A 106,148-nucleotide genomic window follows, 5' to 3' on the forward strand; every position below is an offset into this window, starting at 1 on the left:
CCCGATCTCACCGCTCTTCGGCCGGTCCTGGCGAGGCAACACATGCCGAAGCGGTACTTCAGCCGGACGGTCCGCCTGAGGGGTCGGGCTCGGGCGGCACGCATGGTGGATCATGTAGTCATGTAGGCGCCAGGCGTGCTGCGAGAGGGTTCGGCGCAGCGGTCGTCGTAGACCCATCGGCCGCAGTGGCCGGCGCGGACCGCCAGGACCGCGCGCCCCAGATCGGTCACCGCGGTCTGGCCGATGTCGCTCGCGCGGCAGAAGGAGCCGACGCGCACGACACGCCGATTCGGCGTACGCGGAAGTGGTACGTGTGGCGGTTCGGCGGCGCGCGCGAGCAACGGCTCCTGGGGGCAGTCAGCAGGGCTGCCGCCGCGCCCAACCTCGTCGGTCTCGGCGTCTCCGGCCTGCGTCCTCCGCCCGATACGGAGCCTCAACTTCATCGCTTCTCCTGATCCTGGTCGGCCGCGGCAAGGTCTGCGGCGGTAGGCGCCATTGGATCAGGAGCAGTATTTGTTAGGACGAAGCGTGGTGGCATGCCGGGCCGTGTTCACTCTTTTGGCGCTGCTGAACCTAGTCGTCGGCCGACGATCGAGGGCTGTGTCATCGCCGGTCCCCCTCCTCGTTCATTCGTGGCGGGGGCTCGTTCACGGGTGACCGGTCCTGAGCCGCCATCGCCGAGGCCCAGGCCTTGCGGTCGCCGATGGTGGTCGGTGGCGGGAACACGCTGCGGGGCCAGAATCGGCGGGCCCGTACGACGTCGGCCGCGACCGCGTACAGGGTCACGCGCGCCTGGAGGTACAGCCAGGCGATCAGGCCGAGTACCAGGCCGAAGGCGCCGTACAGGGACGAGGCGTGGCGCAGTTGGTGGGTGATGTAGTAGCCGCCGATCGTCTGCAGGATCTGCCAGCCCACGGCTCCCAGCAGCGCACCGGTCCACAGGTCGCGGCCGCGGACCTGGCCGGCGATCGCCAGGCGCAGCGCGAGCCAGTAGGTCAGGGTGCCGATCAGCAGCGCCACGAGCAGGGCCGCGGCGCGGGCGCCGATCGCGAGCGGCCCGCTGCCGACGCCGCCGGCCAGGTCCGCCACGAGGCTGGTGGCCAGGTCCGCCACGAGGCTGGTGGCCGCCATGCCCACGCCGACCACCGCGATGAACCCGTAGCTGCGCAGCCACGACCAGGGGAAGCCCGGGCGCCGGTTGTAGGGGACGGCCCACAGGCGGTTCAGGACGTTCTGGGCGGCGTCGGCCAGTCCGCGCGCGCCGAGCAGGGAGCCGATCAGCCCTGCGACCAGCCCGGCCGGCCCGCGGCCGACAGCGTGGATGTCGCCGCGCAGTTCGTCGCCGATCACGGGGAAGTCCGCCAGCGCCGAGCGCAGCACCCACTGTTGCAGCGCCGGATCGCGGTGGAGCGCGAAGCCGAGCACCGTCACGAGCAACAGCAGCAGGGGGAACAGGGAGAGGAAGGCGTAGAAGGTGAGCAGGGCGGCGAGGTCGCCTACCTGGTCATCGGAGAGCTTGCGCCACACCGCCACCGGGAACGCCAGCCAGGTGTGGCGTTGCTGGAAGGTGTCGAGGCGGCGGGTGAGGGCGTGGATCCGGTCGCCGATGCTCATCGTGCAGCGCTCCCGGTACCGACGGCGCCGAGGGCTGAGTACCTGCCGGTGCGGCAGCGCTTCGGGCCGGCACCGGGCCGCCCGGGCATGTCACGAACCGTCCGCCGGGTGACCGGGTGAGCCGCCGCCATCGGGCAGATCGGCACGGACCGCGTCGGTGTCAGCAGGCAGCGATGTGCGGTGCAGAGAGCCGCCGGGCCGGTGCGTCAGAGGGCTGTCATCCTGGGCCGCGATCTCCCCCGCGCCCCCGAGGTCTGGGCCCACGGGACGGCGGGACGACGAGGTGTTCATGGGGGCTCCTCCCTCGATCCTGGGATCCAAACTCCGCTTGTCCGTCTCGTCCGAAGTCAAACGGTGCGGCGAACACAGGTTCGCCACCGGCCCTCTCGGTCCCGCTTCTGTGGCGACTGCCCGCCGGCGGCCGCAGACTAGCCCCATGCCGACCAACAAGGTGTGGAGTGGATCGATCTCGTTCGGGCTGGTCAACGTACCTGTCGGGCTTTACGCGGCCACCGAGGACAAGTCCGTCCGCTTCCACCGGTACCACGTCGAGGACGGCGGCCGGATCAGACAGAAGCGGGTCTGCGAGATCGACGGCGAAGAGCTGGACACGGCGGACATCGCGCGCGGCTACGAACTGCCCGGCGGTGACATGGTCGTGATGACCGACGCCGACTTCGAAGGGCTCCCGGTCCCCACGTTGAAGGCCATCACCGTCGAGGCCTTCGTGCCGCAGGAGCAGATCGACCCGATCATGTACGCCGGGTCGTACTACCTGGTGCCGGACAAGGCCGGGGCCAGAGCATACGCGCTGCTGCGCGACGCCATCGAGAAAGCCGGCATGACCGCCATCGTGAAGATCGCCATCCGGGAGCGCGAGCGGCTGGCCGCGATCCGGGTGCGCGAGGAGGTGCTGGTCCTGGAGACGATGCTGTGGCCGGACGAGGTCCGGGAGGCCGTCGAGGTCCCCGAATCCAGTGCCGGGGCCGACGAGCTGGCGGCCGCCCAGGCGCTGATCGATCAGATGACGGTCGACTTCGACCCCGAGCAGTACACCGACCACTACCGCGAGGCGCTGCTGGCCGCGATCGACGCGAAGGCGGAGGGCCGGGAGGTCATCACGCCGCCCGCACCGCCGGAGGAAGCCGGCGGAAAGGTCCTGGACCTGATGGCGGCGTTGAAGGCCTCGGTCGAACAGGCGAAGATGACGCGCGAGGAGCCGAAGAAGCGCGCCGCGGCGCACCCCAAGAGCAAGAAGAAGACGGCGAAGTCGGCAACCCGCCGGTCGGCGTAAGACGGCATCGCCTCACGGCGACGCCGCCGGCTCGCCGTCGCCGCGGCACGCCGCGTCCTCACACGGGGTGCTGCGTCGCTTCTCGCAGCTTCCAGCCGCCGCCACTGCACTCGTGGTGCATGGGCGGGAAACGGTGACCCTTCACATCAGTGTTGAACTCGTGGTTCTTGCCGCAGTCACACTCGTAGATCCCGGACTCCGGAACGATCTCGCCGGGATGATGAAGCTGCTTGTCGTTGTCGCTCATGCCTCCGGTCTACGGGGCCGCACGGCGATCGGCGACCCCGAGTACGCCGATTAGGCACCGATCACTCCCTTCCAGCCGTCCTGTATTGCATGAATTTCCTCTCATCTTGGGAGGCGTGGACGGCATCACCGTGATCACGCCGCGGGAGCAGAAGCACCCGGTCGTGGACCTCGCCCACCTCGCATGGCGCATGTCCACCGAGCCCATGCGACCGGCGGCGTCGGGCACGTCGGCGATCCTCAGCAGCACACAGAACCCGTTTTATCCGGTGAACGGAGGGCACACGCGGAGACCTCACTGTCGTGGTGGCCGTATCGCAGGCCACTGCCGCTGGCGAAGAGGAGTGAAACCGGTGAGCACTGTCGAAGCCTCCGTAGAAGTAGCCGTCCCGATCACCACCGCCTACAACCAGTGGACGCAGTTCGAGTCCTTCCCGCAGTTCATGGACGGGGTCGAGGAAGTCCGTCAGCTGGATGACGTGCGCAACCACTGGGTGGTCAAGGTCGGGGGCGTGCGCCGCGAGTTCGACACCGAGGTCACGGAGCAGCGGCCCGACGAGCGGATCAGCTGGATGACCGTGGGCGGCGAGGTCCGGCAGGCGGGTAACGTCCGCTTCGAGCGCATGGACGAGGCCCACACCCGCGTCACGGTCCACCTGGAGTGGGAGCCGGAAGGGCTGGCCGAGAAGACCGGCAGCGCGGTGGGGCTGGACACCCGGCGGGTGAAGGCCGACGCAGAGCGGTTCAAGGACTTCATCGAGAGCCGTACCACTGAGACCGGTGCCTGGCGCGGCGAGGTCGGCCCCGGAGCCAAGGGGAGTTCGGAAGGCTACGACCCCATGTGATTCTCCAGCGCAGGAAGTAGCACGCGGCTCGGTTCCGGCTCCAGGCAGCCGGAACCGAGCCGCGTGCTCAGGGCCTTGCACGATGCTCAGCGTGCCCACGTCCCCCGCTCTCTCCCAATGATCCCAGTAGGCCCTTTCAGCCCCAGAGATACCTTGACATCTGTTTGTCAGTGGCTGACTCGGGCACACGGGCGCTACCACGCTGGGCTCCCCCCAGACGGTGCTGGATGCTCGCCTGAGAACGGAGACGGGCCATGACGCGTAAAAACCCCCATCCCCTCGAAATGCTGACCCTCGGTGTGGAGGAAGAGTTCATGCTCGTCGACCCCGCCACCCGAATCACCGTTCCGCGTGCTCCCGAGGTACGCGCACTCGCCACGCCCCGCCTGGGCGAGCGAGTGGCACCGGAGCTCTACGCCACCCAGATCGAAGCTCACACCCGTCCGGCGAAGCAGGTTAAGGAGTTGCGAAAAGACCTGGTCGAGGGCCGTCGTGCCCTGGCTGAGGCGGCGACGCGCGAGGGCTGCATGATCGTCGCTTCCGGGACCGCGGTCCTGACCGGCAAACCGTTCACCATCACCGAAGGCGCCCGTTACGAGGCGCTCGCCGAGCGCTACGCGGCGGCCGTCAGCGGGGTCGACAGCGAGGCCTGCGGCTGCCATGTCCACGTCGGCGAGCTGGGGTGCGGTGAAGCCGTGACGCTCGCCGGCCACCTCCGGCCGTGGCTGCCCGTTCTGCAGGCTCTGGCCGTCAATTCACCGTTCGCCGGCGGTACGTTCCGGCGCTGCGCGAGTTGGCGGCACTACCAACAGCAGGCCTGGCCGACGATGGGACCGAGCCCGCTGATCCCCGCCGCCGACTACGAGAGCCTGGCCGACGACCTGGTCGCGTCGGGCGTGCTGCTCGACCGGAAGATGATCTACTGGTACGCCCGCCCCTCGGACCACCAGCCGACCCTGGAGATCCGGGTCGCCGACGTCGCCGCCGACGTCGACATGGCGCTCCTCGTGGCCACGCTGACCCGCGCGCTGGCGATGGCGTTCCTCGCCGACGCCCGAGACGGCGTACAGGCCCCGCGGACGGACGACGCCGCGCTCCGTGAGGATCACCACCAGGCTGCCGCCCTGGGACTGTCCGGGATCTGGAGGCATCCGTTCACGGGAGAGGCGATGCCGCTGTCGGCGGGTGTCAGGGCTCTGCTCAAGAAGGCGGCGCCGGCCCTGGAAGCCCTTGACGAGATGCGGCTCGTCGAAGAGCTGCTCCAGCGGATGTCCCACCACGACACCGGAGCTCAGCGGCAGCGCGCCGTCTACCGGCGACGCGGTCGCCTGGAGGACGTCGTCGACGATCTCGCCGCCCGGACCACCCTGACCTGACCGGCGCTCCGATCCTGAGCAGGCACCACACCACGCCTCAGTCGTCGGGGGCGGCCCCTGGACCGGACATCCGCACGGATCGTGACGCATGACGGCAGGGCGATCGGTCATGAGGCGGAAGTACGTTCCGATCTCAATCCTGCCGAAGGGCCGCCATGGGCATCGCCTCGAACAAGCCACACCTGCCAAGGGCGCGAGGGCCGGCGTCGGAGGCGCTGGCAGCCGCCCTGCGGGCGGAACCTGGGCCGCTTCCCGATCTCCCCGCCGTCCCCGACGTCCTGTGTGACGACGCCCAGCTCGCGCTGTACATCTGTTACGAACTGCACTACCGCGGCTTTCGCGACGTGGACGACGGATGGGAATGGAATCCGGACCTGCTGGCCCGGCGAGCCGTTCTTGAACGAGCGTTCTTGGATCGGCTGCGCGCCGAGCTCGGAGCCGTACCCGACTCCACCGCGCAGGTCAGCCGGCTGCTCGCACCCTCGGACGGCGAGGGCAGCACGTCGGGTTTCCTCCGCGACGAAGGGCAGCGGTGGCAGATCCAGGAGTATCTGGCGGCGCGCTCGCTTTACCACCTCAAGGAGGCCGACCCCCAGAGCTGGGCGATCCCCCGCACGCACGGCGACGCCCAGTCCGTCCTGGTGGCCCTGCAGTACGACGAATACGGCGGCGGTCGTCCGGAACGGGTCCACGCGAAGTTGTTCGCGGACATGATGAGGGCGTGGGGCCTCGATGCCGCCTACGGCGCCCAAGTGGACGCGGCACCGTGGCAGGCGATGGCGGTGGTGAACCTGATGTCGCTGTTCGGCCTGCACCGGGCACACCGCGGCGCGCTGCTCGGACAGTTCGCGAGGGTGGAGATCGCGTCCTCGCCGTCGTCCGCCCGCCTGGTCGAGGCGTTCAAGCGGCATGACGTCGCCGAGGCCGGCTACCGCTTCTACGACGAGCACGTCGAAGCCGACGCCGTTCATGAACAGCTGGTCCGCAGAGGGGTCCTCGACGGTCTGCTTCGCGACGAGCCCCACCTCGAGGCGGACGTGGCCTTCGGATTGGCCGCTTCCGGCTTCACCGAGACGGCGCTGGGAAACCTGCTGCTGGAGAGCTGGAAGGCTGAGCGCAGCGCGTTGCGCGCTAATCCGAGTCTCGTAGCATCCTGAGTACGGCACGCTCGGCATGACCATGCGTCGCAGGGTTGCCCTGCGGTGTCGCCCGCCCCAACTCCCCCAAGCGCAGCGGCACCGTCTCGCCGTTGAGGTATCTGTCGATCACCCGGTGATCGATGTAGCTCGCCCGGCACACGGCCGGGGTGTTGCCCAGGTACTCCGCCGCCTCCGTCACCGCCCGGCTGACTGCGCGCCGCCGGGCGGTGGCCGCCGGCGACACCGGCTCGGATACCGCCAGGCCCACAGCGGCCAGAACGGTGGCGTGCCACGTGCGGAAGTCCTTCGCCGTGGACTCCTCGCCGGCGAGATCCTGCGCGTCCAGGGCCGAGTACAGCACGCACTGTTCGGTCACCTGACCGGACAGGACGATGTGAGCCCGTTCCAGCAGCTTGTGCAGCACCGGAACCACGCCCCGCACGGAAGGCACCAGCAGATCGGCGTCTTCGCGGTCATAGGCGTTGATCATGTCGATGACGATCAAGGCTGTCCGGGTCATAACGCGCTCGCAGTGGTGTGTCTTCCGGGGTCAGGATTTCGCGGAGGCCAGTGCCAGCGGGTCGGTGGGCGCCTTGGACTTGGCCGCCGCCATCTGTTCGCCGGTCTCAACCAGCCTGGAGCGCCCGAGGGCCTTGCGTACCTCGGGGAACAGTTCGCTCTCCTCTTCCTCGATGTGGTGGCGGACGTTTTCGATCAGCACCGTCACCTTGGCGTCGAACGTCTCGTCCTTCGGGCTCAGGCTTTCCAGCTCCGAAAGCAGCCAGGCCACCACATGGTGTTCCTCGACCGACTCCAACACATCGTCGTTGCTGTCAGGAGCCTGTCTCCGGGCAGCGGGATAGAAGATGGTCTCCTCGATGAAGGAGTGGGCCACCAACTCGCTGCGGATCTGATCCACCAGCTTGCGCTTCGCAGCGGCGGTTCCCTTGTCCTTCACCTTCTCGAATTCCCGGAACAAGCGCTTGACCTGCTTGTGGTCTTCCTTCAGCAACACGATCCCGTCCACGGGGACTCCTTTCGCGGGGCGCTCCGCACAACGGCCCCGGGCGGTTTGCCCGGAGCCGTCGTCATCTACTTGTTGAGGTGCTGCTTGACCTTCGCGGCCTCCTGCTCGGCCTTGCCCTTGACCTCCTGGCCCTCGTCATCGGTGACGGCACCGGCGACTTCACGGACCTTGCCCTTGGCTTGCCGGCCCGCGTTCTCCACGGTGTCCTTCGCCTTGTCGGCGGCGTGCTTGGCGTGCGCCTCGTCCTGGTCGTACCGGCCCTCGTCGCGGAGTTCGTCGTTGCCCGTGACCTTGCCGGTCGCTTCCTTGGTCTTCCCCTTCAGGTCCTCGGCCGCGTGCTTCATCTTGTCGCCGACACCCATAGTGGCTCCCGCCTTTCTCGAGGGTCTGGATTCCTCACCATCGGGATTCCAGAGCTTGATACGTCGTGCTTCTGCGCCCTTGTGACCCGGCGATAGCGGTGCGAAACGGTCTGATCGCCCGTGCGGCGATCAGGGGCCACACCGGCCCCGCACAGATCACCACAGCCGCCGACGGCCCTGGTCTCCGACGGTGAGGGCTCCCTGTGCCCGACGTCCTCGGGCTCAAACCGTGCGCCGTTTGTCGGGTTCTTCACGGTGCGGGACGGCGCCCCTCAAAAGGCCTGTCTACGAGCCGCTCGACGCCACCGCGGGCGGCGGCCACGCGCTGTAAGGCGAACCACTGTCGCAGGGCTCTGGCCAGGACACGCGGCGTGCACCGCGGTCAGGGGACGTGTAGACCGGCGTGGTCAGAGCCTCGCGGTGGTCATCCACGCGGCAGGTAGCGGGTGTCGGCCGCGATCAGGCGGTCCGCCGGCACCCGGTACCGTGGCCGAGCAGTCCCCAGGACAGAATCGCGGGACGGTCGCGGCACGGTCATGGCGGCTCCGCTCGGTACCAGGTTCTGAACGGCCTGCGGCACCTCCTCGCCGTCGCGTCCGCCGTAGATGCCGTACTCGTGCTGGATGACCACGACGTCGACCCGGTCGCCCGGCGCGCCTCCAGAAGATGGTCGCGCAGAGCCTCACTGAAGGAAGCAATCCCACACTTCGTCGGAGTGAGACTGCTGAGCAAGCCGAATCGTGTCATGGAGATCGGCTCTCATTGCCAGAAGTGGTGCCGTGGTGCCGTGGTGCCGTGGTGCCGTGGGCGTCCGTGTTGCCAATCGGGCCAACTGTAAACCTTTGCGCCGTTGGCTGTCCCCTGTTTCATCCTGAAGGAAATGGTCATAGGGGAACGCAGAGAATGTCGACCTTAAGGAGGAGACCCCATGGGTGTCATACTTCTTGTGCTTCTGCTGGCTCTGATCCTTGGTGGCGCCGGCTTCGCGGTGCACGCACTGTGGTGGATCGCTGTGATTGTGTTCGTGGCCTGGCTGGTCGGATTCGGCATGAGCGGCGGCGCAGCGGCCGGCGGAGGCCGACGTCGCTGGTACGGGCGCTGGTGACCGGCACCATCGGGGTGAACAATCGAGAGATGACGCTCAGCGGATTTCGCTGAGCGTCATCTCTCGATTGCCGCGTCTACCCGGCGGCTATTTCGTTGTCATCGCGCGCTCAGACGCCGAGAGCTTCGCGGAGCCGGTCGCGATGCCGGAAAAGTCCTGCCGGCGGAACTCATCCGGAGCCATGGGCACGTATTGCACCGGTTCGCCGAGGGTCCGCGTGAGCGTGGCGGCCATATCCGCGACCGGGCCATTGTCACCGCGAGCGATGGTTTGAAACGGCGCCCAGGACAGCTGCCCCGATGCGAAGGCGGATCCTCTCCAGGACGACGAGTTGCCCCTCTGCTCTGCCTATCAGCCGTTCGAGGTCCCGGATGTCGAGGCGGTCCTCCGAGGGGGCTATCTCGCGCAGCAGCGTCCATCCGGCGAGTTTTCCCGAGACCGCCACGGACATGGCCTCCACCTCGATCAGATCGCTGAGCGGCGACCGGCTGCGGACTCGGCCATTCGGCTTCAGCCGACCCACTCTCTCGGCGGCGAAGGCCAGGGCGACCTTGATCGGATCGACGCGGACGCCGAGCCGCCGCATGATGTCGCGCAGCGACCGACCGTCCTGGACGATCTCCCGGCACACCTTCTCGAGCCGGTCGCGCTCGGTCGGGTCGCCCGCGCAACGCGCCATCCGCCGTGCCAAGGCGCTACCGGCCGTCGCCCCGGCCAGGTGGTCGTTCAAGTAGATGCTGAGGAAGCGCTTGTCGAGCCTGGACATCGGAGCCCTCCGTTCGGCAGTCCGTCAGCCGCCGGGTGACCACTGGACGACGTCATCAAACTCATCAGCGACCAATCTTCGCAACTAGTGCATATCCACGCGAAGAAGGGGTAGGGAGCGTGGAATCGCCGCCGCCCACGGCCGTCCGGCCTCGCTGTTGACTGCGGCGCGAACCCAGCTCCGTGGCGAGTGAGGACCGAGCCGCCATGGACGTGGGCAGCAGGAAGGACGGACGGCCGGCGCGCGACCCCTGGTCGCTACGACAGCCGTGACAGAGCCGGACCCGCGTGCTCGGCCACCAAGGCGCTGAACGCGGTCGCCAGGGGGTCCGGCCCCGTGCGGAAGTACACGGCGAGCCGGCGGCGGACCGGTGGGTCCGGGCGCAGCGCTACGCCGTCGAAGTCGGGCGGGACGATGTCGGCGGGGAGGAGGGTGGGGCCGAGGCCGGCGGCCGCGAGGAGGAGGGCCGCGGGAGTCTGTTCGGCCCGGACGGCGGCGCGGGGAGTGAAGCCCGCGGCGGCACATGCGTGGTCGAGGACCTCGGCCAGACCGTTGGTCGGCGCGAAGTGGACCCAGTCGCGATCCGCGAGGTCGGCCAGGGGGATCCGCTCGGCGCCGGTGGAAGCTCGGGGGTCGTCGGAGGCGAGGACGACGACGAACTCTTCCACGCCCAAGGTGCGCATCGGGCCGTCCCAGCCGTCAGGCTCCGGTCCGATCGCCAGATCGGCTTTGCCGGCCTGGAGCGCTGCGCGCAGCGTGTCAGCGTGCGAGTATTCCCGGAGCCGGATCCGCACCCGGGGGTGACGCCGCCGCCATTCCTGGAGCACCGGCGGCAGGATGCCGAGGCTCACCGAGTAGATGACCGCGACCTCGAGTTCGCCCTCCTCCAGTCCGGACGTCCGGCGCGCGACACCGTGGAGCCGCTCGACCTCGGCCAGGGCGTTCTGCGCATGCGGCAGCACCGCACGGCCGAGCGGTGTCAGCCGGACCTGGCGCGGCAGGCGTTCGAGGAGGGGACCGCCGAGGGTCCGTTCCAGAGCCTGGATCTGATGAGACAGCGCTGGCTGGGTCACCAGGAGCAGCTCCGCGGCCTGCGTGAAGGAGCCCGTCTCCGCGACGGTGACCAGGTATTCGAGCTGGCGAAGAGTGGTCATGAACGCATTTTATCTCAATTATAGAAACTATGACTTGGACTGATCCGTAGTGGCTGCGGCAAGGTCGGAGTACGGCCGAACGGCCGCCCGAACGCCTTCTCGAACGGAGTGGCCCAGCCATGCCTCAGAACATCCCCCTCGCCGGTCAGCGGCTCATCGTCGTCGGGGCCGGCGCCCATACCGGCCGCGCCCTGGCCCATGCCGCGTCCCAGGCCGGTGCCGCCGTGGTCCTGGCCGGGCCGGACCGCGGAAAGCTTGAGCGGGTCGCCGCGGAACTGCCGAGGGAGGCCGAGATCGCCGAACTCGACCTGACCGACGAAGCGTCGATCGCCGCGCTGGCCGACCAGGTCGGCCGCTTCGACCATCTGGTGTCCACAGCGGCGATGCCCGCCAACGGCCCGCTGGCCGATCTCGAGGCCGCCGCGGTCCAGCGCGCCTTCGCCGCGAAGGTGATCGGTCCCCTGCTGTTGGCCAAGCACCTGGCCGCGCAGGCGGACCCCGCGGGGTCGTTCACCTTCTTCTCCGGCGTCGCCGCCTGGCGCCCGGCGCCGAACCGCACGGTCATGGCCACCACCAACGGCGCCCTGGCCTTCCTGGTCCAGGCCCTCGCGGTGGAGATCGCGCCAGTGCGGGTCAACGCCGTCTCACCGGGGATCGTCGACACCGGTGCCTGGGACGGCCTCGGCGCCGACAAGACGGCCTTCCTGCGCGGCGTCGCCGAGCGGAACCCGGCGCGGCGCGTCGGGGCCGTCGACGACCTGGTCGACGCGGTGTTCTTCGCGATGGGCAACCCCTACGTCACGGGAACCGTGCTGCACGTCGACGGCGGCGGCCGGCTCGTCTGAGCCAGGCCGTCCAAGAATCCGGCAAGGAATACAAGGAATACAAGGAGAACACTGACATGTCCAAGAAGCTCGCCCTCGCCGCCGTCGCCACGCTCGCCCTCACCGCTGCCGGATCCGGAGTGGCCACCGCGGCGGAGTCTCACCACGGCACGAAGCAGAACACCTCGTGGCCGTGGAAGCTCGTCGACTCGTCCGGCGACCTGGTGGTGCCGAAGGCGCTCACCGTCGACCGCTCGATCGGAGAGCGGCGCGCCCGGCTGGAGGTCCGGCTGGCACAGCAGCTCTACACCTTCTGGAACACCGGGCAGGCCCAGTATCTCGATGCCGCCGTCAGCCCGGCCTTCCGTGACAACACCCTGCCGTCCGGACGGCCGCAGGGACCGTCCGGACCGCTGTTCGCCTCGAAGAACTTCCGGGCCGCCGTCCCCGATCTCAGCTGCGAGCTGGCGGACGTCCTCATCACCGGCGACAAGATCACCGCACGCCTGGTGTTCCGCGGGCACTTCACCGGAACCTTCAACGGCATACAAGGCGCGGGTCAGACGATCGACTTCAACGCCATCGACATCCAGCACGTCGGCACCGACCAGATCATCGAGGACTGGCACATCGAGGACAACGAGACCTTGCTGACGCAGCTCGGCGTGAACGGCGCGCACTGATTTCCCAGATCCGCGCTCCTTCAGCTGGCCGCCTCGCCGCCGACGTACTCGAAGACGCGGCGCGGGCGGCCTTCGACGAGTTCGTAGTCGCCGGAGATCCGGAACCATGCCGTGCCCCCGCCCGCCACCGGGACCTGGACCTCTGTGCTGGTGGCGGCTGGAGGAGCGCTCAAGCGCGGCTCGAGCAGCACGGGGCCGCCACGCAGATAGACACGGTGGTCGGTGCGCGGGGTGCGGAGCCGGCCCAGCAACACCGACCGCCAGGTCGCGTGCGACTCGCCGAGCGTGCTGGTGCGAACGGAACCCGAGTCCACAGGCGGTGCCCTTCCATGAAGCCCTCGGCTGCCCGGCGCCCGCCGGCGAGGAGAACGCCTAGTATCAATGAGTCCTGATGCGGTGACAACCAGTATCTTCACCGCGGCGAAGACTTCCCGGACCTCGTCGAGCCTGCGCAGGGCCTGGGACCGGATGTCGCCTCGCATCTTCTCTTGGCATGCGCTACCGGCTGCCCTAGCTTCGACGCAATGGGGACGCATCAGGTACCAGCCATCGCCGGACTCGGTCGTATCGCCCTCGCCGTTCTCACGGCCGCGACCCTCGCCGGATGTAGCCATGCCAGTCGACCTCCCGCCACCAAACCTTCGACCGCCGCCGCTGCCGTCCAGGCCGAGGCAGGGCGGCCCGACGTCGCGCGTACCAATCTCCTGATGGTCCTGGACGACTATGAACGCGATGGCGCCGCCGCCAAGACCGGTATCCCGAAGAAGGACTTCGGGGACGACCTGACGCGCTACTACGCCGACGCCACCGCCATGAGCCGCATCCACGGCGGCGGCGGGATCGAGGCGCCGATCGGCTGCGGGAAGGCCGCCGGCAAGACGGTCGTCGACGGCGCGATCATCGGCGCGCCCGCTTCATCCGCCGGCGCCGTCACGATCCCAGTGACGCTCTACACCGGGACCACACCGGTCGCGACCGCCCTGGTCACCGCCGACCCGGCTGGGCGGCTGACCGGCGTCACCTGCCAGCCGCCGGCCGCGCCGAACCTGCCCGGCGCGGACGTCCTGGCAGGCTTCTACGGCAGTGTGGCCGCATCGGCCACGGACCCCGAAGCCGATGACAAGACCAAAGCCTTGAAGGACGAATACCTGGCGCCGGCCTTCGCCAAGTTCACCCGGCCCGATGTCGACGCCGATCAGGCCCTGTGCGCCGAGGACGCTATGACCTACTGGCACGCCGTGTACGCCCCGGGTGCCACCACCACCGGCGCGCAGTGGTACTTCAACTCCGGCGGGACGAACCAGGTCAACATGTCGGTAGCCGTCGACGCCGCCGCCTCGCGAGTGGCCTGGGTCTACTGCTTCGGCCAGCTGGTACCGCCGCTCACCCCCGGCGGCGCCTACTCCGACAGTCAGGTCCAGTCCTTCGTCGGAGACCTGTTCAACGACTACGCCTACCTGCTGGCCCTCAAGCCGTTCGGTGCCGACGCCTCCGGCATGAAGGCGTACTTCGCCTCCGACGCCGCCTATCAGGCTGCTGTGACCGGCACCGGCGCCCAGCCCCTGGAGTGCTCGGCGACGCCTGCCGTCAGCATCGGCGCCGACACCGCGACCATCACCGGCGACACCGCCGTCGTCGAGCTGACCTCCTCCCCCTCCGGGCACCCGGTGACCAGCGGGGCCCTGGGGCACATGAAGGTCACCGTCGATCTGGCCACGATGCGATTCACATCCGCGGTCTGCGAGTGAGCCGCGGCTCAGCGTCGAGTCGGACGGTGACGGTGGTCCCGACGCCGACGGTCGAAGCGACCGTGACCTCGCCGTGGTGGGCGTGGATGATCGCCTCGACGATGGCCAAACCCAGGCCGGATCCTCCGTACGCGCGGCTGCGGCTCGCCTCGGCGCGCCAGAACCGTTCGAAGACGCGCGACAGATCCTGTGCGGCGATGCCCGGACCGTCGTCCGCCACGTCGATCCGGACCGTGTCCGGGGTCGTGGTGACGGTGACGTGCACAGCGGTGCCGGCGGGGGTGTGCTGGACGGCGTTGCCGACCAGGTTGCGCAGGACTTGCTGGAGGCGCGCGGCGTCTCCGGCCACCAGGGCGGGGCCCGCGGCGGTCAGCGTGACGGCGCGGTCGGGGTGAATGACGTGTGCGTCCTCCACGACGCCGGCGGCCAGGACGGTCATGTCGACCGGGGCTCGGTCCAGGGGGCGGCCGGCGTCGAGGCGGGCGAGCAGGGAGAGGTCCTCGACCAGCAGGCGCATGCGGCCCACCTCGTTCTCGATGTGGCCGAGCGCGGCGTCCAGGCGGGGACCGGTGAGTCCACCCTGGCGGTGCAGGTCCAGCCAGCCGGAGATGGTGGCCAGCGGGGTGCGCAGTTCGTGGGAGGTGTCCGCGGCCAGCGAGCGGACGGTGGCCTCGGCTCGGGACTGCGCGTCGAAGGCCCGGTTGACCGCTTCGGCCAGTTGGTCGGTCTCGCTGCGGTCGCCGCGGATCGGGAGGCGTTCGCTGAGGTGTCCTTCGGCGATGGCGTCGGCGGTGTCGGCCATCGTGGCCAGCGGCCGCAGTCCCAGGCGCAGGACGAGGACCGCGAGGACGAGCAGCAGGACCAGGGCGCCGGCGACGATGGCCGCTTGGCGGGCGAAGAGGGTGTCGGTGGTGGAGTCGTCGACGGAGGTGTCGATGACCAGGATGACGGCGGCTGGTCGCACCCTGGACCCGTCCGTCCGGATCAGGGTGACGCCGGGGCTGGCGATGCGGATGGCGCTGAGGTCGTCGCCGCCCGGGGCGTCGTCGAATTCGACGACGTGGCCCGCGGGAACCGCGGCGGTGGCGCGGACCAGGGCCTCAGGAGCGAGATCGGCTGCGCCGCCGGCCAGCAGGACATGGTCCCGCGCGTCGACGGCGATGCTGCCGAGCGGCGGTCCCAGCAGCGCGGAGAGCTGGTCGCCCCCGGCGACCTGGGGACCTTCGGCGATGACGGCTTCCAAGCGGGTGGCACTGTCTTGCAGAGTGTGGACGTAGCGTTTGTGGAGGTAGTCCCCCATCAGCAGCGCGCCGGTCGCCGAACTGGCCGTCAGCCCGGTCGCCAGCAGGACGGTGAGTCCGGCGAGGATCCGCAGCCGGACGCCGGCCCGGGACGGGCGCAGGCGCCCGTGCAGATCCGCGGGATTCATCGGGCGGCCTGCTGCCGCAGGGTGTATCCGACTCCGCGGACGGTGTGCAGCAGCGGATCGCGGCCGTGGTCGATCTTGCGGCGGAGGTTGGACACGAAGCGCTCCACGACGACCGAGTCGCCGCCGAAGTCGTAGTGCCAGACCGCTTCCAGGATCTGGGACCGCGACAGCACCTGGCCTTGGTGGGCGATCAGATAGTGGAGCAGCCGGTACTCCGTGGGCGACAGATCGATGAGTTCCCCGCCGCGACTCACCTCGTGGCGCAGGTCGTCGATCTCCAGATCCGCGCACCGCAGCGTCGATTCCTGCTCGACGGGCAGGCCGCCGCGGGCCCGGCGCAACAACGCCTGCAGGCGCGCGCCGACCTCGACGACGCTGAACGGCTTGGTGACGTAGTCGTCCCCGCCGAGGGGCAGACCGCGGACCCGGTCCTCCACCGCGTCGCGGGCGGTGAGGAAGAGCACGGGCACCGTGACGCCCCGGTTCCGCAGCAGCTGCAGGATCTCGAAGCCGTCCGCTCCGGGGAGCATCACGTCCAGGACGATGACGTCGGGCGGGCGGCGGGCGACCCGCGCCAGGGCGTCGGTGAGGCCGCCCGCCGCGTCCACCGCGAATCCGACGAAGCCGAGCGCCGAGATCAGCAGGCGCCTGATACCGGGGTCGTCGTCGATGACCAGGACGCGGTCGGTTTCGCCGGAGTCGTTCATCTGGCCGCGGACCCTGTCCGCAGCTCGTCGCCGACCGTGGTGCGAGCCGCGTCGCCGAGCGCCGCGGTGAGGCTCTCCCCTTCCACGTCCACGTGGGGCACCCAGCGGTCCAGACGGCGCGGAAGCCACCAGGCCCGGTCGCCGAGCAGCGCGAGCACCGCGGGCACCAGCGTCATCCGCACCGCGAAGGCGTCGACGAGGACACCGAAGGCGAGCCCGAAGGCGATCGGCATGACGTCGGGATCCTTGCCGAGCACGAAGGTGAGGAAGACCGCGATCATGATCAGGGCCGCGGCGGTCACGACGCGGGAGGCGTTGCGGGCCCCGACGAGGATGGCCCCGCGGGCATCTCGGCGGTGCCCGTAGTCCTCGCGCATCGCGGAGACCAGGAACACCTCGTAGTCCATGGCCAGGCCGAACAGCACCGCCATGACGATGATGGGGGCGAAGCTGGCCACCGGGCCGAGGCTGGGCACGCCGAGCGGGCCCGCGAGCCAGCCCCACTGGAAGACCGCGACGGTCGCGCCGAAGGCCGCGCCGACCGAGAGCAGGAATCCGGCGGTGGCCTTGACCGGGATGGCGACCGACCGGAAGGCGATCGTCAACAGCAGCAGCGACAGGCCCACGACGACCACCGCGAAGGGGATCAGTGCGCCGCTGAGCCTGGTGGCGACGTCGATGCTGACCGCCGTCTGGCCGGTGACCGCGACGCGGCCGCCGTGCTGCCGGGCGACCGGTGCGACGGCGGCGTTCAGGCGGGAGACGAGATCGCTGGTTTCGGGGCTGCGCGGTCCGGTCGCCGGGATGACCCGGATCCGGGCCGCCGTGTGGTCGGGCGCGACGTCGATGCCGCTGACGTCGGCCACGCCGGGGACACCGTGGAGGTCCTTCTCGGCCGCGGCGGCGGCCTCGGCGGTGGTCGTCGCGTCGGTGTTCTCGATGAGGACGACCAGCGGTCCGTCGGCACCAGGCCCGAAGGCTCGGCCGATCATGTCGTACGCCTGCCGGGTGGAGGTCGACGTCGGGTTCGAGCCTTCGTCGGTCAAGGACGTCTGCAACCGCAGAGCTGGCGCCGCGACGGCCAGGAGCCCGACGGTCACGACTATCAGATTGCGTACCGGGTGGCGCAGGACGGCGCCGACCCACTTCGTCCCGATGGTCGTCTTGTCCGGGTGGGTGACACCGGCCGCCCTGGAGCCGGGCTTGGGGACCAGCCTGCGTCCGAGGCCGGCCAGCAGGGCCGGCAGCAGCGTCAGGGCCATGATCACGGCCATCGCGACGGCACCGGCCGAGGCCAGGCCCATGGAGGTGAGCATCGGTACCCCGGCGACCGACAATCCGGCCAGCGCGATGAGCACGGTCGCCCCGGCGAAGACCACGGAGCCGCCCGCGGTCGCGGTGGCCCTCGCCACCGATTCCGGAACGGCCATTCCCCCGGCGAGTTGGGCGCGGTGCCGGGAGACGATGAGCAGGGCGTAGTCGATGCCGACGGCGAGGCCGAGCATGATCGCCAGGGTGGGGGCGTTTTCGGAGACGCCGACCGCCGAGGCCGCGATCAGGATCAGCATCATGCTGCCGACCACACCGAGGACGGCGGTGAGCAGCGGCATCCCGGCTGCCAGCATCGATCCGAAGGTGACGACCAAGATGGCGAGGGCGACGAGGATGCCGATCAGCTCCGTCGGCCCCATCGGGGCGTCGGTCGGGACGTAAGCGGCACCGCCGTAGACGACCGTCAGCCCCGCGGCGCGTGCGGTGTCGCCGGTGGCTTTCAGAGCGTCCAGTGTCGCCGCCGGGACGTCTTCGTCCTCGGCGGTGCCGAAGTCCACGTCGGCCACCGCGGTCCGGCCGTCGGGCGAGATCATGCCGTTCGCGGCCGGGTCGCCGACTGCTGTCACGCCGGGCACCCGGCCGGCGGCGGCCAGGCTGGCGTGCATCGGCTCTTGGAGGCCGGGCTCGGCCAGCCGGTGGCCGGCCGGTGCTTGGAAGACGACTTGCGCGGACTGGCTGTGTGGACTCGGCCAGTGCTGGTCCATCCGCGTCAGCGCGGTCTGGGCCGGGGAGCCGGGGATGGATTTGGTGTTCTGGAGTGAGCCGCCGAAGGTGATGCCCGAGGCGGCGACGGCCGCGAGGACGATCAGCCATCCGAGCATCATCGTGCGCCGTCGTCGCGCGCCGAAGGCGCCGAGGCGGTATAGGAGCGTGGCCATGTCAGTTCCCTCATCAGGTGGTGAAGACGACTCCACCGATCCTGAGTCGTGTCCTTGATGTCCGGCCCCCACCGCGCTTGACGACTTGTTGACGGTCCTGCCGTCGAGCGGGGCCGTGCGGTCAGCTGAGCGGGACGACGATCGCGCTCGCGTGGCCGCCGGTTTCGGCCTCGTCCACCATCAGGGCGGCCACCGTGGCCCTGGAGATCCTCGGCGGCAGCAAAGGACGTCGGTACTCGGCGAGCGGCACCATGCGGCGTCCGGAGGCGACGGGTCCGCCGCCGAGATCCGGGGCGTGGACCACGGTGGCACCGGCCTGCAGGGCGATGCGGTCGGCTTCGGCCTTCTCGGCCAGTTCCCTGCCGACGGCCATTCGCATGATCACCTGGTAGAGACGGCCGCCGGCGCCGACGGAGGCGCCCGAGCCCAGCGCGCCCAGCCACACGGTGCGGACGCCGGAGGCGGCCAGCACCTCGGCCGCGGCGACCAACGCGCCGGGGCCGTCGCCCTTGCTGATGCCGATCGCCGAGACCACGGCGTCGACATCACCGAGGGCGGGGAAGGTGTGCGGGGACGTGACATCCGCCTGCCGGACTTCGACCTGCCCGAAGCCCGGCCGTCCGGGGAAGCGGTCCGGGTCCCGCACGAGCGCCACGACGTGGTGGCCTCGTTCGGCGGCTTGGCCGACGAGCAGGCCGCCGACCTTGCCGGACGCGCCGAGTACCGCGATGCGCATGGTCGTCCTCCTTAACTGAACAACTGTTGGCTACGTAAGTAAACAAGTGTTGGTTAGCGGGTGTCAAACCCCCTTCCCCGCCGCCCACGGACCCGGGGCCGGTAGGCTGGGTGGCCGCTGACGAACAGTTCGAGCAGGTCGGAAGGGGTCACCATGGCGTCCGCGGAGCAGGCCCCGGCCCGCCGCCGCAACCCGCGCGGACAAGGGCGATTGCTGAAGGCCCAGCTCGTGGAAGCCGCAGCGCACCTGCTCGCGACGCTGGAGCAGCCCGAGACGCTGACCCTCCGCCAGGTGGCCCGGGAGGTCGGCGTGGCCCCGGCCAGCATCTACAGCCACTTCCCCGACCTCAGCGCCCTGATCGAGCACGTCCTGCGCCTGCGCTACGACGAGTTGGCCCAGCTCATGGACCAGGCCGCGGAATCGGCCACGGGCCCGCTCGCCACGCTGGTCGGCCGGTGCGCGGCGTATGTGCACTGGGGCGTCGAACAGCCGGGTTCCTACCGGACCCTGTTCGGCGGCCGGATGCCGGCCGATCTCGTCCCCGGATCGGCCCACGGGGCCGGGGCGGAACTGCTCGGCTCGGTCGTCACCGCCCTCCGTGACGTCACGGACCCGGACCGGACGCGGTCCACCGACGCTCAGGCGTGGCAGGCCGGTCTCCTGCTGTGGACCGCGCTGCACGGTCTGGTCAGCCTCTACAACGACCACGGGGACATTCCCTGGCCACCGCTGAACGACCTGATCGCGGATCTGCTCGGACTGCACTCAGGCCGGCCGATCGCCGAGATCGCAGCTCTCCTTTCGCGAGATGAGAGGTAGCGTGAACGAGGTTCAGCCCTTCGCCGAACCGATTGAGATGGCCCCGCACCTGTCCGGATGTCCATATGGCGCGTATGCGCGGCTGCGCGAAACCGGCGGTGTCCACCAAGCAGTGAAGCCGAGCGGCGGACGGGTGTGGGTGATCAGCCGTTACGCCGATGTCAAGGCGCTGCTCTCCGATCCGCGCATGTCCATCGAGGCGCGCAACTCACGCCACGGCTATCAGGGCTTCGGTCTGCCTCCGGCCCTCGACGAGCACCTGATGAACGTGGACGACCAGGCGCACGCGAGACTGCGCCGGCTGGTCGCCTCGGCCTTCACCCCGCGCCGTGTGAAGGCTCAACGGGAGCGCGTCCAGGCCGCTGTCGACCGGCTCGTGAGGGCGATCGCGCCGGTCGGCCGCGCCGATCTCGTCGCACAGCTCGCTGTTCCGGTCCCCGTTGTCGTCATCTGCGACCTGCTCGGGATCCCGGAGTCGGACGGCGCCGCCTTCCAGGACTACACCCGCTCGCTCATGACTCCGAACGATCCGGACAGACCCTCCACCCGTGAACTCGTCGCCGGCCTGCACGCCTGCCTGGTGGACCTGATCGAACGCAAGCGCGCCGATCCGGCCGACGATCTGCTCACGGCGATGATCACCGCACGCGACGGCGGCGACCGGCTGACCGAGAACGAGCTGACCTCCCTGACCTTCCTGATCCTGTGGGCAGGCTTCGAGACGACGGTGCACCTGATCGCCAACAGCATCGCGACGCTGCTCACCGAGCCGCGACTCGCGGACCTCGTGCGTGCCGAACCCGACCCCCACACGCCCCGCATGGCCGCCCTCGTCGAGGAACTGCTGCGCCGCGACGGACCCATGCTCACGGCGATCCGCCGCTTCCCTCTCGAAGACCTCCGTCTCGGCGAGCGGACCGTACCCGCGGGGGACACCGTCCTGCTCGCGATCGCCTCGGCCAACCGCGACCCGCGGCACGTCACCAGCCCCGACGAGATCGACCTCGACCGGACCGCCAACGGCCACCTCGGCTTCGGTCACGGACCGCACTACTGCCTCGGCGCTCCGCTCGCACGGATGGAGGTACGAACCGCGCTGTGGACTGTGTTCCACCGGCTTCCGGACCTCGCGCTCGCCATCCCGGGCGAGGAACTGCCCTGGAAGCCCGACCATCGTCAACACGCCTTGACCGCGTTGCCTGTCACCTTCGCCGCGCTGTCTTCCAGTAGTCTCAACACTCCCGGGCCCTGAGCGGGACGACGCCGAGCAGCTGGCGTGCGCTCTGAGCGTCTACCCCGGCAGCCACCTCAGTACTGTGGCGTCGTATGACTGGCACCGAGACCGAGATCACCGCAGACCTGGTCCGCGACCTCCTGCAGGAGCAACATCCAGATCTTGCGGAGCTGGCCATCCGTGAAGTGCCGGGCGGCTGGGGCAATCAGATGTGGCGTCTCGGCGAGGATTTGGCCGTGCGCATGCAACGCATGGACCGCACCCCGGAGCTCCAGCTCAAGGAGCGGCAGTGGTTGCCTGTGCTGGCTCCGCTGCTGCCGCTGCCGGTGCCGACCCCGGTGCGGTTCGGCGAACCGTCCGAACGCTTCCCCAAGCACTGGACCGTGATGACATGGGTTCCCGGCGAGCCGCTGGACCACGGCTCGATCAGCCGCGGTGCCCACGCGGCCGAGACTTTGGCGGGTTTCCTCCAGGCGCTGCATGTGGAAGCGCCCGCCGAGGCGCCGATTGGCAGGGACCGCGGTGCCCATCCCAGGAACTGCACGGACGGCTTCGAGCACTTTCTCCAGGCCGTTGCGCTCGACGACCTCGCTGCCGACGTCCGGGCCGTCTGGAGCGACGCCGTCGCGGCGCAGGGGTGGGAGGGCCCGCCGGTGTGGGTGCACGGCGACCTCCATCCCGCGAACGTCGTCGTCTCGGACGGAACGCTCTCGGGCATCGTCGACTTCGGCGACCTGTTCGCCGGCGATCCGGCGTGGGACCTCGCTGCCGCGTGGGTGTTGCTGCCTTCGGGCATGGCCTCACGGTTCTTCGACAAGTACGCGCGGGCAGACGAGGCGACGATCCGGCGCGCCCGCGGGCTGGCCGCTATGAAGAGCCTTTTCTTGATGCTCATGGGACAGAATGGAGATCGGGGTCTTCCCGGCGGGAAGGCTCACTGGGGACCTGTTGGCCGGGCGGCACTTGACCGTGTTCTGACCGGTATTCAGTGATCAAGCGAAGGCACAGGCACCTCCCGGGGCAGCAGGCCGTCATCGCGGAGGTGCACCCACACGCTCGGGGGAATCGGCAACGCAGCCCAGGCCAAGTTCTCCTCCAGTTGCTCGCGAGTGGCTGGGCCGGTCAGAACACACCGCACCGCCGGATGGCCGAGAGGAAACTGGAGGGCGACGGCCGCGGTGGGCACGCCGTGCTCGTGGCAGACCTCGGCGATGCGCTCGGTCTTCGCGCGCGTCTCGTCATCGACGGGCCGGCAGCGGAACGTGGCATTCGTGACGCCGTCGATCAGGCCGCCGTGCAGCGACTGGGCCCCGACGACGGGCACGCCGCGGCGAAGTGATCGACGGCTGACAATGTCGCGCCGCGGTGGAGACCGAGCCGGAAGCCAGGTTCGCCGGCGGCGCGGGGTGGATCAGGACTCTGACGGAGTCAGTCCTCGGGCCGGCCGCCGGTCGCCAGCAACCGGGCGACCGGAAGAGTCGCGGCCCCGAGCGCGACGGCGCCGGACCCCAGCTCACCCAGGCCGATGCGGGTCTGGTCGAACAGGTAGGACAGCGCGTGGCGCTGCGCGGCGGCCCGGATCGCCGGCAGCAGCAGCGGTCCGAGCAGCTCGCCGACCCAGCCGGCCAGGATCACCTGGTCGGGGTTGATCAGATTGACGAGGTTGGCGACCCCGATGCCCAGGTACTCGGCGACGTCGTCGAGCGTCGCGGCGGCCGCCTCGTCGTCCCCGGGCGCCGAGCGCCGGACGAGCTCCGCCATCCGCGCCTCGGTCCCGTCCTGGGTGAAGGGGCGCGCGGCCGGGTGCTCGAGATAGGCGTCGAGGATCGCGGTCGCGCCGACGTACGCCTCCAGACACCCGCGCGACCCGCAGCGGCACGCGCGACCCCGGACGGCGATGACCGCGTGGCCCCACTCGCTGGTCGCACTGGACCCGATCGTGACAGGGGTCGAACCCACCGCGATCGCGGCTCCGACCCCGACGCCCCACAGCGCGACGACGGCGCGCCGGGCCTCCCGGCCGGCGCCGCGCCAGGCTTCCGCCTGTCCCAGGGTGCGCGCGCAGTTGTCGATGAGGATCGGCACGTCGAGCTCGGCCCGCAGCACGTCGCCCAGCGGCACGCCGGACCACCCGAGCGTCGGGGCGTGGACGACGCCCCGCTCCCCCTCCTGCGCCGAACCCGGCACGCCGACCCCGATGCCGAGCAGCCCCTCCGAGGCGACCCCGGTGGTGTCCAGCAGCGATCGGACCCCGGACACGACCAGACGCACCACGACCTCCGGGTCGAGCCGTCCGACGCGGATCTCGTGCGTGGTGGTGGCCAGCGTGGACAGCGTCCAGTCGAACAGCACCACCTGGATGTGGGTCTCCCCGATGTCCACCCCGACGACGTGACCGAATCCGGGCCGGGCCGCGAGCACGGTCCGCGGCCGCCCGCCGTTGGAGTCCACCGACCCGGCCTCGGCCACCAGCCCGTCGGCGATCAACCCGGTGACGACGTTGCTGACCGCCGCCGAACTCATCCCCGTGAGCCGCACCAGCTCCGGCCGGCTCGCCGCCTGCCCGAGATAGACCGACGACAGGAGGGCGGCACGACTGCGGCGACGCAGGTCGCGCGTCGTCTTCGCACCGGCTGGGATCACATGACGAATTGTGCCAGCCACCGATGACGGGGCCCGGCATGCCGGTGGCCACCTGGGAGAGCGGGCGTTGGGGCCGCGGCGTCGCGCTGTGGGCGGGAGATCGCCGAACCCGGCGATCGCGGCACGCTATGGCCGGCTCGACGCCGGCGGATCCAGCGGGTCGCGTCGACTTTCGGCGAGACGCTCGGCGTCGGGCGAGGTGCTCGGCGTCAGCGAGAGGCTCGGCGTCGGGGCGAGGTGCTCGGTCTATGGCCGAGGTGCTCGGCGCCCGCGGAGAGGCGCCCGGCGCCGGGGCGAGGCGCCCGGTCACACTGGCTCCATGGCTGAGTTGTGGGACGTCTCCGACGCCGGCATTCTGCGCTTGCCGTCCGGTCGCTCGGTGCGGGGTCGCGGCCTCCGCAGACCCCTGCCGCCAGGAGCAACGCCGAACTTCGGCGTCTATCTTCTGGGAAAACCGCCGCCTGCGGTCGCGTGGGACAGCCGGTGGGTGCGCTGGCCCGACTTTCGGCTGCCCGCCGATCGCGTCCTGGCCAGGGAGGTCTTCGTCGAGATCTGGAATCGGGCCGGGGACGAGCGCGTCGAAGTCGCCTGTGCGGGCGGCCGCGGACGAACCGGCACCGCGTTGGCGTGCATCGCCGTTCTCGACGGGATCCCGCCCGGCCAGGCGGTGGCCTTCGTGCGTCGGCACTACGACCCGCACGCCGTCGAAACGCCCTGGCAACGGCGCTACGTCGAGCGCTTCACCGCTTGAGGCGGCCAGGCCGTGGGCGTCCCCGGCGGCGTCACGTGGCCGTGCCGTCGCGGATACGCCACTATCACCTACATGGCGGAAGCCCTGGTGAGGCATCACACCAGCGCCTGGTCGGCGGTACCAGACTTTGAAGGAGCGAGTGTCCCACTCGGCATGAATGCGAACTCTCGAGGAGGGGTGTCGCATGAAGCGCTCGGGCATCGTCGCCGTGACTTCCGTCGGGGTCTCCGTGCTGGCGGTCGGCTGTGGGTCTTCGTCCCATGTGTCCACCGCCCCGGCGCAGACTTCGTCGACGGCCACCACACCGCCCACATCGTCCGCGCCGTCGGATAGGAAAGCGGGCGTCGGTGACACCATCGAGCTCTCGGACAGCACGACCGGGAAGAACATCGCGGTGACCGTGACGAAAGTCGTCGACCCGGATGCGCCGAGCAACCCGTACGAAACGCCGCCCGCGGGCGACCGGTTCGAATCCATCCAGTTCCGGATCGTGAACTCGGGGACCGGGCCGTATCAGGACGCTCCGCTGGCGGAGATCTCCGCGAAGGACGCCGCCGGGCAGACCATGCAGCTTGAGATCGTGACGGCGACGGCTGCCGGGGCACAGATGCCTGCCAGCGTGAACCTCGCCCCCGGGGATACGGCCCTGGGGTTCGTCACGTTCGCCGTCCCGGCCGGTGACAAGATCGCGCAGACGCAGTTCACCATCATCGGCGCGCAGAGCGCCACCGGTGAGTGGCAGATCGGGAACGGGCAGCCGCCGGCCACCTCCCCGCCGACGGCCGGCGCGACGCCCACGCCGGCCGCCCCGACCACGCCGGCGGCGCCGCCACCGCCGACCACCAGCGCGAGCAGTCCCCAGACGGTCGTCCAGCAGTACTTCGCCGCGATCAACGCGCACGACTACGCCCTGGCCTGGGCGCTCGGCGGCAAGAACCTGCAGGGCGGGTCGTACGACTCGTTCGTGCAGGGGTTCGCCACCACCAGCTCGGACAACGTCACGATCATCGCGACGTCCGGCGACGTCGTGACGATCCAGCTGGACGCTACACAGACCGACGGAACCCACAAGTTCTTCGCCGGCACGTACACCGTCAAGAACGGCGTCATCGTCGCAGCCGACATCCACTGACCGACTCACCGCGCCACCGGAGAGTGTGACCCAGCTTACATATGTCATGACACATGTGTCGTGTAATGTATTCCTCGTGAACGCAGCTTCCCCGACACTCGTCTTCATCCCCTGCCTGTCCGGTGCCCGGGAGCCCGCCGATGCGTAAGGCCGAACATCTGCGGTTCGCGATCCTGGCAGCCCAGCGCGAAGGCAACCGTCTGCTGGCCCAGGCCCTCAAACCCCATGGCATCACCGCGTCGCAGGCCGAGGTGCTGCGTCTGCTTCAGCAGCACGGCACCTTGACCCTCAACGGGCTCGGGCAGCTCCTGGTGTGCGAGAGCGGCACCAACCCCAGCCGGCTGGTCGAACGGGTCGTCGCGGCCGGGCTGGTCGAGCGCCGCACCGACGCCGAAGACCGCCGTTACCTCCAGCTCACTCTCACTCCCGAGGGCGAACGCCTGGCCACCGCGATCGCCGGGATCGAGGAGGACCTCTACAGCTTCATCGACGGCGCCGCCCAGGACTTGGACACCGATGCGGTTCTCGCGTTCCTGCACAACCTCATCGATGCCCTGCCCTCCGGAGAGGCCCTGAACAAGCGCCTTGATCTCGGCTGACAGCGGCCTGACATCAACCGGCCACATCACCACGGAAGGTAGAACCATGCGATTCGACAACACTCTGAGCATCAACGCGCCGGTCGACGATGTATTCGCCTATCTCGCGCAGCCCGAGAACCTGCCGCGTTGGAACTACGCGCTCAGCCACACCGAGAAGACGTCCCCCGGGCCGATCAGTGTCGGTGCGACCTACCGCCAGACCCGGACGATCCCGCGTCCGGCCGAGGAGCACTTTCGCATCACCGCGTACGAGCCGCCGAAGCTCTTGACCATGGAGGGCGACTTCGGCCCGTTCACCGGAACCACCTCCTATCAACTGACGCCGCTCGACCGGTACACCACTCGGCTCGTGAACGTCTTCCATCTCACTGCGCCTGGGGCCCTCAAGCCCATCGCGGCGATCGGCGGCGCCCCGGTCAAACACGCGGTCGCCAAGAACCTCACGGTGCTGAAGAGGATCCTCGAAAGCCAGTAGGCGGCCACTCAACCGGCACGCACTTGTCAGTGCGTTCCATCCCACCGCACCACCGAGCGTCAGTTACGAGCTGACGGCATTGGGCCGCACGATCCCAGCACCGCTCAACGCGAGTGGCGGACTCCTGCCATTTCCCGACCACGCCCGACTTCCGGCGCACTGAATACATGGTCTGACATACAGTGGTCACGCCGGTGATCGCAGCCGGCCAACGGGAAGAAGGGTTGTTCCTTGACCATCGATGACGTGCGAGCGGCCGACATGCCGGACCTCGGCCAGCCTCGACCGAACCTTGATACGCATACCCACAACCGCACCGGACGACGGCTCACCGCGATCCTGGCCGCCGCGACCCTGATCAGCGGGGCGGCAACCTCGATCGCGGCGGCCAGCCCGTCCACGCCGCAGGGGAACGGAGCACCGGTTCCGGTACTCAGCTGGTCGGACTGCACCGGCGGCTTCGAATGCAGCGATGCGGCCGTGCCGCTGGACTACCGCGACCCCCACGGCCGCACCATCACCCTGCACATGATCCGGCACCGGGCCGCGGACCCGGCCCAGCGCGTGGGCACCCTGTGGATGGAGCCCGGCGGCCCGGGTAGCAGTGGCCTGAGCTTCGCGCGTGACAACTACGCGGACCTGCCGAGCGCCCTGCGCGACCGGTTCGACGTCGTCAGCTTCGATCCCCGGGGGATCGGCACCAGCTCGCAGGTCGAGTGCTACAGCGACGACCAGTACGACGCGGCTGTCGCCGCGACCAAGGGAGTCCCCGGCCCGGACGCTTTCGACACGGCCGTCAAGGTGGCCGCGGACTTCGACCAGAACTGTGTGACCAAGCTCGGCGACACCGCCGGCCTGTTCGGCACGCAGTACGTCGCCCGTGACATCGACTTGCTCCGCCAGGCTCTCGGCGAGCAGCAACTCACGTTCTACGGCCGGTCGTTCGGCACCTACGTCGGCACCGTCTACGCGGCCATGTTCCCCCACAGGGTCCGTGCCATGGCGCTGGACGGCGCCTACGACCCGAAGCACTACGCGGACCAGCCGTACGCCTACGACGAGCCGCAGTACGTCGCACTGGACGCGGCGATGGACGACTTCCTCGACTGGTGCGCCCAGAACCAGACGCAGTGCGGGTTCGGCGACGGCGACCCCCGGGCCGCCTTCACCGCTCTCAAGAGCGATCTGGACGCCAATCCCGTCCAGCTGCCCACCGGCAAGAAGGCGAACGGCTTCACCCTGGCCTACCGCCTCCTGTTCAACATGGACGCGGGCAAGGTGATCTGGCCTTCGTTCGGCCAGGCCCTGCACCAGGCGCAGCAGCGCGATCCGAACAGTTTCCTGCTCAGGCCGCCGTCCCCGGCCAGCTACGACCAGCTCAACCCCAACACGGTGGTCTCCTGCAACGACCGGGACTTCCCGACCAGTCTGAGCAAGCTGGAGCGGCACGTCACCGCCAGCGCCGACGAGGCCCCGCTGCTCGGCGCGCCCTGGGCCTACGCGCCGCCGATGTACGACCAGAACAGCGCTCCGGCCTGCGTCCAGTGGCCGGTCGAGCGGGTCAGCCGCTACGGCGGGTCCTACCGGGCCGCGGGCTCCGCACCGATCCTCGTCATCGGCACCACCCACGACCCGGACACGCCCTACCAGGACGCCGTCGCCCTTTCGAGGACCTTCGACAACGCCAGGCTGCTGACGTTCGACGCCGAAGGACACACGGCCTTCGGCAGGAGCGCGTGCGTGACCGACGCGGTCGCGAGCTACCTGGCCGACCTGACGCTTCCGAAGGCGGGCACCGTGTGCTCGGACGAGGTTCCGCCGGCCACGGTGCCGGCGGCGTCGGCGCGCTCGGCGTCCACCGGATCCGGATCGCAGTACAGCGAGCTGCGTGACGGCGTCAGGGATGACCACGACCTGATCCGCCCCGCGCGCTAGGAAGACGCACTACCGGGCCGGTTCGCGAACCTCGACGGTTCGCGGACCGGCCTTCTTGGCGATCGGCGACGGCGAAGAGCCCGAGCCGGCCACGGACACCAGGCCACGGACACCGGGCCGACGCCGCGAAGTGAGCCCTGATCACCAGCCGCGGGCGATCCACTCCTCCAGGTGGGGGGCCTCCCCGCCGATCGTGGTCGGATCGCCGTGGCCGGTGTGGACCGCGGTCGCCTCGGGCAGCGTGAGCAGCCGGTCGCGGATCGAGCCGACGAGGGTGGGGAAGTCGGAGAACGAGCGCCCTGTGGCGCCCGGTCCGCCGTGGAAGAGCGTGTCTCCTGTGAAGACAGTGCTTAGCGCGGGTGCATAGAGGCATACGCCGCCGGGCGTGTGGCCAGGAGTGTGCAGGACGCGTATCTCGATGCCGGCGACCTCGAGTACCGCCCCGTCGGGGAGATCGTCGTCCGGGTCGTCTTCGACATGGGTCTGTTTCCACAGGACTCGGTCGTCGGGGTGGAGGAGGACGGGTGCGCCGGTGCGGTCGGCAAGGTCCGGGGCGGCGTTGATGTGGTCGTTGTGGGCGTGGGTGCACAGGATGGCGAGCAGCGTACGCTCCCCCACGGCCGCCGCTATGGCGTCGGCGTCGTGGGCCGGGTCGATCACCACCACTTCCCGGTCGTCGCCGACGATCCAGACGTTGTTGTCGACGTCCCAGCGACCGCCGTCCAGGGTGAACGTTCCGGAGGTGACCAGGTGCTGGATCATGGGAAGACCACCACGGAGCGCAGGACCTCGCCGCGGTGCATGCGGGCGAAGGCCTCCTCGACGTCCTCCAGGCCGATCGTCTCGCTGACGAACGCGTCCAGGTCCAGACGTCCCTGGAGGTACAGGTCGATCAGCGTCGGGAAGTCGCGGCTGGGCAGGCAGTCGCCGTACCAGGACGACTTCAGCGCGCCGCCGCGGCCGAAGACGTCCAGCAGCGGGAGTTCGAGGGTCATCTCCGGGGTGGGCACGCCGACCAGGACCACTGTGCCGGCCAGGTCGCGGGCGTGGAAGGCCTGCTTGTAGGTCTCTGGACGGCCCACCGCGTCGATGACGACGTCGGCGCCGAAGCCGCCGGTCAGATCGCGGATGGCGGCGACCGCGTCGATGCTCCGGGAGTCGACGGTGTGGGTGGCGCCGAGCCGGCGCGCGCCTTCGAGCTTGCGGTCGTCGACGTCCACGGCGATGATCTTCGCCGCCCCGGCCAGGCGGGAGCCGGCGATCGCGGCGCCGCCGACGCCGCCGCAGCCGATCACCGCGACCGAGTCGCCGCGGCTGACGCCGCCGGTGTTGATCGCGGCGCCGAGACCGGCCATCACGCCGCAGCCCAGCAGGCCCGCGGCCGCCGGTGAGGCGGCGGGGTCCACCTTCGTGCACTGTCCGGCGGCGACCAGCGTCTTCTCGGCGAAGGCGCCGATGCCCAGCGCCGGTGAGAGCTCGGTTCCGTTGTCGAGGGTCATCTTCTGCGTGGCGTTGTGGGTGTTGAAGCAGTACCAGGGCCGTCCCCGCAGACAGGAGCGGCACCGACCGCATACCGCGCGCCAGTTGAGGATCACGAAGTCGCCGGGCGCCACCTCGGTGACGCCTTCCCCGACCGACTCCACCACTCCGGCGGCCTCGTGGCCGAGAAGGAACGGGAAGTCGTCGTTGATGCCGCCTTCCCGGTAGTGGAGGTCGGTGTGGCACACCCCGCACGCCTGGACCGCCACCACCGCCTCGCCGGGGCCGGGGTCCGGGACGATGATCGTCTCGATGCGCACCGGCGCGCCCTTGCCGCCGGCGATGACGGCGTTGACCTTCTGGGACATGGAACCGAGCCTTCCTGTCGACGGGGTGGTGGGGAGTGCCGGACGCACGCGGTCCGGGGCGGGCTGCGTCATCCGCGCAGACGGTCGTTCACCCACTCGTGGAACGCCGCGATGTGGTGCTCGCTCGGCACCAGCACGCCGCCGTCGCGGTAGCCGCGGGAATCCATGGCCGGCTGGCAGCGCTCGCAGGCGTCGAAGTCCTGCGTGTTGACGCGGTGGAACAGTTCCACCGAGCGGCTGACGTCCTGCCCGGAGTCCACCACGCCGGGGAGGAAGAGCCAGTCGCAGTCGACGACGGTGTGATCGGCGGCGAGCGGATACATCCGCAGGACGATCACGTGGTCCGGGACGAGGTTGATGAAGACCTGCGGCTTGACGGTGATCGCGTAGTAGCGGCGGTCCTGGTCCTCGGAAACGGTCGGGATCCGGTCGACTCCCTCGCCGCCGTCGACGGTGAAGCCCTGGATCTCGCCGCCGAACTCCGCGCCGTGGCCCACGTAGTACTGAGCGGCGTAGCCGTCGGCGAACTCCGGCAGGACCTCGGTGAGCTCCGGGTGGATCGTCGCGCAGTGGTAGCACTCCATGAAGTTCTCGACGATCAGCTTCCAGTTGGCCTTGACGTCGTAGCGGATGCGGCGGCCCACGGCCAGTCCCTCGACCTGGTAGCGCTTGATGGCCTCGGCGTCGCCGAGGCGCTCGGTGGCCGCCGCGACGACGTCGTCTTCGAAGGACGGCGGCTCCTGCGCCAGGCACACCCAGACGTAGCCGAGCCATTCGCGCACGTGGACGCGCAGCAGGCCGTAGGTGGTGCGGTCGACGTCCGGCATGCTGGTCAGGTTCGGCGCGGCGACGAGCTTGCCGTCGAGGCCGTAGGTCCAGGCGTGGTAGGGGCATTGGAAGGCGCGCTTGACCTCGCCGCTTTCCTCGGTGCACAGACGTGCGCCGCGGTGCCGGCAGATGTTGAGGAACGCGTTGACGCCGCCGTCGCGGGATCGGGCGACCAGTACGCTTTCGCGGCCCACCTGGACGGTCTGGAACTTGCCCGGCGTGTCCAGGTCCGAGGACCGGGCGGCGCAGAACCACATCCGCTCGAAGATCATCTCCTGTTCGAGGGCGAAGATCTGCGGGTCGGTGTAGGAGGAGCCGGGCAGGGTGGGGATCAGGCTGGAGGGAAGCTCGGTCTCGGTCACTGCACGGTGCCTTTCACTGTATGAACAGGGCGTCGGGAGATCTGGAGCGGTTCGCAGGCGGGACGCGTCGGCGAGCGCTTGGTCAGCGGCGGATGCGGGCCATCGCCGGGTCGAACAACGGTTCCTCGGAGACGGTGGCGGAGAGCAGTTCGCCGAAATACTCCACCTCCACTCGGGTACCGGCCGCCGCGGCCGCGCTGGGCAGCCAGGCGTAGGCGATCGACGCGCCGACGCTGTATCCGTAGGCCGCGCTGGTCACGTATCCCGCGGGGGCGCCGTCGACATAGACCGGCTCCTTGCCCATGACGACCGCTTGCGGATCGTCGAGCACCAGGCAGGTCAGCCGCCGAGCCACCGTCTGCTCCGACACGCCCACGAGCGCTTCGCGTCCCACGAAGTCGCCCTTGTCCATGCGGACGGCGAAGCCGAGTCCGGCCTCGTAGGGGTTGTGTTCGGTGGTCATGTCGGTGCCCCAGGAGCGGTAGCCCTTCTCCAGGCGCATGCTGTTGAAGGCGCTGCGTCCGGCGGCGAGGATTCCCAGCTTCTTTCCCGCGGCCCAGAGGGTGTCCCACAGCTTGGCGCCCAGGTCCGCCGTGGTGTACAGCTCCCAGCCGAGCTCGCCGACGTAGGACAGGCGCATGGCGGTGACGGGTACGTGGCCGAGGTGGGCCTGCTTGGCCTTGAAGTAGCCGAACCCCTTGTGGGAGAAGTCCGTGCTGGTGAGCGGCTGCACCAGATCGCGGGCGAGCGGACCCCAGACGCCGAGGCAGCAGGTGCCGGCGGTGATGTCGCGGACGTGGACAGAGCCGTCCGAGCCGCCCGAGCCGCCCGAGCCGCCCGAGCCGTCCGAACCGTCCGAGCCGTCCGCGTCGAGGTGCCGGGTGAACCAGTCGAGGTCGAGATTGCCGTTGGCGCCGATCTGGAACGTGTGCTCGGCGAGTCTGGCCACTGTCAGGTCGCTGCGTACGCCCCCGGTCTCGTCGAGCAGAAGGGTGTAGGTGACCGAGCCGACGGCTTTGTCGAGCTGGTTGGTGGTCAGCCGCTGGAGGAAGCCCAGCGCGCCCGGCCCGGAGACTTCCAGCCGCTTCAGCGCTGTCATGTCGAACAACGCGACCCGCTCGCGGGTGGCCAGAGCCTCGGCGCCGGCGATCGGCGACCAGTACCGCGAGGCCCACGCTCCCCTGCCGGGGATCTCCTCGATGCCGGGCAGCGCGGCGTTCGCCTCGTACCAGTGCGGCCTCTCCCATCCCGACGCCTCCAGGAAGAAGGCGCCCAGTTCGCGCTGCCGGGAGTGGAAGGGGCTCAACCGCAGCGGACGCGGCTCTTCCATCGGCTGGAGGGGATGGATGATGTCGTAGACCTCGATGAAGTTCTGGGCACCACGCTGCCGGACATAGGTCGGCGCCAGCTGCATCGGCTCGAAGCGGTTGATGTCGCATTCGTGGACGTCGGTGCGCGGGGTGCCCTCGACCAGCCATTCCGCCATCGCCTTGGCCACGCCCGCGGAGTGCGTCACCCACACCGCCTCGGCGAGCCAGAAGCCGCGGAGCTCCGGTGCTTCGCCCATCAGCGGGAACCCGTCGGTGGTGAAGGAGAAGATGCCGTTGAAGCCCTCCTCCACCTTCGCTCCGGCGAGCGCCGGGAGGAGAGCTTTGCTGTCCTCCCAGGACTGCTCGAAGTCCTCCGGGGTGAAGGGCTGCATCGAGGGCATCAGGGGCGCGCCGGCTTCGGGGTGGGGGATGTCGCCGAGGTCGACGGGCATCGGGCGGTGGGCATAGGAGCCGATGCCGATCCGGTCGCCGTGTTCCCGGTAGTAGAGGTCGCGGTCCTGGTGTCGCAGGATCGGCTTGGAGGCTTCCAGTTCCTCGGCGTTGACGCCCGCGAGCACGGACAGCGGAGTGGTCTTCACGTACTGATGGGCCAGCGGCAACAGCGGGACGGACACGCCGGCCAGCTTGCCGACCTCCGGGCCCCAGAAGCCGGCGCAGGAGACGACCACGTCGGCGGGGAAGGACCCCTGGTCCGTACGGACGCCGGTGACGCGGCCGTTCGCCGATTCGACGCCGATGACGGTGTGGCGGGCCAGGAAACGGGCGCCGCGGTCGATCGCCCGCCGGGCCTGCGCCTCACCGGCCCGAAGCGCCTTGGCCAGTCCGTCGGTGGGCACGTGGAAGCCGCCGAGCACCCGGCTCGGGTCGAGCAGGGTGTGCAGGGAGGCGCACTGCTCGGGGTCGAGCAGTGCGCTGTGGACGCCCCACGCGGTCGCCAGGCCGTGTTTGCGGCTCAGCTCGGCCAGGCGTTCCGGCGTGGTGGCGACTTCGAGGCCGCCCACCTGCTGGAAGCACCACTTTCCGTCCAACGTCAGGGAGGAGTACTTGCGCACGGTGTAGGAGGCGAACTCCGTCATGGTCTTGGACGCGTTCGTCTGGAAGACCAGGCCGGGGGCGTGGGAGCTGGAACCGCCGGCCGCGAACAGCGGGCCCTGTTCCAGCACGGTGACGTCGGTCCAGCCGCGCGCGGTGAGCTCGTCGCTCAGCGCGCAGCCCACGATCCCGGCACCGATGATCACGACTTTCGGGTGGACTGGCAACGGAATCGTCCTCTCAATGAGGGAGCGCCGAGTTGCTGAGTTGCACGATACGAAAGATGGTGCGTATTAAGGAACAGACTGGAGCTGGGGGTGAGCCCTGTCAAGAGCCCCTCGGCGGCGGCGCACCGGGCCCTTGACAGCACCCGTGACCACTTCCATACTCGGCGCAACCGTTGCGCATAAAGGCGCGAGTATCGCATAGCGCAACTCCGAGAAGGAGGCGTCCCCTTGCTCCTCATCGACGGCACGTGGTCACCCGCCGAGAACGACGGCAGCCGGGAGATCGTCAACCCCTTCGACGCGTCCGTGATAGCCACCGTCGCCGAGGCTTCGGCCGGGGACGCGGATCGCGCGGTGCGGGCCGCCCGCGCCGCGTTCGACGCCGGCGCCTGGTCCACGGCCTCCGGCGCGCACCGAGCCGCCATCCTCACCGGGCTGGCCGACGCGCTCCAGGAGCACCGTGCGGAGCTCGCCCGGCTGGAGACCCTCGACACCGGCAAGACCCTGGTCGAGAGCCAGACCGACGTCGACGACTCCACCGCGGTGCTGCGCTACTACGCGGCCCTGTCGACCACGGACACCCCACGCCCGGTGGACACCGGGCGACCGGGGGCGATCAGCCAGGTGGTGCACGAGCCGGTCGGCGTCTGCGCTCTGATCACGCCCTGGAACTATCCCCTGCTGCAGATCACCTGGAAGCTCGCCCCCGCGCTGGCGGCCGGGAACACGGTGGTCGCCAAACCCAGTGAGCTGACACCGCTGACCACCATCCGCCTGTTCGAACTGCTCCACGAGCTGTTGGACAAGGCCGGAGCTCCCAGCGGCACCGCCAACCTCGTCCTGGGCGGCGGTACCGTCGGCGCGGTGCTCGCGGGGCATCCCAGCGTGGATCTCGTGTCGTTCACCGGCGGGGCGGTCAGCGGCCGCTCGGTGATGCGCTCGGCCGCCGAGACCGTCAAGAGGGTCGCCCTCGAACTCGGCGGCAAGAACCCGAACATCGTGTTCCCCGACGCCGACCTCGACGCCGCCGTGGACTTCGCCCTCACGGCGGCGTTCCTGCACTCCGGCCAGGTGTGCTCAGCAGGTTCCAGACTGCTGTTGCACCGCAGCCTGCACGGCGGGTTCACCGCGGAACTCGCCCGGCGTGCCGACCTCATCCGGCTCGGCGACGGCTTCACCAAGGGGACCGAGACCGGGCCCCTGATCTCGGCCGCGCACCGGGAGAAGGTCGAGCGCCACGTGGCCGGCGCCCTCGCCGAGGGCGCGGTGCTGCGGGCCGGTGGAGTCCGGCCCACCGAGCCGGAGCTCCAGAACGGGTTCTTCCTGCGGCCGACCGTCCTCGACGAGTGCCACGCCGGCATGACGGTCGTGCGCGAGGAGGTGTTCGGCCCGGTGCTCACCATCGAGGTGTTCGACGACGAGGACGAGGTGGTGGCGCTCGCGAACGACACCCCCTACGGCCTCGCGGGCGCCGTGTGGACCCGGGACGCGGCGCGCGGTGAACGGGTCGCGGCCCGGCTGCGCCTGGGCACCGTCTGGATCAACGACTACCACCCCTACGTGCCACAAGCCGAGTGGGGCGGCTTCAAGCAGTCCGGCACCGGCCGGGAACTCGGCCCCACCGGCCTGCGCGAATATCAGGAAACGAAGCACGTCTGGCGCACGCTGGACCCCGCGCCGCAGCGCTGGTTCGCCGGCTGACGCACGAACGGCCGGCCACGCCGATGCCCGTCCTCCCCTTCCCCCTTCTGCGCACTTCCCCGTATCCCCCTCCCGACGATCCCGACGATCCCGACCATCGCGACCATGGAGCGACCATGAGCAACCCGGGAACCATCAGTCCGGATACCGCGCCCCCGCCCGGCGGCGACAGCGACGACCTCGCCCGTTTCGGCTACCGCCAGGAGCTGCACCGCTCCCTCGGCTCCTTCTCCAGCTTCGCCGCCGGCTTCAGCTACATCTCGATCATGACCGGCGTGTTCCAGCTCTTCGGCTTCGGCTTCGCCTCCGGGGGACCGGCCATGATCTGGTCGTGGCCGCTGGTCTTCCTCGGCCAGCTCGCCGTGGCCCTGTGCTTCGCCGAGATGGCCGGGCAGTTCCCGCTCGCCGGCGGGGTGTACCAGTGGTCGAAGCAGATCGCCCGGCCCGTCACCTCGTGGATGGCCGGCTGGATCATGGCGATCGGCGCCGTCGTGACCGCCGCCGCGGTGGCCGTCGCCTACCAGATCATCCTGCCGCAGGTGTCCCTGGCCTTCCAGATCGTCGGCGGGGCCGATGACGCCGGGCTGACCGCCACGCCGAACGGCGCCAAGAACGCGATCATCCTCGCCCTGGGCCTGGTGGTGTTCACGACGGTGGTGAACATCGTGGGCGTGCGGCTGATGGCGAAGATCAACAACTTCGGGGTGGCGGTGGAGCTGATCGCCGTCACGCTGCTGATCGTCATGCTGGCCGTGCACATCCGCCGCGGACCGCAGGTCGTGCTGCACGCCCAGAGCACCGGCTCCGGCCACTCCTGGGGGTATCTCGGCGCCTTCCTGGTCGCCTCGATCATGAGCGCCTACGTCTTCTACGGGTTCGACACCGCCGGCTCGCTGGCGGAGGAGACCAGGGAGCCGCGCCGGCACGCCCCGCGCGCGATCATCCGCGCCTTGTCCGCCGCCTTCCTCGCCGGTGGGCTGCTGATGCTCGTCGGGATGATGGCGGTGGGTAACATCAAGGCGCAGGAGCTCGGCACGCTGGGCATGCCCTACCTCGTCAAGTCCACCCTCGGCAACGGCTTGGGCGACGTGTTCCTGGTCTGTTCGGCGATCGCCGTCACCGTGTGCTGTCTGGCTGTGCAGACCGCGGCCATCCGGCTGCTGTTCTCCATGGCCCGCGACGGGCGGCTCCCGTTCGGCGCCGCCATCGCGAAGGTCTCACCGCGCTCCAAGACACCCGTCGTGCCGGCCGTGCTGACCGGTGTGCTGACGATCGCGCTGCTGCTGGTCAACATCGGCAACCAGCGGGTCTTCTACATTCTGACGTCGGTCGCCATCATCCTGTTCTACATCCCCTACCTGATGGTCACCGGACCGATGCTGCTGCACCGGCTGCGCGGCGAGTGGCCCCGTTCCGACCACGGTCCGTACTTCAGCCTCGGGCGCTGGGGGCTGCTGACCAACCTCGTCGCGGTGCTCTACGGCGCCGCCATGACCGTCAACCTCGCCTGGCCCCGGGCGGCCGTCTACGGAAGCGACCACTGGTACTTCCAGTGGGGCGCCATCGTGTTCACCACCGTGATCGCCGCGGTGGGTCTCGGGCTCTACCTGCGCTACCGCCGCACGACGGGCCCGACGGCGCAGCCGGCGGCCGGCGACGGCCTCGCGCTCGACCCGGCCTGAGAACCCGGGAACACCGGCTGAGGACCGCGCGGCAGCGCGGGGTCCTCAGCCGGTCGCGACGTAGCCGAGCCGAGCCGAGACCTCGGCCGCGGCGGCGCGCACCGCGCCGGCCACCTGCGCCAGCCGCTCCTCGGTGAGCCGGAACGACGGACCGGACACGCTGATCGCGGCGACGACCTGGCGGTTGTCGGCGAAGACCGGCGCGGCGACGGCGTTGAGCCCCTCCTCCAGCTCCTCGACGGTGCACGCGTAGCCCTCCAGCCGGACCCGCTCCAGCTCCTTCCGCAGGACCTTGACGTCGGTCACCGTACGCGCCGTGAACCGTTCCAGCGGCGCCGCGAGCCGCGCGTCGAGCGCCGCGGGCGGCAGGTGGGCCAGCAGCACCTTGCCGCTGGAGGTGGCGTGCAGCGGGGTGCGCTGGCCGACCCAGTTGTGCGTGGTGATCGCCGACGGGCCGAGCACCTGGTCGACGTTGACGGCGGCGTCCGCGTCGAGGATCGCCACGTTGATGGTCTCCGCGACGTCCACGGCGAGCCGCTCGCAGACCGGCCGGCTCTGCTGGGTCAGGTCCATCCGCACGGTCGCGGCTCCCGCGAGCCGGACCAGCCCCAGCCCCAGGCGGTACTTCCCGCGCTCTCCCGGCTGCTCCACCAGGCCGCGCTTCTCCAGGGCCGCGGCGAGCCGGAAGGCCGTCGACTTGTGCACCCCGAGTTCCGCGGCGATCTCGGTGACGCCGGTGTCCCCCTGCCGTGCCAGCAGCTCCAGGATGGTCACCGCCCGGTCGACGGACTGGACCGGGGACTGCTCACTGTTGCCCATGACGCAACATTATGCGCTCTCCGGCGCCCTCGTGAGGCGGCATCGGCCCGGCCGGACCGGCCGGAGGCGAGTCTTGACAACCCTCCGGACAGCCGAGACCATCTGTTGCGTATACCGCATCGAGTTGTGTATTACGCTACACGCTCGCCTCAGTCGGAGGTTCCCATGATCACGGTGTGCCGCATCGAAGACCTCCCTCCGGGCGAGGCGGTCCGCGTGACGAACGACGTGCCGGCCCCGGTCGCCGTGTTCAACGCCGACGGCACCGTCTACGCCGTGGACGACACCTGCACCCACCAGGACGCCTCGCTGGCCGACGGCTGGCTCGAGGGCTGCCTCGTCGAGTGCCCCCTGCACGCGTCGGCCTTCGACCTGCGGACGGGCATCCCCACCTGCCCGCCGGCCAAGGCGGCCCTGCGGACCCACCGGGTCACCGTCGAGGACGGCGAGATCCGCCTGCACATCACGGTCGGCGAGCCGGCATGAGGTCGGTCACCGTCGTCGGGGCCTCGCTGGCGGGCTGGAGCGCGGTCCGCCGGCTTCGCGCCGAAGGCTACGACGGCTCGCTCACCGTGGTCGGCGCGGAACGCCACGAGCCGTACGACCGCCCGCCCCTGTCCAAGGAGTTCCTCAGGGGCGGGATGGACGCGGACGCGCTCGCACTGGCCACCGCGGAGGAGTATCAGGACCTGGACGCACGCTGGCTCCTCGGCCGCTGCGCGCTCCGGCTCGACCCGCACGACCGCACCCTCCACCTGGACGACGGCCGCGAGATCCGGACCGACGCCGTGGTGATCGCGACCGGCGCCGTGCCCCGCAGGATCCCCGGCGGCGACCGACTCCGCGGGATCCACACGCTGCGCACGCTGGACGACGCCGAGGCGCTGCGCGCCGATCTGCTCACCGGCCGACCGGCCGTGGTCGTCATCGGAGCGGGCTTCATCGGCGCGGAGGTGGCCTCCACCGCCCGCGCGCTCGGCCTGGACGTCACCGTCGTCGAGGCGGCGGAACACCCGCTGGAACGGGCGCTCGGCCGGGAGATGGGGAGCGTCTGCTCCGCCCTGCACGGCGACCACGGCGTCCGCCTGCTCTGCGGCGTGGGCGTCAGCGGCTTCACCGGCGAGGACCGGGTCGGCGGCGTCCGCCTGAGTGACGGCCGGCTGCTCCCCGCGGACGTCGTCGTCATGGGAGTCGGGGTCAGCCCCGCGACCGGTTGGCTCGCGGGCTCCGGCGTCGAGGTCGACGACGGAGTGGTCTGCGACAGCGGCTGCGCGACGAGCGTTCCGAACGTCGTGGCCGTGGGCGACGTCGCCAGCTGCCCCGACCCTTTCACCGGACGCCGGTCGCGCATCGAGCACTGGACCCACGCGACCGAACAACCGAAGACCGCGGTGCGCACGCTGTTGTCGGGCAGCTCCCTGGCGCCCGCCGCCGTCCCTCCCTACTTCTGGTCCGACCAGTACCAGGTACGGATCCAGCTGGCCGGGCACGTCGGCCCGGACGACGAACCGCGGATCGTCGAGGGCTCCGTGGACGACCGTTCCTTCGTGGCCGTCTACCACCGGGACGGACACGAGGTCGCCGTGCTGGGCGTCAACCAGCCCAAACTGTTCAACCGCCTTCGCAGAACCCTCCTCCCCATCCCTGAGGCCGCAAGGAGCTGAGCATGACGCTTCTGGACCAGACCCTGCACTCCCTCGACCCCGAGATCGCCGCGGCGGTCGACGCCGAACTGCACCGCCAGCAGACCACCCTGGAGATGATCGCCTCCGAGAACTTCGCTCCGGTGGCCGTCATGGCGGCCCAGGGGTCGGTCCTGACCAACAAGTACGCCGAGGGCTATCCCGGCCGCCGCTATTACGGCGGCTGCGAGCACGTCGACGTGGTGGAGCAGATCGCGATCGACCGGGTCAAGGCCCTGTTCGGCGCCGAACACGCCAACGTCCAGCCGCACTCCGGCGCCCAGGCCAACGCCGCCGCCATGGCCGCGCTGCTCGAACCCGGCGACACCATCCTGGGCCTGGACCTCGCGCACGGCGGGCACCTGACCCACGGCATGAGGATCAACTTCTCCGGCCGGCTCTACCACGTCGCCGCCTACCACGTGGACGGGGAGACCGGCAGGGTCGACATGGAAGAGGTCGAACGCCTCGCCAAGGAGCACCGGCCCCGACTGATCGTCGCGGGGTGGTCCGCCCACGCGCGCCACCTGGACTTCCCCGGCTTCCGCCGCATCGCCGACGAGGTCGGGGCTCATCTGATGGTGGACATGGCGCACTTCGCCGGACTGGTGGCCGCGGGTCTGCACCCCTCGCCGGTGCCGTACGCGGACGTCGTCACCACCACCACGCACAAGACCCTGGGCGGTCCGCGGGGCGGCGTGATCCTGAGCAGGGCCGAGCTCGCCAAGAAGATCAACTCCTCGGTCTTCCCCGGCCAGCAGGGCGGGCCGCTGGAGCACGTGATCGCCGCGAAGGCGGTCGCCTTCAAGATCGCCGCGTCACCGGAGTTCAGAGAGCGTCAGGAACGCACCCTGGAGGGCGCCCGGATCCTCGCGGCGCGGCTGCTGGAGCCGGACGCCGCCGAGGCCGGCGTCTCGGTGGTCTCCGGCGGCACCGACGTCCACCTGGTCCTCGTCGACCTGCGCGCGAGCGCTCTGGACGGCCGGCAGGCCGAGGACCGTCTGCACGAGGTCGGCATCACCGTCAACCGCAACGCCGTACCGGACGACCCGCGGCCGCCCATGGTCACCTCCGGCCTGCGGATCGGAACCCCGGCACTGGCGACGCGCGGCTTCCAGGCCGACGACTTCCGTGAGGTCGCCGACGTCATCGCCGAAGCCCTGAAGCCCGACCTCGACGAGCGCACAACCGCCGCGCTCAGGACCCGCGTCGCCGCGCTGGCCGCGAAGTACCCGCTCTACGCCCACCTGTGACGGGAGACGCCGCCTCGTGGCCACCAGCGTCTCCGACTTGTTCTCGATCGGCATCGGACCGTCGAGTTCGCACACCGTGGGGCCGATGCGCGCGGCCCGGATGTTCACCGAACGGCTCGGCGAGGAGAGGCTGCTGGGCGAGGTCGCCCGGGTCCGCGCCGAGCTGTTCGGTTCGCTCGGCGCGACCGGTCACGGCCACAACGGCATGGCCGCGGTGAAGGCCCGCGACATGTCGGTGAAGTACAAGGAGACCGCACGCGGCGGACTCGCGGTGAACGTCATCGAATGCTGATCGCCTGGAACTCCCCCATCGCGTCGAGCAGCCAGTCCGCCAGGTACTGCGCGAAGGAGCCCCGCACCAGCAAGTGGTAGGTGGGCTCGGCGCCCGTCTGATGCAGCACCACGTTGACCTTCGACAGCAGCGTCTGGGCACAGCTGCCGGGGCCGAACGCCCTCGGATGCAGGTCGAGCGAGCATCCCTTCTCCAGCACATCGCGAGCGGCCGGGCCGGACAGCTCGAGGGTCGTCCGGTTCGCGGACACGTCCACCAGCGACGCCTGCTCACCGTCCAGGGCGGCGCGCAGCAGCGCCGTCGTTTCCTGCGCGACCTCGGCCGGCCCGGTCACCAGCCACTCCTGCGGGCCCAGCCACAGCGACCGCAGGCCGTTCGCCTCGGAGACGGTGTTCGGCACCGTCGGCAACGGCGCGCCGAGGACGGCGGCGACCCGCTCGGCCCCGCCGCCCGATCCTCGTGACGGGTCGAGCTGGACGTTGAGCTGGGTCAGGAACGGCAGCTCGCGCAGACGCACATCTTCCGTCGCACGTTCCGCGAAACGCTCCGCGAAGTGCCCGAGCGGGCTGCGGCGCAGGGTGTCAGCCGTCACGGCGGGTTCCCTTCGGGTCGTAGAGGACTGGTTCAGCGATCCTGACCGCGACCGGCCCACCGGGCAGGGGCGCGTACACGGTCTGGCCGATCCGCTCCCGGCCGCCCTCGACGAGCGCCAGGGCGAACGTCCGCCCCAACGCCGCGCTGCGGTAGCTGGAGGTGACGTGCCCGAGGGCGTGCACGGGCCCGGTCCCGGCTTCGATCTCGGCGAGCGCCGACTCCGGAACCAGCTGGGCGCCTTCCGGCACCAGCTCGGCGGGGTCCAGCGGCAGCAGCCCGACCAGCTGCCGGCGATCGGCACGGGACGTGTCGGCCCGGCGGAGCGACCGCTTGCCGACGAACTGCTTGTGCTGGGAGATGATCCACTCCATGCCCAGGTCCCGCGGCGTCACCGTGCCGTCGGTGTCCTGCCCGACGATCGGGTAGCCCTTCTCGGCCCGCAGGACGTGCATGGTCTCGGTGCCGTACGGCGTGATGCCGAGCGGCTCCCCGGCGGCCATCACCGCTTCCCAGACCGCCAGTCCGTACCAGCTGGACACGTTGATCTCGTAAGCGAGTTCGCCGGAGAAGGAGATGCGGCAGACACGCGCCGGCACTCCGCCGGCGAGCGTCGTCTCCCGGGCCGTCATGAACGGGAACGCGTCGTTCGCCACGTCCAGATCCGGGGCGAGGACGGCGACGACCTCGCGCGATCGGGGACCGACCACAGCGACCGTGACCCATTGTTCGGTGACGGAGGTCAGGCGTACCCTCAGCTCCGGCCACTCGGTCTGGAGCCACTCCTCCAGCCAGTCCATGACGCCCGCGGCGTTGCCCGTGGTGGTCGTCAGGAAATAGTGGTCGTCGGCCAGCCGGAGCGTCACGCCGTCGTCGAAGACCATGCCGTCGGCCCGGCACATGATCCCGTAGCGGGCCGATCCGACCGCCAGTTTGGCGAAGCCGTTGGTGTAGACGCGGTCCAGGAACACTCCCGCGTCCGGCCCGACGACGTCGATCTTCCCCAGGGTGGAGGCGTCCATCACCGCGACGCCGTTCCGGGCCGCACCGCATTCCCGCAGCACCGCTTCGTTCATGTCCTCGCCGGGCTCCGGATAGTACCTGGGACGCTTCCACTGGCCGACGTTCTCGAACACCGCGCCGCGGCGCTCGTGCCAGGGGTGGATGGACGTGGTGCGCACCGGATCGAACAGCGGACCGCGCTCCCGGCCGGCGAGCACGGCGAAGGAGACAGGCGTGTACGGGCCGCGGAAGGTGGTCGTGCCCACTTCGCCCGGTGACCGGGCGCCGAGCAGCCGGGCGATGACGCCGGTGGCGCTCACACCGGAGGCCTTGCCCTGATCGTGCGCGGTGCCGATGGTCGTGTACCGCTTGACGTGCTCGACGGAGCGCATCCCCGCCCGGACGGCGCGCTGGACGTCCGCGACGGTGGCGTCACGTTGCAGATCGACGAAGTGCTCGTGCCAGACCGAGGGGTCGCCTTCCTCGCCGGGGACCAGCCACACGGGTCGCGGCGGGGACGGCGGCTCGTCGCCCACATACGGCGGCGCGGGCGGGACGGCGGCCTCGAACCCCGCGCGGGTGGCGGCCTCCGCCCCGGCGACGAAACCGCCGAGCAGGCAGCCGGCCAGGTCGAAGATGCCGTTCACGGCTCCGGCCACCGCCACCTGCTGGCCGCACCGGTCGGGGACGAAGGCGGCCAGTGCCTCGTCGTACCGAACCGTGCCCTGGGCCTGGCTCCACAGCTCCACCGCCGGGTTCCAGCCCCCTGATACGGCGAGCAGATCACATTCGAGCTCGCGGACCGGGCCGCGCAGGGAGTCGTCCGCGGCCAGTGCGGCGATCCGGACGGCCGACAGTCCGTCCTCGCCCCGGGTTCCCACGACCGCCGATCCGGCCACCACGGTGATCCCGGCTTCGCGGGCGGCGGCCACCAGTCCGGCGGGCGGCTCGGGGCGAGTGTCGACGACCGCGCGCACCGCCGTTCCCGCCGCCATCAGGTCCAGCGCCGTGGCGTAGGCGGAGTCGTCAGTGGTGAAGACGACGGCCCGGCGGCCGGGCAGAACCGCGTAGCGGTTGACGTAAGTACTGACCGCCGCCGCCGACATCACGCCCGGTCGATCGTTGCCCGCGAAGATGATCGGCCGCTGGTGGGCGCCGGTCGCCAGCACCACCTGCCGGGCCCGGATGTGCCACAGGCGCCGGCGGGAGACGCCGGTCGGCGGCGGCGGTGCCAGGTGGTCGGCGCGGCGTTCGACGACGAGCAGGTAGTTCTGGTCGTGATAGCCGATGGCGGTGGAGCGGGTGAGGATCCGTACTTCCTGTCCGGCGGCCAGTTCGGCCTGGACTTCGTCCACCCACTCCAGCGCGGGGCGGCCGCCGATCGTCTCGTGCCCGCTCAGCAGCGCACCGCCGAGTTCGGACTGGTCGTCCACGAGGACGACCCGGGCGCCGGAACGGCTGGCCGCGACCGCGGCGGCGAGCCCGGCGGGACCGCCGCCGACGACGAGGACGTCGGTGTGGACGTGTTTCTTGTCGTAGACGGCCTCGTCGGCCGAGGGGTCGAGACGGCCGCGGCCGGACAGGCCGGTCGCGGACAGACCGTCGTACAGTTCGACCGTGGTGGCGAGCTGCATCGGCTCCGAGCACGATCCGTCGATCTGGACCAGGGCGTTGGTCTCCTCGACACCGGCCGCGACGATTCCTCTCGGCCGGTCGCGGTACTGGCTGCGGGCGGTGTGCGACGTCCCGTTCGCCAGCAGGGCGGAGGCGAGGGTGTCGCCGCGCAGGCCGGTGTACTCGACGCCGTCATATGTGAAGCGGAGCACTGCGGAGCGGTCGACGCGTCCGCCTTCGGGGAGGCGGTTGGGATCGCCGGTCACGCGATCACCGGCTTCGGCTGGCCCGCGGGGTAGACGGCGAGGATCTGGTGGGTGGCGGTGTCCCGGAGCACGTTGAACCACCGGCGGCAGCCCGCGGCGTGTGACCACCGCTCGGCGAAGGGGCCTTTGGGGTTGGCCCGGACGAAGAGGTATTCGGCCCACTCGGCGTCGGTCAGGGCTTCGGGATCGGCGGGATGGGCGACGTGGGCCTGGCCACCGTAGTGGAACTCGGTCTCGTCGCGTTCGCCGCAATAGGGGCAGGCGATGAGCAGCATGTTCTCTCCCCTGAGATGGTCAGTGCGCCACGGCGGCGGCGCCGTGCTCGTCGATGAGGGCGCCGGTGGTGAACCGTTCCAGCGTGAAGGGCTTCGCCAACGGATGCGGGGTGCCGGTGGCGATGCAGTGCGCGTACACCCACCCCGACGCGGGCGTCGCCTTGAAGCCGCCGGTGCCCCACCCGCAGTTGAGGTAGAGGTTCTCGACCGGGGTCGCACCGATGATCGCCGAGGCGTCCGGGGTGACGTCCACGATCCCGCCCCAGGTGCGCAGGACGTGGGCCCGGGCGAAGATCGGGAAGAGCTCCAGGGCCGCGGCCATCTGGTGCTCGATCATGTGGAACGAGCCGCGCTGTCCGTACCCGTTGTACGCGTCGACACCGGCTCCCATGACGAGCTCGCCCTTGTGCGCCTGGCTGACGTAGACGTGCACATGGTTCGACATGACGACCGTCGGATGCACCGGTTCGAGCAGCTCCGACACCAGCGCCTGCAAGGGGTGGCTCTGGATCGGAAGCCGGAGGCCGGCCAGCTCCGCCAGGACGCTGGTGTGGCCGGCGGCGGCCAGGGCGACGGTGCCGGCGCTGATCGGGCCGCGGCCGGTCCGCACGCCGACCACGCGGTCGCCGTCCCGGAGGAACCCGGTCACCTCACAGCCCTGGATGAGGTCGACGCCGTACGCGTCCGCCTTGCGGGCCAGGGCCCAGGCGACGTGATCGTGCTTGGCGATGCCCGCTCGCGGCTGGAGGGTCGCGCCGAGGACGGGGTAGCGCACGTCGGGGGACGTGTTGACGATCGGGCAGAACTTCCGGACCTGGTCGGGGTCCAGCCACTCGGCGTCGACGCCGCCGAGCCGGTTGGCGTTGACCCTGCGGTTGCCCTCGCGGACGTCCTGCAACGTGTGCGCGAGGTTGAGCACGCCGCGCTGGCTGAAGAGGAAGTCGTAGTCGAGCTCCTCCGGCAGCCCTTCCCACAGCTTGAGCGCGTGCTCGTACAAGGCCGCGCTCTCCTCGCAGAGATAGTTCGACCGGATGATCGTGGTGTTGCGGGCCATGTTGCCGCCGGCCAGCCAGCCGCGCTCCAGCACGGCGACGTTGGTGATGCCGTGGTTGCGGGCCAGGTAGTAAGCCGTGGCGAGTCCGTGGCCGCCACCGCCGACGATGACCACGTCGTAGGAGCGCTTGGGCTCGGGGGTGCGCCACAGCCAGTCGGGGTGTTCGGGCAGGTGCTCGGGCATGAACGGGACTCCTGGAGGGTGCGTCAGAGGGCTGGCGTCAGCGGAAGACGACGGTGCGCGCGCCGTTGAGCAGGACGCGTCGCTCGACGTGCCAGCGCACGGCGCGGGCGAGCGCCAGGCACTCGGCGTCCCGGCCGGCGGTGACCAGGTCCTCGGGCGAGAAGGTGTGGTCCGCGCGGATGACCTCCTGCTCGATGATCGGGCCCTCGTCCAGGTCCGGGGTGACGTAGTGGGCCGTCGCGCCGACCAGCTTCACGCCGCGGGCATGCGCCTGGTGGTACGGCTTGGCGCCCTTGAAGCTCGGCAGGAAGGAATGGTGGATGTTGATGGCCCGTCCGTCGAGGCGTTTGCACAGGTCTTCGGAGAGGATCTGCATGTAACGCGCGAGGACCACCAGGTCGATGCGGTGTTCCTCGACCAGTGCCAGGAGCCGAGCCTCGGCTTCGGCCTTGGTCGCGGCTGTGACGGGCACGTGCTCGAACGGGATGCCGTAGGACGCGGCGAGGCCGGCGAAGTCGGTGTGGTTGGAGACGATCACCGGGATGTCGATCCTGAGCGTGCCGGCCCGCCGGCTGTACAGCAGGTCGTTGAGGCAGTGGCCGAACCGGGAGACCATGATCAGCAGGCGCGGCCGTTCGGCGGCGGCGTGCAGCTCCCACTTCATGCCGTGGGCGGCCGCGACGGGGCTGAAGGCCGCTCGCAGCGCTTGTGTGGTGGCCGCGGTGGCCACGCCGTTCGTGGGCGAGAAGTGGATCCGCAGGAAGAAGCGGCCGGACTCCCGGTCGCCGAACTGCTGGCTGTCGATGATGTCGCAGCCCTGTGAGACCAGGAACCCCGACACCGCGTGCACGATGCCGGGATGATCCGCACAGGTCAGCGTGAGAAGGAACCCGTCGCCGTCCGTCAAGGTGCCGCCTCCAAGCTGTCTCGGATTACGCACAGTGTTGCGTAGAGGGCAACAGTTCGCAAGGGTCCGAAAGCCTTGACGGAAGGTGAAGCCGGAGTGAAACTGTTGCGCAACACGGTTCTAGTTTCATATAGCGAAACTTGCGTTCCCGGATGCCGACGGCTCTAGTTCTGGCAGGAGAACCATGTCCCCGCACTATGACTTCATCATCGTCGGCGGAGGCTCAGCGGGTTGCGCGCTCGCCTCCCGGCTCAGCTCCGATCCCGCCCACCGCGTGCTGGTCCTGGAAGCGGGGCGGCCAGACTACCCGTGGGACGTCTTCATCCACATGCCCGCCGCCCTGACCTTCCCGATAGGCAGCCGGTTCTACGACTGGCAGTACGAGTCCGAGCCGGAACCCCACATGAACGGGCGCCGCATCTACCACGCGCGCGGCAAGGTGCTCGGCGGGTCCAGCAGCATCAACGGCATGATCTTCCAGCGCGGCAATCCCCTCGACTACGAGCGCTGGGCCGCGGACCCGGGCATGAAGGAGTGGGACTACGCCCACTGCCTTCCGTACTTCAAGCGCATGGAGAACTGCCTCGCCGACAAGGACGGTGTCTTCCGCGGCCACGACGGGCCGCTCGTGCTGGAGCGCGGCCCGGTCGCCAACCCGCTGTTCTCCGCGTTCTTCGAGGCCGTCCAGCAGGCGGGCTATCCGCTCACCGACGACGTCAACGGGTACCGGCAGGAAGGCTTCGCGGCGTTCGACCGCAACGTCCGCCGGGGGCGCCGGCTGAGCGCGGCCCGCGCCTACCTGCACCCGGTCCTCGGACGTCCCAACCTCGAGGTCCGCACGCGAGCCCTGGTGCACCGGGTGCTGTTCGACGGCAAGCGGGCGGTCGGCGTCGAGTTCAGCCGCCGGAAGGGGGCACCGGAGCAGGCCAGGGCCGGCAAGGTGATCCTCTGCGGCGGTGCGATCAACACACCGCAGCTCCTTCAGCTCTCGGGGGTCGGCGACTCCGAGGAACTCAGGGCCCTCGGTATCGAGACCGTTCAGCACCTGCCCGGCGTCGGGGAGAACCTCCAGGACCACCTGGAGGTCTACGTCCAGCACGCGTGCAAGCAACCGGTGTCCATGCAGCCCGCCATGAAGATGTGGCGGCGGCCCTTCATCGGCGCGCAGTGGCTGTTCCTCCGCAAAGGGCCGGGAGCCACCAACCACTTCGAAGGCGGCGGATTCGTCCGCAGCAACGAGGACGTCGCCTACCCCAACCTGATGTTCCACTTCCTGCCGATAGCCGTCCGCTACGACGGCTCCGCCCCGGCCGGCGGCCACGGATACCAGGTGCACATCGGCCCGATGTACTCCGACGCCAGGGGCAGCGTCAAGATCACGTCGAGGAACGTCCGCGACAAGCCGGCGCTGCGGTTCAACTACCTCTCGACCGACCAGGACCGGCGTGAGTGGGTCGAGGCGATCCGCGTCACCCGGGACATCCTCGGCCAGCCGGCGTTCGCCGAGTTCAGCGACGGCGAGATCTCCCCCGGCCCGGCCGTCGAGACCGACGAACAGATCCTGGACTGGGTCGCCAAGGACGGGGAGACGGCTCTGCACCCTTCCTGCACAGCCCGGATGGGCACGGACGACATGGCCGTGCTCGATCCGGCCACCATGGCGGTGCACGGCCTCGAAGGACTGCACGTGGTGGACGCGTCCGCGATGCCGTACGTGACGAACGGCAACATCTACGCCCCGGTGATGATGCTCGCTGAGAAGTCCGCCGATCTGATCCTCGGCAACACCCCTCTGGAGCCGGACCACACGGAGTTCTATCGGCATCGGACGTCAGACGACTCGTGATCGGCCTCTGACCGGCGGGAAGCGCGCGGCCGCGGTGACCGTCCGGGACGGCAGGCGCACCCTCACCGCGGACCGTGCTGCGCTACGGAGACTGGTCGTCCTGACTGCGGCAAGCCGTCGTCGTGGTCCCGAGGACAGTGTCTGACGACCGCCATCGCCGACACCACGGCGAGCAGCACGGGGACCGCGGCCGTCGCGATGGCGATGACCAGACTGAGAACCCTGGTACGGCGCCGTAGCCGGCGTTCGGAGAGAACCAGCCTGGTCACGCGGGCGACGGCGGGCGGCAGGTCGCGGCTTCCCATGCCCAGGGCCGCGCCCGGCACGTGGCCGAGACCGATCACCGCGAGGGCGGATGCCACGGTGGCGGCTCCGGACTGCCGGGCGGCCGCGTCGTCGGCGATGAGCTCGACCAGGCGGCGGGTCTCGCGCTCGGTGTAGGCCAGAAGTCTGACGCCGGGGACGGCGCGGCGGACGGCCACCGCGAGCGCGATGACCAGGTGGTGCCTGCTGCGCAGGTGTGCGCGCTCGTGCGCCAGGACCGCGCGCAACTGGGGCGGGCTGAGCCGGTTCAGCGCTCCCGAGGAGATGACCACGGTTCCGGGGCGACCGGGAAGGCAGTAGCAGGCGGGCTCGGCGTGGTCGAGGATCAGGAAGCCCTGTTCGTGGTCCGGTGTGGCCAGGACGCGCAGGGCCTTGGCGTGGTGGCGGCGACGGCGCCGAGCCGCCCCGAAGGTGACGAGCAGGCTGTAGACGATCCGGATGGCCAGGGTGACCGCGGCCGCCAGCCCGAGGTCGCCGATCAGCGGTCCGACGGCCGACTCGTCGTTGATGGGGAGCTGGTCGGAGCAGGCGTCGATGCTGGGGCTGAGCGTGGTGAGCCGGTCGATGAGGGTCAGGCCGAGGGCCAGGCCGGCGGTGGTGGCGGCGATGAGGAACGAGCAGGACAGGATGTGCAGCACCGTCACGGTCAGGCGCGGCGTGCGGTCGGCCGGCCACCGGCGGTGCAGCACGATCGGGGCGTACAGTGCGACGACGAAGGCGTAGGTCCCCAGGATGAGCGCGGCGATCACTGCACAGGCGTCCGGTGACCGTCGTCGACGGGGTTTCCCCGTGTCAGTGTTCTCCCCCGCCGCGTCTGCACCACAGCGGCAGAATCCAACACCGGGGCATCGCCGTCAATGTTCGTGCGGGGTGGTGGTGTGCACCGGCCCGTGGGCGTCCTCGCCGTACCCGGGCTGGTCGTCCGGTGGACGGGTACTGATCTGAAGGACGTCGCGTTCGTCCTCACCGAGGTGGTCGACCTGCAAAGTGGCGTGGGTGATGCCGTGCCGGTCGCGCAGCTGCGCCTGCAGCGTCCTGCGCACCTGGTGGCAGTCGCCGCCGGGGACGACCAGCACGTGCGCGGACAGTGCGGCCTGACCGGACGTGATCTCCCAGATGTGCAGGTCGTGGACCTCCATCACGTTCTCGACCCTCGCCATCTGGTCGCCGACCGTGTCGGGATCGATCCCGGCGGGCGCGGCCTCCAGGAAGATGCGGCTGGCGGCGGTGACCAGGCCGATGCCGGCTTTGAGCATGAGGGCGACCACGACCAGGGAGGCGATGGCGTCGGCGCGGGAGAAACCGGAGGTGAGCACGATCAGGCCGGCGATCGCGGTGGCGATGAAGCCGTAGAGGTCGGTGAGGATGTGCTGGAAGGCGCCTTCGACGTTCAGGGACGTGCGGTTGGCGCGGGAGATCGACCAGGCGGCCGCGATGTTCACCACGATGCCGACCAGCGCGGTCGCCAGTACCAGTCCGCCGGTGACCTCCGGCGGGTTGACCAGTCGGCGGATCGCCTCGAAGGCGAGTACGGCTGACAGCACCAGCAGCGTGACGCCATTGGCCTGAGCGGACAGGATCTCGGCGCGCTTGAGGCCGAAGGTGTAGCCGCCGCGGGCGGGTCGGGCGGCCAGGCGCATCGCGAACAGCGCCAGGGCGATGGAGGCGGCGTCGGTGAGCATGTGCGCGGCGTCGGAGATCAGCGCCAGCGAATGAGCCAGCACGCCGATGACGACCTCGACGCCCATGAACCCGACGATCAGCGCCAGGCCGATCAGCAGCCAGCGACGGTCGGTGTCCGCGCTCACGCCGTGCGCGTGGCCGGGGGCCGGGCCGTCGTGGCTGTGGCTGTGCCCGTGCTCACGGTCGTCGTCATGGCCGTGGTCGCTCACGCCGTCTCCGTTCCGTCGCCCATTCGCCTCCGGCCCTCGAAAATCACATCGCAGAATCCGGTGATCCGATTCCCCGTGTCGACGACAACGGGCTCCCATTATCTCCGCAGGTCCGCGGCGATGCGAGCTTGGAGCAGCCCTCGTGTTTCGTGGTCGGCCGCCGCGCACGGCGGACGGCGTCGTGATCCGTCCCGGCCTTCACGCGTGTCGTGGCCGCGCTCCCGGCCGGGGCGTTGGTAGCCTCCGTCGTGTCGTGCCGGGCCGACCGGCGGTTCCGAGCTGATCCGGAGGACCTCGCCGTGGCTGTGACGATCCGCAGGGCGGTGATCCCGGCGGCCGGGATCGGTTCGCGGATGCTGCCTTTGACGAAGGCGATCCCCAAGGAGATGCTGCCGGTCGGTGACCGGCCGGTCATCGAGCACACGGTCCGGGAGCTGGTGGCGTCCGGGATCACGGACATCACCATCGTCGTGTCCGGTGGCAAGTCGCTGATCCAGGAGCACTTCCGGCCCAATCCGGCGCTCGTCGAGCAGCTGCAGGCCGCGGGGAAGGACGCCTACGCCCAGGCGGTCGAGGAGGTCGCGGAGCTCGCTCGCGCCGGCCACATCACGTACCAGGACCAGCACGGTCCTTACGGCAACGGCACCCCGGTTCTGAACGCCGCGCGCGGGCTGGGCGGGGAGGAGCCGATGCTCGTGCTGTGGCCCGACGACGTCTTCGTCGCCGAGGTGCCTCGCGCGCAGCAGCTCATCGCGGCCTACGAGGCGACCGGTTGTCCGGTGCTGGCGCTGATGCCGATGGACCGCTCGGAGTCGGAGCGTTACGGTGTCCCGGTCGTGCACGAGGACCTGGGCGACGGCTTGCTGAGGGTCTCGGGTCTGGTGGAGAAGCCCAAACCGGAGGACGCGCCCAGCGACTTCGCCGCGATCGGCGGTTACGTCGTCACCCCCGGGATCGTGGAGGAGCTGCACGCCGCCACGGTCCGGTGGGCACGGCACCGGATCGGCGAGGTGTATCTCACCGACGCGATCAACGCCTACGCCGAGACGCGCGCCGTGTACGGGCAGATCATCGCAGGGCGCTGGTACGACACCGGCAATCCGGCGGACTACCTGGTGGCGCAGTTCGCGCACGCCTTGGCCGATCCCGAGTACGGGCCGATCCTCCGATCGCTGGCCGCCGACATCGGCACGTCCGGCACCTCGGACACGTCGGACACGTCCGGCACGTCCAGCACGTCCTCGTGACCGGCGCCGCGCCCGGTCAGTCACCCGGTCGGTGAGTCTCCCCGGACAGCCAGGCGCGCCGTTCCGCCAGGAGGGAAGCCAGCATCGCCGCGACGTCCGCGGTGTCCGGGACGGAGTACTCGGCCAGGCTCTCGCCGCGTCCCACCTTCACGCCCACGTCCGGACCGCCTAGGCGGGCGAACGCCTTCTCGTCGGTGACGTCGTCGCCCACGAACAGCGCCGCTGTCGCGCGGGCCTGACGGCGCAGCATGTCCAGGGCTTCGCCCTTGTCGGTCTCGACCACCGCCAGCTCGATCACCGCCTTGCCCTCGGTGACGTACACACCTTCCCACTGCGCCGGGCCGGAGCGGACCGCTTCGAGCGCGGACTCGCCGACTGCCGGCTCGGCCCGGCGCACGTGCACCGCGACGCTCGCCGGCTTCGGCTCCAGGAACACACCGGGGGTTTGGCCGACGAGCAGTTCGAGGTCGGCCTCCAGCCGGCGGCGCAACGTCTGCGTCTCGCTATCCAGCGCATGGGCGAATCCCGCATCGAACTCGACGCCGTGGCTGCCGATCAGATGCACCTCGGCCGGCAGCCCGGACAGCGCGGCCAAGTCGCGCAGAGCCCGGCCGGAGATCGCGCCGACGGTCGTCTCGGGGAGGCCGGCCAGTGCTCCCAGGGCCCGCACGGACTCCGGACGCGGCACCGCTCGCGCCGGATCCTCGACGATCGGCGCGAGCGTCCCGTCGTAGTCGCAGACCACGAGCAGCCGGGGCGTGCGGGCGACGCGGGCGACGGCCTGCCGCAGCGGGGCCGGCAGCGACCCGGCGGTCACTGGAGTGCCTCCTCCGGCCCGGTCGCCGCTTCGGCGGGATGCAGGAAGTCGAGGAACGACCGCGCCCAGCGGCCCACGTCATGGGTCATCACCTGCCGGTGCAGGGTCCGCATCCTCGCCCGCTCCTCCCCCGGGTCCATGGTCAGCGCGTGTTCCAGAGCCCGCGCGACACCGTCCAGGTCATAGGGATTGACGAGCAGGGCACCGGCCAGCTCGGCGGCCGCCCCGGCGAACTCGGACAGCACCAGCGCGCCGTCGAGTTCGTGCCGGATGGCGACGTATTCCTTGCACACCAGGTTCATCCCGTCCCGCAGCGGCGTGACCACCATGACGTCGGCCGCGCAGTACAGCGCGACGAGCTCGTCCCGGTCCATCGACTGGTGGAGGTAGTGGACGATCGGGCGGCCGACCCGGCCGAATTCGCCGTTGAGCCGGCCGACCTGCTCCTCGATACTGCGTCGCATCACCTGGTACTCGCTGACGCGTTCGCGGCTCGGGGTCGCCACCTGGACCATGGCCACGGCCTCCGGGTCCACCCGCCCCGTGGCCAGCAGCTCGTGCAAGGCACGCAGCCGCACGTCGATGCCCTTGGTGTAGTCCAGCCGGTCCACGCCCAGCAGCAGGCGGTGGGGATCCCCCAGACCCGCCCGCAACCGCCGGGCGCGCGCGGCGGTCGCGGGCTCCCGTGCCAGCTGGTCGAAACCGGCGGCGTCGATGGAGATGGGGAAGGCTCCGACCCGGACCAGCCGGCCGTCGATCGGCACCGACCCGGGGCGGCTGCGAACCCTGACGGCCGCCTTCGTCGGTTCCAGACCGAGCAGCTGCCGGGTCAGCCACAGGAAGTTCTGGGCGCCCAGGGGCATCTGGAAGCCGACGACGTCGGCCCCCAGCAGCCCCCGCACCACCTCGGTCCGCCAGGGCAGCTGCATGAACAGCTCGACCGGCGGGAACGGGATGTGCAGGAAGAAGCCGATACGGAGGTCGGGGCGCTGCTCGCGCAGCATGGCCGGGACGAGCTGGAGCTGGTAGTCCTGCACCCAGACCGTGGCCCCGGGGGCGGACACCGCCGCGGCGGCGTCCGCGAAGCGCTGGTTGACCACGACGTAGCTTTCCCACCAGGTCCGCTCGTAGACCGGCGGGACGATGACGTCGTGGTAGAGCGGCCAGAGCGTGGCGTTGGAGAACCCTTCGTAATAGCTCCGCACCTCCGCGGCGGACAGCCTGACCGGATGCATCAGCAGGCCCTCGTCGTCGAACGAGGCCAGGTCCATATCGGCTCGGCCGGACCAGCCGACCCAGGCGCCGTTGCGGCCGCGCAAAAAGGGTTCCAGGGCGCTGACCAGACCTCCGGGACTCGGACGCCATCGCTCGGTCCCGTCGGCGAGCCGCTCCAGATCGACCGGAAGACGATTGGCCACCACCAGGAAATCCGCACCGCGCCCCGTCGTCGCTCCCACCAGCCGAACGCCTCTCGCCTCGGTACTTCCCGACATGTCCTCCGCAGGTTCCAGACTATGGAGCCGATTCTCGGCAGCTGAGGCGCGACCCGCATCCCCAGCCCGCGTGAGCCCGGCGTGCGGCCGTCGGCCGTTCGGCCGTTCGGTGCCGTGGCGCGGCGGGCACGGCGGCGGCATACTCACCCGTTTGTACGGCCGGTCGGGTGCTTTCGCAGCTCCGACGTTTAGCATGAACTGTGCCAACCCAGATCGAAGCCGACGGCAGGGAGCCCCTATGCCGCCCGAGAGCCACCGGAGCCTGGCGGTGACCCTGGCCGCGGAGGCCGCACAGGCCACCGTGATCCTCGTCGGAGGCCATGAGGGCGGCGCTGACGTGGATCTCGAGCCGCTCGCCGGGCACGGGCCCGTGTCGCGGTCGGTGCCGGGACGGCAGCTGGACGAGCTCGTTCATCAGACTCTTGACAGTACCCCGTGGCCGGTGTGCGTCGTGCCGATGACGCTGGGACGCGATCCCCAACTGGTCGCCGACACCGCCCGGACCCTCATGCGGCTGACCGGCGACGAGGTCGCCGGCCGGGTCGTGCTGACCGAACCGTTCGCCGACGCGACCCTGCTGACCGGATGGCTCCGGGTCGCGGTGTCCAGGGCCGCCGGGCAGCTCGGGGCGACGGATCTCGCGGTGCTGCTGACGGCGAACGCCGCCAACCGGTTCGACGACGCCGAGCTGTTCCGGATCGCCCACCTGGTCAAGTCCCAGGTCAACGTCCCGTGGGTGGAGGTCGCCCTCCGCGGCGGCGATCCCGACCTCGCCGCGGGCGTCGAACGCTGCGAGCAGTTGGGCGCACGCCAGATCGCTGTGATCCCCGCGGACTTCGGACCCGCGGTGACCGGTCCCGGCCTCCTGCCGGGAGTCGTCGACGGCGGGACGCTTCTGACCCCCGCCGCGGTCTCGGGCATGGTCGCGACCCGCGTCGACTCGGCGATGCTCAAGCTCGGCCGCGGCGACGACGGGATCGCCGCCGGTCTGGACGCCGACCACGAACACGGGCACGGCGGTGCCCCGTGGCACGAGACGAGCTGCGACCCCGACTGACCGAGCCTTCGCCGGCCGGCGGTCAGCCCCGCTTCGCGGAACCGGGCCCTTCCGCCAGCACCCGGAACCACTTCTCGGTGTGCGAGACGTGGGCCGCGGCGAGCTGCGCCGCGGTGGCCGGGTCGCGGTCGGCCAGGGCGCCGACGATCAGGCGGTGCTCCTCGTCGCTGCGGCGCTTGATCTCAGGGCCCTCGGGCAGTTCGAACACCTGGAACGAGCGGGCCCGGCCGCGGAACACCGCGAGCAGGGACTCCAGGGCGGGGTTGCCGCCGGTCTGGGCGATGACCGAGTGGAACTCGAAGTCGAGCTCGAAGTGGCGCTGCAACGACCGGGCGGAGGTCAGGTCCTCGATGGCCTCCATCTCCTCGGTCAGGCTGTAGAGCTTGCGTTCGGCGTCGCGGGTCAGCCGCGCGGCCGCCTGCGAGGCGACGTGGGACTCCAGGACCCGGCGGATCTCGTAGAGCTGGAGCAGGCCCTCGGCCGGCAGGAGGTCGACGGTCAGGGAGAGGCTGCCGATGATCTCCTCGGGACGCAGGCTCGCCACGTAGGTGCCGGAGCCGTGGCGCGCCTCGACGACCCGCAGGGCGGCGAGCATCCGGACCGCCTCACGCAGTGAGCCGCGCGAGACCTCCAGTTCCTCGCACAGGTCGCCTTCCAGCGGGAGGCGCTCGCCGGGGCCGATCTGGCCGGTGGCGATCATGCGGCGGATGCCGCTGAACGCGCGGTCCACGGCGGTCTTGGCCTCGGGTTCCGGGCTCATGGCCGGGCACCCCCTTCCCGTTCGCGGCGTCGACGGCAGACATTAAACACCAGCACGATGTCTTCGGAAGTCGTTAGACGACTTCGCCGGGGACGTGTCGCGGGCCTGCTCAGTATTCCAACGCTGGCCTGGTAAGTCCACCGTTGCCAGCGCTCCCGCGAGCTGCTAGCTTCTGCGATTCATTAGATGACTTTCCGATGTCGTCTGATGTCTTGCGAAGAGATGGAGCCCCATGAGCACGGCCGTCACCGCGCCCAAGCCGCTGTCCCTGCCGGACGGACGGCCCGCGATCAGCGCCTGGTCGCTGGACCCCGCCATCAGACACCTGAACCACGGCTCGTTCGGGGCGGTGCCGGTCGCGGCGCAGCGCGAGCAGGAGCGGCTGCGCGAGGCGATGCACGCCTCGCCGGTGGAGTGGTTCGCCGGGCTGCCGGCGCGGGTGGCGGCCGCGCGCGCCGAGATCGCCGGGCTGCTGCGCGTCGAGCCCGACGCCACGGTGCTGGTGCCGAACGCCAGTGCCGGCGCGAGCGTGGTGTTCGCGAACCTGACGGCGCCGGCCGGCGGCGAGATCGTGGTGACGGACCACGGCTACGGCGCCGTCACCATGGGCGCGCAGCGGCTGGCCCGGCGGATCGGCGGCCGGGTGCGGACGGCGCGCGTCCCGCTGGGCGCGGACGAGCGGACCGCGTTCGAAGCAGTCGCCGCGGAGCTGACCCCGGCCACCGCGCTGATCGTGCTGGACCACGTCACCTCGCCGACCGGCCGCCTGATGCCGGTCGGGGAGGTCGGGCGCGAGGCCCGCCGGTGCGGCGTCCCGCTGCTGGTCGACGGGGCGCACGCGCCGGGCATGTTCGACGCGCCGCTGGCCGGCGTGGACTGCGATTTCTGGATCGCGAACCTGCACAAGTTCGCCTGCTCCCCGCCCGGCGCGGCGGTGCTGGTGGCGCGTGGTCCCCAGCGCGACGCACTGTTCCCTCTGATCGACTCCTGGGGTGCGACGGCGCCGTACCCGGCGCGCTTCGACGCGCAGGGCACGCTGGACGCCACCGCGTACCTGGCCGCGCCGGCGGCGTACCGGTTCGTCGAGCGGACGTGGGGCTGGGACGTCGCCCGCGGCTACATGACCGAGCTCGCCGACTTCGGCGCGGCGGTCGTCGCCGCGGCGTTCGCGGCGCTGACCGGCCAGGAGCACGTGGTCGACGTCGGCATGCCGGCGCCGGCGCTGCGCCTGGTCCGGCTCCCGGACGGCCTGGCCCCGGACCGGGAGCACGCCGACGCCCTGCGCGACCGCGTCGGGCGCGAGCTCGGCGTCGGCGCGGCGTTCAGCAGCTTCGGCGGCGTCGGCTACCTGCGTCTGTCAGCCCACGTCTACAACACCGCCGCCGACTACGAGCACTTCGCCGAGCACTGCGTTCCGGTGCTCGCCGGCTGGGCCCGCGACTGATTCCCCGCAGTACTCCACCCCCGTAGTAGCACCTTTCTGCAGAGAAGAGAGGCACGTCATGAAGAGGAAGGTCATAGCCGCCCTCGGCACCGCCACCGCCCTGGTCCTGACCGGTTGTTCGTCGGGTTCGGGCTCGGGTTCGGCGAAGTCCGGCTCCGGCGGCACCGTCACGGTCCACATGGTGGAGAGCCTGACCAACCCCACCCGCACGGCGCTGCTGAAGACCCTCATCGGGCAGTTCGAGAAGGCGAACCCGACCATCAAGGTCGACCTGATCTCCCCGCCGACCGACACCGCCGACCAGAAGATCCAGCAGATGCTGCAGGCCGGCTCCGGGGTCGACGTGCTCGAGGTCCGCGACACCACGGTCGGGCCGTTCTCGACCAACGGCTGGCTCCACGACATGGGCCCGGACCTGGCGGGCTGGGACGGCTGGTCGGCCATGACGGACAACGCGGTCAAGGCCTCGAAGTACGTCAAGGGCAAGACCTACTTCGTCCCCTATGGCTTCTACGGCCTGAGCCTGTTCTACCGCACCGACCTGATCAGCCAGGCCGGCTTCTCCGGCCCTCCGGCCTCCTGGGACGACCTGCTGAAGCAGGCCAGCGCTCTGCAGAACACGGGCAAGCACCAGTACGGCTACGCGTTCCGCGGCGGCACCAACGGCAGCGCGAACGCCGTGCAGGCGATCGAGTCCTACATCGCCGACCGGGTCGACCCGGCCGACGCCTTCAAGACCACCGACGGCAAGACGATCTTCGCGGCGCCGGAGGCCCAGACCGCGCTGGACACCTACTTCAAGCTGTTCAAGCAGGCCTCGCCGCCGTCCTCGATCTCGTGGGGCTACCCGGAGATGGTCCAGGGCTTCTCCAACGGCTCGACCGGCTTCCTGCTCCAGGACCCCGAGGTGATCGAGACCGTCGGCCAGTCCAAGGCGATCACCAAGGAGCAGTGGAGCACCGCGCCGCTGCCGGTCGGGCCGACCGGCAAGACGGTCCAGCCGCTGGCCACCGCCGGCTGGGGCGTCGCGGCCAAGAGCTCGCACCCGGCCGAGGCCGAGAAGCTGATCGAGTTCCTGTCGACCGGTGAGGCCTCCACGACCTTCGACAAGCAGAACAGTTTGGTGCCGATCCTCAAGGCGGCCGCCGACGACGAGTTCTACAAGACCGGCGCCTGGGCCAGCTACGTCACCATGACGTCGCAGCCGGACAAGTACCTGGTCGTCAGCCAGCCCCGGGACGTGGCGTGGTGGACCGAGTGGCAGCACAAGGCCGACGCCGACGTGCAGAAGGTGCTGCTCGGCCAGATGACCACCCAGCAGCTGCTCTCCGGGTGGGACGCGTACTGGACCGGCAAGGCGGCCGGGAAGTGACGGTGTCCGCCGGCAAGGTGGCCGGGCGCCCCGAGGGGGGTGCCCGGCCCGGCCCCGCCGCCGCCGGCGGCCGCCCCGGCAAGCCGGCCTTCACCCTGCGCCGCGGCCTGGCCATCGCCGGCTACCTGGCCCCGGCGGCGTTGTTCGTCGGGGTGTTCGTGTACTACCCGATGGTCAGCGGCAGCCAGATGGCCTTCCGGCACTGGGATCTGAACGACCTCACCGACACCTCGTTCACCGGCTGGGGGAACTTCAAGGCCGTGTTCGACGACCCCGTGTGGGGCACCGTGTTGGTCAACACGCTGGTCTGGGTCGTGGGCTCGCTCGTGCCGCAGCTGGTCATCGGCTTCGCGCTGGCCCTGTGGCTGCGCCGCAGGTTCCGGTTCCGCGGGCTGTACCAGGCGCTGGTGTTCTTCCCGTGGGCGGTGTCCGGCTTCCTGATCGGGATCCTGTTCCGCTGGCTGTTCAACGGCGAGTTCGGGGTCGTCAACGACCTGCTGCAGAAGACCGGGATCAGCGACCAGCCGATCGCGTGGCTGGCCGACCCGGGCAAGGCGATGGTCGCGGTGACCGTGGCCAACGTCTGGTACGGCGTCACCTTCTTCGCGATCATGATCATGGCTGCGCTGCAGTCCGTGCCCGAGGAGCTCTACGAAGCCTCGGCGCTGGACGGCGCGGGCAAGGTCAGGACCCTGTTCCAGGTCACGGTCCCGTACATCCGCACGACGCTCGCCCTGACCGTGCTGCTGCGCGTCATCTGGATCTTCAACTTCCCGGACCTCATCTTCGGGATGACCGGCGGCGGCCCGTCCGACCAGACGCAGATCGTCACCAGCTGGATGATCACCACCACGCAGCAGGGCGACTACGGCAAGGCCTCGGCGCTCGGACTCATGGTGGTGGCCACGCTGCTCGCGTTCTCCGTCTGCTACCTCAGCCTGAGCCGCCGGAAGGGAGAGTCACTGTGATCAACAAGGAGACCCCCCTCGGCCGCCTCACCCGCGTCGGTTTCCTCGGCGTGTGGCTGGTCGTGACGTTCTTCCCGCTGTACTGGATCATCATCACGTCCTTCAAGGACCCCGGCGACATCTTCCGCTACCCGATCAAGTACTGGCCGGAGCACTGGTCGCTGGAGAACTACCGGGGACTGTTCGGGCAGGCGAAGTTCGGGACGTATCTCGCCAACAGCGTGCTGTGCGCGACGGCCGCCGCGGCGGTGGCGACCGCGGCGGCCGTGCTCTCCGGATACGTGCTGACCCGGTTCGAGTTCCGGGGCAAGGGCGCGGTCCTGCTGGCGTTCCTGGTGACCCAGATGATCCCGGCGTTCATCGCGCTAGGGCCGTTGTACCAGCTGATGACGGACCTCAACCTGGTCGACAACCGGCTCGGGCTGATCCTGGTCTACATCGCGGTGTGCGTGCCCTTCTGCACACTGATGCTCCGGGGGTTCTTCGAGAACATCCCTGTTGCCCTGGAGGAGGCCGCCATGATCGACGGCCTGTCCCGGCGCGCGGCGTTGTTCCGCGTGATCCTGCCGGTGATGCGCCCCGGGATCACCGCCGCGTTCATCTTCAACTTCGTGAACTGCTGGAACGAGCTGTTCCTGTCGGTGACCCTGATGAACAGCGACAAGAACCGCACCGTGCCGGCGGCGCTGAACGGCTTCATCTCGAGCTTCAACATCGACTGGGGGTCGATGTCGGCCGCCGCGGTGCTGTCGATCCTGCCGACGATGCTGTTGTTCGGATTCGCCAGCCGGCACATCGTCGACGGACTGACGTCGGGGGCGACCAAGGGGTGAGCACGGTCAGCACCGTCAGTACAAGTCAGCACCGTCGGTACGGTCAGTACGGTCAGCCGCACAGAGCGGCGTCCACGATCTGGTCCATGTGCTTCTGCGCTTCCGGCCCCGGCTGCGTGGTCACGGCGATGTTGAACGCACGGCCGTCCTCGGTGACGCCGCCCCGCGTCTCGTACCCGGTCATGCTGCCGCCGTGGCCCCAGTACACGCCGCCGCACGACAGTGGTGTGCTCACCAAACCCAGCCCGTACTTGGCCCCGGCGGGGAAGGGATAGTCCGCGTCCACGCCGGAACGCATCTGATCAAACTGCTCCTGCTTGAGGAGGTGGCCGGGTTTCAACAGCTCGGAGTAGAAGCGGTTCAGATCAGAGTCGGTGGACACCATCTGGCCCGCGGACCAGGCCCAGGAGGGGTCCCACTGCGTGGCGTCGACCAGCGGCGCACCCGGCGAGTCCTGGTAGTAGCCCTCGGGGTGGCGTTCGCGGATCGCCAGCTCGCCGGGATGGGGGAAGTAGGTGTGGCGCAGGCCGATGCGCTGGATGACCCGCTGGTCGATCTCGACGGGTAGGGCGTGGCCGGTGACCTTCTCGACGATCAGGCCGGCGACCAGGTAGTTCGTGTTGCTGTAGGCCCACTTCTCGCCGGGGCCGAAGTCGGCCTTGTGCTGCAGGGCGAGGTCCAGGAGGTCGCGAGGCTGGTAGTAGCGGATGTCGTCGCTGAGATATTTGCTGTAGTTGGGCAGACCGCTCGTGTGCTGCAGGAGCTGGCGGACCTTGATGGCGTTCCCGTCGATCCCGTCTCCGTGGACCATCCCCTTCAGATAGGTGTCGACCGAGGCGTCGAGGTCGATCTTCCCCTCGCCGGCCAGTTGCAGCACGACCACCGCGGTGAAGGCCTTGGTGTTGCTGCCGATCCGGACCTGCCCGTCCTGGGGCACCTTCGCGCCGGTGGCCAGATCGCCGACCCCGGCGGTGTACGTACGCTCACGGCCGTCGGGGCCGGTGAAGCTCGCGAGCGCGGCGGGCACGCCGTCAGTGCGGACCAAGGCGTTCAGCCCTTGCTGAATCGCGCTCTGCCGAGGAGCGGCGGAGGCGGCGGGCGAGACCAGGGCGTCCATCGCGATGACGCCCACGGCCATCGCCAGCGCGACCGGCACGGCGCCGCGCCGACCGGCCTTCTTGCGCTCGAACGAACCAGATCCCTGCCACAACTGCTTGTTCATGTGCATGCCTTCAGCATCTCCGGACGCGACCATGTGGGACGACCATGCTGACCACCCGGTTCGGGTAGGGCTGGCCACACCGCCCAGGCATGGCCGGCCCGCAGGCGGCGGGTAGCCCGAATGGCGTACCTGGGCACCGCTCCCGCGCAGGTCCCGGCACCGGAACGATGCGCCCGGATCCAGAGCCGACCCAACGGCTCTAGGGTGTTTGGCAAGGACTTTCGACTCCGGAGAGGAGCACAGCCATGGCGATCGGCGTCAGGCTGGATTTTCCGGCCGCCACGACCGACCAGTACGACCGTGCCTGCTCCCTGATGGGCCTCACGCCCCGTGGGGCGGGTCCAGCGGGCGCGCTGTTCCACTGGGCCAGAGTCGACGGCCCCGGCATGGTGATCACCGACGTCTGGAACAGCCGCGACCAGTTCGAGGAGTTCGCCCGGGACCAGATCGGGCCGTTCTGCCGGCAGGCGGGCATCATCGAACAGCCGACGACCACCTTCAGCGACGTCTACAACTACCTCACCGCCGGTGCCCTTTCCTCCACGATCACGCCCATCGCCGTGGTCATGGAGTTCCCGGGCGAGATGCGCCAGTACGACGAGGTGCTGGACCTGATGGGCTTCACCCCGCAGGGCCGCGGTGCGGACGGCGGCCTGTTCCACTGGGCTACGCGGACCGCCGACGGTGCGCGGACCACGGAGGTCTGGCAGGACCGCGCCACCTTCGACGCGTTCGCCGAGACGAACCTCATCCCGTACACCGCCAAGGCGGGTGTCGCGCCGGCCTCGTCGGTGACCGTCTACGACGTCTACAACTACTTCACCGCCGGTGCGTGACCGAGCGGCAGGAAAGCACGAGACGACGTGCCGTGAGCGAGGAGGTACGAGCATGACCGCGTTCATCCAGGTCATGGAATACGAGACGACTCACCCGGACGAGGTCGAGGCCCTCATGGACGAATGGGTGGCGGCGACCGAGGGCAAGCGGACCGCGACCCACGACATGCACACCCGCGACCGCGACCGTCCCGGCCGCTACGTGGACATCATCGAGTTCCCGTCCTACGAGGCGGCGATGCGCAACAGCAGCCTGCCCGAGACCCAGCACATCGCCGCGAAGATGCGGGACTTGTGCGAGTCGGACGTGCGCTTCCTGAATCTCGACGTGGTACGCGACGAGACTCTGGCGGAAAAGGGCTGATCTGCGCGTCTTGGTGGCCGGGGCAGCCGCGCGGGACTGCGCGGCGGCTCCGGCCACCGTCCGCTGATCAGGTGCGCGCGTTGTCGTCCGAGACCGGGGTGACGAACTTGGTCGCGTTGCCGACCGGTGCGCTGAACAGCTTCTGCAGGTTCCCGCTCGCGTCGGGGACGGCGTCGTAGGCCGTCAGCTGCGCCGGGCCGGCACCGCCGGCCTGGGCGCTGGGGTCGATGGCCCAGACCACCGCGCTGCCCGGAGTGGTGCCGTTGGACGTGACGACCGGCGAGACGGCGTAGTACCCGAAGGTGTTCGAGCTGGTGCCCACCTGCGTCAGTTGGGGCTTGCCCGTGCCGTCGACGCCCGCCTTCAGAGCGCGCAACGGACCGTTGAGGCCGATGTCGTAGACGTAGCCGCCCTCGCCGCCGTAGACCGCCTCGCGGCCCCACTGCCGCGTCTGCAGGTTCAGGACTTGCAGCGTGCCGGAGTCGTCCGTGGTCCGGCCGCCGAGACGGTCCCGATCGAGCAGGAACAGCCGGCCGTCCTTGCCCTGCTGCACCAGCGTGCGCTGGACGGTCGAGCCGCTGCCGAAGAAACCGTCGGGCAGCCCGGTGGGCGAGCCGCTGCCCAGGTCCACGTCTCCGGTGCCGAGTACCTGGGCGTTGGCTGGACTGAAGAAGTCCACGGCGGTCAAGCTCTTGTCCGGGTTCACGCGCAGCCGGACCACGGAGTCGCCGAGTGTGGCCGACGGCAGGTTGCCCGGGGCCACGGCCGGCGGGTCGCCGTTGCCCGTCGTGACGATGATGGTGCCGTCCCCGTCCGACATCAGGCCGCCGCCGCTGACCCAGATGCCGGCGCCGATCTTGGGGTTGTCAGGGCTCTCCATGCTGCTGGTCCACAGCGTGCTGATGGAGGCGGACTTGGTGTCGACGCCGACGATGTAGCCGCGGTACCCCTGGCCGGCCGGCGGGTTCAGGGCGCAGTGGTCGCCGAAGCCCGCGTAGACGACACCGTTCAGCAGGAGCAGGCCGGGACGCTGCATCTGGTACTCGGCGTTGAAGCGGTTGGTCGGGTCGTTGGTCGGCGACCCCTCGATCTTGACCGGGAAGCCGGGCTTCTCCGCGCCGGTCGCCGGGTCCACGGCGTGCATGTACCAGCCCGGGTGCTGATCGTCCGGGTCGGGCGTCTTGTCGGTGAAGTACAGCGCGTCGGTCTCCGGGTCGTACACCGGCGTGGCCGTGATGCCGACGGTGGGAGTCAGGTCGTTGCAGCCGATCGTCGACCTACGCGGCCACTGTCGCCGCACTCGGCGACCGCGACCGCGCCCTCACGCACTATCAGCGGGCTTTGGCGATCAACCGGGAGCTGAACATGCTCGACAACGAAGCGAGCTCCCTGGAAGGCATAGGCGGCCACCACCTCTCGACTGGGGATGCGGCGCAGGGGGTGGTGTACCTGAACGAGGCCCTGGAGATCTACCGGCGCCTGGGCATGCGCAGGGACATCGAACGTGTTCGAGCCCGGCTGGCTTCGGTCGGCTGAAACGACCTCCCGCTCACCGGATGGCCGTCAGTTGATGCCCTGCGCGGCCTTCAGCCGCTCGACCTGGATGTCGGACAGGCGGCCGAGGGTCGAGCCCATCTGTTCCAGCTTCTTCTCGTCGTTCGTCGTCGGGCCGATGAGGACGACCTCCGAGACGGCCTTGCCGACATGGTCCAGTTCGAACGCCATCAGGATGGTGTTGCCGTTGATGGTCACGTAGCTGATGAAGCCTACTTCGCCCTCTCTCATCATCGCCGGGATCGCGGACGGGGCCATGGTGACCGGGCCGTCCGACTGGGTCAGGGTCAGGGACTTGCATCCCTTCAGGCCGGCGGCCAGGTCGGCGAGCATGGTCAGGCCCTTTTCCTCGGTCGGCAGGACGGCCACCGAGGAGTGGATCCCGTGGCCCTCCGCGACCTTGGAGAGTGCGCGGTCGACTTGGGCGACCGTGCCGTACTTCGTGGACAGGGCTTCCTCCGCGTCGACGAACGTCTGGCAGTCGCTGCCGCCGGCCGTCAGGACTTCCGGGGTGTCTTTGACCGACTTGTCGTCGCGTGCGGGGTCGTAGGTGTAGCCGGGGTCGTCCTTGTCGGTCAGCAGAAGCTTGCTGATCTGGTCCGTCGTCAAGGTGACGCCGGACCCGGCGCCGCTGGCGGACGAGACGGCGGATGTGATCGGCTTGATCGGCGTGATCGGCGACGAGGTGGCCGGGGGCGGCGACGAGACACGGGGAGCACTCGTGCTCGCAGCCGACCCGGTGACCGTTCCCGAAGTGCACGCCGTCGCGGTCAGGGCAGCCGCCGCGAGCGCGGCGGTTGCGGAGGAACCTTTGATCCCGAAGCGCATAGCTTGCATCCCCTTGTGACTCCCCGAACGACTGTCATCAACGATAGCTGATACAAGAGCCACAGCAGGGCGATGTGGCAAACTGAGATGAAGGCGGGGGCGGTCACCCGCATGGCCCAGCGCACCAGCCCGCCCGCGCCCCGTGGACGCGTTCCGCCGAGTGCACAGACTTAACGTGGACGTATGTCGCTCATTCCGTGGTGGGCGCTGCTGTCGTCCGGTGCGGCCCCGATCCTGCTGATCGGCGGGTGGGCGGCCGCGTCGGCTCTCCAGCCCACGGGCTTCGATCCGCTCAGCCACACCATCAGCGCGCTCGCGGCCGACGGGGCGACAGACCGGTGGTTGATGACCTCGGTGTTCGCCGGAATCGGGGTGTGCTACCTCGTCACCGCGTGCGGGCTCCGGCGTGTGCGCCCCGCGGGACGGGCCATCTTGCTCCTCGGCGGTGCTTGTTCGATCGCGGTGGCGGTCTTTCCGGAGCCGGGGGACGGAGGCACCACGCCCCAGCATGTCGTGGCCACCGGAGTGGGTTTCACGTCGCTCGCGGTCTGGCCTTGTCTGGCCATGGAGGGCGGTCCGTCCGCGCCTTGGCCGCTTCGGCCCGCCGTCTCAGCCGCGTTCACCGTACTAGTGCTCGCGAGTGCGGCCTGGTTCCTGGTCGAACTGCATGGTCACGGCGATGCCGGTATCGCCGAGCGCGTCGTCACGGGCCTCCAGGCGCTGTGGCCGGTGATCGTCGCCGTCGGGCTTCGGTACGCGGCCGGTCAGCAGGGTCGCCGTGATCCCGACGGCGAAGCCCGCCAGCGCGGGGCCGGGCAGGCCGCCGTCCGGCGCGAAGCCGTCGACGGCGAACGTGGCCAGGCTCTGGGCCGCGGCGGCGATGCCGATCACCAGGAGCACCGGTGACCACCACCCGGTCGGCCCGATGCCGCCGGGCAGGCGCAGCATCGGCCGCTCGGCCCACGTGACGGCCGCGACCAACGGCACGAGCAACGCCGTGAGCAGGGCGAACCAGACCAGCCGCAGCTCCCACCAGCGCGCGCCGCCGATGGGGGGCTGCCCGATCACCCCGGTGGCGTAGAAGGCCACCGCGACGATGAGCGCGGGCACGAAGTGCCAGAGATAGATGTTCATGACCACGCTGTTCAGGCGTCTCACCCGCCGCCAGAGCCGCGCCCCGGTCAGCCGCCGGGAGACCCAGGGCTCAGCCGCCAGTACGAGACCCGACTGGGCTGCCGCGAACGCCAGAAACGCGATCGAGGGCGGGTTGGTGTTGCCGGACCCGACCATGTCGACCTTGTAGGTCCTGGACGCCACCAGTCCCACCAACAGCGCCGCCCCGGCTACGGCCAACGCATACGGGCGCCAGCGCGGCGAGGTCAGGCTGCCGTCCTGCCACGCGAAGCCCCACTGGTGGATGCAGCCCCACACGAACAGGTAGTCGGCATAGCCGACGAAGTGCAGGTCCGGGGCGGTCCTGACCACCGCGACCAGCGCGGTCGCCACGGCCATCGCGGCGGGCACCGCGAAGCCCCAGCGCCGGTGTGCGGTCAGCAAGACCGGTGTGAGCGCGTTGAGCAGCAGGTAGACCGGCAGGAACCACAGGTGCAGGGCCATGAGCCAGGCGATCTCCGCGAGCTCCGCACGGGGCACCCCCGCCGCCTGGGCGATCACCACGGCGATGACCGCCACGGCGATGTAGGCCGCGGTCGGCCACAGCAGCCGCATGACCCGGTCGCGGACCCACAGGGTCCAGCCCTGCCCCTGGGCGTGGTGCTCGGTCCAGGACCCCGCGTTGACGTAGCCGCCGACGAGGAAGAACACCGCCATCACCTGCATGGCCCAGGTGACCCACCGCCCCCAGCTGACGTAGTCGATCGCGTTGACGCCGGACAAGCGGCCGTGCCGATAGGTGACCGAGACCAGCAGCCAGTGGCCGTAGACCACCCCGCTGATGGCCACGACCCGCAGCAGGTCCGCGTAGCGATTCCGCGTCATGTCGTTCTTCAGCCAGCCTTCGACGGACATCGAGATGAAGAGGGTCTACCCGGAACCGGGGGAATTTATCGGGGCCTCGCCATTTTCGGTCGCCGGCATCGGCGAATAATCACACTTCTCGATCCGCCGTGCCGCCATAAGTGAATGCCGAAGAAATGGCGTTCCCAGGGTTATGATCTCTTGTTGCTACTCGCACTCTCTCAAGGAAGGCGAGGCTACCGGCTTCCGCCGGCGACAGATTATTCACACAAACCGATAGTGGGCTTTCCGCTCGTTCTGTCGGGGCACGTCGGAATGTCTTTCAAAGATTGGGCGCAGCCATGAGATCTCTCTTATCCGCCGCCTCGCATCGGCCCGGGCTCGCAGCCCGCGTCAGCGGGGGGCTGCTCGTCGCGTTCGTCGCCGCCGGAGTGTCGACGGTGTCGGAACGGGCCGACGCCGCCGGCTCGGCGACGGACGTCAGGACGACCGGAAGCCACACGCTGCCGACCGGCCACCGAGGCACCTGCGGAAACCCGTGTGACGAGTGCGGGACTCCGTGCGAGTCCTGCGAAAGCGGCTGCGAGTCGTGCGGAACTCCGTGCCAGGAGTGCGGGCCGTGCGAGGACACGTGCGGTCCGCCACTGCCGTGTGAGACAACAGGTGGAACCACGAGTGGGACGACCGGCGAGACGACCGGAGGTACCACCGGCGAGACGACCGGCGGAACCACCGGCGAGACGACCGGCGGAACGACCGGCGAGACCACTGGTCGAAACACCACGGGTGGGACGACCGGAGGTTCCACGGGCGAGACGACCCGCGGGACGACCGGCGGAACGAGCCGCGGGACGACCGGCGGAACGAGCCGCGGGACGACCGGCGGAACGAGCGGCGGAACGAGCCGCGGAACGACAGGCGGGACGACCGGCGGAACCACCGAGATGCCGCACACCGGGACCGACGTCTTCCTGCTCGTCCCGGCGGCCGCGGCCAGCCTGATCGCCGGCAGCGTGCTGGTGCGCCGGAAGCACTCGCGCAACGCGTGACAGTCCGTGGAACGCCCCGGTCCGACCCCTTCGGGCCGGGGCATTCCGCACAGGCAAGCGGAGAAGCAGTGAACGATACAAGCGGCCCCGCCGTTCCGCTGCAACGTGACGGCGGAACAGGCCCGGCCGACGGCCAGGAGCCGGGCGCGTGGGCTCAGTTGTCTCGACCGGTGCAGCTGGCTGTGACGGGGGCGGTGGCCCTGTGCGTGTCGGCAGCCGTCGTCCATGTGGCGTTGGTCTTCCTCTACGTCGCCCCAGCCAACACCGTCTCGCGGCAGTACCAAAGCCAGATCGACGCGTGGATCTACCCGTATTTCGAGCAGGATTGGCGCCTGTTCGCTCCGGACCCGCAATCCACTCACCAGCAGATCTCGGCGCGTACCTCGACCGTCGCCGCGAACGGTGTCACACAGACGAGTGACTGGATCGACCTGACAGCCGTGGACGATGCGGCGGTGCGGCACGACGTCTTCCCGAGCCACACAGCTCAGAACATGCTGCGCCGGGCGTGGGACGCCTACGAGACCGCGTTGGGAACCGACGCCCGCCTCACGTCTCGACGGACGCTCATGCTGCAGGAGTACCTCCGCAACATCGCTGTCCAGCGCGCCGCCACGCGCGTCCACGAGCCGTTCGACGCCATCCAGCTGCGCGTCGTCACCACGCCGATCGAACAGCCGTCGGTGCGACCCGTCTCGAACCGCCCGGCTGCGAGCGCACCCGGCGTCAGGTATCTGCCGTGGTGGCAGGTGACGACTGATGACCTCTGATCAGGCTGTCACCGGCGCGCGACCGACCACCGTCGGCCTTCCCGGCCCGGCGATCGGCGCCGGCGGCCGGCCCGACCCTGTCACGAAGGCGTTCACCTTCCTGACCGAACACGCGGTCTCGCTGTACGCGGCGAGCTTGCTCCGCATCGGGTACGGCCTGCTCTACCTGGTGTTCCTGCTGCGTGAGTTCCCGAACCGCGACGAGATCTGGGGACCGGGGTCACCGTGGACGCCGGCACTGGCCCGCGAGCTCTTCGGCCAGACCGGCTGGTTCAGCATCCTCACCCTGTCCGACAGCACCTGGTACTTCGAGCTCTGTTACTTCTTCGCTCTCGTCACCGCCGCTCTGTTCGCGCTCGGCTGGCGTACGAGGTTGACCTCCGTGCTGTTCGCCCTCGTAGTGGCGTCCTTCCACGGCCGCTCCATCTACATGAGCGACGGCGGCGACAACCTCATCGAGCTGATGGCGATCTACCTCATGGTCACGGACTGCGGCCGCCGCTGGTCTCTCGACGCCCGTCGTCGGCCTCGCCGATCCGCACCCACGGCACAGCGGCAGCTCGTCATCGCTCGCCGTATGCTCAGTACCCTGCTGCACAACTGCGGGATGTTCGTCATCGCCGCCCAGGTGTGCGTGCTGTACGGCGCGGCGGGCCTGTACAAGGTGCAGGGCGGCCTGTGGCGCGACGGCACCGCGCTGCACTACGTCCTGAACCTCGATCTGTTCCAGCCCTGGCCGGCACTGTCCGCGCAGGTCGACAGCCACCTGGTGTTCTCCGCTGTCGCCGCCTACCTCACCGTGCTGGTCCAGGTGGCCTTTCCGTTCGCGGTGTTCAGCAGGCTCAAGTACGTCGTCCTCTGTCTGCTCCTCACCATGCACCTGGGGATCGCCGTACTGCTGGGGCTGCCGATGTTCTCCGGCGCCATGATCATCGCCGACGCCGCGTTCTTGTCCGACTCTCTGATCACGCGTGCCGTGGCGGCGGCCAGGCGGCGGTGGCCGCGGTGATGGCCTGGGCCAGCGCCGCGGGCCGCTCCCGGGCGATGAGGTGTCCGGCACCGTGGACCGTCCGGACCGTGGTGGCCGGAGCCAGGCTCAGCAGCCGGTCGCGATCCTCGTCGGTGACCGATGAGCCGTTGTCGCCGCGGACGAGCAGGAGCGGCATGTCGAGCTCCGCGGTGATCCGCCGGAGTCGCGGCACATTGGCGAGGATGTCGTCGACCAGCTCGGCGTAGGCGCCGTTCAGACCCCCGGCGGCGAGGAATCGGCGGACTCGGACGGGTTCGAGGCAGGGCACGACGTCGACCAGCACCAGCCCCGACACCCTGGCCCGCACCGCCGCGTCGGCCAGCGCCGCGACGGCGGCGAGCCCACCCAGCGACGACCCGACGACCACGCATCCCGGCGGTTCGGCGCTCAGCATCGCGGCCACGTCGTCCGCGCACGCCGCCAGGGTCAGCGCATCGCCCCCGCTTTCACCGTGACCCCGCTGGTCGTAGGCCACACACCGGAACCCGGCATCGGCGAGGGCCGCGCCGACCGGTGTCCAAACACGGCGGCGTTCGCCACCGGCATGCAGCAGAAGAAAGGTCGGTCCGGCTCCGACCTCCTCGCCATACAGGACCGCATCAGGTCGCGTGAGGCGTCGAGCCTGGGGCACGGTGGTACCTCCCCTCAGCAGTAGCGGATTCGGGCGCCGGTCATCAGACCGAGCCCGGCGGCGTGAGGGCGAACAGAGCGCCGTCGGCGTCGCTGACCAGGAGGGTGTTCGCGTCGGCGACGGTCACCGTCGCGGCCTTGCCCCCGGCGATGTCGCACTTCCACTTTTGAGTGCCCGTCGCTATGTCCAAGGCGTACACCGTGGTGCCCGCGCAGGCGTAGAAGACCCCGCCGACTGCTGCGCAGGATGGCTGGAACAGCCTGTTCGCAGCGAACTGCCACTTCACCGTTCCGGTGCGGAGGTCGATCGCGCAGGGCTCGTCCGCTATCAACAAGGCCATGCCCCCCGCGATGAGTGGGGTGGACAGGGACGTTCGGGAAGACGAGAACGAGGTCGTCGGTGTGCGGCAGCTCCACAACTCGGCACCGGACAGGGAGTTGATGGTGTGGAGGGTACCGTCCTGGTCGCCGACGTAGAGCTGGTAGTCGTCGAGGACGATGTCCGTGACGAAGTTGGAACCGACTGCCCACATCTGGCCCGCCGACGGTTGGTTGACCGCGTACAGCCGCCGGTCGGCGCCGATGGTGTACACGATGTTGTTCGCCAGGACCGGCGTCGATCGTGCCGGGGAGCCCCCGCCGCTTCCGAGCGTGACGCTCCACAGGGATTTCCCGGTCTTGGCGTCGAGGAGGTGGGTCGCCCCGTCGTCGGACCTGACGCCCAGGGCGCCGTCGGTCACCACGACATCCGAGGAGACCGCCGCGCCGATGTTGACGACCCACAGGGTGGTCCGGGTGGCGATGTCGGTCGCGTACACGCTGCCGCCGACGTCGGCGACGTACACGACCCCCTGCGCGACGACCGGCGATGAGAGAATGCCGTCGGCGGCACGGAAGTTCCACTTCAGCGCGCCGGTGACGGTATCGATCGCGTACAGGTTCCCATCGCTGCTGCCCACGTAGACGACACCGTCGACGACGGTCGGATGCCGGTCGATCATGCTGCCGGCCTGGAACGTCCACTTGGGGACGGCACCCGGTGGGGAACCGGTCCCCGAACCGTGCCCGGCCCAGGCGACGGCTCCGACAGCGCCGCCGCCCACCACGGCGGTGGCGGCGCCGGCCCACAACAGGCGCCGCCGGCTGACGGACAGCCGGCCCGTGTCGGCCGTCGCCACGGACGACGGGGACGCTGCCACTTCGAGATCCTTGAGTCGCACCGACGTCTGTGTCGTGGCAGTATTCTGCGCCGGGACGGCGGCTCGCACAGGAACAGTGGAGCGGTCCCGGAACCCCTCCGGCGCCCGCATGATCTCCCGCAGCCGGCCCGCGACGCTGCGCGCGTCGGCCGGACGGCGGTGCGGATCCTTGGCGAGCAGCTCGAGGACCAGCTCGTCCACGGCGGCCGGGACGTCCGCCCGGCTCCGGCTCGGGGGCTCCGGCGCCTGCTCGACGTGCGCCCTCATCATCGCGATCGGCCCGCTGACCGGGAAGGGCAGCTCGCCGACGAGCAGCTCGCTCAGCACACAGCCCAGCGAGTACAGGTCCGAGCGGGCGTCGCCGGGCTGTTCGTCGAACCGCTCCGGCGCCATGTAGCCCAGCGTTCCCATGACCTTGCTCGACCGGGTCAGCGACGCCGCCAGACGCGCGATCCCGAAGTCGAGGACCACGATCCGCCCGCTGTCCGTCAGCATCAGGTTCGCGGGCTTGAGGTCCCGGTGCACGATGCCGGCGGCGTGGGCGGTGGCCAGGGTGTCGGCGACCTGCGCCGTCCAGTCCAGCGCCACCGGCACCGGACACGGCCCGTCCTGGCGCAGCACGGAGGCCAGGTCCCGGCCGGAAAGGTACGCCATCACCAGGAACAGCGATCCGTCCTCGGCGTCGACCCCCACATCGTGCACGGTGACGACGCCGGGATCGTGCAGCGCCCCGGCCGTCCGCGCCTCCCGGAGCAGGGCGTCGGCGCCGCGGCGGTCGTCGGGGTCCAGCGGCATCAGCTTGACGGCGACCGTGCGGGAGATGGTGCGGTCGTGGGCCTGCCAGACCTCGCCCATCCCCCCGCGGCCCACCAGCCGCACCAGCTCGTACCTGCCCGCTATGGTCCGCACTCGGCCCCCCGCTATATCAAGATTCATCGAAACGACCACCACACTCTGGACCATCAAGGGTGACTATTGGAAGCCTGTCCAAGGCTCAGGGCCTCTCTCGATCCGTGAGCGGCAGGGGGCGGGACGCCGCCCACAGCGCCGACGCCTCGTCGGCCGGCAGCGGACGGGAGTACAGGTAGCCCTGACCGGCGCGGACGCCGAGTTCCAGCAGCCGCTCGTGCTGGTCCCACTCCTCGACCCCTTCCGCGATGGTGCCGATGCCCAAGGTGTCGCCGATCGTCAGCAGGCCGCGTACCAGGCGGCGCATGCGGTCGGAGGTGGTGAGGCGGCTGGTGAACGACTTGTCGATCTTGATGATGTCGATCGGCATGTCGTGCAGCGAGATCAACGAGGCGTAGCCCGTGCCGAAGTCGTCCAGGGCGATCGCGACGCCGAGCGCGCGCAGATCCCGCAGGTGTTCGCGGACGCCGACGTCCTCGTGGTCGAGCAGCGCCGTCTCGGTCACCTCGAGCACCACGTACCGGGGATCGATGCCGGTCTGCGCGAGGACGTCGCGGACCGCCTCGACGAAGCCCTCGCCGCGCAGCTGGTGGACCGAGACGTTGATGCCGACGAAGCAGCCGTGGCCGGTCCGCGGGGCGTCCCACGTCACGGCCTGCCGCACGGCCAGCCGCAGCATCTGCCCCCCGAGCTCGCGGATCTGGCCGGTCTCCTCGGCGAGCGGGATGAACGAGTCGGGGCCCAGCAGGCCCAGGGTCGGGTGCGGCCAGCGGGCGAGCGCTTCGAACCCGGCGATGCGCCGCGAGTGCAGGTGGACGATGGGCTGGTAGAGCACGGTGAGCGAGCCGTGCGCGAGCGCCTCGTCGAGGGCCGCGCGCAGTTCGGCGCGGCGGACGGCCTGGTCGAGCAGCTCGGAGTGGTAGCGGCACCAGCGGTGCTTGCCCTCGGCCTTCGCCGCGTACAGGGCCAGGTCTGCCGCGCGCGTCAACGCGTCGGGATCGTTGTCCGCCTCCTCGCCCGGGCCGTGTTCCCCACCGCCGGACCCGTCCGTCTCGCCGAGGACCGCGAGCCCGACGCTCGCGGTCACCCGCAGCGGGCCGGCGTTCGACTCCACCGGCTCGTCGAACGCGTCGAGCACGCGCTGCGCGATCGTCTCCAGCCCGGCCTGGTCCGGCCCGGGCGCCATGAGCACGGCGAACTCGTCGCCGCCGAACCTGGCGACGGCGTCGCCCTCGCGGACGTTCTCCGTCAGCCGCTCGGCGACCGCCACCAGCACCTCGTCGCCGATCGGGTGGCCGAGGGTGTCGTTGATCTCCTTGAAGTCGTCGAGGTCGACCATGAGCAGTCCCGCGGCGTCCATGCCGCCCGGGCCGGCGTCCGCGGCCTCGTGCATCAGGAGCCGCAGCCCCTGCCGGTTCATCAGGCCGGTCAGCGGGTCGGTCAGCGCCTGGCGGCGCAGTTCCTCCTCCAGCCGGCGCTCCTCGGTCACGTCGCGCAGCGTCAGCACGATGCCGCGCACGGTCGGATCCGTCCGCAGGTCGCTCCACCGCGCCTCGGCGCGCAGGGTCCGGCCGTCCCCGGTCTCGACGGTGACGGCGCCGGGCCACTGCGGTGTGGCCCGCGGGTCGCCGAGCTGGTCGAAGCACCGGGCGACCAGCGCCTGGTCCGGCCCGGAGAACAGGACCGCCACCGAGCCCTGCCCCAGCCGGTCGCCGAACAACTGCTGGGCGGAGGGACTGGCGAAGCCCACGCGGCCCTCCGGGGAGACCACGATGACGGCGTCCTGCGCGTCGGCGATCAGCGTGTGCAGGTAGGCCTGGGTCTCGCTGCGGAGCGTGGTCGCCTGCCAGGCGCGGATCGCCTGGACGAGCCGGGCGAAGACGAGCACGAACAACACGACGCAGCAGGCGGCGAGCACGAGAGTGTCGGAGGGCTGGGCCCGGAAGGCGGTGACGAGCAGGAGCACCGGGCTGATCAGCGCCGCGAAGCAGAGCAGGACGACCCAGGTGCGCGGCGCGACCAGGGCCCACGGCCGGCCGGTCGGCGGCTGCACGAGCTGCGCCATCGACGGCATCAGCGCGGCCAGGCCCCACGCGACATAGAAGACGGCGTAGCCGATGATCTCGCCGGGCGCCGTCGTCCAGGACGGATGCAGTTCGGTCACCGCGAAGTACTCGTCCGAGTACAGCATCCCGAGCGCCCCGACCAGCAGCAGCGGAACCGGCGCCGCGCGCAGCCGCCCGGCGAGCGGGAGTTGCAGCGCCAGGGCCAGCAACAGCGTGTCGCCGAGCAGGTAGGTGAGGAGGATCGTTCTGTTCAGCGCCGGCTGGGCGACCAGATGCGAGGCCGGGACGACGAAGACACTCCAGGACAGTGCCCCCAGCCCCACGGCCACGATGAGGAGGTCGAGCAGCGTCCCGCGGCTGTACTCCCGCGTGTCCCGCAGGACGAACCCCAGCAGCGCGAAGGCCGCGAGCGGGTAGACGACCAGGTAGATCCCGTCGGCCACGGTCGGGAACGCGCCGCCGCCGCCCACCGACCCGCCCAGCGCCTGGAACACCAGGTCGCCGACCGATTCGACCAGCAGCGCGGCACCCACCAGGAGCCAGGGCAGGGCCGGTCGGGGCCGGTACCGCACGATGCCGGCCGCCACCGCCGCGACGGAGGCCAGCCCCAGCACCGCCCACGACACCATCTGCCCGGACGCCAGCAGCTCGTAGGCGGCGAACGCCGCAGCCGAGATCAGCAGGAAGGCGGCGATCAGGCAACGTGTCACCCGCCCGTGGCGGGCGGACTCAACGGCCGTCGGGGCGTCGCCGAGCGGGGGAACCTGTCCTGGCGTCGAATCCCACAGATCCCATGATCCGCCTCCTGCCGCCGCCCGGCAGCGTGCGTTGCGCCAAACGATGCAGCAGGTGACATGTCACATGGCTTTGGGCTGGCGGTCATCTCTATCCGATGTCCAGGGTGAAACGGGCCCGAAGGTCGTCGTCGAGCCACATGCGGAAATTGGTCCCCCAGACGTTGTTGTGGAGGAGGACGTGGACGCCGTCGTCGGGGGCGGCGACGGTGTTGTCGAAGCGCAGCAGACCAGGGCGTCCGATCGCCACGAGCGGCGTGTCGAGGGGCCTCAGGGAGAAGGGGCTCTGGCCGGTGCGGGTGACGTCGGAGACCGCGTGCAGGCTGCGGTTGCCGTTACAGACGACGGAGCTCGGGTCGACGCGGCTGCCGAGTTTGCCGACGGTCCAGGCACCCGGGGCCGTGCGCGGCCGGAAGCCCAGCCAACTCGCCTCGGGCAGGCGGGAGGCGTCCTTGTCGCGGAGGTCGAGGGTGATCTCAATGGGGCCGGGGCGGTGGGGGAAGCGATAGGTCAAGGTGATGTCGCGGGGGCCGCCCCAGTCCTCGCACGCCGCAGCGGGAAGCACCAAGCCCAGGGTCACCGTGGTCGCCTGGTCAGGGCCGTCAGCGCCGTGAACGCCGTCAACGCCGTCAACGCCGTCAACGTCAGCGCGGGTCGCGGACACGTAGCGCGGCGCGAAGACAGTCGCCGGCAGGGTCGCCGCGATGGACAGGCCGGGTTTGGTCTGGTCGGGGATCGCCCAGACCGCATGTTCGTCCAGGTCGCGGCAGTACTCCCGCACCCACCGTTCCTCGTCGTGTTCATCGAAGGTCTGGTAGCGGTAGGCGGCCAGAGAGTGGTCCGGGCCTGCCCAGTCCATGGCGGTCGGATCGGTGAGGCAGACCAAAGAAATGAGTGCGCCGTCGTCGCCGAAACGCACGCGGTAGGCGCCGACCTCATGCTCCGCGGTCGGGTCGATCGGCGTCCGCCTGCGTCCAGGCCGCGGCTCGGCAGCCGGAGCGAGGGCGTCGAGGGACTGCAGGGCAGCGGCGCGGCGTGACGGAGTCAGGGCGTCGAGCGCGCGGTCGATGTACGCGCGCTGCTCGGCCCATGACCGCTCGAAGCCCGAGTAGCGGAGACCTTGAGCGTGCGGATGCTCGGTGTAGGCCCAGGCGAAGGCTTTGGTCGAGGGCGGATTGAGCGTGGGGTCGATGACGTCGGCGGCCCGGGCCCGCTGGAAGGCCGCCTTCTCGTAGTGCGCGTAGTCGGGCAGAAACGTCTTGAGATCCTCGCCCCAGGTGTGCTCGGCGATCAGCAGCAAGGCGTCGGTGAACCCGTCGCACTCCGCTGTACCGGGCACCAGTGCACCGCCGGCGACCCACTCCGCACGGAGCCGGAGCAGCGCGCGGAGCCGGGCCGTCAGGATCGGATCGCTGGCCACGCCATGGATCCAGGAGTCGCCGATCTCCTGCTCGACGACTGGGAGGTCGTCGCGCATCGTCAGGACCGCGGCGGCGAAGGCGTCGAGGGTGGAGGCGACGATCTTCGCACCGGGGTGGGCCCGCGCGAGCCGGGCGAAGAGATCCTCGACCTCGTCGGCGGACGGCGGTCCGAAGTTGTCGCCGGTGTGCGCGAGGTGCAAAGCGTCCGTGCCACCCGGTACGACCGCGACGCCGAGCTCTGTGGCGCCATAACTCCGGGCGTAGTTGACGACGACCTCGCTGCCGTCCGGCGCGCGCCAGCGGAAGAACTCGGGCACCTCGGGGACGGCGGAGGCGCCGTTGACCCCGAGGTGGAGGTACTCGAGTCCGGCCCGGGCCAGGAAGGGGACGAGCCCGACGGTGTGGCCGGGGACGTCGGTCATCTTCGCGGCGATCGTGTGCCGGCCGTAGGCCGCGTCCAGGCCGCGGCCGATCGCGATGCCGTGCTCGACCAGGCCCGGGTCCATCAGCTCGGTGTGGGTGGTCAGGGGCAGGCCGTGCCAGGCGACGTGTCCGGCCCGGACGGCGTCTTCGAGCGCCTGGCGCTCGGCGGGGGTGCCGAGCCGCAGCGCCTCGTGGATCAGCCACGACCCCACGGTCCAGACGAACCGCGCGGTGCCGCCGCGCCGGTCGAGCTCGCGGGCGAGATCGATGGCGCGCGGCAGGTACTCGTGCACGTAGCGGTCGGTGACGTTTTCAGCGGTGTCGGTGAACCCCAGGTCGAGGTGGGTCTTGAAGACGACGTGGACCGTCGAGATCATCTGTGGGTCCTCACTCATTCCTCCGTGATGCCGAGGTCCGGGGCGGAACGCAGTTCGACCACGTCCGTCGCCGAGGCGTGCAGTTCCAGCACCAGCATCTCGTTCTGTCCCCGCCGCAGCACAGGGGCCGGCACGTACAGTGTCCGCTGGGGGCCGCGTGACCAGTACCGGCCGAGCGCGAACCCGTTGACCCAGACGTGCCCCTTCGTCCAGCCGTCCATCGCCAGGAAGGCGTCCGCCGGTTCGGTGACGTCGAAGGACCCGCGGTGGAAAGTCGGGCCTTGGACTCCTCCCCCGGTCTCGAAGTCCAACCCTGACATGTCGCCCAGGACGTCGAGCGGCAGCGGTCGTGTGGTCCAGGAAGCGAGCGGCCGGGCGTTGACGGTGACCTCGCCCAGCAGGCCCTTGCGGTCGTGGATCGCCGTGCCGTAGTTGACCCGGCCCAGGTTCTCCACCAGGATCGACAGCTCCGCCCCGGGACGGGGGCAGGTGAATGCCAGGGCGTGCTCGTGGCCTTCCCGCTCCAGCACCCCGACCGGCTGGCCGTCCACGAACACCTGCGCGCGGTCCCGCACCCGGCCGACCCTCAGCACCGCCGGGCCTGCCTCGGGCAGGGTGGTGTCGCAGCGCACGAAGCCGAAGGCGACGTCCACTTCCTCCATCGTCAGCGGACGGTCCGCGACCGAGCCGCCGATCGCCGCCGCCTTGTGCCCGAACAGCGGCGCCGTCTCGGTCAGGACGACCGGCCGCGGCGCGAGCTTCGCCCCCGGGGCCGGGATCGGCGCGTCCGGGACCGGCGCGTGACGCGCGATCACTTCTCGGAAGGCGGCGTACTTCTCCGCGGGGTCGCCCGCTTCGTCCAGCGGCGCGTCGTAGTCGTACGACGTGATCGTCGCCCGGTAGGTCCCCTTGTCGTTCGCCCCGTTGGTGAAGCCGAAGTTCGTTCCGCCGTGGAACATGTAGATGTTCACCGACGCTCCGGCGGCCAGCAGGCGGTCCAGGTCCGCGGCCGCGTCCTGTGCGCTGCGTCCCGCGTGGATCCCGCCCCAGCGGTCGAACCAGCCGATCCAGAACTCCGAGCACATCAGCGGCCCGGTCGGCTGGACGGCCCGCAACGCCGCGAGCCCGGCGTCGACCCGGCTCCCGAAGTTGACGGTGCGCAGCACGCCGTCGAGTCCGCCGCGCTCCAGATCAGCGGGCTGATCGCAGGTGAACAGCGGCACCTCGACGCCGCCCTCCCGGAGGAGTCCGGCGATCCGCGCCAGATATTCGGTGTCCGAACCGTAGGCGCCGTACTCGTTCTCCACCTGGACCGCCAGCACCGGGCCGCCGCGGGTCGCGTAATACGGCTCCACCAGCGGCAACAGTGCGGCGAAGTACTCCGCGACGGCTTCCAGGAAGAAGGGATCGCAGCTGCGCAGCGTGATGTCCTCCCGCGCGAGCAGCCAGGACGGCAGTCCGCCGCCCTCCCATTCGGCGCAGATGTACGGCCCGGGGCGGAGGAGCACCCTCAGCCCCGCCGCCCGGGCCAGCTCGATGAACCGGGGCAGGTCCAGGCCCCCGTCCGTGCGGAACTCGCCGCGCCGTGGCGCGTGCAGGTTCCACGGGACGTAGGTCTCGACCGTGTTCAGTCCCATCAGGCGCGCCTTGTCCAGGCGGTCGGCCCACTGCTCCGGGTGGACGCGGAAGTAGTGCAGTCCGCCGGAGATGATGCGGAACGGGCGGCCGTCGAGGTGGAATCCGTCGTCGGCGATGTCCAGTCCAGGCATGCCTGTGGTGCTCCCCTTGCTCATTCGTGAAGGCTGATCAGTGGGCTGACGGCCCGTTCGGGCCGTCAGCCGGTCCCGGTCCGGCTAGGCCAGCGGGCGGCACAGCAGCGCGTCCGGCACGCCGCCGTCGTTCCATTTCCAGGTGTAGGCCACGCCGGCCACGTACTCGTTGTCGGCGCACTGGCCCTTGTAGTAACCGGGCGCCCAGTCGCTCGCCGTCGAGCCGCCGCCGGCCGGCCGGTTGTCGCCGTGGTCGAACCACACGTTCCGGCCGCCCTTGGGCAGAGCCGAGGCCGCGGGCGCGCACAACAGCGCGGACATGGCGTTGCCGTTGACGCTGTACCCGACCGCGAAGGTGTTGTCAGGGCACTGCAGTTTGTTGTACCCGGACGCCCAGTCGCCCTCGGTCACGTAGCGCTCGTCCGTCACGGTCACGTAGGACGCCGACGCGGCGCCGCCGGCGATCGCCGGCTCCCCCGAGTCCGTGCACAGCCCGCGGCTGTCGCTGCGGCCGAGGCCGATCAGCCGCTCGGTGTCCGGGCAGTTCCCCTTGCGGTTGCCGTAGGACCAGTCCGGCAGGGCGAGCATCTTCGCCGACACGTCGGCGTCGATGTGGTCCAGGTTCAGCATGTTCCAGTGCACGGCGGGGGCGATGGACCCCGTCCGGCCGGGCGCGGTGACCAGCTTGTTCCAGTCCGCGGTCCGCCAGTCGCCCGGGTCCTCGATGCTCTGCCCGTTCCCCTGCGCGTCATAGGAAACCATCGCCCAGTTGTCGCGCGGCGTCCCGTTCTGCAGCCACCCGGTCATCGGCCAGATCGCGAAGTCCGTGTCGTTGGCGACGAGGATGTCGGTGAAGTGGTCGAACCACGCCTGTTCCTTGGCGTCGGTCGAGCCGCGGCCGGCCGCTCCGAACTCGCTGATCCACACCGGCGCGGTGAAGTGCTGCCCGGTCTGCGTCACGAACAGCGCCTCGCTGTTCACCACCGAGGCGAGTTGCTCCGGGGTGAAGTCCTCGTACCGCGGATCGCTGGTCGCGCCGGAGGTGCCGGCCGCGGCGCCGGTGTTGTTCGGCCCGGTGTACGCGTAGAAGTGCGCCGAGTACACCAGCTTGTTGGAGGCGATCAGGGTGTTGGACAGCGTCGCCACCGGAGTCAGCATCGGGCGCTCGTGGTAGAGCCCGTCCAGCGGGATGCCGGACCAGTTGATGCCCTCCATGATGACGAGCATGTCGGGGTCGGCGGCCAGGATCTGGTTGCCGGCCTCCTCGAAGGCCGCCTCCTCGTCGTGGCTGTCGCCCATGCCCCAGTTGGGGTTGTCCCAGGTGTCCCGCCGGACCTCGTTGCGCAGGTCGGCGCCGACGACGCGCTTGTTCGCCTTGTAGCGGTCGACCATGGCGACCCAGTCGGACTCCCATTGCTGCGTGCTCTGGCCGCTGTTCCAGCGCTCGTTCCCGTCCAGGCCGCAGCAGAAGCGGTACGAGGTGGTGTGGTTGTTCAGGATCACCGCGAAGCCGTCGTCGGTCAGCGCCTGCACGACACCGTCGTAGACCTGCAGCGGCGTCATGCCCTTGAACTGCGGATTGGCGGTCACCGCGGCGTCCGGGACGATCGACGTGTCGTGGAGCAGCGCATTGGCGAACGGCAGCCGGACGGCGTTCAGCCCCATCCGGTGGAAGTCGGCCAGGATCCGCGCGATCGGCGCGCGGTCCAGGCCGACCGGAAGGTTGTAGTTCACCTCGCCGGCCTGGTTGTTCGCCGGGTCCGTGGTCGACCCGCTGCCGAGCCAGTGGCCCTGGGCGCCGTCCCAGTTGCCGCCCATCAGCTTGAACCGGTTGTCGTTCGCGTCGACGATGTAGCGCCCTGATGTGCTCAGGGGACCGGTCCAGGACGCGGACAGCTGGGCCCCGGTGAGCGGGGTGAAGCTCGCGGTGCCGGCGACGCCGGAGGCGGCCGCCGCCGCGCGCGGGGCGACCGGCACCCCGTGCGCGGCGGACGGCCCGATCGTGGCGGCGGCGATCGCCGCCGCGATCGCGAACGCCGTCCGGGAGATGGTTCTGAGCGGTGTGGATCTCCGAGCCATGATGTTCTCCCTATCCCTTGAGACCGCTGGTCGCGATCCCTTCGACGATGTAGCGCTGAGCGACGAGGAACATGACGACGAGCGGCGCGATGGTCACGACGGCGCCCGCGAAGAGCCCGGGCAGGTTGATGGTCTGCGCGGTGAGGAAGCTGGACAGCGTGATCTGGGCCGTCCACGAGCCGGGGTCTTGCCCGATGACCAACGGCCACAGGAAGGAGTTCCAGCTGTCGATGAACGCCAGCGCGCCCAGCGAGGCGAGCATCGACGCCGAGCTCGGAAGGGCGACCCGCCGGTAGAGCCCGAACCAGCCCAGGCCGTCCAGGCGTCCGGCTTCCTCCAGCTCCTTGGGGAAGCGCAGGTAGAAGTTGCGGAACAGCAGGACCGCGAAGGGGTTGAACAGTCCCGGCACGATGATGCCCCACAGGGTGTTGACGCCGCCGAGCGAGCCGACGACGACGAACGTCGGGACGAACGTCGCCGACCCCGGGATCATCAGCGTCGCGACGACCAGAGCCAGCAGGAGTCCGCGGCCCGGCACCGGGATCCGCGCGAACGCGTAGCCGGCCGCCGAGGCGAGCAGCGTCGACACCGGGGCGCTGATCAGCGCCACGGTCAGGGAGTTCCGCAGGCCGTCGGCCATGTGCAGGCTGGGATCGGAGAACAGCGAGGTGAAGTTGTCGAAGTGCATCGACGACGGCCACCACTGCCAGTCCGGCGAGGTGATGCCGCGGGTGTCCATCAGCGAGTTGCGGAGCATGACGTAGAACGGGGTCAGGAACAGCAGGGTGACCACGCCGATCAGCAGGCTCCGCGCCATCACCCGCACGGTGCGGTTCAGGGTGGGCACGATGTCACTCCTCGCTCTTGCCGAAGCCGGTGAGCCGGCCCTGGAGCAGCGTCACGAGCACGATCAGGCCGGTGACGACGAACGACCCCGCCGACCCGAGTCCGTAGTTCTGGTCGCCGAGCGCCTTGTCGTAGAGGTAGACCAGGGGCGGCTTCACCGCGGTCGCCGCGCCGCTGGTCGCCGCGCCTCCGCCGGTGAACAGGTTGTAGAACTCGTCGAACGCCTGGAACGCGGCGATGAACAGCAGCATCAGCACTGCCACCGAGGTGTTGCGCAGCAGCGGCAGGGTGATCCGGCGCAGCTTGCGCCAGCCGGTAGCGCCGTCCAGTTCCGCGGCCTCGTAGATCTCCTTCGGGATGCCCTGCAGACCGGCCAGCAGCAGGATCATGAAGAAGCCGACCTGGAGCCACAGCCGCAGCGTCACGATCACGACCCAGTACACCGGCGGGCTGACCTGCTGCAGCCACGGCGTGGGGCTCGCCCCGAACCAGCCGCCGACGGTGTTCGCCAGCCCGCCGGGCAGGCTGCTGAACAGGCACATCTTCCACACCAGCGAGCCGGCCACGTAGGACACGGCCGCCGGGATGAGGAAGGTGGTCCGGAACAACGCCCGGCCGCGCCGGATGCGGTGCACCATCAGCGCCAGGCCGAGCGAGGCGGCGAACGTCACCGGGACGATGAACAGCGTGAACAGCACGATCTGCGTGATCGACTTGCGGAAGTCGGGATCGCCCAGCAGCTGCGAGTAGTTCGCGAAGCCGACCCAGTGGCCGAGCGAGATCGACCGGTCCGCCTTCGAGAAGCTGAGCAGGAAGCTCCAGCCGATCGCGACGTACTTGAAGATCCCGATCCCGATCAGGATCGGGGCCGTCATCAGCGCGAACACGCCGATGGCCCGCCAGTCGGTGCGGCGGCTCCGGGGGACGCCGGGGGCGGCGGTCCGCGACGGAGTCGCGGACCGCGTCGTCCCGGGCAGCGGAGCCGCCTGGGGTTCGGTCTCCATCAGACGCGCTGCTTGTCGATCTCGGGCTGGGCCTTCTCGGCGGCGGCGGTGAGCAGGGCGGCCGGATCGCCCTGGCCGGTCATGGCCTTGGCCGCGGCGGCGCCGTAGATGCTGCTGACGGCGTTGGACCAGGTGTTGGGGTTGGTGAAGGCGTACTTGCCCACCAGGTCGACGGTCTCCTTGGCCGGGCCGCTCTGCAGCTTGTCGGCCGCGGCGGCCACGCTCTTGCGCGGCGGGACGTGGAAGCCGTAGCTCTCGGAGAAGTCCTTCTGCAGGTCGGTCTGCTCGATCCACAGCCACCGCGCGTACTTCTTCGCCGCCTCGACGTTCTTGCCCTTGGCGTTCACCAGGCAGGCCCAGCCGCCGAGGCGGACGACGGGCTTGCCGCCGGCCTTGAAGGCCGGCCACGGGGCGACCCCGAAGTCGTCGCCGAGCGCCTTGGTCATGTCGGGCATCGACCACAGGCCGCCCCACTGCATCGCGGTGGCGCCCTGGGTCAGCGCGGAGGCGTCCCACCAGTCGGTGGTGTAGCCGAGCAGCACCGACTTGTCGTCGTACAGCCGCTTGCAGGCGGTCACGGCCTCGACGGCCTCCGGGGACGCGAAGGCGGCCTTGCCGTCCTTGATCAGGTCGCCGCCGTTGGACCAGATCGCGTTGTCGGGGGCGTTGCCGACGCCGTCGTTGCCGACGAACAGGCCCTTGACCGTCTTGGTGGTCAGCTCCTTCGCGGCGTTCGCGAGGTCGTCGAAGGTCTGCGGCACCGCGATGCCGGCCTTGGCCAGCAGGCTCTTGCGGTAGTAGAGCATGATGACGTCGTCGACCTGCTTGATGCCGTAGATCTTGCCGCCGGCGCTCACGTAGTCGAGGTCGATGGTGCTGAAGTCGGACTTGTCGGCGCCGTAGAGGTCGTCTAGCGGGGCGATCTGGCCGCTCTGCACCAGTCCGGTGTTGAAGTCGCCGAGTTCGAAGACGTCGGGAGCGTCCGCGGTGAGCAGCGAGGAGTTGAGCTTGGCGCTGTAGTCGCCGGGGATCCAGGTGACCTTGACCTGGATGTCCGGGTTGGCCTTGGTGAACGCGGCGGCGTAGCGCATGACGGCCTGCTGGGTGCCGGCCTCGCCGTAGGCGTGGTACCAGACGTTCAGGGTGGTGGTCTTGGAGCCGCCGCCGGAGGAGGAGGACCCGCCGCTCTTGGGGTCGCTGCTGCAGGCGGCGACCGTGCCGGCGACGAACAGGAGGGAGCCGCTCAGGAACCCGCGGCGGCTGAACCCTGATGTGCCTATGCTCATTTCGCATCCTTTTCTTCGATGAGGGGATCGCTGTCAGGCGTGCCTCGCCGATGTCCGGTTTCGGTTCACTGCTGGCAGGCGGTGAGCGGGCGTCGGCGGGGCCGTCGTACGGAAGCGGTGCTGTGAGCTGTGTCGTGCTGTCGTGCTGGTCGAGCCGGTGGTGCTGGTCGAGCCGGTCGGGCCGGTGGTGCCGGTCGAGCCGTGATGCGGGTCGTGCTGGTCAGAGCCGTGCCCGGGCTAGCGCACGCGGGCGATGGTGCGGACCTGCGGGAACAGGGCCCTGATGCTCGCGGCCGCGGCCCCCCGCGCCCATTCCTCGAACGGGAGCGGCCGGATGATGACCGGGCACTGCGCGGCGGCCCCGAAGACGTGCGCCGCGAACGCGGCCCAGATCCGCTCCTCGAACAGGTCGTAGGTGTCGAGCCCTTCGCCGGAGACGACGATGCGCTCCGGGCCGGCGATGTTGACCATCGCCGCGACGGCCAGGCCGATGGCGGTCCCGGCCCGGGCGAACACCTCCCGGACCGCCTCGTTCCCCGCCCTGGCCTGTTCCACGGCGCTGGCGAAGTCCAGGTCGGCCACGCCGGCCGCGGCCCGCGCCGCCTCCAGGATCGCCCCGGTGGTGGCCACCGTCTCGACGCAGCCGGTGCCGCCGCAGCGGCAGGCGGCGCCGGACGGGTCGACACAGATGTGGCCGATCTCGCCGGCCACCCCGTACGCGCCGGTCAGCAGCCGTCCGTCGACGACGATGCCGCAGCCGATGCCGGCGCCGACGGTGACCAGGGCGAAGGAGTCGGTCCCGACGCCCTGGCCGAACCAGTGCTCGGCGACGGTGAGCGCCTTGACGTCGTTCTCGACGGTGACGGCCAGCCCGGTGGCCTCGGCGGCGAGCCGTCCGATCGGGACGTCGCGCCAGCCCAGCCGGGCCGACAGCCGGACGACCCCGGCGGCCGCGTCCACGTCGCCGGAGATCGCCAGGCCCAGGCTCCGCGTCCGGCCCCGGTAGCCGGCGCCTTCGGGACCGGAGTCCAGCAGATCGTCGACCAGGGTGGCCAGCGCGGCGATCACCGCTTCGGGGCCGCGGTCGGCGAGCGGGTGCCGCACCGAGTGCCGGACCCGCGCCTTGAGGTCGCAGAGCACGCCGACGATCTCGTCGACCAGTCCGTCGGTGGTGACCTTGACGCCCACGAAGTACTCGCGGTCGGTGGTCACGTCCAGCGGGCTGACCGGGCGGCCGGCTCCGGGCGCGGTGCGCTCGGAGGCCAGTTCGTGCAGGTAGCCGGCGTCCAGGAACGGCCGGGCGACCTTGGTGACGGCCGCCGACGACAGGTCGAGGCGGCGGGCCATCTCCACGCGGCTGAGCGGGCCCTCGGTGAGGAGCAGAGCCAGAACGGCCGACGCGGCAGGGGTCGCGGCCAGCGATTCGGCACTCGGTTCCGGAAACATGGCTGAAACGTAGGGGGAATTAATAACTTCGTCAAGTATTGATTCCGGGGCGACGCGCTGCCTAGACTCCGACGCCGTGCCAGAACCGACTTCGCCCCCCGCGCCGCACGCCCCGTCGCAGTCAGTGTCCTTCGACATCAGCACCGGAACCGGGGTGCTGAGAACCCCGGGCTCGGCCTACGCGCTGCGGATCGGCGCCGACGGCAGCCCCCGGCACGTGTACTGGGGCGCGCCGCTCAGCGACGCCGAGATCGCCGCGCTGCCGAGCGCGAAGTCCCCCGCGGACAGCAGTTTCGAGGCCGACGCCGTCGCCGACGAGCTGGCCGTCGAGACCGGGGCCCGGTTCGGTCCGGCGGGGCTGCGGGTGCGGTTCGCCGACGGCACCCGGGGGGCGCAGTGGCGTTTCGAGGGCTTCGACCTCGACCCCGACGGCCCGGGCGACACGCTGCGGGTGCGGCTGGTCGACCGGGTTTACCCGCTGGCCGCCGACCTGCACTACCGGGTGTGGCCGGACACCGATGTCATCGAGCGCTGGGTGACCTTGCGGCACACCGGCGGCCCGGGCGCCGACGCGGGCACCGGCTCAATCGTCGTCGAGCGCTGCGACAGCGCCGCCTGGACCCTGCCGGCCCGCCCCGACTACCGGCTCAGCCACCTGGTCGGCGGCTGGAGCAGCGAGTTCCAGCTGCGGCGGGACCGGGTGCCGGTCGCCGAGACCACGCTGACCAGCCGTCGCGGCGCCACCAGCCACCACGCCAACCCGTGGCTGGCGCTGGACGACGGCACCGCCACCGAGACCGCCGGCCAGGTGTGGTCGGCCGCGCTGGCCTGGAGCGGCAGCTGGCGGATCACCGTCGAGCGCGATCCGGTCGGCCGCCTGTCGTTCACCGGCGGCGCGGGGCACGAGGGCGTCGGGGTGACGCTGCAGCCCGGTGAGACGTGGCAGACCCCGGTGTTCGCCGGCCTCTACAGCGGCGCCGGGTTCGGCGGCGCGAGCCGGGCCTGGCACGCCTACGTCCGCGCGCACGTGCTGCCGCACCCCGAGGAGGACCGGCCGGTCGTCTACAACTCGTGGGAGGCCACCGGGTTCGACGTCACCGAAGCCGACCAGAAGAAGCTGGCCGGCCTGGCCGCGCGGGCCGGGGCCGAGCTGTTCGTCCTCGACGACGGCTGGTTCGGCGCGCGCAGGGACGACACCGCCGGGCTCGGCGACTGGGCCCCGTTCCGCGGAGCGTTCCCGAACGGGCTGCGGCCCCTGGCCGCGGAGGTGCGGCGGCTGGGGATGCGGTTCGGGCTGTGGGTCGAACCGGAGATGGTGAACGTCGACAGCGACCTGTATCGCGCGCACCCGGACTGGGTGATCCACTCCCCCACGCGGGAGCCCACCGAGCTGCGCAACCAGCTGATGCTGAACCTGGGGAGGCCGGATACGGCGGCCTGGGTGCTGCGGACGCTGGACGCGCTGGTGCGGGAGAACTCGGTCGACTTCCTGAAGTGGGACATGAACCGGGTGGTGACCGAGGCCGGCTGGCCGGGACACCCGGATCCGGACCGGCTGTGGACCGAGCACGTGCGCTCGGTGTACCGGATCATGGACCGGCTGCGCGCGGACCACCCGGCGCTGCGGATCGAGGGCTGCGCCGGCGGCGGCGGCCGGGTCGACCTGGGCATCATGGCGCGCACCGACCAGTGCTGGACGTCGGACAACACCGATCCGGTGGACCGGATCGGGATCCAGGCCGGCTTCGGCCAGGTGTACCCGGCGGCGGCGATGGCGGCCTGGGCGACGGACAGCCCGAACGGGTCGACGTTCCGGGAGACGCCGCTGCGGTTCCGGTTCCACGTGGCGATGGCGGGGGCGCTGGGGCTTGGCGGGGACCTGGCCGAATGGTCCGAGGAGGAGCTGGACCAGGCGGCGGCGTTCGTGGCCGAGTACAAGGAGATCCGACCGCTGGTGCAGCGGGGGATCGCGTGGCGGCTGCGGAGTGCCGACGGCGTGTCGGGGGTGCACTACGCGGCGCCGGACGACTCCGAGCATGTGGTGCTGGTCTGGCGGCCGACGATGGCGTTCGGGCACGAGCCGGCTCCGGTGGTTTTGCCGGGGCTGCGAGCCGGGTCGCGGTATGTCGACTTGTTCTGGGGTGCGGAGTACAGCGGGGAGTCGCTGACGACGCGGGGGTTGCCGCTGGGGCTGCCGGCCGGGGATTACGCGAGCCGGGTCATCCGGCTGCGGCGGGTCTGAGGGTTCTTGTTCACTTCTCGATCGGAGAACGCGGTGTCTTCCACCTCTGTCACGTCGTCCGCCGCCGGCCGTGTACTGGTCATCGGCATCGACGGCACCCGCCTGGACGTGCTGCGGGCGTCGGCGACGCCGGCCCTCGACACGATCGCCGAGGCCGGCTTCCTGGCCCCGGTGCTCATCGACGACGCGACGCCGACCTGGTCCGGGCCGTGCTGGGCGACGATCGCCACCGGCGTGCCGGCCACCCGCCACGGTATATACGGCAACGACTTCACCGGGCACCGGCTGGCCGACCACCCGGACTTCCTGACCGTCGCGGCCGCGGCGGGCCTGCGCAGCTACCTGTCGGTCGGCAGCTGGGCGCCGCTGGCGACGACGGCCGACGGCGGCCCGCTGTTCGCGGCCCCGAGCCGGCTGACGTACTCGACCTTCGGCCACGACTGCGAGCGCGGCGACGCGGCGGCGGTCGCGGACGCCGTGCGCGTGCTGGCCGACGAGGACGTCCACGTGGCGTTCGTGTACCTGGGCGACCCGGACGAGACGGCTCACGAGCTGGGCGTCGACGCGGACTACGTCGCCGCCGTGGAGCGGGCGGACACCCGGGTGGACCTGCTGCTGGCGGCCCTGCGCTCACGCCCGATGTACGAGGCGGAGCGCTGGACGGTGATCGCGGTGACGGACCACGGCCACGTCGACGAGGGCGGCCACGGCGGCGACTCGGACGTGGAGCGGACCGCCTGGATCGCCGCCGCGGGGCCGGGGATCGCGGCGGGCGCCGAGGTCGGGGGGCTGCGGCATGTGGACGTCGCCGCGCAGGTGTATTCGGTGCTGGGGCTGGAGGCTCAGGCTGCTGCGTTGGGAGTCGAGGGGCGGGTGTTCGGAGCGGTGGCGGCTGTCTGATCGGTGGCCGTCGTCCGCTGTACGGATCGGTGACAGGCCTGGTTCCGGGATCGGGACCAGGCCTGTCTGCTGCGCGTCCGCGTGGCTCCCGGTCAGCTGAACCCGGTTGCACCAACGAAGCCGTCCGAGTTGTTTATGCACCGGCCGACCCGTCAAGGAAGATCAACGCGGGCAGGCGCGGGCACGGGAGCAGACGTTGGCGATGGCGAGGGCGGAGGTGAGGCTTTGCTCTGGGAGGCGATCCCGTCGGCGCTGGCTGCCGCCTTCTCGCCGTCGACGCTGCTGATCGTCGCCGGGTTGCTCGGGATGGCGCATCCGGTGCGGAATGCCGTGGTCTTCCTGGTCACGGCGGCGACGGTCACGCTGGCGGTGGGGTTCGTCGTGGTGGAGGTTCTGAAGGGCACCCACATCGACGACAGCGGGAAGCATCCCACCGTGCCGCCGGCCATCGACCTGGGCATCGGGCTGGTCATTCTGGCGTTCGGGCTGATCGTCGCCCGGCGGCCGCCGCAGGCGCCGAAGAAGAAGCCCGAGGAGCGTGACATGCGTCTGCTCGTGGTCGTCGGTCTGGGGTTGTGGCTGGGCTCACCCTCGCCGCTGTACCTGGCTTCGTTGCACTCGGTAGCGAAGGGTGGCCCAGGCGGGGCGGCCGCGGTGCTCTACGTGATTCTGCTCGCGGTGATCGTGCTGCTGATGGCCGAAGTGCCGATCGCCTACTACCTCTTCCACCCGGAGCGTGCCGCCGCGGGGCTGCGGAAGGCCAATGCGTGGCTCGCGCGGTATGGGCGCACCATCGGGCTGAGCGCGGCGGCGATCGTGGGGACCTACTTCGTCGTCAGTGGGATTGTCGGACTGGCGTAGTGGCCAGGAGTGACACCGTGAAGTAGATGTGCCCGAGATGAGCCTTTTGATACCGCTGGTTACTATCATGCGGATATGACCGACTCGGCCGCCCCCGGACCTCCGTCGTCTCTGAACCCGGCCGAGTTGCTGAAATCGCGCGCCTACGTGGTGCTCCTTGTGCTGGCCGGGGTGGTCGGAGTCCCGGTGTCCACCGTGGCCTACTTCTACCTCAAGGCCGTCGACGCGTCGCAGACCTATGTCTTCACGACCTTGCCCAAGGACCTGGGGTGGGCCAAGGAGCCAGTCTGGTGGCCGCTGCTCCCGCTGTTCGTGAGCGGCGTGATCGTGGCCACCTCCATCAGATTCCTGCCGGGCACCTCGGGCCACAAGCCCGCCGAGGGCTTCAAGGCGTCCGGCACCGTGCGGCCGGTCGACCTCTACGGCGTCATCCTGGCTTCGTTCGCCACCCTCGCGCTCGGCGTGGTCCTCGGCCCCGAAGCACCCCTGATCGCGATCGGCAGCGGGCTGGGCGCTCTGGCGGTGCGCCTGCTGAAGCGCGACGCGCCGGCCAGCGCGGTGGCCGCCGTCGCCGCGGCCGGAGCCTTCGCCGCCATCGCCACCCTGCTGGGCTCACCGATCATCGGCGCGTTCCTGCTCATGGAGGCGGCCGGACTCGGCGGCCTGGCGCTGGGCGTCATCCTGGTACCGGGCCTCCTCGCCGCCGGCATCGGCGCGCTGATGTTCGTGGGCCTGGACGACTGGACCGGCTACGGCACCTTCAGCCTGAGCATCCACAACGCCCCCGCCTTCACCAAGCCCACTGGCTACGAACTCCTGTGGGCCCTGGCCATCGGCGTCGCGGCCGCTCTGGTCGGCACCGTCATCCGCCGCACGGCCCTCACCCTGCAGCCCATCGTCGAAAAGCGCATGATCACACTGATGCCGCTGGTCGGCCTGGCCGTAGCCGGCTGTGCGATCGCCTTCGCCGAAAGCACCGGCCGCAGCACCTCCGACGTGCTGTTCTCCGGCCAGACGGCCCTGCCCGCCCTGGTGGACAGCGCGGCCACCTGGTCGGCGAACTCGCTGGTGCTGGTGGCGCTGTTCAAGTCGGCGGCCTACGCCCTCTCCCTCAGCTGCTTCCGCGGCGGCCCGGTCTTCCCCGGTCTCTACATCGGCGCCGCCGGCGGGATCGCCTTTTCGCACATGCCCGGCCTGCCCATGGTCGCGGGGGCAGCCATGGGGATGGGCGCCATGTCGGTGGCGATGCTGGGCCTGCCCATGACGTCCGTGCTGCTACCGGCTTTGCTGTTCCCGTCTGACGCCTTGGCGCTGACGCCGTTGGTGATCTTGGCGGTTGTGGCTTCTTATGTGATCACCGCGTGGATCGGTCCTGCGAAGGACGATGTTCCGAAGGCACAGGCGGTCCGTCAGTAGCAGTCGTGAGTAGCGACATAGTCAGCGACAAGGCGGTCGCCGCGGAGTTGGCGGCGATCGAGGGGCTGACGCCTGGGGCGGAGGCCGTCGTCCAGTTGCTCGGGGCCGATCTGGAGCAGGGGCGGGATCTGCTGCGGTGGGCCGAGCTTGATCTGGTCGGTGCGTTGGCGCGGGTGGAGAACGTGGCGGCGGGGGGTGGGGCCAGGCGGCGGGGGTGGGAGCGGACTGCTGAGTCCGTTCTCGGGGTCATCGTGTTCTTTCCGTTGCTGCTGACGTGGACCGGGTTGGCGTTCGCCGGGTACTGCTATGGGGAGTTGCTCTCGCAGGACTCCGCGGAGGAGAAGGCGAAGCCGTTTCTGGAGTTGTGGCAGGGCGGCTTCAACAATCGGTTGTGGGCTGTGGGGCGGTTCGGTGATGTCGCCTTCGCCGCGGTGGGGTTCATCGTGCTGCTGTTGCTGCTGGCGGGGGTGCATTCGTTGGCGCGGCGGAAGGCGTTGGCCGATGCCGAGCAGGAGGAGGCCGACGGGGTGCGGATCGTGGGGCGTCTCACGGTCGCGTTGACGCGGGCTCAGCTGGTGCTGAACGCCAAGCAGCTGACGTCGCCCGCACACTTCGAGTCCGCGCTCAGCACGTCGGCGGAGCGGCTCAAGGAGCTCATCGACGGGGCCAAGCGGACGCAGGAGGCTGCCTCGCGGACGTTGAAGAGCAGTGACGCGCTGGCTACTCGGCTGATCGGTACCGCTGATCAGGTCAGTGCCGCTGCGGCTGAGGCGAGTCAGGCGGCGGTGCGGGCGCAGGAGGCCATGCGGAGTGGGGTCGAGGCGCTGGCCCTGGCCCAGGCCGCCACGACGAGTGCGGCGGGTGACCTGCTGCGGGACGGGACCGACAAGCTGGTCGACGTCAACAGGAGTGGGATCGCCGCTGCGGACAAGGCCGCTGAGCAGACGCGGGAAGTGGTGCGCCAGGGAGTCGACGCGCTGCGCGACGGCCAGACGCAGGTCGCGGGGGCTGTCGACTCCGCGCGGGACACGTTGGCCGCCGCTGCCGACCAGGCCGCGGAGCAGACGCGGGAAGTGGTGCGGCAGGGTGTGGACGCCTTGCGGAACACCCAGTCCGTGGTGACCGCGGCCGCCGACCAGGCCGCGGAGCAGACCCGTGAGGTGGTGCGCCAGGGTGTCGACGCGCTGCGGAACAGCCAGACGCAGGTCGCCGGGGCCGTCGACACCGCACGGGAGAACCTGGTCGCGGCCACGCGGCACAGCACCGAGGCGGTCGAGGCGGTCGGTACTCAGCTGCGGGACGCGGGGAACCGGGTCGAGGTCGCGGTGAAGGAGCTGACCGCTGTGCAGGGCGACCTGAACCGGCGGACCGAGGCCGTGCTGCGCTCGGCGGCCGACATCGTCAAGGAGCTGCAGCGGGTGTCGCAGGAGACCGCCACGTCGATCCTGCAGCTCGGGCGGGTCGTCGACCGCTGGGACGAGGCGGCCGCGTTGTGGGTGGGGGCCGCCGAGACCGTGGAGCGCGGCACCGGTCTGGTGCTGCGCGCGCCGCGCCCGACCATCCCGGCCCAGGCCGACCCGGCCGGCGGGCAGCAGGGCTCGAACGGTGCCCGGCCGAGCCCCGCTGCTTCGGGGCCGACGCCGTGACCGGGCCGCGGCGTGCGCGGAGCGACCGGTCGCTGGTGACGCTCGCCGGGTGGCTGTTCGCCGACCTGATGCTGGTGATCATGATCGTGGCGTTGGGGAGCCAGGCCGATGTGCCGGTCGCCAAGCCGGTCGCGACTCCGTCGCCGACGCCCACTCCCACGCCGACGCCTACGCCTACGCCTACGCCGACACCCACGCCGACACCCACCCCCTCGAAGCCGACGCTGGTCGGGCCGCAGGCGCTGGACCCGACACCGGTGGTCATCGACGTGACCGGCGACAGGGGTGACACCGAACATCTGACCGCGCAGCTGGCCAAGGGGCTGGCCAAGTACAAAGACCGCCGGGCCGGCTTCGTCCTCACCTTCGGCTGGGGCTCGGACATCAACGACGACATCGCCTACGCCCAGACCATCAACGGTCTGCTCAGCAGCAAGTTCCCGACCTTGTTCCCGCAACACAGCACCGTGCTGCGGTCCTACATGGATCTGAGCCACGACAGCGGCGGCGCGGCTGAGATCCAGGTCTTCCTGTTCACCGCGGCGACATGAGCGGCCAGTCCGCGCCGCGCTTCCCCGGCTTGCGCGGCTACCCGGTGCTCAAGGCCGGCCTGGCCACGCTGGGCCTGCGGCATCTGGCCGACCTCGTGGCCCCTGAGACGCCGCCCTTCGGCGCCGAGACCGACGCCACCGGCCGAGCCTGCTTCCTGGTCGTGGACGGGATCTGGATCGGTCGGCCCGGGCTGTGGCGACGGCTCGACCACGCCGCGATCGCCCAGGTCCGCGCCGACGCCGAGCGCCGCTTCGGCGCGCACGCCCCGACGGCGACGGAGTTGCTCGGCCTGCTGGACGCCGCGCTCGACGACTACGGCGACATCCTGCGGCAGGCCCTGCTCTACCAGCTCGTGGACATCGCGGGGCGCGCCGCCGGGAGGCCGGGCGCCGTCACCGAGCAGCAGCTGACCGACCTCGGCGTCCATTCCACTGAGGCGGCCGCCGTGCTGGTCCACGTGCACGCCTCCGTCCGGCTCGACGCCCGTGCGGCCGACGCGGCGGAGCGGCTCGCGGACCACGTCGCCGACCGGCGCCTGAGCCAGGCCGCGCGCCTGCTGGCCCGGCTGCCGGCGGACCACGGCGACTGGCGGCTCGCCCAGCTCGCGCAGGACATCGAGCAGCGGATCGGGACCGCGAACGGGTTCCTGGCGGAGGCGCGGGCGCTGGAGGACGACGGCGATCCCGAGGAGTGCGCCACCCGCTACCTTCAGGCGGCCCGCCTCGTCTCCGACGAACGGCACGCCCACCACGGTCTGCTGCGGTCGGCGATCCGGCTCGCCGACTCCCGTGTCGCGGCGGCCCACGACCTGCAGATCAGCGCCACCGACGAGGGCCTGGTGCTGGAGCTGCGGCGGAGCCGGGAGGCCGACGTCTCCTGGTCGGTTCTGCGCCTCTATGACGACGCCACCGACGGCGAGCCGGCCTTCGAAGACACCGACTTCGCCGGGTCGGTCACCGACACCGCCGTCGAGTTCGGACGCTCGGTGCGCTACATCGCGATCCCACTGCGGGACGGGGTGATCGACGCCGTTCCGGTCGCGACGGACCGTATCCGCCACACCCCGGAGGTCCAGCTGCCGGCGGTGCGGGATACGCCATATGGAGTACAGCTGTCATGGCGCGCGCCCGATCGTGCTGACCAGGTACGGGTGCTGCGGTGCGGCGACGAGGCCGCGGTTGAGGTCGAGTGCCAGGACGACGGCGCGCTCGACGCGGGAGTCGAGGAGGGGGACTACGAGTACCGCGTGCAGTGCGGCTACGTGACGACGACCGGAACGGTGTGGTCCGACGGCGTGACAGTCACGGTTCGGGTGGGACGGTGGCCAGCACCGGTCCGGCAAATGCAGGTGGAGGTGGCCAAGGCCACGGAGATGGCGGAGGCGACAACCGTTCCGCCCGACGCGGCGGACCGCGGACTCCCCCTCCGCATAGCGTGGTCCGCTCCCGAGGTCGGTACCGCCGATATCGCGATATGGCCCTACGGCGCGACGTCTCTGGGCTCGGACATCAGTGCCTTCGTCCGTCATCGCCCCGTCGGCGTACCAGGGCTGACAACGCTGGCGGCGGCATCGGAGTCGCCAGAAGTCCGGTTCACCGCGCGTCCCGGCCACACCACGCGCTTCCTCGCCGTCTCGACCCTCGGCGACCGGGCCGTGGCCGGACCGAGCGCACTGGTCCAGGTCGTCCCGGCCCCGCGCGACCTCCGCGTGTCGCGCCCAGCGAACACCGCGAACACCGCGAACACCGCAGGCACCGCGAACACGGCGACCGTCGAGTTCAGCTGGCCGGACCCCGCGGTCCTGGTGGCGGTCTCGTGGCAGGTCGGCGGAACAACCCGCAGGGCCCTGCTGTCCCGCAGCCGCTATCCCGCCACGGGCTTCCGCATAGCCGTCGACCGCTCAGCGTGTCAGATCACGGTCGAGCCGCTGGGCCGACCGGACGCAGATCTGGTGGTCACCTCCGCGGCCACGGTGCTCCTCCCCGCGCTGCCGCCCCCGTTCCGCCCATGGCCCGTCAACCGGCCCACCGCCTCGTTCACACCTCCGACTTCGAGTCCCGGGCCGACCCCGCTTCGCCGCCGCCGCTGGTGGGCGCCCTGGACCTGGTTCCGGCGGCGCCGCCCGTGACGTGCGGCAGCGGCGCCGTGTGAGCCTTCGAAGCGGCTCACACGGCCCGGAAGACCCCCTCGGCCCCCTCCCCGAACTCGATCAGCAGTCCCTCGCGCAGCATCACGCCCTTCTCCATCGGCACCGCGTTCGGCTTGCGGGCGTCCTCCCGGTGCACCATCCACTCCCGCGGCTGCTTGTTCCGCAGGCCGAGGCGGCCGGCCTCGGTCGGGTGGGGGACCACCTCCGCCACGACGTCCTCGAAGTCGTGCACGTCGGGGTCCGAGCGCAGGTGGAACGACAGCACTTTGGCACCCGGCGAGAGCCGGATGGAGCGCACGGTGCGCACCCGGCCCATGCCGCTGGAGATCTCCAGGCGCGGCGGCAGCTTGAGCGTCTGCTTGCAGGACCAGCACGGGGTCGGCGCGACCTCGGGGCCCGGCTGCACCATGTTCTGCCGCTGGCAGTTCGCGCAGACCACCACGGCGTCGTGGGCGTCGCGGAAGGCGTCGCGCCACTGGTTCTCCGCGACGCGGCGGCCCGGGTCCTGCAGCCCGACGGTGAAGGCCTGTTCGAACAGGGCGCGCAGGATCGGCGGGGTCGCGGCCCAGGTGCCGAGCACGGTGTCCTGTTCGCCGGGGACCGGGCGGTTGGTGTCGATCTTCGGGTCGAAGACGAACACCGGGTCGGTGCCGTTCAGGCGGAGCCAGGCGTCGTCGTCCATGATGCCGACCTTCAGCGCGGCCGCGCCGTCCAGCGGGTGGTGGTTCATCAGCAGCATGAACAGCAGCACGGCGAGGGCGTGCAGGTCGGTCTGGGTGCACGGGACCGCGCCGGGATCGTTGCGGACCAGTTCCGGGGCCATGAACTGCATGGTGCCGCCGATGGAGGTCGGCGCGCCCTCGAACACCGCGTTGTCGTTGTCGCAGACCAGCACCTCGCCGGTGCGCGGGTCGAAGAACAGGTTGCCCCAGGAGATGTCGCGGTAGGAGATGCCCTGGACGTGCAGGTGGCGGAAGGCCTCGGCGGTGTTCAGGGCGACGACCAGCAGGGTCCGCGGCGTCAGGCCGCGCACCGCCCGGTCCCGCTTGAACAGGCGCGGCAGATCGATGAAGCGGTCCGGCCGCACGTCCATCAGGTAGCCGAAGCCCCGCGGGCCGGTCACCAGGTGCCGGGGCCACAGGAAGCGCGGGTCCCGGATCTGGCGGCCTACCAAGCCCTCCAGGATCATCCGCTGCTGCGGAGTGGCCCACTCCGGGTAGTACCACTTCAGCGCGAACGGTCTGCCCTCGACCGAGACCTTGTAGACCTCGCCCTGGCCGCCGAACCCGAACATCCCCTCGACGCTCACCTTCGCGCCGTCCTCGGTGCGCAGGACGCTGCCGGAGCTGAGTCGACTGTTCATAGTTCCTTCCCTCTTCTGGTTTCCGAGGACGTGCGGGGTGCGGCGGACCCGGGCGCGTACGCGGCCAGGAGCGTGGTGTCGTCCCCGGAGTTGTCGGCCGCCCGTTCGAGCCAGCCCGGCAGGCGTTCGCCGACCCAGGCCGGGCCGTGCGCCCGGAACCGGTCGTAGACGTCCTGGGCGAACCGCACGTAGCCGTCGCCGTCGGCGAAGCTGTTCGTCAGCCCGTCGGTGTTGATCATGATCAGGCGGTCGCGGCCCAGGCTGGACAGCGGCTGCCAGTGGGTGCGCATCCGGTGCCACGGCTCGGGCCCGCACAGCGAGTCGGTCTCGTCGCCGACCTTGTCGCCGGTCTCGGCGAACAGGTGCCGCGGCGGGCCGTTCTCGTCGACGAGCACGATGTCGCCGTCGCCGAGCTGCCAGCAGAAGACCTGGGTCCGCGACAGCAGGACGCCGAGCAGGGTGCTGCCGTAGGGCACCAGCCGGTCCCGGCCGAACTCCGCCGCGGGGCCGGCCGTCCCCCGCGAGGGCGCGTTGAGGTCGTGCAGCCGGGTGCGGTCCAGCCAGCTCCGGCACACGGTCCGGCGCAGGGGCAGGTCACCGGCCTCGCGCAGCCGCCGCCAGGCGCCGGGCCCCTCCCCCTCGAGCTCGGCCACCATCCGGGCGAACGGCGTGACGCAGCGGACGAACTCCTCCACCGCCCACGCCGACCCCAGGTGGCTGCGCCGGTGCGGGGCCGCGCCGTGGCCGTCGGCGACCGTCAGCAGCAGCGCCGCGCCGTCGGCCACCGCGCGGAACCGCAGCGCGTCCTGGGAGTACTTCTTGTTCGCGCCCTTGACCGTGGCGTGGACCGGGGTCCACGCCGGGGTGTCGCCGCCCATCAGTCGAAGAAGTCGGGGTCGTCGTCGAGGATGTTGCCGTGCGGCTGGGCCGATCCCGCGCCGAACGGGAAGCGGGTCCGGGTCCGGGTCACGGTCGGGGCGGCGCCGAAGGTCGTCGACGCCGCGCCGCCGCCCCGCGAGGTGCCGGCGCCCGGCGACGGGGATCCGGAGCCCGAGGACGCCATGTTGAGCGCGTTGGTCGACGCCCACCGGATCGCCGCGGCGATCTGCTTGCCGTTCTGCGCGCGCAGCACCGGCAGCTCGGGGTCGTTGACGAACTCCTGCATCATCTGGCGGTCCGCGTCGTCGCCGATGGCCACCGCCACCCGCACCGCCTTGCGGCCCCAGTCGGTCGCCTCGATCGCGCGCAGGCCGGACCGCCAGTCGTCGGTCGGCTGGCCGTCCGAGACCAGCACCAGCACCGGCCGCATGGCCCGGCTGGGCATCGTCGGGCTCTGGAACTCGTCGGCGACCAGTTTGAACGCGCTGCCCATGGCCGTGCTGCCGCCGGCCGCGACCAGGTCGTTCCACACGTACGTCTCGATCGCGGTGGCCCCGGGCCCGTGCCAGTCGGCCCGCTCGCTGAAGCGGACGGTGCGGATCAGCAGCTGGGCCGCCGGGTAGCCCTGGGCGACCGAGCGCAGCTCGGGGACCGCCTCGCGGATCGCGGTGTTGAGCGCGGCCATCTTGCCGTTCACGCTCATCGACCCGGAGCAGTCCAGCAGCCAGTAGAAGTTCACCGACCGCTTGGTCATCGGACCGCCCGGGATGTCCATTTCCTCCGGACCGGTGGTCATCGCTGGTTCTCCTGTTCCGTCTCGGTCCCGGCCGGGGCCGGGTGGTGGGTGGTGCGGTGGTCCCGCGGCTCCCGCGGTTCCCGCGGTTCGCCCGGACCGGGCGGCGGCGCCGTGGCGTGCTCCCACGCCTGGCGCCAGGAGTCGCGCAGGTCGTCGCGGCGGCGGAACTGCTTGACGACGCGGTCCGCCCACTCCAGCCCCGCCGCGCGCATCGTGGGCAGAACCAGGCCGTGGATCAGGTCCCTGCCGATCCGCTGGGCCCGGTCGTCGTCCGCGTGCCGCAGCGCGCGCCAGAGTTCGTAGCGCACGGCCGCGTACTCGGCGTCGTGCACCATCGCCGTGCGCACCGCGCCCGCGCGCTCGCGGTGCGCCTCGCCGTAGGCGTCGAGCAGCCGGTGTCCGCCGACCGTCAGCAGCCGGCCCAGGACGTCCCCGCGTCTCAGCTCCTCGGCGGGGGCCTCGACGTAGAGCACCGCCAGCCGCTTCAGCACGTCGTCCCGGACGGCGGGGCGGGCCGGGCCCTCGGAGAGCAGGTCGCCGACGATGTGCGCGACCCGGTCGAGGGAACGGCGGCCGCGCTCCGCGCCGCCCATCTCCACGAGCAGCTGCGCCGTGGTCCGGAGGCTCGGCGACAGCCCGCTGAGGTCCTTCAGGACCCCGGCCAGTTCGGCCAGGTCCCGGCGTTCGTCGGGCATGACGACGTCGGTGTGGCGGTTGAACGTATCGACCAGCAGCGAGGCGAAGGCCTGCTCCCGCAGGTCCCGGGCGCTCAGTGTGCGGCCCAGCCCCGCGGCGTCGGCGAGCGGCAGACCGAAGGCGGTGTCCGGCCAGGCCAGTTCGACCATCGCGCGCAGCAGCGAGGTGTCGAGCTTGCGCACCCGCCCGCGCAGGGCGTCGAAGCAGGCGTAGCCCCGCAGCCCGGCGATCTTCGGTTCCTGCGCGATGGCGATCAGGCGCAGCACCGGGGTGCGGTCCATCGGCTGCCGCGCCAGCCAGATGCGGACCGGGCCGGCGAACAGGTCGCGGACCGCCAGGACGTCGCCGCCTTGGGCCACTGCCTCCAGCCGTGCGGTCACGGCCGCCGAGAGGTCGGCTTCGGACGGCGAGCCGAGCAGGTCCAGGACGGCGGCGCGGTCGGCCCGGTCGCCGGCGCCGAGCAGCACGTCGGCGAGGCGGCGGCCCAGGCCGGCGAGCACGGTCTCGGACAGCAGCAGCAGCGAGCGGGCGAGGGTCAGCCCGCCGCGGAGTGCGGCCAGGTCGACCGCGCCTTCGGCCTTGAGCGTGGTCAGCACCGGCCCGCTGAACTCGGCACCGAGCCGGTTGCGCTGGTGGGAGGCGAGGTCGAGGCCGCCCAGCGGGTCGGCGGCGACCCCCGCGGGATCGGCGGCGGCGCGCGCGAGCGCGACCCGGCCGAGCTCCATCGCGGCCTCGTCGGCGGCGTCCTCGGCGCGCAGCCGCAGCGCGGCCAGCGCGGGACCGACGGCCTGCCAGACCGGCCCCTGACCGGGCGTCGCCCTGGCGGTGTCGAGCAGCCAGCGGGTGAGCGTGGCCTTGTCGTCGTGCGAGATGCCGCTGGTGTTGGTCTTCCGGGACAGCCAGTCGAGGACCTGGAGCCGGGTGTCGACCTCCAGGTCGACTTCTTCGAGCAGCGCGAGCACGGCCAGGCGCCCGGCGTCGAAGGGCCGGCCGGCGGGCAGCCGCACGGCGTCGGTGATCAGGTCGTGGCGCTCGGCCAGCCACAGCGCGGCGGCGAGGTCGGCCCAGGGGTCCTCGGCCGGTGGGCTCAGGCGTCCGCCCTCGCCGCGGACCCGGTAGGTGTGGGTCAGCTCGTCAGTCCTGAAGCCGAAGTCCGTGCTGTCCGGCGCGATGCCGACGATCTGCTGGTAGGCCGTGGAGGGGTGACGGGCGAAGGTGGTGAAGGTCAGGCGTTCAGCGGCTTCGGGCGGCAGGGAGGCGCAGATCAGGGCGATCCAGAACACGACGTCGACCTGTTCGCGGTACACCAGCAGCAGCTGCGGTCCGGCCTGTTCGGCGAACAGGCTCCGGGCGTCGGCGAGCACTGAGGCCAGTTGGCCGCGCACGCGGCGGGCGAACCGGTGCAGGTCGGCCGCGGCGGCGACTGGCGCCGTGGCGTGGTCGGCGTGCTCGGCGTGGTCGGCGTGGTCGGCATGCTCGGCGTGGCCGGCATGCTCGGCATGGCCGACACGGTCCCGGTCCGGGCCCCAGAACCGCCCGCTCCAAGCGTCGATCGCATAGCCGGCGCGCCGCTCCGAACCCTGGGTCCAGATCACGAGGCGGGCCTCGACCTCGAGTCCGGACGGCGCCGCCCGGCGCGCGACGGCCCGGCACAGCACCGTGCTCCGGTCCGGGAGACGGCTGAACGCCAGGCTCGGCATGTCCGTGGGGGCGCCGCACTCCAGCAGGCGCCCGATCCAGGCGGTGCGGTCGTCCTCCAGGGTTTCCGACACCGGGCGCAGCGTCATCGGGTCGTCGGCGTCCGCGCGGAAGCGGAGGTGGTGGACCACCAGCTCGGCGGCCGGCACCGGCAGCGCGGGCGGCGGCAGCGGCTGGAACCGCTGGCTCATCGGCGGACTCCTCTCGGACTGCCGTTCGGGGACCGGTGAACGGGACATCGGGCTCTGACGGACCGCGCGGGCCGCGCGCCGCTCAGTGCCGCACCACCGTGGCGACCGGGCTGCCCGGTTCGACGGTCGCGTACCAGTGCCCGTCCGGACCGTGCTCGGCGATCTCGTGGACCAGCGGGTCGCGCAACGCGCGGGTGAGGATCACCGGAACCTGGCGGTAGCCGAGCGCGGCGACCGCCGGGTCGCTGATGGTCCGCACCACCAGGTCGATCACGGGCTCCTCGTCGACCTCCAGGCGCACGCCCTTGCGCCCGGCGTTGCGGACCAGGTAGCCGAGGAACTTCCGGACGATCACCGGAACGTGTTCGGGGCGCACGATGTCGAAGGACACGATCCCGTCGCCGAGGCGGCCGAGCAGCTCCGGGCGCCGCAGCTTCTCGGCGAAGTGCCGCCGCACCTCCTGCTCGAAGTGCTCCGAGACCTGCTCGTACGTCGGCAGCCCCTCCGGGCCGCCCTGCCGGACCTGCCGGTAGATCGAGTCGGCGCCCAGGTTCGAGGTGAAGACGATCAGGCTCTGCGAGAAGTACGCGGTCCGGCCCAGGCCGTCGGTCAGCCGGCCGTCCTCCAGGACCTGCAGAAACTTGTCGAAGATCGACTCGTGCGCTTTCTCGACCTCGTCGAACAACAGCACGCTGAACGGCCGCTGGTGCATCCGGTTGGTGAGCTCGCCGCCGCGCTCGTGGCCGACGTAGCCGGGCGGCGCGCCGTAGAAGCGCTCGGCGTTGTGCGGCTCGGAGAAGGAGGACATGTCGAACCGGCACATCGCCGCCTCGTCGTCGAACACGAGCTCGCTCAGCGCCCGCACCAGCTCGGTCTTGCCGACCCCGGTGGGGCCGACGAAGAAGAACACGCCCTTGGGCCGGGCCTCCGGGCTGTGCGGATCGGCGGCCAGGTCGATGCCGAGCGTGGCCGCCGTCAGGGCTCTGCCGACCCGGTCCACCGCCGCGTCCTGCCCGACCACCCGCGCGCCGAGCCGGGCCCGGGTCTCGCGCGGATCCCGGCCACGGTGCGCGGCCCAGGGGTCGGCCTTGCGGCCGAACCGGGTCCGGTTGATCAGCTCGCGCGGCTCGTCCAGCGGGATCCGCTGCGCGCGGCTGGTCCGCCACAGGCCGTCGAGCTCGGTCAGGGCCATGCCGTCGGACAGGTTGGCCAGCGCGCGCACGCTGCGGTCCAGGACCGCGGGCGCGAGCTCCGAGGCACCGTGGAACCGCGACTCCAGCACCTGCAGATAGGCCTCGCGCTCCTCCACGGTCGGCCGCAGCACCTCCACGGTCTGCACGAACGGCTCGTCCCGGTACAGCCACTCCGGCAGCGCGGCCAGGTCGCCGACGGTCAGGATCAGCAGGTTGCGCTGGTACTGGATCTCGGCCGCGCCCAGCATGGCCTTCTTCACCACGCCCAGCAGGCTGCGGTCGGCCTGGTCGCCGTGCGCGGGGTCGAACAGCAGCAGGTCGCCGCCGTCGACGACGAACGCGGCGGGCTCGTCGTCCTGGGCCAGCACGCGGCGGATCGCGGTGAGCGCCGCCTGCGGCCCGTCGTACGCCGGCACCGGGGAGGCGTCGACGGCGCTCGTGAGGCGTCGTTCCAGCGCGGCCGTCCGCGTGCGGCCGGCGGACGGGGTGGAAGGGGCGGGAGCGCGACCGGGTTCACGCTCCCGCCCGGCTTCGCGGTCCCGGTCGCCGCGCCCCGCCCCGCCGTCGCGGGCCGCGCGGCCCGCCCGCCGGACGTGGTGCTCGAACCGGGCCAGGTCGTCGTCGCCCCGGACCCGCAGATGGTCGACGGGGTCGTAGAAACCGATCAGCCGGTAGTGCAGGTTCTCCAGCACGACGGCCAGCGCGTCCTCCAGCGGCAGGTAGTCGCCGCGCCACCAGACGAGGTCGTGGATGTTGCCGTGCAGGATGAGGTGGCGGCCGCGGCGGATCTCGGCCACGGCCCGTTGGAGCCAGGCCGAGCTGCCCCGCCGCGACGAGGTGGGCTCAGGGCCCGAACCCATGATGGTCACCGCTCCCGCCCCCTCGGCAGGCTCTCCGGCCGGACCTGCGCGGCCCGCAGCCGCCCGTCGGGCTTGCCCTCCCAGCGCAGGCCGCTCGTCGCGATGTCCGCGGCCTCCAGCTCGGTGTGCAGCTGTGTCAGGATCTCCTCGGTGAGGTCGCAGTGCTTCTCCTCACCGTCGGCGGCGAAGGCGGTGCGGAAGTCGGAGCCGGAGCCGTGATAGACGATCGCCACCTCGTCGTTCTCGGCCGGACCGACCTCGACGGTGAGCGGCGACTCGTCGGCGGCCCGCTCCGTCCGGAACGTGACGCGGTCCCCGTCCCGCTCCAGGCTGCCCGGCACCAGCCGCAGCCCGGCCTTCGGCGCCGCGTCGATCACCGCGCCGGCGACGGCCGCGATCCGGTCCATCAGCCGCAGCCACACCTCCAGCTCCGTGGTCAGCGTCCGGATCGACCCGACCAGCTGCGCCAGATCCTGTTCGGCCGAGGCCAGCGCGCCCGCGCCCGGCCAGTCCCCGCCGAGCGTCTGCCGCAGCCGGCCGACGGCGAAGCGGGCGTTCTGCCCGCCGGGCAGCGGCGCGCCCTCGGCGGCGGCCTCGGCGAGCACCCGGTCCAGGGCGCCGCCGGCGGCGTCGACGCGCGCCCGCAGGTCCTCGAACGCCGCACGGTTGGCCGCGGCCGCCGACAGGTGCGCGGTGGTCTCCGCGGTCAGAGCCCGGAACACCGCCGTGAACGCGGACCCGGGCGCGGCGGCCTCCGCTTTGGTCAGCAGCCCGGTCACCCGGAGCGCCCCCTCAGGGTCGAACGCGGCGTGCGGGCCGGCCGCGGCCAGCTGGTTGCGCACGGCGCCGACGGCGTCCCGGCGCTGCTTCTCGGCCAGGGCGCCGGCGACGGCCGGGGCGAGCGCCGCCAGCCGCCGCTCCAGTCCGGCGGCGTCCTTCCGGCCCCGCCGCACCGCCTGCTCGTCCGGGA

89 protein-coding genes and 6 pseudogenes are annotated in these 106,148 nt (G+C 70.7%); 44 read left to right on the plus strand and 51 right to left on the minus strand.

The genetic code is table 11. From position 1 onward, the window contains the following. Positions 1–603 precede the first annotated feature (603 nt). Together ABD466_RS27560 and ABD466_RS27565 are read right to left on the minus strand one after the other, a co-directional pair. Complete coding sequence (locus tag ABD466_RS27560; RefSeq protein ID WP_344660094.1) at positions 604–1,614, minus strand: YihY/virulence factor BrkB family protein; 1,011 nt, start codon at positions 1,612–1,614, stop codon at positions 604–606. A gap of 90 nt (positions 1,615–1,704) precedes the next feature. Next, the gene (locus ABD466_RS27565; protein WP_344660095.1) at positions 1,705–1,905 is read right to left on the minus strand and encodes a hypothetical protein; all 201 of its coding nucleotides are present in this window, start codon (positions 1,903–1,905) and stop codon (positions 1,705–1,707) included. A gap of 145 nt (positions 1,906–2,050) precedes the next feature. Here ABD466_RS27565 and ku point away from each other — a divergent pair, with 145 nt between their 5' ends. Next, entirely contained in the window at positions 2,051–2,908 is an 858-nt protein-coding gene (ku, locus tag ABD466_RS27570) for a non-homologous end joining protein Ku (RefSeq protein ID WP_344660096.1), read from the plus strand. 58 nt (positions 2,909–2,966) lie between these two features. On the opposite strand, the gene ABD466_RS27575 is transcribed toward ku, so the two are convergent. Beyond that, positions 2,967–3,155, minus strand: coding sequence for a hypothetical protein (locus ABD466_RS27575; protein WP_344660097.1), 189 nt, complete (start codon positions 3,153–3,155; stop codon positions 2,967–2,969). A gap of 352 nt (positions 3,156–3,507) precedes the next feature. Here ABD466_RS27575 and ABD466_RS27580 point away from each other — a divergent pair, with 352 nt between their 5' ends. From ABD466_RS27580 to ABD466_RS27590, 3 genes are all read left to right on the plus strand, one after another. Beyond that, complete coding sequence (locus ABD466_RS27580; protein WP_344660098.1) at positions 3,508–3,999, plus strand: SRPBCC family protein; 492 nt, start codon at positions 3,508–3,510, stop codon at positions 3,997–3,999. Between the two features lie 254 nt (positions 4,000–4,253). Continuing rightward, positions 4,254–5,375 carry a carboxylate-amine ligase gene (locus ABD466_RS27585; RefSeq protein ID WP_344660099.1) on the plus strand — a complete coding sequence of 374 codons (1,122 nt, stop codon included), beginning with the start codon at positions 4,254–4,256 and terminating at the stop codon, positions 5,373–5,375. A 155-nt stretch (positions 5,376–5,530) separates the two neighbouring features. Then, on the plus strand, positions 5,531–6,532 hold the full coding sequence (locus tag ABD466_RS27590) for an iron-containing redox enzyme family protein (RefSeq protein WP_344660100.1): 1,002 nt from the start codon (positions 5,531–5,533) through the stop codon (positions 6,530–6,532). Here the strand turns inward: ABD466_RS27590 and ABD466_RS27595 are convergent. From ABD466_RS27595 to ABD466_RS27610, 4 genes and pseudogenes are all read right to left on the minus strand, one after another. Continuing rightward, a pseudogene (locus ABD466_RS27595) lies at positions 6,507–6,851 on the minus strand (DNA topoisomerase IB); the annotation flags it as partial. The gene ABD466_RS27590 and the pseudogene ABD466_RS27595 sit on opposite strands and share 26 nt — an antisense overlap. A gap of 213 nt (positions 6,852–7,064) precedes the next feature. Then, positions 7,065–7,541 (minus strand): hemerythrin domain-containing protein, encoded by a 477-nt coding sequence (locus ABD466_RS27600; RefSeq protein WP_344660101.1) that lies wholly within the window; start codon positions 7,539–7,541, stop codon positions 7,065–7,067. A 65-nt stretch (positions 7,542–7,606) separates the two neighbouring features. Beyond that, entirely contained in the window at positions 7,607–7,903 is a 297-nt protein-coding gene (locus ABD466_RS27605; protein WP_344660102.1) for a CsbD family protein, read from the minus strand. A 424-nt stretch (positions 7,904–8,327) separates the two neighbouring features. Next, the gene (locus tag ABD466_RS27610; protein WP_344660103.1) at positions 8,328–8,534 is read right to left on the minus strand and encodes a hypothetical protein; all 207 of its coding nucleotides are present in this window, start codon (positions 8,532–8,534) and stop codon (positions 8,328–8,330) included. A gap of 297 nt (positions 8,535–8,831) precedes the next feature. On the opposite strand from ABD466_RS27610, the gene ABD466_RS27615 reads away from it, so the two are divergent. Further along, positions 8,832–9,008: a hydrophobic protein gene (locus tag ABD466_RS27615; protein ID WP_344660104.1), complete on the plus strand. Its 177-nt coding sequence runs from the start codon at positions 8,832–8,834 to the stop codon at positions 9,006–9,008. A 253-nt stretch (positions 9,009–9,261) separates the two neighbouring features. Here ABD466_RS27615 and ABD466_RS27620 read toward each other — a convergent pair whose 3' ends face one another. Continuing rightward, positions 9,262–9,774 carry a hypothetical protein gene (locus tag ABD466_RS27620; protein WP_344660105.1) on the minus strand — a complete coding sequence of 171 codons (513 nt, stop codon included), beginning with the start codon at positions 9,772–9,774 and terminating at the stop codon, positions 9,262–9,264. Positions 9,775–10,031: 257 nt separating this feature from the next. Then, positions 10,032–10,928: a LysR family transcriptional regulator gene (locus tag ABD466_RS27625; protein WP_344660106.1), complete on the minus strand. Its 897-nt coding sequence runs from the start codon at positions 10,926–10,928 to the stop codon at positions 10,032–10,034. A 119-nt stretch (positions 10,929–11,047) separates the two neighbouring features. Here ABD466_RS27625 and ABD466_RS27630 point away from each other — a divergent pair, with 119 nt between their 5' ends. Then, complete coding sequence (locus ABD466_RS27630) at positions 11,048–11,773, plus strand: SDR family oxidoreductase (RefSeq protein ID WP_344660107.1); 726 nt, start codon at positions 11,048–11,050, stop codon at positions 11,771–11,773. Between the two features lie 56 nt (positions 11,774–11,829). Continuing rightward, positions 11,830–12,435 (plus strand): ester cyclase, encoded by a 606-nt coding sequence (locus tag ABD466_RS27635; RefSeq protein WP_344660108.1) that lies wholly within the window; start codon positions 11,830–11,832, stop codon positions 12,433–12,435. A gap of 20 nt (positions 12,436–12,455) precedes the next feature. On the opposite strand, the gene ABD466_RS27640 is transcribed toward ABD466_RS27635, so the two are convergent. Continuing rightward, entirely contained in the window at positions 12,456–12,749 is a 294-nt protein-coding gene (locus ABD466_RS27640; RefSeq protein WP_344660109.1) for a hypothetical protein, read from the minus strand. A 393-nt stretch (positions 12,750–13,142) separates the two neighbouring features. Here ABD466_RS27640 and ABD466_RS27645 point away from each other — a divergent pair, with 393 nt between their 5' ends. Next, positions 13,143–14,183 carry a hypothetical protein gene (locus ABD466_RS27645; RefSeq protein WP_344660110.1) on the plus strand — a complete coding sequence of 347 codons (1,041 nt, stop codon included), beginning with the start codon at positions 13,143–13,145 and terminating at the stop codon, positions 14,181–14,183. Here ABD466_RS27645 and ABD466_RS27650 read toward each other — a convergent pair. The 4 genes from ABD466_RS27650 to ABD466_RS27665 form a co-directional block, all read right to left on the minus strand. Beyond that, positions 14,161–15,612 (minus strand): sensor histidine kinase, encoded by a 1,452-nt coding sequence (locus tag ABD466_RS27650; protein ID WP_344660111.1) that lies wholly within the window; start codon positions 15,610–15,612, stop codon positions 14,161–14,163. The genes ABD466_RS27645 and ABD466_RS27650 overlap by 23 nt on opposite strands. Then, positions 15,609–16,319, minus strand: coding sequence for a response regulator transcription factor (locus tag ABD466_RS27655; RefSeq protein WP_344660112.1), 711 nt, complete (start codon positions 16,317–16,319; stop codon positions 15,609–15,611). The genes ABD466_RS27650 and ABD466_RS27655 overlap by 4 nt, the downstream gene beginning before the upstream one ends. Beyond that, positions 16,316–18,529, minus strand: coding sequence for an MMPL family transporter (locus ABD466_RS27660; protein WP_344660113.1), 2,214 nt, complete (start codon positions 18,527–18,529; stop codon positions 16,316–16,318). Before ABD466_RS27660 ends, ABD466_RS27655 begins: the two co-directional genes overlap by 4 nt. A gap of 121 nt (positions 18,530–18,650) precedes the next feature. Beyond that, positions 18,651–19,265, minus strand: a complete 615-nt coding sequence (locus ABD466_RS27665) for an NAD(P)-dependent oxidoreductase (RefSeq protein ID WP_344660114.1) — start codon at positions 19,263–19,265, stop codon at positions 18,651–18,653. Between the two features lie 153 nt (positions 19,266–19,418). On the opposite strand from ABD466_RS27665, the gene ABD466_RS27670 reads away from it, so the two are divergent. From ABD466_RS27670 to ABD466_RS27680, 3 genes are all read left to right on the plus strand, one after another. Further along, the gene (locus ABD466_RS27670; RefSeq protein WP_344660115.1) at positions 19,419–20,084 is read left to right on the plus strand and encodes a TetR/AcrR family transcriptional regulator; all 666 of its coding nucleotides are present in this window, start codon (positions 19,419–19,421) and stop codon (positions 20,082–20,084) included. 1 nt (position 20,085) lies between these two features. Further along, positions 20,086–21,336, plus strand: a complete 1,251-nt coding sequence (locus tag ABD466_RS27675; protein ID WP_344660116.1) for a cytochrome P450 family protein — start codon at positions 20,086–20,088, stop codon at positions 21,334–21,336. 74 nt (positions 21,337–21,410) lie between these two features. Continuing rightward, positions 21,411–22,310, plus strand: a complete 900-nt coding sequence (locus tag ABD466_RS27680; RefSeq protein WP_344660117.1) for an aminoglycoside phosphotransferase family protein — start codon at positions 21,411–21,413, stop codon at positions 22,308–22,310. On the opposite strand, the gene ABD466_RS27685 is transcribed toward ABD466_RS27680, so the two are convergent. Continuing rightward, positions 22,304–22,642 carry an aldo/keto reductase gene (locus ABD466_RS27685; RefSeq protein ID WP_344660118.1) on the minus strand — a complete coding sequence of 113 codons (339 nt, stop codon included), beginning with the start codon at positions 22,640–22,642 and terminating at the stop codon, positions 22,304–22,306. The genes ABD466_RS27680 and ABD466_RS27685 overlap by 7 nt on opposite strands. 104 nt (positions 22,643–22,746) lie before the next feature. Continuing rightward, a complete protein-coding gene (locus tag ABD466_RS27690) occupies positions 22,747–23,961 on the minus strand; it encodes an ROK family protein (RefSeq protein WP_344660119.1) in 1,215 nt (404 codons plus the stop codon). A 319-nt stretch (positions 23,962–24,280) separates the two neighbouring features. Between ABD466_RS27690 and ABD466_RS27695 the strand changes: the two genes are divergently transcribed. From ABD466_RS27695 to ABD466_RS27715, 5 genes are all read left to right on the plus strand, one after another. Beyond that, a complete protein-coding gene (locus tag ABD466_RS27695) occupies positions 24,281–24,712 on the plus strand; it encodes a protein-tyrosine phosphatase family protein (protein WP_344660120.1) in 432 nt (143 codons plus the stop codon). A 184-nt stretch (positions 24,713–24,896) separates the two neighbouring features. Further along, complete coding sequence (locus ABD466_RS27700) at positions 24,897–25,844, plus strand: DUF4352 domain-containing protein (RefSeq protein WP_344660121.1); 948 nt, start codon at positions 24,897–24,899, stop codon at positions 25,842–25,844. Positions 25,845–25,984: 140 nt separating this feature from the next. Further along, positions 25,985–26,443, plus strand: coding sequence for a MarR family winged helix-turn-helix transcriptional regulator (locus tag ABD466_RS27705; RefSeq protein ID WP_344660122.1), 459 nt, complete (start codon positions 25,985–25,987; stop codon positions 26,441–26,443). Continuing rightward, positions 26,430–26,921, plus strand: a complete 492-nt coding sequence (locus ABD466_RS27710; RefSeq protein WP_344660123.1) for an SRPBCC family protein — start codon at positions 26,430–26,432, stop codon at positions 26,919–26,921. The genes ABD466_RS27705 and ABD466_RS27710 overlap by 14 nt, the downstream gene beginning before the upstream one ends. Before the next feature lie 261 nt (positions 26,922–27,182). After that, positions 27,183–28,856 (plus strand): alpha/beta hydrolase, encoded by a 1,674-nt coding sequence (locus ABD466_RS27715; RefSeq protein WP_344660180.1) that lies wholly within the window; start codon positions 27,183–27,185, stop codon positions 28,854–28,856. A 141-nt stretch (positions 28,857–28,997) separates the two neighbouring features. Here the strand turns inward: ABD466_RS27715 and ABD466_RS27720 are convergent, their stop codons facing one another. The 4 genes from ABD466_RS27720 to ABD466_RS27735 form a co-directional block, all read right to left on the minus strand. Continuing rightward, positions 28,998–29,618, minus strand: a complete 621-nt coding sequence (locus ABD466_RS27720; protein ID WP_344660124.1) for an MBL fold metallo-hydrolase — start codon at positions 29,616–29,618, stop codon at positions 28,998–29,000. Beyond that, positions 29,615–30,703, minus strand: a complete 1,089-nt coding sequence (locus ABD466_RS27725) for an S-(hydroxymethyl)mycothiol dehydrogenase (protein ID WP_344660125.1) — start codon at positions 30,701–30,703, stop codon at positions 29,615–29,617. The genes ABD466_RS27720 and ABD466_RS27725 overlap by 4 nt, the downstream gene beginning before the upstream one ends. A 68-nt stretch (positions 30,704–30,771) precedes the next feature. Then, positions 30,772–31,893 (minus strand): aromatic ring-hydroxylating oxygenase subunit alpha, encoded by a 1,122-nt coding sequence (locus ABD466_RS27730; protein ID WP_344660126.1) that lies wholly within the window; start codon positions 31,891–31,893, stop codon positions 30,772–30,774. An 82-nt stretch (positions 31,894–31,975) separates the two neighbouring features. Further along, a complete protein-coding gene (locus ABD466_RS27735) occupies positions 31,976–34,483 on the minus strand; it encodes a GcvT family protein (RefSeq protein ID WP_344660127.1) in 2,508 nt (835 codons plus the stop codon). A gap of 228 nt (positions 34,484–34,711) precedes the next feature. Between ABD466_RS27735 and ABD466_RS27740 the strand changes: the two genes are divergently transcribed. Together ABD466_RS27740 and ABD466_RS27745 are read left to right on the plus strand one after the other, a co-directional pair. After that, a complete protein-coding gene (locus ABD466_RS27740) occupies positions 34,712–36,184 on the plus strand; it encodes an aldehyde dehydrogenase family protein (protein WP_344660128.1) in 1,473 nt (490 codons plus the stop codon). A 116-nt stretch (positions 36,185–36,300) separates the two neighbouring features. Continuing rightward, positions 36,301–37,866: an APC family permease gene (locus ABD466_RS27745; protein WP_344660129.1), complete on the plus strand. Its 1,566-nt coding sequence runs from the start codon at positions 36,301–36,303 to the stop codon at positions 37,864–37,866. A 45-nt stretch (positions 37,867–37,911) separates the two neighbouring features. On the opposite strand, the gene ABD466_RS27750 is transcribed toward ABD466_RS27745, so the two are convergent. Further along, entirely contained in the window at positions 37,912–38,685 is a 774-nt protein-coding gene (locus ABD466_RS27750; protein ID WP_344660130.1) for an IclR family transcriptional regulator, read from the minus strand. A 165-nt stretch (positions 38,686–38,850) separates the two neighbouring features. Here ABD466_RS27750 and ABD466_RS27755 point away from each other — a divergent pair, with 165 nt between their 5' ends. The 4 genes and pseudogenes from ABD466_RS27755 to ABD466_RS27770 all read left to right on the plus strand — a co-directional run. Continuing rightward, positions 38,851–39,171 (plus strand): bifunctional 3-phenylpropionate/cinnamic acid dioxygenase ferredoxin subunit, encoded by a 321-nt coding sequence (locus tag ABD466_RS27755; RefSeq protein WP_344660131.1) that lies wholly within the window; start codon positions 38,851–38,853, stop codon positions 39,169–39,171. Further along, entirely contained in the window at positions 39,168–40,349 is a 1,182-nt protein-coding gene (locus ABD466_RS27760) for an NAD(P)/FAD-dependent oxidoreductase (protein ID WP_344660132.1), read from the plus strand. Before ABD466_RS27755 ends, ABD466_RS27760 begins: the two co-directional genes overlap by 4 nt. Before the next feature lie 2 nt (positions 40,350–40,351). Then, on the plus strand, positions 40,352–41,620 hold the full coding sequence (gene glyA, locus ABD466_RS27765; protein WP_344660133.1) for a serine hydroxymethyltransferase: 1,269 nt from the start codon (positions 40,352–40,354) through the stop codon (positions 41,618–41,620). 16 nt (positions 41,621–41,636) lie between these two features. Beyond that, positions 41,637–41,837: pseudogene (locus ABD466_RS27770) on the plus strand (serine dehydratase beta chain); the annotation flags it as partial. Positions 41,838–41,898: 61 nt separating this feature from the next. On the opposite strand, the gene ABD466_RS27775 reads toward ABD466_RS27770, so the two are convergent. From ABD466_RS27775 to purU, 5 genes are read right to left on the minus strand one after another with little or no spacing between them, the layout of a single operon-like run. After that, positions 41,899–42,504, minus strand: coding sequence for a sarcosine oxidase subunit gamma (locus ABD466_RS27775; protein ID WP_344660134.1), 606 nt, complete (start codon positions 42,502–42,504; stop codon positions 41,899–41,901). Then, positions 42,494–45,385, minus strand: a complete 2,892-nt coding sequence (locus ABD466_RS27780; RefSeq protein WP_344660135.1) for a sarcosine oxidase subunit alpha family protein — start codon at positions 45,383–45,385, stop codon at positions 42,494–42,496. The genes ABD466_RS27775 and ABD466_RS27780 overlap by 11 nt, the downstream gene beginning before the upstream one ends. After that, positions 45,382–45,660 carry a sarcosine oxidase subunit delta gene (locus ABD466_RS27785; protein WP_344660136.1) on the minus strand — a complete coding sequence of 93 codons (279 nt, stop codon included), beginning with the start codon at positions 45,658–45,660 and terminating at the stop codon, positions 45,382–45,384. The genes ABD466_RS27780 and ABD466_RS27785 overlap by 4 nt, the downstream gene beginning before the upstream one ends. Positions 45,661–45,679: 19 nt before the next feature. Continuing rightward, on the minus strand, positions 45,680–46,897 hold the full coding sequence (locus tag ABD466_RS27790) for a sarcosine oxidase subunit beta family protein (protein ID WP_344660137.1): 1,218 nt from the start codon (positions 46,895–46,897) through the stop codon (positions 45,680–45,682). Between the two features lie 37 nt (positions 46,898–46,934). Next, the gene (gene purU, locus ABD466_RS27795) at positions 46,935–47,804 is read right to left on the minus strand and encodes a formyltetrahydrofolate deformylase (RefSeq protein ID WP_344660138.1); all 870 of its coding nucleotides are present in this window, start codon (positions 47,802–47,804) and stop codon (positions 46,935–46,937) included. Between the two features lie 184 nt (positions 47,805–47,988). Between purU and betA the strand changes: the two genes are divergently transcribed. Further along, complete coding sequence (gene betA, locus ABD466_RS27800; RefSeq protein ID WP_344660139.1) at positions 47,989–49,650, plus strand: choline dehydrogenase; 1,662 nt, start codon at positions 47,989–47,991, stop codon at positions 49,648–49,650. A gap of 62 nt (positions 49,651–49,712) precedes the next feature. Here betA and ABD466_RS27805 read toward each other — a convergent pair whose 3' ends face one another. Together ABD466_RS27805 and ABD466_RS27810 are read right to left on the minus strand one after the other, a co-directional pair. Next, a complete protein-coding gene (locus ABD466_RS27805) occupies positions 49,713–50,723 on the minus strand; it encodes a M56 family metallopeptidase (RefSeq protein WP_344660140.1) in 1,011 nt (336 codons plus the stop codon). 105 nt (positions 50,724–50,828) lie between these two features. Further along, entirely contained in the window at positions 50,829–51,866 is a 1,038-nt protein-coding gene (locus tag ABD466_RS27810) for a cation diffusion facilitator family transporter (RefSeq protein ID WP_344660141.1), read from the minus strand. A 299-nt stretch (positions 51,867–52,165) separates the two neighbouring features. On the opposite strand from ABD466_RS27810, the gene ABD466_RS27815 reads away from it, so the two are divergent. Then, a complete protein-coding gene (locus tag ABD466_RS27815; protein ID WP_344660142.1) occupies positions 52,166–53,113 on the plus strand; it encodes a UTP--glucose-1-phosphate uridylyltransferase in 948 nt (315 codons plus the stop codon). 25 nt (positions 53,114–53,138) lie between these two features. Here ABD466_RS27815 and otsB read toward each other — a convergent pair. Further along, a pseudogene (gene otsB, locus ABD466_RS27820) lies at positions 53,139–53,930 on the minus strand (trehalose-phosphatase); the annotation flags it as partial. Next, positions 53,927–55,423, minus strand: a complete 1,497-nt coding sequence (locus tag ABD466_RS27825; RefSeq protein ID WP_425558757.1) for an alpha,alpha-trehalose-phosphate synthase (UDP-forming) — start codon at positions 55,421–55,423, stop codon at positions 53,927–53,929. The pseudogene otsB and the gene ABD466_RS27825, both read right to left, overlap by 4 nt. 238 nt (positions 55,424–55,661) lie before the next feature. Here ABD466_RS27825 and ABD466_RS27830 point away from each other — a divergent pair, with 238 nt between their 5' ends. Beyond that, positions 55,662–56,480, plus strand: coding sequence for a sirohydrochlorin chelatase family protein (locus tag ABD466_RS27830; protein WP_344660144.1), 819 nt, complete (start codon positions 55,662–55,664; stop codon positions 56,478–56,480). Positions 56,481–56,502: 22 nt separating this feature from the next. On the opposite strand, the gene ABD466_RS27835 is transcribed toward ABD466_RS27830, so the two are convergent. Then, entirely contained in the window at positions 56,503–57,240 is a 738-nt protein-coding gene (locus tag ABD466_RS27835; protein ID WP_344660145.1) for a FadR/GntR family transcriptional regulator, read from the minus strand. 232 nt (positions 57,241–57,472) lie between these two features. Between ABD466_RS27835 and ABD466_RS27840 the strand changes: the two genes are divergently transcribed. From ABD466_RS27840 to ABD466_RS27855, 4 genes are read left to right on the plus strand one after another with little or no spacing between them, the layout of a single operon-like run. Beyond that, the gene (locus ABD466_RS27840; protein WP_344660146.1) at positions 57,473–58,684 is read left to right on the plus strand and encodes an aminotransferase class V-fold PLP-dependent enzyme; all 1,212 of its coding nucleotides are present in this window, start codon (positions 57,473–57,475) and stop codon (positions 58,682–58,684) included. Positions 58,685–58,742: 58 nt separating this feature from the next. Then, positions 58,743–60,056 (plus strand): ABC transporter substrate-binding protein, encoded by a 1,314-nt coding sequence (locus ABD466_RS27845; protein WP_344660147.1) that lies wholly within the window; start codon positions 58,743–58,745, stop codon positions 60,054–60,056. 2 nt (positions 60,057–60,058) lie between these two features. Continuing rightward, a complete protein-coding gene (locus tag ABD466_RS27850) occupies positions 60,059–61,024 on the plus strand; it encodes a carbohydrate ABC transporter permease (protein WP_425558759.1) in 966 nt (321 codons plus the stop codon). Continuing rightward, the gene (locus ABD466_RS27855) at positions 61,021–61,857 is read left to right on the plus strand and encodes a carbohydrate ABC transporter permease (protein WP_344660149.1); all 837 of its coding nucleotides are present in this window, start codon (positions 61,021–61,023) and stop codon (positions 61,855–61,857) included. Before ABD466_RS27850 ends, ABD466_RS27855 begins: the two co-directional genes overlap by 4 nt. Positions 61,858–61,909: 52 nt before the next feature. Here the strand turns inward: ABD466_RS27855 and ABD466_RS27860 are convergent, their stop codons facing one another. Continuing rightward, a complete protein-coding gene (locus tag ABD466_RS27860; protein WP_425558760.1) occupies positions 61,910–63,079 on the minus strand; it encodes a serine hydrolase domain-containing protein in 1,170 nt (389 codons plus the stop codon). A 245-nt stretch (positions 63,080–63,324) separates the two neighbouring features. Here ABD466_RS27860 and ABD466_RS27865 point away from each other — a divergent pair, with 245 nt between their 5' ends. Together ABD466_RS27865 and ABD466_RS27870 are read left to right on the plus strand one after the other, a co-directional pair. Then, positions 63,325–63,915: a hypothetical protein gene (locus tag ABD466_RS27865; RefSeq protein ID WP_344660150.1), complete on the plus strand. Its 591-nt coding sequence runs from the start codon at positions 63,325–63,327 to the stop codon at positions 63,913–63,915. A 52-nt stretch (positions 63,916–63,967) separates the two neighbouring features. Then, positions 63,968–64,279 (plus strand): hypothetical protein, encoded by a 312-nt coding sequence (locus ABD466_RS27870; RefSeq protein ID WP_344660151.1) that lies wholly within the window; start codon positions 63,968–63,970, stop codon positions 64,277–64,279. 67 nt (positions 64,280–64,346) lie between these two features. Here ABD466_RS27870 and ABD466_RS27875 read toward each other — a convergent pair whose 3' ends face one another. Next, positions 64,347–65,579 (minus strand): hypothetical protein, encoded by a 1,233-nt coding sequence (locus ABD466_RS27875; protein WP_344660152.1) that lies wholly within the window; start codon positions 65,577–65,579, stop codon positions 64,347–64,349. A gap of 35 nt (positions 65,580–65,614) precedes the next feature. On the opposite strand from ABD466_RS27875, the pseudogene ABD466_RS27880 reads away from it, so the two are divergent. Then, positions 65,615–65,815, plus strand: a pseudogene (locus tag ABD466_RS27880) (hypothetical protein); the annotation flags it as partial. A gap of 27 nt (positions 65,816–65,842) precedes the next feature. On the opposite strand, the gene ABD466_RS27885 reads toward ABD466_RS27880, so the two are convergent. After that, positions 65,843–66,442: a sensor domain-containing protein gene (locus tag ABD466_RS27885; protein WP_344660153.1), complete on the minus strand. Its 600-nt coding sequence runs from the start codon at positions 66,440–66,442 to the stop codon at positions 65,843–65,845. A 1-nt stretch (position 66,443) separates the two neighbouring features. Here ABD466_RS27885 and ABD466_RS27890 point away from each other — a divergent pair, with 1 nt between their 5' ends. Continuing rightward, positions 66,444–66,680 carry a hypothetical protein gene (locus ABD466_RS27890; protein ID WP_344660154.1) on the plus strand — a complete coding sequence of 79 codons (237 nt, stop codon included), beginning with the start codon at positions 66,444–66,446 and terminating at the stop codon, positions 66,678–66,680. 164 nt (positions 66,681–66,844) lie between these two features. Further along, positions 66,845–67,345 (plus strand): annotated as a pseudogene (locus tag ABD466_RS27895) (DUF998 domain-containing protein); the annotation flags it as partial. Here ABD466_RS27895 and ABD466_RS27900 read toward each other — a convergent pair. After that, the gene (locus ABD466_RS27900; protein ID WP_344660155.1) at positions 67,289–68,689 is read right to left on the minus strand and encodes an acyltransferase family protein; all 1,401 of its coding nucleotides are present in this window, start codon (positions 68,687–68,689) and stop codon (positions 67,289–67,291) included. The pseudogene ABD466_RS27895 and the gene ABD466_RS27900 sit on opposite strands and share 57 nt — an antisense overlap. An 893-nt stretch (positions 68,690–69,582) precedes the next feature. Between ABD466_RS27900 and ABD466_RS27905 the strand changes: the two genes are divergently transcribed. The 3 genes from ABD466_RS27905 to ABD466_RS27915 all read left to right on the plus strand — a co-directional run bounded on the left by ABD466_RS27905 (position 69,583) and on the right by ABD466_RS27915 (position 71,466). Next, the gene (locus ABD466_RS27905; protein ID WP_344660156.1) at positions 69,583–69,687 is read left to right on the plus strand and encodes an LPXTG cell wall anchor domain-containing protein; all 105 of its coding nucleotides are present in this window, start codon (positions 69,583–69,585) and stop codon (positions 69,685–69,687) included. A gap of 170 nt (positions 69,688–69,857) precedes the next feature. Further along, on the plus strand, positions 69,858–70,457 hold the full coding sequence (locus ABD466_RS27910; RefSeq protein WP_344660157.1) for a DUF5819 family protein: 600 nt from the start codon (positions 69,858–69,860) through the stop codon (positions 70,455–70,457). Next, positions 70,447–71,466 carry an HTTM domain-containing protein gene (locus tag ABD466_RS27915; protein WP_344660158.1) on the plus strand — a complete coding sequence of 340 codons (1,020 nt, stop codon included), beginning with the start codon at positions 70,447–70,449 and terminating at the stop codon, positions 71,464–71,466. Before ABD466_RS27910 ends, ABD466_RS27915 begins: the two co-directional genes overlap by 11 nt. Here ABD466_RS27915 and ABD466_RS27920 read toward each other — a convergent pair. From ABD466_RS27920 to ABD466_RS27965, 10 genes are all read right to left on the minus strand, one after another. Further along, complete coding sequence (locus ABD466_RS27920; RefSeq protein WP_344660159.1) at positions 71,423–72,118, minus strand: alpha/beta fold hydrolase; 696 nt, start codon at positions 72,116–72,118, stop codon at positions 71,423–71,425. The genes ABD466_RS27915 and ABD466_RS27920 overlap by 44 nt on opposite strands. Positions 72,119–72,161: 43 nt before the next feature. Next, complete coding sequence (locus tag ABD466_RS27925) at positions 72,162–74,225, minus strand: serine/threonine-protein kinase (protein WP_344660160.1); 2,064 nt, start codon at positions 74,223–74,225, stop codon at positions 72,162–72,164. An 85-nt stretch (positions 74,226–74,310) separates the two neighbouring features. Beyond that, a complete protein-coding gene (locus ABD466_RS27930; RefSeq protein ID WP_344660161.1) occupies positions 74,311–77,001 on the minus strand; it encodes a putative bifunctional diguanylate cyclase/phosphodiesterase in 2,691 nt (896 codons plus the stop codon). Positions 77,002–77,176: 175 nt separating this feature from the next. Then, positions 77,177–79,324 (minus strand): DUF5054 domain-containing protein, encoded by a 2,148-nt coding sequence (locus tag ABD466_RS27935; protein WP_344660162.1) that lies wholly within the window; start codon positions 79,322–79,324, stop codon positions 77,177–77,179. After that, a complete protein-coding gene (locus ABD466_RS27940) occupies positions 79,321–81,075 on the minus strand; it encodes a glycoside hydrolase family 35 protein (RefSeq protein ID WP_344660163.1) in 1,755 nt (584 codons plus the stop codon). The genes ABD466_RS27935 and ABD466_RS27940 overlap by 4 nt, the downstream gene beginning before the upstream one ends. An 84-nt stretch (positions 81,076–81,159) precedes the next feature. Continuing rightward, positions 81,160–83,154 (minus strand): glycoside hydrolase family 5 protein, encoded by a 1,995-nt coding sequence (locus ABD466_RS27945; RefSeq protein ID WP_344660164.1) that lies wholly within the window; start codon positions 83,152–83,154, stop codon positions 81,160–81,162. Positions 83,155–83,164: 10 nt separating this feature from the next. Next, positions 83,165–84,001 (minus strand): carbohydrate ABC transporter permease, encoded by an 837-nt coding sequence (locus tag ABD466_RS27950; RefSeq protein ID WP_344660165.1) that lies wholly within the window; start codon positions 83,999–84,001, stop codon positions 83,165–83,167. A gap of 4 nt (positions 84,002–84,005) precedes the next feature. Next, complete coding sequence (locus tag ABD466_RS27955; RefSeq protein WP_344660166.1) at positions 84,006–85,004, minus strand: carbohydrate ABC transporter permease; 999 nt, start codon at positions 85,002–85,004, stop codon at positions 84,006–84,008. Next, the gene (locus tag ABD466_RS27960; RefSeq protein ID WP_344660167.1) at positions 85,004–86,290 is read right to left on the minus strand and encodes an ABC transporter substrate-binding protein; all 1,287 of its coding nucleotides are present in this window, start codon (positions 86,288–86,290) and stop codon (positions 85,004–85,006) included. Before ABD466_RS27960 ends, ABD466_RS27955 begins: the two co-directional genes overlap by 1 nt. Positions 86,291–86,527: 237 nt before the next feature. After that, positions 86,528–87,736, minus strand: coding sequence for an ROK family transcriptional regulator (locus tag ABD466_RS27965; protein WP_344660168.1), 1,209 nt, complete (start codon positions 87,734–87,736; stop codon positions 86,528–86,530). 76 nt (positions 87,737–87,812) lie between these two features. On the opposite strand from ABD466_RS27965, the gene ABD466_RS27970 reads away from it, so the two are divergent. From ABD466_RS27970 to ABD466_RS28000, 7 genes are all read left to right on the plus strand, one after another. After that, positions 87,813–89,978, plus strand: coding sequence for an alpha-galactosidase (locus tag ABD466_RS27970; RefSeq protein WP_425558758.1), 2,166 nt, complete (start codon positions 87,813–87,815; stop codon positions 89,976–89,978). A 33-nt stretch (positions 89,979–90,011) separates the two neighbouring features. Next, on the plus strand, positions 90,012–90,878 hold the full coding sequence (locus ABD466_RS27975; protein WP_344660169.1) for an alkaline phosphatase family protein: 867 nt from the start codon (positions 90,012–90,014) through the stop codon (positions 90,876–90,878). A 225-nt stretch (positions 90,879–91,103) separates the two neighbouring features. Further along, on the plus strand, positions 91,104–91,739 hold the full coding sequence (locus ABD466_RS27980; protein ID WP_344660170.1) for a GAP family protein: 636 nt from the start codon (positions 91,104–91,106) through the stop codon (positions 91,737–91,739). A gap of 75 nt (positions 91,740–91,814) precedes the next feature. Further along, the gene (locus ABD466_RS27985; protein WP_344660171.1) at positions 91,815–93,155 is read left to right on the plus strand and encodes a chloride channel protein; all 1,341 of its coding nucleotides are present in this window, start codon (positions 91,815–91,817) and stop codon (positions 93,153–93,155) included. Between the two features lie 5 nt (positions 93,156–93,160). Next, on the plus strand, positions 93,161–94,801 hold the full coding sequence (locus tag ABD466_RS27990; RefSeq protein ID WP_344660172.1) for a coiled-coil domain-containing protein: 1,641 nt from the start codon (positions 93,161–93,163) through the stop codon (positions 94,799–94,801). After that, on the plus strand, positions 94,798–95,352 hold the full coding sequence (locus ABD466_RS27995) for a hypothetical protein (RefSeq protein ID WP_344660173.1): 555 nt from the start codon (positions 94,798–94,800) through the stop codon (positions 95,350–95,352). Before ABD466_RS27990 ends, ABD466_RS27995 begins: the two co-directional genes overlap by 4 nt. Beyond that, a complete protein-coding gene (locus ABD466_RS28000) occupies positions 95,349–97,481 on the plus strand; it encodes a hypothetical protein (protein WP_344660174.1) in 2,133 nt (710 codons plus the stop codon). Before ABD466_RS27995 ends, ABD466_RS28000 begins: the two co-directional genes overlap by 4 nt. A gap of 37 nt (positions 97,482–97,518) precedes the next feature. Here ABD466_RS28000 and ABD466_RS28005 read toward each other — a convergent pair whose 3' ends face one another. The 6 genes and pseudogenes from ABD466_RS28005 to ABD466_RS28030 all read right to left on the minus strand — a co-directional run. Then, on the minus strand, positions 97,519–98,865 hold the full coding sequence (locus tag ABD466_RS28005; RefSeq protein ID WP_344660175.1) for a protein kinase domain-containing protein: 1,347 nt from the start codon (positions 98,863–98,865) through the stop codon (positions 97,519–97,521). Beyond that, on the minus strand, positions 98,862–99,743 hold the full coding sequence (locus ABD466_RS28010) for a protein phosphatase 2C domain-containing protein (RefSeq protein WP_344660176.1): 882 nt from the start codon (positions 99,741–99,743) through the stop codon (positions 98,862–98,864). Before ABD466_RS28010 ends, ABD466_RS28005 begins: the two co-directional genes overlap by 4 nt. Further along, positions 99,743–100,540 carry a vWA domain-containing protein gene (locus tag ABD466_RS28015; RefSeq protein WP_344660177.1) on the minus strand — a complete coding sequence of 266 codons (798 nt, stop codon included), beginning with the start codon at positions 100,538–100,540 and terminating at the stop codon, positions 99,743–99,745. The genes ABD466_RS28010 and ABD466_RS28015 overlap by 1 nt, the downstream gene beginning before the upstream one ends. Further along, entirely contained in the window at positions 100,537–103,125 is a 2,589-nt protein-coding gene (locus ABD466_RS28020) for a GTPase-associated protein 1-related protein (protein WP_344660178.1), read from the minus strand. Before ABD466_RS28020 ends, ABD466_RS28015 begins: the two co-directional genes overlap by 4 nt. A gap of 82 nt (positions 103,126–103,207) precedes the next feature. Next, the gene (locus ABD466_RS28025) at positions 103,208–105,178 is read right to left on the minus strand and encodes an AAA family ATPase (protein WP_344660179.1); all 1,971 of its coding nucleotides are present in this window, start codon (positions 105,176–105,178) and stop codon (positions 103,208–103,210) included. Positions 105,179–105,183: 5 nt separating this feature from the next. After that, positions 105,184–106,148: pseudogene (locus ABD466_RS28030) on the minus strand (hypothetical protein); the annotation flags it as partial.

The organism is Catenulispora subtropica, from assembly GCF_039531675.1.
GTDB classification, from domain to species: domain Bacteria; phylum Actinomycetota; class Actinomycetes; order Streptomycetales; family Catenulisporaceae; genus Catenulispora; species Catenulispora subtropica.

What these genes read in the sequence shown, in the direction of transcription:
- ABD466_RS27695 (WP_344660120.1), top strand. Translation starts at nt 24,281, where the DNA reads ATGGCTGAGTTGTGGGACGTCTCCGACGCCGGCATTCTGCGCTTGCCG.
- ABD466_RS27845 (WP_344660147.1), top strand. Translation starts at nt 58,743, where the DNA reads ATGAAGAGGAAGGTCATAGCCGCCCTCGGCACCGCCACCGCCCTGGTC.
- ABD466_RS27760 (WP_344660132.1), top strand. Translation starts at nt 39,168, where the DNA reads ATGAGGTCGGTCACCGTCGTCGGGGCCTCGCTGGCGGGCTGGAGCGCG.
- ABD466_RS27560 (WP_344660094.1), bottom strand. Translation starts at nt 1,614, where the DNA reads ATGAGCATCGGCGACCGGATCCACGCCCTCACCCGCCGCCTCGACACC.
- ABD466_RS27590 (WP_344660100.1), top strand. Translation starts at nt 5,531, where the DNA reads ATGGGCATCGCCTCGAACAAGCCACACCTGCCAAGGGCGCGAGGGCCG.
- ABD466_RS27680 (WP_344660117.1), top strand. Translation starts at nt 21,411, where the DNA reads ATGACTGGCACCGAGACCGAGATCACCGCAGACCTGGTCCGCGACCTC.
- ABD466_RS27575 (WP_344660097.1), bottom strand. Translation starts at nt 3,155, where the DNA reads ATGAGCGACAACGACAAGCAGCTTCATCATCCCGGCGAGATCGTTCCG.
- ABD466_RS27670 (WP_344660115.1), top strand. Translation starts at nt 19,419, where the DNA reads ATGGCGTCCGCGGAGCAGGCCCCGGCCCGCCGCCGCAACCCGCGCGGA.
- ABD466_RS27870 (WP_344660151.1), top strand. Translation starts at nt 63,968, where the DNA reads ATGACCGCGTTCATCCAGGTCATGGAATACGAGACGACTCACCCGGAC.
- ABD466_RS27915 (WP_344660158.1), top strand. Translation starts at nt 70,447, where the DNA reads ATGACCTCTGATCAGGCTGTCACCGGCGCGCGACCGACCACCGTCGGC.
- ku (WP_344660096.1), top strand. Translation starts at nt 2,051, where the DNA reads ATGCCGACCAACAAGGTGTGGAGTGGATCGATCTCGTTCGGGCTGGTC.
- ABD466_RS27825 (WP_425558757.1), bottom strand. Translation starts at nt 55,423, where the DNA reads ATGTCGGGAAGTACCGAGGCGAGAGGCGTTCGGCTGGTGGGAGCGACG.
- ABD466_RS27865 (WP_344660150.1), top strand. Translation starts at nt 63,325, where the DNA reads ATGGCGATCGGCGTCAGGCTGGATTTTCCGGCCGCCACGACCGACCAG.
- ABD466_RS27720 (WP_344660124.1), bottom strand. Translation starts at nt 29,618, where the DNA reads ATGATCCAGCACCTGGTCACCTCCGGAACGTTCACCCTGGACGGCGGT.
- ABD466_RS28000 (WP_344660174.1), top strand. Translation starts at nt 95,349, where the DNA reads ATGAGCGGCCAGTCCGCGCCGCGCTTCCCCGGCTTGCGCGGCTACCCG.
- ABD466_RS27785 (WP_344660136.1), bottom strand. Translation starts at nt 45,660, where the DNA reads ATGCTGCTCATCGCCTGCCCCTATTGCGGCGAACGCGACGAGACCGAG.
- ABD466_RS27725 (WP_344660125.1), bottom strand. Translation starts at nt 30,703, where the DNA reads ATGTCCCAGAAGGTCAACGCCGTCATCGCCGGCGGCAAGGGCGCGCCG.
- ABD466_RS27945 (WP_344660164.1), bottom strand. Translation starts at nt 83,154, where the DNA reads ATGGCTCGGAGATCCACACCGCTCAGAACCATCTCCCGGACGGCGTTC.
- ABD466_RS27755 (WP_344660131.1), top strand. Translation starts at nt 38,851, where the DNA reads ATGATCACGGTGTGCCGCATCGAAGACCTCCCTCCGGGCGAGGCGGTC.
- ABD466_RS27605 (WP_344660102.1), bottom strand. Translation starts at nt 7,903, where the DNA reads ATGGGTGTCGGCGACAAGATGAAGCACGCGGCCGAGGACCTGAAGGGG.
- ABD466_RS27565 (WP_344660095.1), bottom strand. Translation starts at nt 1,905, where the DNA reads ATGAACACCTCGTCGTCCCGCCGTCCCGTGGGCCCAGACCTCGGGGGC.
- ABD466_RS27900 (WP_344660155.1), bottom strand. Translation starts at nt 68,689, where the DNA reads ATGTCCGTCGAAGGCTGGCTGAAGAACGACATGACGCGGAATCGCTAC.
- ABD466_RS27935 (WP_344660162.1), bottom strand. Translation starts at nt 79,324, where the DNA reads ATGAGTGAGGACCCACAGATGATCTCGACGGTCCACGTCGTCTTCAAG.
- ABD466_RS27705 (WP_344660122.1), top strand. Translation starts at nt 25,985, where the DNA reads ATGCGTAAGGCCGAACATCTGCGGTTCGCGATCCTGGCAGCCCAGCGC.
- ABD466_RS28005 (WP_344660175.1), bottom strand. Translation starts at nt 98,865, where the DNA reads ATGAACAGTCGACTCAGCTCCGGCAGCGTCCTGCGCACCGAGGACGGC.
- ABD466_RS27635 (WP_344660108.1), top strand. Translation starts at nt 11,830, where the DNA reads ATGTCCAAGAAGCTCGCCCTCGCCGCCGTCGCCACGCTCGCCCTCACC.
- ABD466_RS27905 (WP_344660156.1), top strand. Translation starts at nt 69,583, where the DNA reads ATGCCGCACACCGGGACCGACGTCTTCCTGCTCGTCCCGGCGGCCGCG.
- ABD466_RS27830 (WP_344660144.1), top strand. Translation starts at nt 55,662, where the DNA reads ATGCCGCCCGAGAGCCACCGGAGCCTGGCGGTGACCCTGGCCGCGGAG.
- ABD466_RS28015 (WP_344660177.1), bottom strand. Translation starts at nt 100,540, where the DNA reads ATGACCACCGGTCCGGAGGAAATGGACATCCCGGGCGGTCCGATGACC.
- ABD466_RS27715 (WP_344660180.1), top strand. Translation starts at nt 27,183, where the DNA reads ATGCCGGACCTCGGCCAGCCTCGACCGAACCTTGATACGCATACCCAC.
- ABD466_RS27645 (WP_344660110.1), top strand. Translation starts at nt 13,143, where the DNA reads ATGGTCCTGGACGACTATGAACGCGATGGCGCCGCCGCCAAGACCGGT.
- ABD466_RS27620 (WP_344660105.1), bottom strand. Translation starts at nt 9,774, where the DNA reads ATGTCCAGGCTCGACAAGCGCTTCCTCAGCATCTACTTGAACGACCAC.
- ABD466_RS27625 (WP_344660106.1), bottom strand. Translation starts at nt 10,928, where the DNA reads ATGACCACTCTTCGCCAGCTCGAATACCTGGTCACCGTCGCGGAGACG.
- ABD466_RS28010 (WP_344660176.1), bottom strand. Translation starts at nt 99,743, where the DNA reads ATGGGCGGCGACACCCCGGCGTGGACCCCGGTCCACGCCACGGTCAAG.
- ABD466_RS28025 (WP_344660179.1), bottom strand. Translation starts at nt 105,178, where the DNA reads ATGGGTTCGGGCCCTGAGCCCACCTCGTCGCGGCGGGGCAGCTCGGCC.
- ABD466_RS27745 (WP_344660129.1), top strand. Translation starts at nt 36,301, where the DNA reads ATGAGCAACCCGGGAACCATCAGTCCGGATACCGCGCCCCCGCCCGGC.
- ABD466_RS27585 (WP_344660099.1), top strand. Translation starts at nt 4,254, where the DNA reads ATGACGCGTAAAAACCCCCATCCCCTCGAAATGCTGACCCTCGGTGTG.
- ABD466_RS27955 (WP_344660166.1), bottom strand. Translation starts at nt 85,004, where the DNA reads ATGGAGACCGAACCCCAGGCGGCTCCGCTGCCCGGGACGACGCGGTCC.
- ABD466_RS27940 (WP_344660163.1), bottom strand. Translation starts at nt 81,075, where the DNA reads ATGCCTGGACTGGACATCGCCGACGACGGATTCCACCTCGACGGCCGC.
- ABD466_RS27665 (WP_344660114.1), bottom strand. Translation starts at nt 19,265, where the DNA reads ATGCGCATCGCGGTACTCGGCGCGTCCGGCAAGGTCGGCGGCCTGCTC.
- ABD466_RS27985 (WP_344660171.1), top strand. Translation starts at nt 91,815, where the DNA reads ATGACCGACTCGGCCGCCCCCGGACCTCCGTCGTCTCTGAACCCGGCC.
- ABD466_RS27615 (WP_344660104.1), top strand. Translation starts at nt 8,832, where the DNA reads ATGGGTGTCATACTTCTTGTGCTTCTGCTGGCTCTGATCCTTGGTGGC.
- ABD466_RS27655 (WP_344660112.1), bottom strand. Translation starts at nt 16,319, where the DNA reads ATGAACGACTCCGGCGAAACCGACCGCGTCCTGGTCATCGACGACGAC.
- ABD466_RS27750 (WP_344660130.1), bottom strand. Translation starts at nt 38,685, where the DNA reads ATGGGCAACAGTGAGCAGTCCCCGGTCCAGTCCGTCGACCGGGCGGTG.
- ABD466_RS27960 (WP_344660167.1), bottom strand. Translation starts at nt 86,290, where the DNA reads ATGAGCATAGGCACATCAGGGTTCAGCCGCCGCGGGTTCCTGAGCGGC.
- ABD466_RS27965 (WP_344660168.1), bottom strand. Translation starts at nt 87,736, where the DNA reads ATGTTTCCGGAACCGAGTGCCGAATCGCTGGCCGCGACCCCTGCCGCG.
- ABD466_RS27650 (WP_344660111.1), bottom strand. Translation starts at nt 15,612, where the DNA reads ATGAATCCCGCGGATCTGCACGGGCGCCTGCGCCCGTCCCGGGCCGGC.
- ABD466_RS27860 (WP_425558760.1), bottom strand. Translation starts at nt 63,079, where the DNA reads ATGAACAAGCAGTTGTGGCAGGGATCTGGTTCGTTCGAGCGCAAGAAG.
- ABD466_RS27630 (WP_344660107.1), top strand. Translation starts at nt 11,048, where the DNA reads ATGCCTCAGAACATCCCCCTCGCCGGTCAGCGGCTCATCGTCGTCGGG.
- ABD466_RS27790 (WP_344660137.1), bottom strand. Translation starts at nt 46,897, where the DNA reads ATGCCCGAGCACCTGCCCGAACACCCCGACTGGCTGTGGCGCACCCCC.
- betA (WP_344660139.1), top strand. Translation starts at nt 47,989, where the DNA reads ATGTCCCCGCACTATGACTTCATCATCGTCGGCGGAGGCTCAGCGGGT.
- ABD466_RS28020 (WP_344660178.1), bottom strand. Translation starts at nt 103,125, where the DNA reads ATGAGCCAGCGGTTCCAGCCGCTGCCGCCGCCCGCGCTGCCGGTGCCG.
- ABD466_RS27660 (WP_344660113.1), bottom strand. Translation starts at nt 18,529, where the DNA reads ATGGCCACGCTCCTATACCGCCTCGGCGCCTTCGGCGCGCGACGACGG.
- ABD466_RS27700 (WP_344660121.1), top strand. Translation starts at nt 24,897, where the DNA reads ATGAAGCGCTCGGGCATCGTCGCCGTGACTTCCGTCGGGGTCTCCGTG.
- ABD466_RS27835 (WP_344660145.1), bottom strand. Translation starts at nt 57,240, where the DNA reads ATGAGCCCGGAACCCGAGGCCAAGACCGCCGTGGACCGCGCGTTCAGC.
- glyA (WP_344660133.1), top strand. Translation starts at nt 40,352, where the DNA reads ATGACGCTTCTGGACCAGACCCTGCACTCCCTCGACCCCGAGATCGCC.
- ABD466_RS27840 (WP_344660146.1), top strand. Translation starts at nt 57,473, where the DNA reads ATGAGCACGGCCGTCACCGCGCCCAAGCCGCTGTCCCTGCCGGACGGA.